We start from the raw sequence: 112569 nt of genomic DNA on the forward strand, positions 1-112569 counted from the left end.
AGGAAACGCACGTGCTGCACATCCCAGTCGATCAGAGGTGACCCCCCGACCGGCCGGCCAGGGGGAAAAGAGCACGTACTTCATTCTCCCATGCCGGGCGTGCGAACGGCCCCCGGCGGATCGTCCAGGCTGGTCAGGGGGCCGTTCGGAGGTTTCTCCAAGCGCGCCTCAGGAGCCCAGGGTCACGAAGAGCCCCGGGCCCCGGTCCGTCGCCTCGGCGAAGATCTCCTCGGCGACCTGCCACTCCTCGGGCCGCGCCGCGGCGTAGGCACGCCAGCCCGTCACGACGACCAGCAGCCCTCGCTCCCCCGCGCCCTCGGGCCACAGGGCGGGGTCGGACAGGCAGTCGGCGAGGGCGTCCCAGTTGCGGCCGAACCACTCGGGCAGGGCCAGGTCACGGGCGCAGCGGTCCATCAGGCCCGCCTTGTCCGTGACCCCGTCGAGGTCGAGGACGAGGACGATCCGGCCGGCCGGGTCGTCCGGTACCCCGTGCGCCTGGCCCGCCACCCGTCAGACCCCGTCCGGGTCGGCGCGGTTGAGCGCGGGCTTGGGCGCCGGGCCCGCCGTCATCAGGTAGTCCGCGGCCGAGGTGTCCGTCACCAGGCTGGTGACGAGCCCGGAGCGCAGCACCGCGTCGATCGCGGGGCCCTTGCGCTGCCCGCCGGCGATCGCCACGACCTCGGGGATCCGGCGCAGCTGGTCGGCCTTGACGGTGATGCACCGCTCGCCCAGGTCCCGGCCGACGCGGCGGCCCTCCGCGTCGAAGAGGTGCGCGGACATCTCGGCGGCGACCCCGAGCGAGGCGTAGTGCGCACGCTCCTCGTCGCTGAGCATGTCGTGCACCGTGGAGATGCCCGGCTCCCAGGAGCCGATGGAGACGCAGGCGACGGTGACCTTGTCGAAGTGCTCGAAGGCCCGGGCGATGCCCGTCTGGTTGCGCAGCGCCGCGGCCGTGGCCGCGTCGGGCAGCAGCATGGGCGCGTAGATGGGGTGGGCGTCCCCGCCGGCCACCTGGGCGGCGCGGCGCACGGCCTCCACCGAGCCGCGCTCGGCGGTCCCGGCGTCGTACACGCCGGTCAGCTGCACCACCGTGCAGGGCGGCAGCCGGTCGAGCGCCGCCGCCATGTGGATGGTGGAGCGGCCCCAGGCCAGGCCCAGCACGTCACCTTCGTCGACCAGCTCGCCGAGCAGGTCGGCGGCCACCTCTCCCAGGTTCTCGGGGTCGGGCGTCTCCTCGGCCTCGGCCGGGGACTCGACCACGACGGCGTGCCTGAGGCCGTAGCGGGCGCGGAGCGCGTCCGAGCGCTCGGCGTCCAGCTCCGCAGGCACACGGATCTCGATACGTACGAGATCCCGTTCGAGGGCGGTCTCCAGGACCCGGGCCACCTTGAAGCGGCTGACGCCGAACTCCTCCGCGATCTGGATCTTGGACTTGCCCTCGAGGTAGAAGCGGCGGGCCATGGCCGCCGCCTGCACCAGCTCAGCGGGTCCCATCCGCATGGCTGACCGGCCCGCCGACATACCCGACACGGCGATCTCCTCACTGCTGTTCACACTCTGGATTCGCCGTTCATCCTTGCAGATCCGGCGCGGATGATCAGCCCTGATGAGAGCCGTTCACTTTGCTGTGGCTCAGTGGTCGCAGGCCCAGGAGGCCTTCGCCGTCGTCGCCTCGGCCTGGGTGCGTAGTGCACGTACCGCCTCGGCCGGGTCGTTCGCCCCGTAGACGGCCGATCCGGCCACGAAGACGTCGGCTCCGGCGTCGGCGCAGCGCTCGATGGTGGACGCGGAGACTCCGCCGTCGACCTGGAGCCAGAGCTCCAGTCCGTGCTTGCTGATCAATTCGCGGGTGCGGCGAATCTTCGGAAGCATGATGTCGAGGAAGGCCTGTCCCCCGAAGCCCGGCTCGACCGTCATGATCAGCAGCATGTCGAGCTCGGGGAGCAGGTCCTCGTACGGCTCGACGGCGGTCGCGGGCTTCAGCGCCATGGAGGCGCGGGCGCCCTTGGCCCGGATCTCCCGGGCGAGCCGGACCGGGGCGGCGGCGGCCTCGACGTGGAAGGTGACGGAACCGGCCCCCGCCTCCACGTACTGGGGCGCCCAGCGATCGGGGGCCTCGATCATCAGATGGCAGTCCAGCGGGGTGTCCGTCGCACGGGCGAGCGACTCTACGACCGGCACGCCGAGCGTGAGGTTCGGGACGAAATGGTTGTCCATGACGTCGACGTGGAGCCAGTCGGCTCCCTCCACGGCCTTCGCCTCGTCCGCGAGGCGGGCGAAGTCGGCGGACAGGATGCTGGGGTTGATCTGCACGGCCATGTCCTAAGACTGCCATGCCCTCCGGGGGTTGTGGGCATCGGTCCCGGGTGGTCTGTTGGGCGCGGGCCCGGCGGGGCCCACCGCACGGTTCCCCGCGCTCCTCGCAGGGCCGTCCCGCGGAGGGGGTTGCCATGAAGCAGGGCGTCGCACATCTCGTCTGCGGCCGGCGGTCCAAGTGGCTGGTGGTGGCGCTGTGGCTGGTGGTCCTGATCGTGGCCGCGCCGCTGGCCATGAAGCTCACGGACGCGCAGGACAACGACGCGGCGTCCTGGCTGCCGGGATCCGCGGAGTCGACGCAGGTGCTGGAGGCGTCGGAGGACTTCCGGCCGGAGCAGATCCCGGCGATCGTGATCTACGCGCGCGACGGCGGGCTCACGGCCCAGGACCGGGCGGAGATCGCCGAGGACGTCCGGCAGCTGAAACAGCTGAGCGACCACGGGATCATGGGCGAGCGGACCCGGGGCCCGGTCTTCGACCGGGAGACCGATCCGCGCGCGGCGCAGGTCTTCGTGCCGATCACGATGGACGAGAAGGGCTGGGAGCGGATCTCCCCGGCCGTCGGCTCCATCCGGGACGACGTCGGTGAGGGCGGCGGCGGGCTGGCCGTGCACATCACGGGCCCGGGCGGCACGTCCGCGGACTTCGCCCAGGCCTTCGAGGGCATCGACTCCACGCTGCTGTTCTCGGCGATGGTGGTCGTGATCGTCATGCTGCTCATCACCTACCGCAGCCTGACGCTGCTGGTGGTGCCCCTGATCGCGGTGGTGTGCGCGCTGTTCGCCTCCCAGGCGCTGATCTATCTGCTGGCCGAGCACGCGGGCCTGACCGTCAACGGCCAGAGCGCCGGCATCCTCACGGTGCTCGTCTTCGGCGCGGGCACGGACTACGCCCTGCTGCTGGTGGCCCGCTACCGGGAGGAGCTGCGCCGGCACGAGGACCGGCACGAGGCGATGGCCCTGGCGCTGCACAGGGCGGGCCCCGCGGTGCTGGCCTCCGGCGCGACGGTCGTGCTGAGCATGCTGGTGCTGCTGGCCGCCGAGATGAACTCGACCCGGGGCCTCGGACCGGTCGCCGCGATCGGCGTCGCCGTGGCCCTGCTGGCGATGATGAGCCTGTTCCCGGCCCTGCTGGTGGTCGTCGGCCGGTGGATCTTCTGGCCGGTGATCCCGCACCACGGCCGGCCCGATCCGGCCGAGCACGGCATCTGGGCGCGCGCCGGCCGCCGGATCGCCCGCCGCCCCCGCCCGATCTGGGCCGCGACGGCCCTGGCTCTGGCGGTGTGCTCGCTGGGCCTGATCCAGCTGCGCGCGGAGGGCATCGGCAACGCCGACGCCTTCACCGGGAGACCGGACTCGATCACCGGCCAGGAGGTCTCGGCACGCTACTTCCCGGCGGGCAGCGGAGATCCACTGGTGATCGTCGGCAACCAGGCCCAGGCCGTGCAGGTGGGCCGCGCGGTCGCCGCGACACCGGGGGTGGTCCCCCAGTCCCTCGGCCTGCCGCCCGGCACGAAACCCGCCTTCGAGGGCCGGGTCCTGTTCGAGGCCACCATGACCGCCCCGGCCGACAGCGAGGCCGCCAAGCAGACGGTGGAGCGGGTCCGGGACGCCGTGCACGCGGTGCCGGACGCCGACGCCCAGGTGGGCGGCGGCACGGCGGCCCTGCTCGACATGGACCGGGCGACCACGCACGACAACGTGCTGATCATCCCGCTGGTGCTGCTCGTCGTGCTGCTGATCCTGTGCGTCCTGCTGCGGGCCCTGATCGCCCCGCTGCTGCTGATCGGGACGGTGGTCCTGTCGTTCGCCGCGGCGCTCGGCATCAGCGCGCTCGCCTTCCGGTACGTCTTCGACTACGCCGGGGAGGCGACCGACTTCCCGCTGTTCGTCTTCGTCTTCCTGGTGGCCCTCGGCATCGACTACAACATCTTCCTGACCACCCGCATCCGGGAGGAGGCGACCCGGCAGGGCACCCGAGCGGGCGTGGTCACCGGCCTGGCCGCCACCGGGGCGGTCATCACCTCGGCCGGGCTGGTCCTGGCCGGCACCTTCGCCGCCCTCGGCACCCTCCCGATGGTCGGCTTCGCGGAGATCGGCTTCGCGGTCGCCCTCGGCGTCCTCATCGACACCTTCGTGGTGCGCTCGGTCCTGGTGACGTCCCTCTTCCTGGACGTGGGCCGTAAGGTGTGGTGGCCGCACCGGCTGGCCCGGGAGGACGGCGGTGCGGCGGTCCGCGAGAGCGTCGGGGCGGGCGTCAGCCGGTCCGGCGAATGAGCGCCAGGTACATCGCGTCGGTCCCGTGCCGATGCGGCCACAGCTGCACGTCCGGCCCGTCGCCCAGGTCGGGCACGCCGGGCAGCAACGGCCGGGCGTCGATCAGATCGGTCTCCGGGTGCTGCTTGAGGACGTCGGCGACGACGGCCCGGGTCTCGGCGAGGTGCGGCGAGCAGGTCGCGTAGCCCACCACGCCGCCGACCCGGACCGACTCCAGGGCGGTGCGCAGCAGACCGCGCTGCAGCGGCGCGAAGCCCTCCAGGTCCTCGGGGCGCCGCCGCCAGCGGGCCTCCGGCCGGCGGCGCAGGGCACCGAGGCCGGTGCACGGCACGTCGACCAGCACCCGGTCGAAGCTGCCGGGCCGCCACGCGGGCCGGGTGCCGTCCGCGGCGATCACCTGGTACGGCCCCGGGTTGCCGTCCAGCGCCCTGGCGACGAGCCCGGCCCGATGGGTCTGCTTCTCGGAGGCGACCAGCAGGGCCCCCCGCTCGGCGGCCAGGGCACCGAGCAGCGCGGCCTTGCCGCCGGGTCCGGCGCACCCGTCCAGCCACCGCCGGTCGGGCCCCTCCACCGGCGCGTTGGCCAGGGCGATCGCCACGAGCTGGCTGCCCTCGTCCTGCACACCCGCGCGCCCGTCCCGCACGGCCGGAACGGCACCGGGCTCACCGCCCTCGCTCAGCCGCACCGCGTACGGCGACCAGCGTCCCGGCACGGCGGCGTCCTCGTCGAGCAGTTCCCCGGCGGTGGCCCGGCCGGGCCGCGCCACCAGGGTCACCTCGGGCCGCTCGTTGTCGGCCCGCAGCAGTTCCTCGATGCCGGTGCGCCCGCCGCCCAGGGAGTCCCACAGCGCGGACACGACCCACCGAGGATGCGAGTGCACGACGGCCAGGTGGTCCTCGGGATCCTCGTCGTAGGGCGGCGCGACCCGCTCCAGCCAGCCGTCCAGGTCCTCCTGCGCGACCTTGCGCAGCACGGCGTTGACGAACTTCGCCCGTCCGTCGCCGAGCACGACCCGGGCGAGCTCGACGGTGGCGGACACGGCCGCGTGCGTCGGGATCCGGGTGCCGAGCAGTTGGTGCGCGCCGAGGCTGAGCACGTCCAGCACCGGCGGGTCGACCTCGCCGAGCGGCCGGTCGGCACAGGTCGCGATGATCGCGTCGTAGGTCCCCTGCCGCCGCAGCGTCCCGTACACCAGCTCGGTGGCGAGTGCCGCGTCCCGGGCGTCGAAGTCGCCCTTGTCCCGCGCCTTGCGCAGCAGCGGCGGGAGGACGAGGTTGGCGTAGGCGTCCCGCTCGTCCACGGCCCTCAGCGCCTCGAAGGCGAGGATGCGGACGGGGTCCTTCTGGGGCCTGCGGTAGGGCTTGCCGGACGGGCGGGGCCGACGGGGCTGGTCGCTCACGAAAAGGTGCTCCGGTGATGAGAGGACGTACGCGCCCAGCCTACGCCGCGGCGCGGTCCGGGAACCGGCCCGGCCCTGACCCGCCCTCAGCTCCCGAGCCGCTCCCCTTCCGCGATCCGCACGCCGCGGGCCCAGTCCGCCGCCCGCATCGGCTTCTTGCCCTGGGCCTGCACCCACAGCAGTTCGACGCCGTAGGACCCGGTGCCGACGAACACGTTGTTCTTCCCGGCGGCGATCTCCCCCGGGGCGAGGTCCGTCCGCCCGGGCACGGGCGCGGCCTGGATCAGCTTGAGGCGCTCGCCGCGGAACGTGGTCCAGGCACCGGGCGCCGGGGTGCAGCCCCGCACCACCCGGTCGACGCGCAGCGCGGGCGCGTTCCAGTCCAGGTGGGCGTCCTCGACGTTGACCTTGGGAGCGAGGCTGACGCCCTCGGCCGGCTGCGGTACGGCCTTCAGCGTGCCGTCCTCGATGCCGTCCATGGTCGCCGCGAGCAGCCCGGCCCCGGCGAAGGCGAGCCGGGTCAGCAGGTCCCCGCTGGTGTCGGTGGCCCGGATCTCCTCGGTCACCGTGCCGTACACCGGCCCCGAGTCGAGGCCCTCCTCGATCAGGAAGGTGGAGGCCCCCGTGATCTCGTCCCCGGCCATGATGGCGTGCTGGACGGGGGCGGCGCCCCGCCAGGCCGGCAGCAGGGAGAAGTGCAGGTTGACCCAGCCGTGCGCGGGGATGTCGAGGGCGACCCGGGGCAGCAGCGCGCCGTAGGCGACGACGGGGCAGCAGTCGGGGCGGATCTCCCGCAGCCGCTCCAGGAACTCGGGGTCCTTCGGCTTCGCCGGCTTCAGCACCTCGATCCCGGCCTCCTCCGCCCGCTCGGCGACGGGCGAGGCGACGAGCCTGCGCCCGCGCCCGGCCGGCGCGTCGGGCCGTGTGACGACGGCGGCCACCTCGTGCCGTCCGGAAGCGAGAAGGGCGTCCAGGGCGGGAACGGCGACCTCGGGGGTACCGGCGAAGACGAGCTTCATGGGGTGGTGGCGGCCTCTCGGTCGGGGGCGATCATCGGCGACACCCAAGTCTATGAGCCGGAAACGGATCGCCGCCGACGGCGGCCCGTCCGCACGGGAGAACCGGGCCCCGGGCCGGACTGCTTCGGGCACTGCGCGAGGGGGAGACGGCAGCCGACGGCCGGAGGCCGAGGCGCACGCCCCGCGCAAACGGGCGCACGCATATGCCCCCGCGCCCCCACACCGTGACCAGCGGAGCGAATCCGCGTTGGTCAAGACAGAGTTGACCACAAGGGCCGCGATCGCGGCCCAATTCCTTTCAACGCCGGTTCGAGAGGCTTGTTCATGGCCGACCACGCAACCCACGACGCCCAGGCTCGGGCCAGCCTGCACTTGCTGGTGCGGGACATCGAGCGGGTCCGCCGGCAGGTGGACGCACTGCGCACCCTCACCGCCCAGTTGGGCAACGTCTACCGCCCGCGCCGCTCCGGCCCGTCCACGGGCTTCGTCGTCTACGGACGCGCCCCCGCCCCGACGGTACGTCTCGCCCAGGAGCTGCGGGACAGTGTCGAGACCCTGGTCACGGCGGCCGTGGACTTCGACCGCTCACTCGGCTTCTCGTGGGACGCCGTGGGCTCCGCACTGGGAGTCACCAAACAGGCGGTGCACCGCCGTTACGGCGCGCGCCGGGCCACGGCCCAGACCGCCACCGCCGAGCCGGAGCGCACACCGGAGCCGTCCGGCAGCCGCACGGTCAACGTGGCCACCGGCCTGCCCGCGGTCCCGACGGTCCCCGCGGCCCGCTCGATGCCCACGCAGCCCACGGCGGGCAGCCCGGCCCTGCGCGACGAGGTGCGGCCGACGGCCTTCCCGGGCCCGCGCAACGGCTGACGGCCCGCCGCCCCGCCCTCCCCGTCCTGCCCTCCCGGACCGCACCCGGGAGGGCAGCCGCGTGTACGGGCGACGCAGCGGGGCTGCCGGACGGGGCGCTCAGCCGATGTCGGCCGGATCGATCCGCACCCAGACCCCGGCTCCCGCGCCGTTCCCGCCGCCGCTCCCCCGGGCCATGCGCGCGGCCTGCGCGGCCTTCAGCGAGGCGGCCAGCGCCGCCCCCCTGCCCGGTGGCACCCGCACCAGCGCCCGCTCCCACTGCTCCCCCGGCGGCGGCGCCCCGGTCCGCCGCGGACGTCCGGCCGCGGTGACGGGCATCGGTACCGGCCCCAGCACCTCGGCCTCCGGCGGCAGCCCGGCCGTACGGAGGAAGTCGGCGACCGCCTCCGCCGGCCCCGACACGGCCGCCATCCGGGACACCGGCGGATATCCCAGCTCGGCCCGCTCGGCCAGTTCCCGCACCGCGTGACCGACGGGGTCCCACCGCACGAGCGCCTGCACCGGCCGCAGCGTCGGCTCGGCCACGACCACCACCGTGCCGCCGGCGGACTGCGGCCGGACGAGCGACGCCGCCGCGATCCACCGCCGCAACGCGTCCTCCGCGGACCGCAGATCGGGCCGCCCGAGCATGGCCCACCCGTCCAGCAGCAGCGCCGCCGCGTAGCCGCCCTCGGCGACGGGCTCGGCACCGGGCGTGCTCACCACCAGTGCGGGCGCCCCGGGCACCGTGTCCAGCACGTGCTCGCGCCCCGAGGTCCGTACCGGCACCGCCGGGAAGGCGCGTCCGAGTTCCTCGGCCGTGCGCCGCGCTCCCACCACCGAGGCGCGCAGCCGGAAGCTCCCGCACTCCGGACAGTGCCAGCCGCTCTCCGCACGGCCGCACCAGCCGCAGTGCAGGGCACCGCCGTCCCGCGCCTCCAGCGGCCCGGAGCAGTGCCGGCAGCGCGCGGGCGCCCGGCAGTCGGCGCACGCCATGCGCGGCACGTAGCCCCGCCGGGGCACCTGCACCAGCACCGGCCCCTGCCGCAGGCCCTCCCGGACGGCCTGCCAGGCGAGGGTGGGCAGCCGGGCGGCCCGGGCGGCCTCGTCCCGCGCGAGATCCCCGTCCCCGACGGTCCGTACCAGCGGGGCGGTGGCGCGCACCTGGTCCCGCCCGGCGACGAGCGGCCGTGCCCAGCCGCTCTCGACGAGTTGCGCCGCCTCCACCGTGCAGGCCCAGCTGCCGAGCAGGAAGGCGCACCTGTCCTGGGCGGCCCGCAGCAGCAGCACCTCCCGGGCGTGCGGCTGCGGGGCGTGCTGCTCGCCGTGGCTGTCGTCGCCGTCGTCCCAGAGGGCGACCAGTCCGAGGTCCTGGACCGGCGCGAACATCGCGGCGCGGGTGCCGATCACGGCCCGCACGGAGCCCCGCCGCACGGCGAGCCACTGCGCGTACCGCTTCTCGGGGCCGGCGTCGGCGGTGAGCACCGAGTGCCGTCCCTCCCCCAGCAGGGCGGTCAGCGCGGCGTCGACGCGGGCGACGGCCCGACCGTCGGGCAGGACCACCAGGGCCCCGCGGCCGGAGGCCAGCGTCGCCGCGACGGCCCGGGCCAGCTCCTCGCTCCACTGCGGACCCGGCAGCGCGTTCCACACGGCCCTGGGCGCACCGCCGGAGGCCAGCGACTCCAGGAAGGCCGCTCCCCGCTCGTAGCGCTGCCAGGACCCCGCCTCGGGCGCCGGGGGCGGCGGCAGCGGCTCGGGGGAGGCGCGCTGCTCGGCCCGTGCGTTGCGCGGCGGCACGGCGAGCTGCAGGACGTCGGCGAGGCTGCCCGCGTACCGGTCGGCGACGGCCCGGGCCAGTCCCAGCAGCTCCTCGCTGAGCACCCGCTCGGGCGAGACGACCTGGGCGAGGGCGGCCAGCGGCCCGGCGTAGTCGGACTCGGGCAGCCGCTCGACGAGGAACCCGTCGATCAGCCCGCCGCCCTCGCGGCGTCCCTCGCGCACCCGGTGCCGCCCGGCCCCGAACCGCACCCGCACCCGCACGCCCGGCTGGGCCTGCTCGTCCAGCTCCTCGGGGACGGCGTAGTCGAAGTACCGGTCGAGGTGGAGCACGCCCTTGTCGACGAGGACCCGCGCGACGGGCAGCTCCTTGGCGAGCGCGGCCCCCCGCCACGTCCGCGGCTTGGCCCGGGGCGTCTGCGCCTTGCGCACGCTCTCCCTGATGAGCGCGAGCTGCTCGGGCGGCGCACCCTCGACGCCGCCGCCCGCCTGTCCGTTCTCGCTGCTCACGCTTGCATTCTTACCAAAGACCACTGACATCCGGCGGCGCCCGGGAGGGACCCCGGGCACGACGCAGGCCCGGCTCCCCTAGGGGAACCGGGCCTTGGCGTCTTCGGGCTGGTTACAGGCCCGCGGCCTTGCGCAGGGCGTCCACGCGGTCCGTGCGCTCCCAGGTGAAGTCGGGCAGCTCACGGCCGAAGTGACCGTAGGCGGCCGTCTGGGAGTAGATCGGGCGCAGCAGGTCGAGGTCGCGGATGATGGCGGCCGGGCGCAGGTCGAAGACCTCGTCGATCGCCTTCTCGATCCGGTCCGTGTCGACCTTGGCGGTGCCGAAGGTCTCGACGAACAGACCGACCGGCTCGGCCTTGCCGATCGCGTACGCGACCTGGACCTCGCAGCGGGTGGCGAGGCCCGCGGCGACCACGTTCTTGGCGACCCAGCGCATCGCGTACGCGGCGGAGCGGTCGACCTTGGACGGGTCCTTGCCGGAGAACGCGCCACCGCCGTGCCGGGCCATGCCGCCGTAGGTGTCGATGATGATCTTGCGGCCGGTCAGGCCCGCGTCACCCATCGGGCCGCCGATCTCGAAGCGGCCGGTGGGGTTGACCAGCAGGCGGTAGTTCTCCGTGTCGAGCTTGATGCCCTCGTCCAGCAGGGCCTTCAGCTCCGGCTCGACGACGAACTCCTTGATGTCCGGAGCCAGCAGCGAGTCGAGGTCGATGTCGGAGGCGTGCTGCGAGGAGACGACGACGGTGTCCAGGCGGACCGCCTTGTCGCCGTCGTACTCGATGGTGACCTGCGTCTTGCCGTCCGGGCGCAGGTAGGGGATGGTGCCGTTCTTGCGCACGTCGGACAGGCGCTTGGACAGGCGGTGGGCCAGGAAGATGGGCAGCGGCATCAGCGTCGGCGTCTCGTCCGTCGCGTAGCCGAACATCAGGCCCTGGTCGCCCGCGCCCTGCTTGTCGAGCTCGTCCTCGTCGCCCTCGACCCGGGACTCGTACGCGGTGTCCACGCCCTGGGCGATGTCGGGCGACTGGGCGCCGATCGACACCGAGACGCCGCAGGAGGCGCCGTCGAAGCCCTTCTTGGAGGAGTCGTAGCCGATCTCCAGGATCTTGCTCCGGACCAGCGTCGCGATGTCCGCGTACGTCTTGGTGGTGACCTCGCCGGCCACGTGCACCAGACCGGTCGTGATCAAGGTCTCGACGGCGACCCGGGAGGTCGGGTCCTCACGCAGGAGCGCGTCGAGAATGGTGTCGCTGATCTGGTCAGCGATCTTGTCGGGGTGACCCTCGGTCACGGACTCCGAGGTGAACAGACGACGGGACACAACGCTCCCTGGGGTTGCAGCGGCTGCTGGCTGATCATTGGCGGACGGCGGGGGCTGCACCCGGCGCCGTCCGTGGACAGTTTATCTGTCACGCTTCGGCCACGGTCCCCCCGTCTCGCCACTCGGGAGTGCTGTGACCTGCGGCACGGGCATTCTGCCCAATGCCGAGCGACGTTGGCCAGAGGCGCCACGCCCCGACTGGCCGGGTTTCACGGGGCGGCACAGCTGCCGCGACGTCAGCGCAGACGCTCGACGACCAGGTCCCACACCGTTTCGGCCAGGGCTTCCTTGGGGCCGTGCGCCACGGGCGTCTCACTGCCGTCGGCGCCGAGCACGACGGCCTCGTTCTCCTCGGAGCCGAACGTCTTGCGCTCCCCCACCTCGTTCACCACCAGCAGATCGCAGCCCTTGCGCTTCAGCTTGGCCCGGCCGTTGGCGAGGACCTCGTCGGTCTCCGCGGCGAACCCGACGACGACCTGTCCGGCGCGGGCCCGGTCGGCGGAGAGCTCCGCGAGGATGTCCGGATTCCTCACCAGGGCGATCGGCTCCGGCTCCCGGTCGTCCTTCTTCTTGATCTTGCCGGTGGCGTACGCGGCCGGGCGGAAGTCCGCGACCGCCGCCGCCATGACCACGGCGTCGGCGTCGGCGGCGGCCTTCAGCACCGCCTCGCGCAGTTGCACGGCCGTGCCGACGGGGACGACGTCCACCCCGGCCGGATCCGGCAGGGCGCTGTTGGCCGCGATCAGCGTGACGCGGGCGCCCCGGGCGGCGGCGGTCCGGGCGAGGGCGTAGCCCTGCTTGCCGGAGGAGCGGTTGCCCAGGAAGCGGACGGGGTCAAGGGGCTCGCGGGTGCCCCCGGCGCTGACCACGACGTGCCGGCCCGTCAGGTCCGGTTCGCGGACCCCCCGGGCCAGGACACGGCGGCACACCTCGAAGATCTCGGCCGGGTCGGGCAGCCGGCCCTTGCCGGTGTCGACGCCGGTGAGGCGGCCGACGGCCGGTTCGATGACGAGGGCGCCGCGGCGGCGCAGGGTCGCCACGTTCTCCCGGGTGGCCGGGTGCTCCCACATCTCCGTGTGCATGGCGGGGGCGAAGACGACCGGGCAGCGGGCGGTGAGCAGGGCGTTGGTGAGGAGGTCGTCGGCGAGGCCGTGGGCCGCCTTGGCGAGCAGGTCGGCGGTGGCCGGGGCGACGACGACCAGGTCGGCGTGCTGCCCGATGCGCACGTGCGGCACCTCGTGCACGTCGTCCCACACCTCGGTGGAGACCGGCTTGCCGGAGAGCGCGGACCAGGTCGCGGCACCGACGAAGTGGAGCGCCGACGCCGTGGGCACGACGCGGACGTCGTGGCCCGACTCCGTCAGCCGCCGCAGCAGCTCACAGGCCTTGTACGCGGCGATGCCACCGCTGACACCCAGAACGACCTTCGGCTTGTCCACGTCTCTCCCCGTCTCTGCCCGGACCTCGGCGACCGGCCCACCGTACGACTCCATGACACACCACAGGCCCGGCAGTCGGGCTGCCGGGCCTGCGGAAAAGTCAGCGTCAGCTGCAACTGCTTACTGCGCCGGGCCTTCGACGGCCTCGGACGTGAGCAGCCCCGCGTTGATCTCGCGAAGGGCGATCGAGAGCGGCTTCTCGTGGACGTGGGTGTCGACGAGAGGACCGACGTACTCGAGGAGACCCTCGCCGAGCTGCGAGTAGTACGCGTTGATCTGGCGGGCTCGCTTGGCCGCGTAGATCACGAGGCTGTACTTCGAGTCGGTGGCCTCGAGGAGCTCGTCGATCGGCGGGTTGATGATGCCCTCGGGCGCGGAGATGGAAGAGGACACGCTCTACCTTCCGATGGATGGGAAAGATTCAGTCGGGGTGATCAGCGAGGACCGGATCGATCTGCGATGGTCACACGACGTTCATCAAGGCTAGCAGCTCGCGCGCCACGTCCTCGACGGAGGTGTTGACCAGCGTCGTGTCGAACTCCGGTTCGGCGGCCAGTTCGATCTTGGCGGCCTCCAGCCTGCGCTCGATCACCTCGGGCGGTTCGGTGCCCCGCCCGGTGAGCCGTCGCACCAGTTCCTCCCAGGAGGGAGGGGCCAGGAACACCAGCTGGGCCTCGGGCATCGACTCCCGGACCAGGCGGGCGCCCTGGAGGTCGATCTCCAGCAGGACGGCCTCGCCCTTCTCCAGGCGCTCCTGCACGGCCGCGCGCGGCGTGCCGTAGCGGTTGCCGGCGAACTCGGCCCACTCCAGCAGCTCGCCGTTGGCGATCAGCTTGTCCATCTCGTCGTCGGTGACGAAGAAGTAGTGGACTCCGTGCTGCTCGCCGGGGCGCGGCTTGCGGGTCGTCGCCGACACCGAGAGCCAGACCTCGGGGTGTTCCTTGCGCATGTGAGCGACGACCGTGCTCTTGCCGACCCCGGAGGGGCCGGAGAGCACGGTCAGCCGCGGACGTACGTCCGGGGGCACGGGGGTCGTCCCCCGGGGTGTTGCAGCCATGCAGCGATTATCCAGCAATCCCGGAGTGCCCGTTACTCGCTTCCCCGGAGTGACCGGTTCAGGAACCGGTGCTGCCGAACTCGCGCTCCAGGGAGGCGATCTGGTTGGACCCGAGACCGCGCACGCGGCGGCTCTCGGAGATGCCCAGTCGCTCCATGATCTGCTTGGCGCGGACCTTGCCCACGCCGGGCAGGGACTCCAGGAGGGCGGAGACCTTCATCTTGCCGATGACGTCGTTCTCCTGGCCCTGCTTGATGACCTCGTGGAGGGAGGCGCCGGAGTGCTTGAGTCGATTCTTGACCTCGGCCCGCTCCCGGCGAGCCGCGGCGGCCTTTTCGAGCGCGGCTGCGCGCTGTTCAGGGGTAAGGGGCGGAAGAGCCACGCCTACGTCACCTCGGATGTCGAACTGTCGGATACGGACCGGTGAGGAACCTAGTCGCCCCACACCTGGGGAGCCACGAGCAACACACGCTTGCCCGTTCTCTCGTCGGAGACTAGCGGGCAAGTCCGCCAGAGTCAGCGAGAACAGCGGAAAAGTCCTGGTCAGCCTTCATCTGAACGGACATTTAGGACATACTGCCCCGGATTTGAGGATGTATTCAGACTCAAGCGGCCCCCCGACCACTCGTCGGAGCTCTCGCGATATGGTCTGGACCGCCTCAGGAGGACGTCACGGCCTGCCGGATCTCCTCCGCGACGCGTTCCGCGGCGTCACGCAGAGCGACCGCGTCGGGACCGTGGCGCAGCACTCCCCGGCTGACGTTCGGCACGACGTTGCGCACGGCGGTCCCGAAGACCCGGGGAAGGTCGGCCGGCGTGGCTCCCTGGGCGCCGATCCCGGGGGCGAGCAGCGGGCCGTGGATGTCGAGGTCGTACGCCGAGAGGTCACCGAGGGTGGCGCCGACGACCGCGCCGAAGGAGCCCAGCGGCCGCTCGCCCGCGTTCTCCGCCGCCAGGTGTGCCAGCATCGTCGCTCCGACGTTCCGGCCGTCGGGACGCACGGCGTGCTGGACCTCGCCGCCCTCCGGGTTGGAGGTCAGGGCCAGCACGAACAGCCCGGCCCCGTTCTCCCGGGCCAGCTCGACCGCGGGGGCGAGCGAGCCGTAGCCGAGGTAGGGCGAGACCGTCAGGGCGTCGGAGAACAGCGGCGCGTCCTTGTGCAGGAACGACTCGGCGTAGGCGGCCATGGTCGAACCGATGTCGCCCCGCTTGGCGTCCATCACGACCAGCGCGCCGGCCGCCCGGGCCTCGGCGACGGACCTCTCCAGCACGGCGACCCCGCGCGAGCCGAAGCGCTCGAAGAACGCGCTCTGCGGCTTGAGCACCGCGACCCGGTCGGCGACCGCCTCGACGACCGTGCGGCTGAACCGCTCCAGGCCCGCCACGTCGTCGTTCAGGCCCCACTCGGCGAGCAGGGAGGCGTGCGGGTCGATGCCGACGCACAGCGGGCCGCGCTCGTCCATGGCCCGGCGCAGACGCGCGCCGAAGGGTTCGAGACCACTCATGCCGTCTTCCTCACGTCGGCGCCCACCGCGTCGGCGAGCGTGCGGTACGGGCTCGTGCGCAGGCGTGCGGCGAGCCCCTTGTGGATGGCGCGGGCGTAGAACGGCCCCTCGTAGACGAAGGCGCTGTAGCCCTGGACGAGGGTGGCGCCGGCCAGGATGCGCTGCCAGGCGTCCTCGGCGTTCTCGATGCCGCCGACGCCCACCAGGGTGATCCGGTCCCCCACGCGCGCGTAGAGGCGGCGCAGGACCTCCAGGGAGCGCTCCTTGAGCGGCGCGCCGGACAGGCCGCCGGTCTCCTTGACCAGGGCCGGGCCGGACCGCAGGCCGAGGCCCTCGCGCGCGATGGTGGTGTTCGTGGCGATGATGCCGTCCAGGCCCAGTTCCACGGCGAGGTCGGCGACGGCGTCGACGTCCTCGTCGGCGAGGTCAGGGGCGATCTTCACCAGCAGCGGGACGCGCCGCGCGGGCACCGTGCGGTCGGCGGCCTCGCGGACGGCGCTCAGCAGGGGGCGCAGGGCCTCGGTGGCCTGGAGGTCGCGCAGCCCGGGCGTGTTCGGGGAGGAGACGTTGACCACCAGGTAGTCGGCGTGGGGCGCGAGCCGCTCGGCGGACTTCACGTAGTCCGCGACGGCCTCCTCCTCGGGTACGGCCTTGGTCTTGCCGATGTTGACGCCCACGACGGTCCGGAAGACGGGCGTCCGGGAGGCCAGGCGGGCGGCGACGCGCAGGGAGCCGTCGTTGTTGAAGCCCATGCGGTTGATCAGCGCCCGGTCCTCGACCAGGCGGAACAGCCGCTTCCCGGGGTTGCCGGGCTGGGGCTCGCCGGTGACCGTGCCGATCTCGACGTGGTCGAAGCCGAGCATGGCCATGCCGTCGATGCCGACGGCGTTCTTGTCGAAGCCGGCCGCGAGCCCGAAGGGGCCGTGCATGCGCAGCCCGAGGGCCTCGGTGCGCAGCTCCTTGTGGCGGGGCGCGAGCGCGGCCGCGAGGAAGGTGCGCAGCACCGGCACCCGGGCGGCCAGGCGGATCCAGCGGAAGGCCAGGTGGTGGGCCTGCTCCGGGTCCAGCCGTTTGAAGACGAGACGGAAGAAGATCTTGTACATGGTGTCCTCACGAGGACGTGGTGTCCTCACGAAGAGGGGGACACCGTTTCCGGTGTCCCCCTCGGGGCTAGTCGCGGGCCGCGGTCAGGTGTTCCGCGTGTTCCTGGAGCGATCGGACGCTCACGTCGCCGCGGTTGAGGGCGTCGATGCCCTGGACCGCCGCCGCGAGCGCCTGGACCGTGGTCAGGCAGGGCACGGAGCGTGCCACGGCCGCTGTGCGGATGTCGTAGCCGTCGAGGCGGCCACCGGTGCCGTACGGGGTGTTGACGATGAGGTCGACCTCGCCGTCGTGGATGAGCTGCACGATGGTCTTCTCGCCGTTCGGGCCCACGCCCTCGGACTGCTTGCGTACGACCGTGGCGTTGATGCCGTTGCGCTTGAGGACCTCGGCCGTGCCGGAGGTGGCGAGCAGCTCGAAGCCGTGCGCGACGAGCTCACGGGCCGGGAAGATCATCGAGCGCTTGTCGCGGTTGGCGACCGAGATGAACGCGCGGCCCTTGGTGGGCAGCGGCCCGTAGGCGCCGGCCTGCGACTTGGCGTACGCCGTGCCGAAGACGGCGTCGATGCCCATGACCTCGCCGGTGGAGCGCATCTCCGGGCCGAGGACCGTGTCGACGCCGCGGCCGTGGACGTCGCGGAAGCGCGACCACGGCATGACCGCCTCCTTGACGGAGATCGGCGCGTCGAGCGGGAGCTCACCGCCGTCGCCCTGCCGGGGCAGCAGGCCCTCCTCGCGCAGCTCGGCGATGGTCGCGCCCAGCGAGATCCGCGCGGCGGCCTTGGCCAGCGGCACCGCCGTCGCCTTCGAGGTGAAGGGGACGGTGCGCGAGGCGCGCGGGTTGGCCTCCAGGACGTAGAGGATGTCGCCCGCGAGCGCGAACTGGATGTTGATCAGGCCGCGCACCCCGACACCCTTGGCGATGCCCTCGGTGGAGGCGCGCAGCCGCTTGATGTCGAACCCGCCGAGCGTGATCGGGGGCAGGGCGCACGCCGAGTCGCCGGAGTGGATGCCGGCCTCCTCGATGTGCTCCATGACGCCGCCGAGGTACAGCTCCTCGCCGTCGTACAGGGCGTCGACGTCGATCTCGATCGCGTCGTCGAGGAAGCGGTCGACCAGGACCGGCCGGGAGGGGCTGATCTCGGTGGACTCGGCGATGTAGGACTCCAGGCGGGTCTCGTCGTAGACGATCTCCATGCCGCGTCCGCCCAGGACGTACGAGGGGCGCACCAGGACCGGGTAGCCGATCTCGTCGGCGATGGCCTTGGCCTCGGCGAAGGTGGTGGCGGTGCCGTGCTTGGGGGCCGGGAGGCCGGCCTCCTTGAGGACCTGGCCGAAGGCGCCGCGGTCCTCGGCGGCGTGGATGGCCTCCGGGGAGGTGCCGACGATCGGCACGCCGTTGTCCTTCAGCGCCTGCGACAGGCCCAGCGGGGTCTGGCCGCCGAGTTGGACGACGACGCCCGCGACGGGTCCGGCCTGCTGCTCGGCGTGGACGATCTCCAGCACGTCTTCCAGCGTCAGCGGCTCGAAGTACAGGCGGTCGGAGGTGTCGTAGTCCGTGGAGACGGTCTCCGGGTTGCAGTTGACCATCACCGTCTCGTAGCCCGCGTCGCTCAGCGCGAAGGAGGCGTGGACGCAGGAGTAGTCGAACTCGATGCCCTGGCCGATGCGGTTCGGGCCGGAGCCCAGGATGATGACGGCCGGCTTCTCGCGCGGCGCGACCTCGGTCTCCTCGTCGTAGGAGGAGTAGAAGTACGGCGTCTTCGCGGCGAACTCGGCGGCGCAGGTGTCGACCGTCTTGTAGACCGGGCGGATGCCGAGCGCGTGCCGGACCTCGCGGACGACGTCCTCGCGCAGGCCGCGGATCTCGCCGATCTGCTGGTCGGAGAAGCCGTGCCGCTTGGCCTCGGCGAGCAGCTCGCGGGTCAGCTCGGGCGCCTCGGCCAGCTCGTCGGCGATCTCCTTGATCAGGAAGAGCTGGTCGACGAACCAGGGGTCGATCTTCGTGTAGTCGAAGACCTCCTCGGGCGTGGCGCCCGCGCGGATGGCCTGCATGACGGTGTTGATCCGGCCGTCGGTGGGGCGGACGGACTCCTCCAGCAGCGCGGACTTGTCGCCGGGGTCGCCCACGAAGGTGAACTGGCTGCCCTTCTTCTCCAGCGAGCGCAGGGCCTTCTGGAACGCCTCGGTGAAGTTGCGGCCGATGGCCATGGCCTCGCCGACCGACTTCATGGTGGTGGTGAGGGTGGAATCGGCGCTCGGGAACTTCTCGAAGGCGAAGCGCGGGGCCTTCACGACCACGTAGTCGAGCGTCGGCTCGAAGGAGGCCGGGGTCTCCTGCGTGATGTCGTTCGGGATCTCGTCCAGCGTGTAACCGACGGCCAGCTTGGCGGCGATCTTGGCGATCGGGAAGCCGGTGGCCTTGGAGGCGAGGGCGCTGGAGCGGGACACGCGCGGGTTCATCTCGATGACGATCACACGACCGTCCTCGGGGTTCACCGCGAACTGGATGTTGCAGCCTCCGGTGTCGACGCCGACCTCGCGGATGATCGCGATGCCGACGTCGCGCAGCACCTGGTACTCGCGGTCGGTCAACGTCATCGCGGGCGCCACGGTGATCGAGTCCCCGGTGTGCACGCCCATGGGGTCGAAGTTCTCGATGGAGCAGACGACCACGACGTTGTCGTTCTTGTCGCGCATCAGCTCCAGCTCGTACTCCTTCCAGCCGAGGATGGACTCCTCCAGGAGCACCTCGGTGGTCGGCGAGAGCGTGAGGCCCTGGCCTGCGATGCGGCGCAGCTCCTCCTCGTCGTGCGCGAAGCCGGAGCCGGCGCCGCCCATGGTGAAGGACGGGCGGACCACGACCGGGTAGCCGCCGAGCTCCTCGACGCCCTTGAGGACGTCGTCCATGGAGTGGCAGATGTACGAGCGGGCCGACTCGCCGTGCCCGATCTTCCTGCGGACCTCCTCGACGACCTCCTTGAACAGGTCGCGGTCCTCGCCCTTGTTGATGGCCTCGACGTTGGCGCCGATCAGCTCGACGCCGTACTTCTCCAGGACGCCGTTGCCGTGCAGCGAGATCGCGGTGTTCAGCGCCGTCTGGCCGCCCAGGGTGGGCAGCAGCGCGTCGGGCCGCTCCTTGGCGATGATCTTCTCGACGAACTCGGGGGTGATCGGCTCGACGTAGGTCGCGTCGGCGATCTCCGGGTCGGTCATGATCGTCGCCGGGTTGGAGTTCACCAGGATCACGCGCAGGCCCTCGGCCTTGAGGACGCGGCACGCCTGGGTACCGGAGTAGTCGAACTCGGCGGCCTGGCCGATGACGATCGGGCCGGAGCCGATGACCAGGACGGACTGGATATCGGTGCGCTTAGGCACGCTGGCCCTCCATGAGCTTCACGAAGCGGTCGAAGAGGTAGGCGGCGTCGTGCGGGCCGGCTGCCGCTTCGGGGTGGTACTGGACGCTGAAGGCGGGGCGGTCGAGCAGCTGCAGCCCCTCCACCACGTTGTCGTTCAGGCAGACGTGCGACACCTCGGCGCGGCCGAACGGGGTCTCGGAGACCTTGTCGAGCGGGGCGTCGACGGCGAAGCCGTGGTTGTGCGCGGTGACCTCGACCTTGCCGGTCGTGCGGTCCTGCACCGGCTGGTTGATGCCGCGGTGGCCGTACTTCAGCTTGTACGTGCCGAAGCCGAGCGCGCGGCCCAGGATCTGGTTGCCGAAGCAGATGCCGAACAGCGGCGTGCCGCGCTCCAGGACGCCCTGCATGACGGAGACGGGGTGGTCGGCGGTGGCCGGGTCGCCCGGGCCGTTGGAGAAGAACACGCCGTCCGGGTTCACCGCGTAGACGTCCTCGACGGTCGCGGTCGCCGGGAGCACGTGCACCTCGATGCCGCGTTCGGCCATGCGGTGCGGGGTCATGCCCTTGATGCCGAGGTCGACGGCGGCGACGGTGAACTTCTTCTCACCGATCGCGGGCACGACGTACGGCTCGGTGGTGGCGACCTCGGCGGAGAGGTCGGCGCCCTTCATCTGCGGGACCTCCTGCACGCGGGCGAGGAGCGCGCCGTCGTCCTGCACGGCGTCGCCGCTGAAGATGCCGACGCGCATGGCGCCGCGCTCGCGCAGGTGGCGGGTGAGGGCGCGGGTGTCGATGCCGGAGATCCCGACGACGCCCTGGGCGGCCAGCTCCTCGTCCAGCGTGCGCCGGGAGCGCCAGCTGGAGGGCACGCGCGCGGGGTCGCGCACGACGTAGCCGGAGACCCAGATGCGCCGGGACTCCATGTCCTCGTCGTTGACGCCGGTGTTGCCGACGTGCGGGGCGGTCATCACCACGACCTGCCGGTGGTACGACGGGTCGGTGAGGGTCTCCTGGTAGCCGGTCATGCCGGTGGAGAACACCGCTTCGCCGAAGGTCTCCCCCACGGCCCCGTAGGCGCGGCCGCGGAAGACCCGGCCGTCCTCCAGGACGAGTACGGCGGGAGTTTTGGCTCCCCTGGTGGAGGTGGTCATCGTTCGGCGCCTTCCCTGGTGTTCGTTTCGATCATGGTGTTGACGGCTTCGACCCACGCGTTGTGCTCGGCCGCGTGGTCGGAGCGGAAGCCGGAGTCGATCAGCCGGTCGCCGTGCGCCCAGGTGACGACCAGCAGGCCGCCCTCGGTGAGCACCTTGCCGGCGATGCCCTTGTCGAGCCGGGCCTCGCGCAGCCGGTCCAGCGGGACGAAGAAGTCGTCGGCCCCGGGGCGTACGACGTCCAGGCCGGCGTCCGTCAGCGTCAGCTCGGCGCGGCTGCGGGTGCCCAGGCCGTGGGCGACGATGCGGTCGAGCCACTGCCCGGCGGTGGTGGAGCCGTGGTACCGGCCGCTCATGGTCAGGCGCGCCGGGCCCGGGTCGTCCGGGGCGACGGGCAGCTCGGGCAGGTCGCCCTGGAGGGTGCCGCGCCACTTCCAGCCCTCGCGCATCAGCCAGTAGACGAGCGCGACGAAGAGGGCGAGGCCGACCACCCAGCCGATGCGGGCGGCCCAGTCGGTCACTTGCGCCGATTCCTTCTCGGCGGCCAGCAGGATTACAGGTGTCACGTGAGCTTCCCGTCGACGAGCGTGGCCTTGCCCCGCAGCCACGTGTGCGTCACACGGCCCGGCAGCTCGCGGCCCTCGTAGGGGGTGTTGCGGCTGCGCGAGGCGAAGCCCGCGGGGTCCACCAGCCCACGGTAAGCCGTGTCGACCAGGGTGAGGTTGGCGGGCTCACCTGCCGAGACGGGACGGCCGTGGCCCGCGGCCTGTCCGATCTGCGCGGGCTTGAAGGACATCCGGTCGGCGACGCCGGCCCAGTCCAGCAGGCCCGTGTCCACCATGGTCTCCTGGACCACCGACAGCGCGGTCTCCAGGCCGACCATGCCCATGGCGGCCGCCGCCCACTCGCAGTCCTTGTCCTCGTGCGGGTGCGGGGCGTGGTCGGTGGCGACGATGTCGATCGTGCCGTCGGCGAGCGCCTCGCGCAGGGCCATCACGTCCCGCTCGGTGCGCAGCGGCGGGTTGACCTTGTAGACGGGGTTGTAGGAGCGGACCAGTTCGTCGGTGAGGAGCAGGTGGTGCGGGGTGACCTCTGCGGTCACGGCGATCCCGCGGGACTTGGCCCACCGGACGATCTCGACGGACCCGGCGGTCGACAGGTGGCAGATGTGGACGCGGGAGCCGACGTGGTCGGCGAGCAGGACGTCCCGGGCGATGATCGACTCCTCGGCCACCGCGGGCCAGCCGCCGAGACCCAGCTCGGCGGAGACGACGCCCTCGTTCATCTCGGCGCCCTCGGTCAGCCGCGGCTCCTGCGCGTGCTGCGCGACGACACCGCCGAAGGCCTTCACGTACTCCAGGGCGCGGCGCATGATCACGGCGTCGTGGACGCACTTGCCGTCGTCGGAGAAGACGGTGACGCCGGCGGCCGACTCGTGCATGGCGCCCAGCTCGGCGAGCTTGCGGCCCTCCAGCCCGACGGTGACGGCGCCGATCGGCTGGACGTCGCAGTAGCCGTGCTCCTTGCCCAGCCGCCACACCTGCTCGACGACGCCGGCGGTGTCGGCGACCGGGAAGGTGTTGGCCATGGCGAAGACGGTGGTGTAGCCGCCGGAGGCCGCGGCCCGGGTGCCGGTGAGGACGGTCTCGGAGTCCTCGCGGCCGGGCTCGCGCAGATGGGTGTGCAGGTCGACCAGGCCCGGCAGCAGCACCTTGCCCTCGGCCTCGACGACCTCCGCGCCCTCCGCGGACAGCCCGCCGCCCACCTCGGCGATGGTCCCGCCGTCGATCAGCACGTCCTGGGGCTCGCCGCCGAGCACCTTCGCACCACGGATCAGGATCTTGCTCATCTGTCTTACTTCTCCTCGGTACGGGGGTGGGTGACGGCGGGCTCGTTGCCACCGAGCAGCAGGTACAGCACGGCCATCCGGATGGACACGCCGTTGGCGACCTGCTCGACGACGGTGCAGCGGTCGGAGTCGGCGACCTCGGCGGTGATCTCCATGCCGCGGACCATCGGCCCGGGGTGCATCACGACGGCGTGCTCGGGCATCCGCGCCATGCGGTCGCCGTCCAGGCCGTAGCGCCGGGAGTACTCGCGCTCGGTGGGGAAGAACGCGGCGTTCATCCGCTCGCGCTGGACGCGCAGCATCATCACCGCGTCCGACTTGGTCAGCGTGCTGTCGAGGTCGTAGGAGACCTCGCAGGGCCAGGTCTCGACGCCGACGGGCAGCAGGGTGGGCGGGGCGACCAGGGTGACCTCGGCGCCGAGGGTGTGCAGCAGGTCGACGTTGGAGCGGGCGACGCGGCTGTGCAGCACGTCGCCGACGATCGTGATGCGCCGCCCGTCGAGGTCCTGGCCGAGTCCGGCGTCCCGGCCGATCAGGCGGCGGCGCATGGTGAAGGCGTCCAGCAGGGCCTGGGTGGGGTGCTGGTGGGTGCCGTCGCCGGCGTTGACCACGACCGCGTCGATCCAGCCGGAGTTCGCCAGCCGGTAGGGTGCTCCGGAGGCGCCGTGCCGGATGACCACGGCGTCGACGCCCATGGCCTCCAGCGTCTGGGCGGTGTCCTTGAGGGACTCGCCCTTGGAGACGCTGGAGCCCTTGGCGGAGAAGTTGATGACGTCCGCGGACAGCCGCTTCTCGGCGGCCTCGAAGGAGATCCGGGTGCGGGTGGAGTCCTCGAAGAAGAGGTTGACGATCGTGCGGCCGCGCAGGGTCGGCAGCTTCTTGATCGGCCGGTCGGCGACCCGGGCCATCTCCTCGGCGGTGTCGAGGATCAGGACGGCGTCGTCGCGGGTGAGGTCGGCGGCCGAGATGAGATGACGCTGCATCTGTCAGGCTCCGTAAGGCAGTTCAAACGGGAGAATCGGGGCAGACGGGCGCGCGTGAGCGCGCACTGAGCCGGCGTACGACAGCGGCGTACGCCTGAAGCGCTACTGGGCGTCCGGCTTGGCACCGAGCAGCACGGTGTCGCGACCGTCCTCCTCGGCGAGCTGGACCTTGACCGTCTCCCGCAACGACGTGGGGAGGTTCTTGCCGACGTAGTCGGCGCGAATGGGCAGTTCGCGGTGGCCGCGGTCGACGAGCACGGCGAGCTGCACCGCGCGCGGGCGCCCGATGTCGTTCAGGGCGTCGAGGGCGGCGCGGATGGTGCGGCCGGAGAAGAGCACGTCGTCGACGAGGACGACCAGCTTGCCGTCGATGCCGTCACCGGGGATCTCGGTGCGGGCCAGCGCACGCGGCGGGTGCATGCGCAGGTCGTCGCGGTACATGGTGATGTCGAGCGAGCCGCAGGGGACCTTGCGCTCGGTGATCTGCTCCAGCTTGTCGGCGATCCGCCGGGCGAGGAAGACGCCCCGGGTCGGAATGCCGAGGAGGACCACGTCGTCGGCGCCCTTGGCGCGTTCGACGATCTCGTGGGCGATGCGGGTCAGTACCCGCGCGATGTCGGGCCCTTCGAGAACGGGCCGGGCATCGGACTGTGCGTCGTGCTTGTCCATATGAAACGGACCTCCTTCTCCGCCTCACGGGACGGACCTTAAAGGACGTCGGGATTGCGCCATCCACGGTAGCAGGCCCTCGCGATCGCCCGGACGGCCCCCTCGGATCACCTATTCGGCCCAACACGGTGCCACTACCACGGAAGAGCCGGTGCGGACCATTCGGCTTGACGCGGCAGAGTAACGCTGCGTAACCTCACAGTGAGTTACCAGCCGCGCGGGCTGGCACCCACGCCAGACGCGTCGACACAGTGCCGGGGAGCTATATGTCCAGCGAATACGCCAAACAGCTCGGGGCCAAGCTCCGGGCGATCCGCACCCAGCAGGGCCTTTCCCTCCACGGTGTCGAGGAGAAGTCCCAGGGACGCTGGAAGGCGGTCGTGGTCGGTTCGTACGAGCGCGGTGACCGAGCCGTGACCGTGCAGCGCCTTGCCGAGCTGGCGGATTTCTACGGCGTTCCGGTGCAGGAGCTGCTTCCGGGCACGACCCCGGGCGGCGCCGCCGAGCCGCCGCCGAAGCTGGTCCTCGACCTGGAGCGGCTGGCCACGGTGCCGGCCGAGAAGGCGGGCCCCCTGCAGCGCTACGCGGCCACGATCCAGTCGCAGCGCGGTGACTACAACGGCAAGGTGCTCTCGATCCGCCAGGACGACCTGCGCACACTCGCCGTCATCTACGACCAGTCGCCCTCGGTGCTCACCGAGCAGCTGATCAGCTGGGGCGTCCTGGACGCGGACGCGCGTCGCGCGGTGGCCAGCCACGAGGAGGGCTGACCGTTCCGCGGGACCGTCCGCGGAGCCAGCAGAAACGTGCCGCCGGGGTGGCTGGAACCAAAGGGTTCCAGCCACCCCGGCGGCGTTACCCGGACCGGACGGTCCTCGGCTGTGCGGGGAGACGCCGGAGGGCCCGCAGCGCTCACGCCGCGGGCCCTCCGGCGTTCTGTCTCTCCGGCGTTCTGTCTCTCCGGCGTTCTGTCTCTCTCAGGCCTCGTCGCGGCGGAGCGAAGGCTTGAGCTCCTTCAGCCGGCCGAGCAGGCCGTTCACGAACGCGGGCGACTCGTCCGTGGAGAACTCCTTGGCGAGCTGCACCATCTCGTCGAGGACGACGGCGTCCGGCGTCCCGTCGACCCAGATCAGCTCGTAGGCACCGAGCCGCAGGATGTTGCGGTCGACCACCGGCATCCGGTCCAGCGTCCAGCCGACCGAGTACTGGGCCAGCAGCTCGTCGATGCGCTTCGCGTGCTTCGCGTAGCCCTCGACCAGCTCCATCGTGTACTCGCTGACCGGCGGCTGCCGGGTGTCCGTGCGGGAGAGCCGGACCCAGTCCGCGAGGACCGTCAGGACCTCGGCGCCGCGCTGGTCCCCCTCGAAGAGGATCTGGAAGGCGCGCTTGCGGGCCGTGTTGCGGGCAGCCACGGTTAGCTGTTCACCCGGCCGAGGTAGTCACTGGTGCGGGTGTCGACCTTGATCTTCTCACCGGTGGTGATGAAGAGCGGGACCTGGATCTGGTGGCCGGTCTCCAGCGTGGCCGGCTTGGTGCCGCCGGTGGAGCGGTCGCCCTGCACGCCCGGCTCGGTCTCCTGGACGGTCAGCTCGACGGCGGCCGGCAGCTCCACGAAGAGCACCTCGCCCTCGTGCTGCGCGACCGTGGCCGTGAAGCCCTCGATGAGGAAGTTGGCGGAGTCGCCGACGGCCTTGCGGTCGACCATCAGCTGGTCGTAGGTCTCCATGTCCATGAAGACGAAGTAGTCGCCGTCCATGTAGGAGAACTGCATGTCGCGCTTGTCGACGGTGGCCGTTTCGACCTTGACGCCGGCGTTGAAGGTCTTGTCGACGACCTTGCCGGAGAGCACGTTCTTGAGCTTGGTGCGCACGAAGGCCGGGCCCTTGCCGGGCTTGACGTGCTGGAACTCGACGACGGACCAGAGCTGGCCGCCTTCGAGCTTGAGCACCATGCCGTTCTTGAGGTCGTTCGTGGAAGCCACGGTTGCGGAATCTCCTGGACTGACGTACGACCCCGGTGCACGCACCTTCCTAGAGGGCGAGCAGCTCCTTGGTCGTGATGGTGAGTAGCTCGGGTCCGCCGTCCGCCTCGGGGCGGACGACGAGCGTGTCATCGATCCGGACACCGCCCCGGCCCGGGAGGTGGACCCCCGGTTCGACGGTGACCGGCACGCAAGCGTCCAGTTTACCCATGGCCGCGGGACTCAATTGAGGGTCCTCGTCGATTTCGAGCCCCACACCGTGTCCGGTCAGGGCCGTGAGGCCCTCGGTGTACCCCGCCGAGTCCAGGACCTGGCGGGCGGCGCGGTCGACGTCCTGGCAGGCGGCGCCGGGTACCAGGCTCTCACGCCCGGCGCGCTGGGCCGCGAAGACCAGGTCGTACAGCTCGATCTGCCAGTCCGCCGGGGCGGTGCCGATGACGAACGTGCGGCCGATCTCGCAGCGGTAGCCGCGGTAGGTCGCGCCGAGGCAGACGGAGAGGAAGTCGCCTTCCTCCACGCGGCGGTCGGTGGGGCGGTGGCCGGGGCGGCCGGCGTGGGGGCCCGTGGCCACGGAGGTGGGGAAGGCCGGGCCGTCCGCCCCGTGGTCCACGAGGCGCCGTTCGAGCTCCAGGGCGAGGTGGCGCTCGGTGCGGCCGACGAGGATGGACTCCAGCAGCTCGCCGAGGGCCTGGTCGGCGATCTCGGCGCCGATGCGCATGCAGGAGATCTCCTCCTCGTCCTTGACGACCCTGAGCTGCTCGACGGCGCCGTTGAGGCCGGCGAGGCGGAGGCGGGGGGCGACGGAGCCGAGGGCTCTGTGGCGGGCCACGGTGAGGTGGTGCTCCTCCACGGCGAGGGAGTCGGCGCCCTGGGTCTGGGCGATGTCGGCCGCCGCGACGGCCGGGTCGCCGCCGGGGGCGCCGGGCGTACCGGCGATGCCGGGCAGCGTCTGGACGCGGAGGGCCTCGTCGGGGCGTTCCTGCGTGGGGCGGTCCGCGGAGGAGCCGGGGCACACCAGGAGGTCCTCGGTCCTGCCGAGCAGCAGAACGGCGCCGGGCGGGGCGGCGCCCGCGAGATAGCGCACGTTGGCGGGGCGGGTGATCAGCGCCGCCGCGCTGCCGCCCGCGTTGCAGTGGTCCCTCAGACGCGTCCGGCGGGCCGCGTACACCTCTGACATGACCCGAGCCTACGAGCGGCGGGGGGATGTCGCCGGTCGGGAGGGCCGAGTGGGGGGCAGGGGCCTTCCGGGGTGGGGTGACAGGGACTTCTGTGGCGGCCTGTGCCAGTGGGGCGCGTCGCGTTTTCGCCTGACGGTGGGGGGTGGGGCGGGGCCGTTCCGGGGGTGTCCGTCCTCGGAACGGCGCGATGGGGTCGCGTAAGGACTCACTGTTCGTTGACGCGCCAACCGCTGCGGGCGGACACCCCCCGGCACGGCCCCTTGCGTACGTCGGCGGGTGCGGGCGCGTCTCGGCTGCGAGGGGCGGCACGAGGGGGCGCAGCCGCGCACCCCCCGGTCTCAGGGACGGTGCGCGGTGTCTACCACTGTGGCGGGCTTGCGATCGATCTGGCCAGGACGTCGTCGAGGATCCTCGCCGTCTCGGGGACGTCCAGCTGGGAGTTGTCGATGATCGGCAGGCCGGAGCCGTACCAGCCGGCCATGCGGCCGTGGATTCGGGCGACCTCCTCGTCCGACAGCCGCCGGTTGCCCGAGCGCTCCGCGTTGCGTTCGAGGACGATGTCCAGCCCGGGCAGGAGGACCACCGGCAGCAGGCCGGGGCCGACATGGCGCTTCCAGCCGCCGAGGCCGACGACCGGGCGGTCGGGGAAGACGGCGTCGTCGAGGATGCACGATATGCCGTTCGCCAGGAAGTTGCGCGCGGCGAAGCCGCACGTGCGGCGGGCCAGGCGGTACTGCGCCTCCGAGTTGTCGTTCCACCCGGACTGCGGGTCGGCGAAGCCGGAGCGGACCCACTCGCGCACGTCGTCGAGGCTGATGTGCGCCGTGGGCATGCGGCGGTGGTCCGCCCAGTACTTGGCGACGCTGGTCTTGCCCGCGCCCGCGGGGCCGATGAGCAGCACGGCGAGCGTCGTGCCGGAGGGGTCCGGAGCGGCCGCGGCGGGAGGCGCGCTCGGCATGGCGACCGGGCCGCCCGGCGGCAGCGGCACATGGCCGGTGGTGTCCGGCGGCGGCGGAGCGGCGGCCTGCGGAGGCGGCGCGGCCGGGCCGGGCGGGGACGCGGGGTACCCCGGGGCCGGGGGCGGCGGGGGCACGGGGGCGGAGCCCTGGTGTGCGCCCGGGTGGTGTGGACCCGGGTGGTGTGCGGCCGGGGACCAGCCGACGGCCGGTCCGTGCCCCGGCTGATGGGGCGGCGGCAGCGGAGAACCCACTGCGTGCTGCATCCGGTGCCACTCCGTCTCGTACAGGCGATGGGCGCTGACAGCGGGGGCGGAACCCGCTGCTACCGAACGGTACCGCCCCCGGTCGTCGATGTGTGAACGGCCGGGGGCGGTCCGAAGTGCCCGGCTCCGTAAGGTGATTTCGGGCGGAAGGAGCGACCGGGGACTTACTGCCCCACTTCGCCGTACGCGGCGAGCAGCACGGCCGGGTCGGGTCCCTCCAGGACGGTGGGCTTGGCCAGACCGTCGAGGACGATGAAGCGCAGCAGGTCGCCGCGGGACTTCTTGTCGACCTTCATGGTCTCCAGCAGCTTCGGCCACTGGTCGTGCCGGTAGTACAGGGGCAGCCCGACCGACTCGAGGACGGTGCGGTGGCGGTCGGCCGTCGCGTCGTCCAGCCGGCCCGCGAGGCGGCCGAGTTCGGCGGCGAAGTGCATGCCGACCGAGACCGCCGCGCCGTGGCGCCACTTGTACCGCTCGTTCTTCTCGATGGCGTGACCGAGCGTGTGGCCGTAGTTGAGGATCTCGCGCAGGCCCGATTCCTTCAGGTCCGAGGAGACGACGTCGGCCTTGACCCGGATGGAGCGCTCGATGAGTTCGGCGGTGTGCGGACCGGCCGGGGTGCGGGCGGCCTCGGGGTCGGACTCGATGAGGTCCAGGATCACCGGGTCGGCGATGAAGCCGGCCTTGATGACCTCGGCGAGCCCGGAGACGTAGTCGTTGACCGGGAGGGAGTCCAGCGCGGCCAGGTCGCACAGGACACCGGCGGGCGGGTGGAAGGCGCCGACGAGGTTCTTGCCCTCGGCGGTGTTGATGCCGGTCTTGCCGCCGACGGCCGCGTCGACCATGGCGAGCACGGTGGTCGGGATGGCGATCCAGCGCACCCCGCGCAGCCAGGTCGCGGCCACGAAACCGGCGAGGTCCGTGGTCGCGCCGCCGCCGACGCCGACGATGACGTCGGTGCGCGTGAAGCCGGACTGGCCGAGCGCCTTCCAGCAGTAGGCGGCGACCTCGGCGGTCTTGGCCTCCTCCGCGTTGGGCACCTGGATGGCGACGGCCTCGTAGCCCTGCTCGGCCAGGTCGGCGCGGAGCGCCTCGCCGGTCTCGGCCAGTGCCTCGGGGTGGACGATCGCGACCCGCTTGGCCTTGTCGCCGACGAGTCCGCCGAGCTCACCCAGGAGCCGGTGGCCCACCAGGACCTCGTAGGGGTCGGTGCCCGCGGTTCCGCCGACCTGGATCCGCGTCACTGCCTCGCTCATGCTTCCTTCAACTCCAGTGCGTCGAGGGCGACTTGGGTTACCTCTTCGGGTGTGCGGCCATCGGTGGCCACGACGACCGTGGCGACCTCCTCGTAGAGGTGCCGACGGGCCTCCATCAGCTCGCGCCACTGCTTGCGCGGATTGACCGCGAGCAGCGGCCGGGCCGCGTTGAGGCCGGTGCGCTTGACGGCCTCGTCGACGTCCATCGAGAGGTACGCCACCCGCTGCCCGGCGAGCCGGGCGCGCGTGCCCGGGTCGAGGATCGCGCCGCCGCCGAGCGCCAGGACGCCGTCGTGCTCGGCGAGCGCCCGGTGCACGGCGGCCTTCTCCACGGCCCGGAAGGCGGACTCGCCCTCGTCGACGAAGATCTCGGCGATGGTCCGGCCCTGTTCGGCGACGATGTCGTCGTCGGTGTCCCGGTAGGCGACCCCGAGCCGCTCGGCCAGCAGCCGCCCGACGGTGGACTTGCCCACCCCCATCGGGCCGACCAGCACGACCAGCGGCCCGCTCATCGGATCGCGAGGTGGTCGAGGTACGAGGTGACGTTGCGGCGCGTCTCGGCCACGCTGTCCCCGCCGAACTTCTCCGCCACCGCGTCCGCCAGCACCAGCGCCACCATCGCCTCCGCCACGATCCCGGCCGCCGGGACCGCGGAGACGTCGGAACGCTGGTGGTGGGCCTGCGCGGCCTCGCCGGTGGTGACGTCCACGGTCCGCAGGGCGCGCGGGACGGTCGCGATCGGCTTCATCGCGGCGCGCACGCGCAGCAGTTCACCGGTGGTGAGTCCGCCCTCGGTGCCGCCCGAGCGGCCTGAGGTGCGCCGGATGCCCTCGTCCGTCTTCACGATCTCGTCGTGCGCCTTGGACCCCGGCACCCGCGCCAGTTCGAAACCGTCGCCGATCTCCACGCCCTTGATGGCCTGGATGCCCATCAGCGCGCCGGCGAGCCGGGCGTCGAGCTTGCGGTCCCAGTGCACGTGCGAACCCAGCCCCACCGGCACACCGTAGGCCAGGATCTCCACCACACCCCCGAGGGTGTCACCGTCCTTGTGCGCCTGGTCGATCTCGGCGACCATCGCCTTCGACGCGTCCGCGTCCAGGCAGCGCACCGGATCCGCGTCCAGCCGCTCCACGTCCGCCGGCGTCGGGTACACGCCCTTCGGCGCCTTCGCCGCCGCCAGCTCCACCACATGGCTGACGATCTCGACGCCGGTGGTCTCCTTCAGGTAGGAGCGGGCCACCGCACCCAGCGCCACCCGGGCCGCCGTCTCCCGCGCGGAAGCCCGCTCCAGGATCGGCCGGGCCTCCTCGAAGCCGTACTTCTGCATGCCCGCCAGGTCCGCGTGACCGGGACGCGGACGGGTCAGCGGCGCGTTACGGGCCAGCCCGGCCAGCACCTCCGGATCGACCGGATCGGCCGCCATCACCTGCTCCCACTTGGGCCACTCGGTGTTGCCCACCATGATCGCGACCGGGGAACCCAGCGTGCGACCGTGCCGCACCCCGCCGAGGAAGGTGACCTCGTCCCGCTCGAACTTCATCCGGGCACCGCGGCCATAGCCCAGCCGACGCCTCGCGAGATGGTCCGCCACCATGTCCGTGGTGATCGGCACGCCGGCGGGAAGACCCTCCAGCGTCGCCACGAGTGCGGGACCGTGGGACTCTCCCGCGGTCAGCCAGCGCAACCTGCTCAACGGTGCTCCTCAGTGCTCGCGCCCCGGTACTGCCCTGCGTACGCACGTCCTCGCGTACGGCGACGGCCCGACCGGGTGCGCGGCCCCGGTCCGCCACTTCCGATCCTCCCATGTCCGGGCGTGGTGTCCGGCCGCCGGTCCATCAGGCGGACGAGCCCCCGGCCGGACCGTTCGCCCGCTGCTGCGGCGCGTACGCGCCGAGGAAGTCGGCCCCGCTCGGCTGCTGCGCGGTCTGCTGTGCCTGCCGGGTCTCCTGCGGTGCGTACTCCCCCAGGTAGTCCGCCCCGCGCCCCTGCCCGTGCCGGGCTGCCGCGTGGACGGGCTGCCCGCTGCGGACGGCACGCCGGTAGGCGATCTTGCGCTTGATCTTCACGGCCCAGGACGCGAGGACGGCGAGCACGATCAGGGCGAGCACCGTGATCTGCACCCAGTCGGGCAGGAAACCCAGCACGGACTCGAATATCTGGGACTTGACGGACGCCTGCGGCAGGCCTGCGGACATGATGCGGTGATCCCTCCCCTGTTCCGCCCCCTGCGGAACCGAGAGCGGATCCTAGCGGTCCGCGAGCGCGCGCTCCCCCGCTTTTCGCATGGCGTCCAGGGGCGCCGGAGCCAGCCCCGTCATCTGCTCGACCTGGAGGACGGCCTGGTGCACCAGCAGGTCGAGGCCGCTCACGACGGCACCGCCGCAGGCCGACCAGCGGGCGGCGAGGACCGTGGGCCAGGGGTCGTAGAGGACGTCGAAGAGGGCCGTCGGCCGCTCCGGCACGGACCGGGCCAGGGCGTCGGTGACGCCGGTCGGCGTGGTGCTGATCACGAGCGGGGCACGCAGCGCCTGCTCGGCGTCCGCCCAGTCGGCGATGCGCACGGTGACGTCCAGCCGCTCGGCCCACCGGCGCATCTCGGCGGCGCGGGCCTCGCTGCGCACGTACACGGCGATCTCGCCCGGGCAGACCCGGGCGAGGGCGGCCAGGGCGGAGGAGGCGGTCGCGCCCGCGCCGAGGATCGCGGCGGCCTCGACCTTGTCGATGCCGTGCTCGCGCAGCGCCGCGACCATGCCGGGGATGTCGGTGTTGTCGCCGGTCCTGCGGCCGTCCTCGGTGAGGACGACGGTGTTGACGGCGTCGACCGAGGCCGCGGTCTCACTGATCCCGTCGAGCAGAGGGATCACGGCCCGTTTCAGCGGCATCGTCAGCGACAGCCCCGCCCACTCGGAGCCGAGCGTGTCGAAGAAGCCGGGCAGTCCGGCCTCGTCGACCTCGAACCTGTCGTACGTCCAGTCCGCCAGGCCCAGTTCGCGGTACGCGGTGCGGTGCAGGACCGGGGAGAGGGAGTGGGCGATCGGCGAGCCGAGTACGGCGGCACGGCGTGGTGTGGCCATCGAGGGTTTCCTCAGTTGTTCCGCGAGGCGTTGAACTGGTCGACCAACTTCTGGTGATCGGCGTTCGTCTTCGTGAACTTGCTGGTCTTGCCGTCGAGCGAGATGAAGTAGTACCAGCCGTCGTCCGTCGGGTTCAGGGCGCCCTTGAGGGCGTCCTCGCCCGGGTTGTCGATCGGACCGGGCGGCAGTCCCTTGTGGAAGTACGTGTTGTACGGGTTGTCGTAGTTCCGCAGTTCGCTCAGGCTCAGGTCGATCTTGCTCTGGTTCTTGATGTAGTTGTACGTGGAGTCGAACTCCAGCATGCCGTTGGTCTGCGGGTTGCCCGGCTTCATACGGTTGTAGACGACCTCGGCCATCTTGCGGAAGTCGTCGTGGCTCGTGCCCTCGGCCTGGACCAGGCTGGCGGCCGTGATCAGCTGCCAGGGGTTCTCCAGTCCGAGGCTCTCGGCCTTCTCCTCCACGCCGAGCTTCTCGTACGTCTGGGAGGCACGCGCGACCATCTGCTTCAGCACGGCCTCGGGCTTCTGGCCCTCGCTCACGCCGTAGCTGGAGGGGTAGAGGAACCCTTCCAGCGGGTCCTTGACGTCCGGGTGGTTCTGCGCCCAGGCGGGCAGGCCGAGCTTCTTGTAGTCCTTCTTGGCGACGGCGGCGGTGGTGCCGTCCTTCACCTTCAGCCGCTTGTCGATGAGCCGGTAGATGTCGGCGTTGCGCTTGCCCTCGGCGATGATCAGGTTGTCGCGGCTCTCGGGGCTGAGCATCATGTCGACGGCGCTGGCTGCCGACATTTGCTTCTGCAGCGTGTACACGCCGGCCTGGATGTTCCGGCCGTCGGGGTTGCCGGCCTGCGCCGAGACGAAGGCGTCGACACTCTTGACGACACCGGCCGCCTTCAGGGCCCGGCCGATGGCGTAGCCGTCCGAGCCCTCGGGGATCTCGACGGACACCTCCTGGCCGCTGCCGTCCCCCGCGAAGTCCGGCGCATCGCCGAAACGATCCTGGAAGAACTGGTAACCGACGTAGCTCACGCCCGCGAGGCCGCCGCCGAGGACCAGGACGACCAGCAGGCAGGCCATGCCGTTGCGGCGCTTCCTGGGCTTGCCGCCGCGTCCCCGCTGGTCGTCGCGTCCGCGGCGGCCCTCCGGCTCGTCGTCATCGTCGTCGCCACCCGCGAAGAACGCGTGTTCGCCCTGGTCGGGGCCGGGGTCCCAGTCGGTCTCCGGCTCCGGCTCGGCCTGCCGGCGGCCGGGCGGCTCGGGGGGCGGATAGGCGTCGGGCGTGCCGTAGTAGTCCTGGTGGTGGCCCCCGCCGTACGCCCCGGCCTGCTGTCCGTAGGGGTCCGAGGGATCGCCGGGGTAGGAGACGGGCTGCTGGTGGGGGTCGTGGGACCAGCCGCCGTTGTCGTACTGCTGCTGGTGGGGGTAGCCCTGGTCCTGCGGGTGGTGGCCGTGGCCGTCCTGCCCGGGGTACTCCTGATGGCCGTGGGGCTGTGCCGCGTACTGCTGCTGGTCGTACGGGTACTGCTGTGGCGCCTGGCCGTATCCGGCCTGCTCACCGGTGCCCCAGTCACCGTACTGCGACTGCTGAGGCTGCTGCGGCTGCTGCGGGTAGTGCTGCGGCTGGCCGCCGTAAGGGGACTGCCGGCCCTGGTGGGCCTGCTGTCCATCCCATCCGCCGTCCCCGTACAACGGGTCCTCGGGATGCCACGGTTCGGAGCCTGGGCCCCGGCCATACTCAGTCATCGATCCCCTAGAGCCGCGAGGCGGCGGTCACGCGGCTTCCGGCTCGGCTCCCGTCCCGCCTCTTGCTGTGCGGCGGCTGTTCGAATGCCGCCGCATCGCGCGGAACGTTACCGTATCGCGATCAGATGACCACTTCGACGTCTTCGCCGGGGGCTTTACCTGACACCCGTTCGGATTCAAGGGCCTGTTGCAGGATGATCACGGCCGCTGCCTGGTCGATGACGGACCGGCCCTTCCTGGACTTCACGCCCGAGGCGCGCAGTCCCTGACTGGCCGTCACCGTCGTCATGCGTTCGTCCACGAGTCTCACCGGAACCGGCGCGATCACGCGTGCCAGTTCCTGGACGAAGCCGCGGACCTTGACCGCCGCCGGGCCCTCGCCGCCCTTGAGGGAGCGCGGCAGACCGGCGACGACCTCGATCGGCTCGTACTCCTCGACGAGTTGCTTCAGCCGCCGGTGGGCTGCGGGGACGTCACGCCCCGGGACCGTCTCGACCGGCGTGGCGAGGATCCCGTCGGGGTCGCACGAGGCGACCCCGATACGGGCGTCCCCGACGTCGATCGCGAGTCGACGTCCTCTGCGCATGTCTGGACCGTCTCCTACTTGGCCGTCTCGGCGACGAGGCGCTCGACGGCGTCCACGGCGTCACCGATCGCGCCCGGGTTCTGGCCGCCGCCCTGGGCGACGTCCGGCTTGCCGCCACCGCCGCCGCCGAGGGTCTTGGCAGCCGTGCGGACCAGGTCGCCGGCCTTCAGGCCGCGCTCGCGGGCGGCCTCGTTGGTGGCGATGACCGTCAGCGGCTTGCCGTTCGCCACCGTGAACAGGGCGACCACGGCCGCCCGGCCGCCCTGGATGCGTCCCCGCACGTCCAGGACGAGCTTGCGCAGGTCGTCGGCGGTCGTGCCGTCCGGGACCTGACCGGTCACGACGGCAACGCCGTGCACGTCCTTGGCGGACTCGGCGAGACCGGCGGCGGCCTGCAAGACCTTCTCGGCGCGGAACTTCTCGATCTCCTTCTCGGCGTCCTTCAGCTTGCCGAGCATGGCGGAGACCTTCTCCGGGAGTTCCTCGGGGCGGCCCTTGATCAGCTCCTGGAGCTGGGCGACGACCGTGTGCTCCCGGGCGAGGAAGTTGTAGGCGTCCACCCCGACCAGGGCCTCGATACGGCGCACGCCGGAGCCGATGGAGGACTCGCCGAGCAGCTTCACCAGGCCCAGCTGGGCGGTGTTGTGCACGTGCGTGCCGCCGCACAGCTCCTTGGAGAAGTCGCCGATGGTGACCACGCGCACGCGCTCGCCGTACTTCTCGCCGAACTCGGCGATGGCACCCTGCTTCTTGGCCTCGTCGATGCCCATGACGTCGGCGCGCACGTCGAGATCGCGGGCGAGCACCTCGTTGATCTTCTGCTCGACGTCGGTCATCACGGCCGTCGGGACGGCCGAGGGGGAGCCGAAGTCGAAGCGGAAGCGGCCGGGCTGGTTCTCGGAACCGGCCTGGGCGGCCGTCGGGCCGAGGGCGTCGCGCAGAGCCTGGTGGGTGAGGTGCGTGGCCGAGTGGGCCCGGGCGATGGCCTTGCGGCGGCGGTCGTCGATGGCGGCGTGGGCCTTGGCGCCCACGGTGACCTCGCCGACCTGGACGACGCCCTTGTGCACGTAGACGCCCGGGACCGGCTTCTGGCAGTCGCGGATCTCGATGACGGCGCCGGAGTCGGCCTTGATCCGGCCGGTGTCGCCGATCTGGCCGCCGCCCTCGGCGTAGAACGGGGTGCGGTCGAGGACGATCTCGACCTCGTCGCCCTCGGTGGCGGCCGGGGAGGAGACGCCGTCGACGAGGATGCCGACGATGGTGGACTCGCCCTCGGTGTCGGTGTAGCCGATGAAGTCGGTGGCACCGGCACGGTCGGCGATCTCGCGGTAGGCGCCCATGTCGGCGTGGCCGGTCTTCTTGGACTGGGCGTCGGCCTTGGCGCGCTCCCGCTGCTCCTTCATCAGGCGCCGGAAGCCGTCCTCGTCCACGGAGAGGCCCTGCTCGGCGGCCATCTCCAGAGTGAGGTCGATCGGGAAGCCCCAGGTGTCGTGGAGCAGGAAGGCCTTGTCGCCGGGCAGCACGGTGGACCCGGCGGCCTTGGTGTCGCTGACGGCCGTGTCCAGGATGTTGGTGCCGGCCTTCAGCGTCTTGAGGAAGGCGTTCTCCTCGGCGAGGGCGACCTTCTCGATGCGCTCGCGGTCGGTGATCAGCTCGGGGTACTGCCGGCCCATCATGCCGATGACGACGTCGATCAGGTCCTTGACGACCGGGCCGGTGGCGCCGAGCAGGCGCATGTTGCGGATGGCGCGGCGCATGATGCGGCGCAGCACGTAGCCGCGGCCCTCGTTGCCCGGGGTGACGCCGTCGCCGATGAGCATGGTGGCGGTGCGCATGTGGTCGGTGACCACGCGCAGGGAGACGTCCGAGGTGTGGGCGTCGCCGTAGCGGACGCCGGTCAGCTCGGTGGCCTTGTCGATGACGGCCATCGAGGTGTCGATCTCGTACATGTTCTGCACGCCCTGCAGGATCATGGCGAGGCGTTCGAGACCGAGGCCGGTGTCGATGTTCTTGCTGGGCAGTTCGCCGAGGATCTCGAAGTTGTCCTTGCCGGTGCCCTCGCCCCGCTCGTACTGCATGAAGACGAGGTTCCAGATCTCCACGTACCGCTCGTCGTTGACGGCGGGGCCGCCCTCGGCGCCGAACTCGGGGCCGCGGTCGTAGTTGATCTCGGAGCAGGGGCCGCAGGGGCCGGGGACGCCCATGGACCAGTAGTTGTCCTTCATGCCGAGGCGCTGGATGCGCTCCTTCGGCACGCCGACGACCTCGTGCCAGATGCGCTCGGCCTCGTCGTCGTCCTTGTAGACCGTGATCCACAGGCGCTCGGGGTCGAGGCCGTAACCGCCCTTGTCCTGGGGGCTGGTGAGCAGCTCCCAGGCGAGCTTGATGGCGCCTTCCTTGAAGTAGTCGCCGAAGGAGAAGTTGCCGCACATCTGGAAGAACGTGCCGTGCCGGGTGGTCTTGCCGACCTCTTCGATGTCCGGCGTGCGCACGCACTTCTGCACGCTGGTGGCGCGGTCGAAGGGCGGCTTGACCTCACCGAGGAAGTACGGCTTGAAGGGCACCATGCCGGCCGGGACGAGGAGCAGAGTCGGGTCGTCCGCGATGAGCGACGCCGAAGGGACGACGGTGTGCCCGCGCTCCTCGAAGAAGCTCAGCCAACGGCGGCGAATCTCGGCCGACTCCATCAGTGGTCCTCATTCCGGTTGTACGTGTGCGTCTCGTACGCCGAACCCTCGACGTACTTCGGGTTGTTGCGGTTCTCGATGGCGGCGTACCGCCGGGGGCCGGGGAGTTCGGGATTCTCGTTGATCCCGAGGGCGTCACCCAGCTCGGCCTCGCGGACGGCCATGTTGTCGCGGACGTCGAGCGCGAAGCCCACGGCCCGGTCCTTGAGGCGGTGACCGGCCTCGATCGCCTTGGTGCCGGCGGTCCTGGCGAGGCTCTCGGGGGTCAGCTGCTTCAGCTTGCGGTTGACCTTGGTGGTGGCCCACACACCGGCGGCGACGCCCGTGGTGAACCAGAAGGTGCGGCGGAACATCGCTGGCTCTCAGTCCCTCTTCCCTCGGGCGCCGCGCCGCGAGACCGTGCGGCCCACGATCACGGTACGTCCGGGCGCCTTGGCGGACGCGTCCTCCTTGCGGCCGCCGAGGGCCCGGCGCACGCCGTAGCCGAAGGCGGCGACCTTGACCAGGGGGCCGCCGAAGGTGGAGGCGACGGTGGTCGACAGCGCGGAGGCGTTCGACGTGACTTCCTGGACGTCGGAGGCGATCGCGTCCACCCGGTCGATCTGGGTCTGCGCGGAGCGCACCGCCGAGGAGGCCTCTGCCAGGAGCGGGACGGCCTGGTCGGTCACCTCCGCGACGAGCTTGGTGGTCGCCTTGAGCGTCTGGGCCAGCCTCGCCAGGGCGACGGCGAGGAAGGAGACCAGGATCGCCCAGAAGACGGCCACCAGGATCCCGGCAACCTCTCCACCGGACACTGTGTGCACCCGCTCCCTGAAAACGTGCCTGAACATCGAAAAAGTCGTGCGACGAGCCTATCGCGCCGGGGGTGGCGCTCCGTACCGGATATCCGCCCGGCGCCGGGCCAATCGCGAAAGCCCGCCGTCCCGCCCGCCCACGAGGGGCGGGGGGACGACGGGCTGAAGTACCGCGTGCCTGCCGGGGATCAGCGGGCGTAGTACTCGACGACGAGCTGCTCGTCGCAGATCACCGGGATCTCCTTGCGGTTCGGCTCACGGTCCAGGCGGAACGCCAGGGCCTTGAGGTTCACCTGGAGGTAGCGCGGGGTCTCACCCTCGGGGGCGAAGCCACCCTCACGGGCGATCGTGAAGAGCGTCTTCTCCTTGGAGCGGTCGCGGACCTGCACGACGTCGTCCGGGCGGACACGGAAGGAGGGCTTGTCGACCTTCTTGCCGTTGACCTGGATGTGGCCGTGGACGACCATCTGGCGGGCCTGGTAGATCGTGCGGGCGATGCCCGAACGCAGGACCAGGGCGTCGAGACGGCGCTCCAGCTCGATGATCAGGGCCTCACCGGTCTTGCCCTGGACCTTGGAGGCACGCTCGTAGGCGCGGACGAGCTGGCGCTCGGACACGTCGTACTGCGCGCGCAGACGCTGCTTCTCCAGCAGACGGACCTTGTAGTCCGAGTTCTGCTTGCGGCCGCGGCCGTGCTCACCCGGCGGGTAGGGACGGGCCTCGAAGTACTTGACGGCCTTCGGGGTCAGCGCGATGCCGAGGGCACGCGACTTCTTGACCTTGGGGCGGGACTGGTTCGCCACTGCTTCTCATTTCCTTGATTCGGCTTGTCAGGGTGGTGGGAGGTCGCATCCGCAGCCGGGGAAACCCGCCTCGGTCCCGAGGGACCTCGGTGGGCAGCCGCTCCCCTGGTCTGGGCACATACGTGCAGCACGCGAGTGGCCCACCGACCGGTCCCGTCCCGCGGGACGAGGGGTGGTGGGCTGCCCGCGACACCGTTCGACGGTGCGCGACGCTCCTGGAGCCGGCCCCGGGGCTGTGCCCCCTGACTGGCTCCGGCCGACTGTCCCGTTCTGACTGCACGGGACGCGGCACTCCGAAGGAGTTTACAGGGTCCTCAGGACCGCTTGCGACCGAGGTTCTTCCTGGTCCACTCGACCGCGTCCGCGTAGCGGGCCTCCGCGCCGTGCCGGGTCGGCTCGTAGTACTCGCGGTCCTTGAGGGCGTCCGGGGCGTACTGCTGGGCGGCGATGCCCTCGGGCAGGTCGTGCGGGTACACGTAGCCCTGGCCGTGGCCGAGCTTGGTCGCGCCCTTGTAGTGGCTGTCGCGCAGGTGCGCGGGCACCGGTCCGGCCAGGCCCTTGCGCACGTCCTCCAGGGCGGCGCCGATCGCGGTGGTCGCGGCGTTGGACTTGGGGGCCAGGGCCAGCGCGATCGTGGCGTGGCTGAGCGTGAGGGCGGCCTCCGGGAAGCCGATCATGGCGACGGCCTGGGCGGCGGCGACGGCCGTCTGCAGGGCGGTCGGGTCGGCCAGGCCGATGTCCTCGCTGGCGGAGATCATCAGGCGCCGGGCGATGAAGCGGGGGTCCTCGCCGGCCTCGATCATCCGGGCCAGGTAGTGCAGGGCGGCGTCGACGTCGGACCCGCGGATGGACTTGATCAGGGCGCTGGCCACGTCGTAGTGCTGGTCGCCGTCGCGGTCGTACTTCACGGCCGCGCGGTCGACCGTCTCCTCCAGGGTGGTCAGGGCGATCTCCTCCTCGCCCTTGTCCAGGGCGGCCCCGGCGGCCGCCTCCAGGGCGGTGAGGGCGCGGCGGGCGTCGCCGCCGGCGATGCGCAGGAGGTGGTTCTCGGTCTCCTCGGGGAGGGCGACGGCGCCCTTGAGGCCGCGCTCGTCGGTGAGGGCGCGGCGGACGAGGTCCCGGATGTCGTCGTCCGTGAGAGGTTCGAGGGTGAGCAGCAGGGAGCGGGAGAGCAGGGGCGAGATGACCGAGAAGTAGGGGTTCTCCGTCGTCGCCGCGATGAGCGTCACCCAGCGGTTCTCGACGGCCGGGAGCAGGGAGTCCTGCTGGGCCTTGCTGAAGCGGTGGATCTCGTCCAGGAAGAGGACGGTCTCCTTGCCGTAGCCGCCGGAGGCGCGGCGGGCGCCGTCGATGACCGCGCGGACCTCCTTGACGCCGGCGGTGATCGCCGACAGCTCCACGAACCGGGCGTCGGTCGCCTTGGAGACGACGTACGCCAGGGTGGTCTTGCCGGTGCCGGGCGGGCCCCAGAGGATGACCGAGGAGGCGCCGGCCGGGCCGGAGGCGGCCTCGCCGACCAGTCTGCGCAGGGGCGAGCCGGGCTTCAGCAGGTGCCGCTGGCCCACCACCTCGTCGAGGGTGCGCGGGCGCATCCGCACGGCGAGGGGGCTGCTGGACGGCTCCTTCTCCTGGCGTTCTTCGGCTGCGGCGGTGAACAGGTCGGGCTCCACGTCAGAAACCCTAAATCACCGCACCGACAATCCGGCCGGGCCCCGGAAGCGCCCGGCTCAGCTGGTCCAGAAGTCCCACCAGCGGGTCAGGATCAGCATGCCGATGATGCCGATGTGCAGCACCGGCATGACCCAGGTGAACTCGCCGAAGAAGCCCTTGAGCCAGCTCGGGGCGGGCAGGAAGCCCTTGCGGACGTTGAACGACGTCACGTACCAGAACATGATGATCGTCGCGACCCAGGCCAGGCAGCACCACAGGCACAGGGCGTTGATCCGGTACAGGGACTGGAACATCAGCCAGGCGCAGAAGGCGACGCCGAACAGGCAGCCGGCGTTGAAGGTGAGCCAGTACCAGCGCGGGTAGCGGGCCCGGGCGAGCAGGCTGATGCCGACGCAGACGACGATGCCGTAGGCGACCAGGCCGAGCATCGGGTTCGGGAAGCCGAAGACGGCGGCCTGCTTGCTCTCCATGACGCTGCCGCAGGAGACGACCGGGTTGAGGCTGCAGCCGGGGGTGAACGTCTTGCCCTCGACCTTGGCCTCGAGGAGCTTGAACTTGTCGATCGTGATGACCCACGCGGCGAGCAGTCCGGCCGCGCCGGTGATCACGAGCAGCAGGGCCAGGGCCCGGCTGCCGCCCTCCGCGCGGGGCGCGGTCTCGGCGCGCTCCGGCTCGGGCTCCGTGGAGACGTCCCTGACTGTCGTCTTGCTCATCACGCCGATTCCGTCACTTGAGACCTGAACCTCTTCGGGCAGGGCCATTGTGCCGCACCGGCCCGGGTGCGCACCGTTCGCTCGGCATAAGCAGGCGCGCCCGATCGCCCCTGGGGGTTGAGTTTCGGCCGACGCGCGTCGCAGGGCCGCACAGGGGTGCGAGGCACCGGGAGACGGCGAAGGCGCCGGGCCCCCGGTGGGGTGTCCGGCGCCTTCGGGCGGGGTGCGCGTCAGCCCAGCCGGGCTTCCAGCTCCGCCACGATCTCGTTCACTCCGATCGCCGTCTGCTCGCCCGACTCCATGTCCTTGAGCTGGACGACGCCCTCGGCGAGGTCGCGCTCGCCGGCGACGACCGTGTAGCGGGCGCCGCTGCGGTTGGCGTTCTTCATCGCGCCCTTGAGGCCCTTGCCGCCGTAGGAGAAGTCGGCCGCGATGCCGTTCTTGCGCAGCTCCATGACCTTGCCGAACAGGATCCGGCGGGCCTCCTCGCCGAGCGGGACGGCGAACACGCTGGTGCTGGCGGGCAGTTCGAGCTCGACGCCCTCCGCCTCCAGCGCCAGGACCGTGCGGTCCACGCCGAGGGCCCAGCCGACGGACGGCAGCGCGGGGCCGCCGATCATCTCGGAGAGGCCGTCGTAGCGGCCACCGCCGCCCACCGCGGACTGCGAGCCGAGGCCGTCGTGGACGAACTCGAAGGTGGTACGGGTGTAGTAGTCCAGGCCGCGCACCAGCTTCGGGTCGTCCTCGAAGGCGACGCCCGCCGCCGTGATCAGCTCGCGGACCTCCTCGTGGTACGCCTTGCAGGCGTCGCACAGGTAGTCGCGCAGCAGCGGCGCGTCGGCCAGCTGCTTCCGGACCTCGGGTCGCTTGTCGTCGAGGACGCGCAGCGGGTTGATGTCCGCCCGGCGCAGGGTGTCCTCGTCGAGGTCGAGGCCGCGCAGGAACTCCTGCAGCGCCGTCCGGTACACCGGGCGGCACTCCTTGTCGCCCAGGCTGTTGAGCAGGATCCGGAAGTCGCTCAGGCCGAGCGAGCGGTAGGCCTGGTCGGCCAGGATGATCAGCTCGGCGTCCAGCGCCGGGTCCTCCGCGCCGATGGCCTCGGCGCCGACCTGCGAGAAGTGGCGGTAGCGGCCCTTCTGGGGGCGCTCGTAGCGGTAGTACGAGCCCGAGTACCAGAGCTTGACCGGGAGGTTGCCCGCCTTGTGCAGGTTGGCCTCCAGCGCGGCGCGCAGCACCGAGGCCGTGCCCTCGGGGCGCAGGGCGAGTTGGTCGCCGCCCTTGGTCTCGAAGGCGTACATCTCCTTGGTGACGATGTCGGTGGACTCACCGACGCCGCGGGCGAAGAGTTCGACGTTCTCGAAGCCGGGGGTCTCGATGTAGCCGTAGCCGGAGTTGCGCAGCGGGGCGGCGATCGCCTCGCGGACCGCCAGGTACTTCGCGGAGTCCGGCGGGATCAGGTCGTACGTGCCCTTGGGGGCCTTGAAGGTGCTCACAGGACGTCTCTCGTCACATTCCTCGTCGGGGAGCGGGCTGGGCTCCCTGGCCGGCGGCCACCTGCCGCAGATACGGGTTGGTGGCACGCTCCTGGCCGATGGTCGTCTGGGGGCCGTGGCCGGACAGCACCACGGTCGAGTCGTCGAGCGGCAGGCACACGCGGGCCAGCGAGTCGAGGATCTCGGCCGGGTCGCCGCCGGGCAGGTCGGTGCGTCCGATGGAGCCGGCGAACAGCAGGTCGCCCGAGAACAGGATCGGCGGGATGTCCGCCGCCTCGGGCAGGCCGAAGGTCACCGACCCCTTGGTATGGCCCGGCGCGTGCGAGACGGTGAGCTCCAGTCCCGCGAGGGCGAGTGCGGCGCCATCGGTCAGCTCCTTGACGTCGTCCGGCTCCCCGATGGTCAGCTCGCCCAGCAGCGGCATGCCGATGGAGCGGCCCAGCGCCTTCTCGGGGTCGCTCATCATGTACCGGTCGTCGGGGTGGATCCAGGCCGGCACGTCGTGCGCGCCGCACACCGGGACGACCGAGGCGACATGGTCGAGGTGACCGTGGGTGAGCACGACGGCGACGGGCTTGAGCCGGTGCTTGGCGATCGCCTCCGCGACGCCGTCGGCGGCCTGATGGCCGGGGTCGATGATCACGCACTCCTCACCGGCGGCGGGGGCGACGAGGTAGCAGTTCGTCCCCCAGGCCCCGGCGGGGAACCCGGCAATGAGCACGATCGTCCTTCGTTGTGTCGATACGGGCGGCTGCGGCTGCCGTCAGAGCCTACCGGCGCTGCCGTTTCCACAGCGAACCCATATACGGTACGGGGCACACGCAGGCGGTCGGCGCGCAGGACCCGTGCGTACCGGTCGACGTATCAGACGCATGAGGAGAGAACCCGGTGGTCAGCCAGGAACAGCGGCGGCGTCAGCTCGCCCGGGAGAAGTACCTGCGGCAGCAGCAGCGGCGCACTGACGCACGGCGCAAGGCCCGTATCCGCAACTCCGTGATCGCCTCGGTTCTCGGCGTGGTCGTGGTGCTCTCCGTGACGGTCTTCCTGACCAAGCCGTTCGAGGACGACGGCACGAAGGAGAACGCGAACGCGGAGGTCAGCCCGAGCGCCTCGGCCAGCAAGGCCCCGGACCCGTGCGAGAAGCCGGCGGCGGGCAAGGTCAAGTCGGAGACCTGGAAGAAGGAACCGGCCATGACCATCGACAAGTCGGCGAAGTACACGATGACGATGGACACGACCTGCGGCGAGATAGACATCGCGCTGAAGGCGTCGGCGGCCCCGCACACCGTCAACTCGTTCAAGTTCCTCGCCGACAAGGGGTACTTCGACCACAGCAAGTGCCACCGCCTCACCGACCAGGGCATCTACGTCCTGCAGTGCGGTGACCCGCAGGGCACCGGCATGGGCGGACCGGGCTACACCATCCCCGACGAGAACCTGAAGGACAAGAGCCTCAAGGGCGGGGTGTACCCGGCGGGGACGGTCGCGATGGCGAACCAGTACAACGCCCAGACGAAGCAGGGCCGCGACAGCGGTGGCAGCCAGTTCTTCCTCGTCTACCAGGACAGCCAGCTGCCGCCCGACTACACACCGTTCGGCACGGTGTCCGAGGCGGGCATGAAGGTGCTGCAGAAGATCGCCAAGGCCGGAGCGCAGGCTCCCGACCCTCAGACGGGCAACACGGCGCCCAACGCGACGGTCGTGATCAACAAGGCTGCGGTCAGCGAATCCTGACCCCCAACTGCGTAATTTCGGTCGCGCGGGATGCGGACAGGCCCCCCGCCGGTCGCCTATGTTGGCCGTGACGAAACTGTGGACGATGCCCGGGGGAGCTTCAGGCCCCTCGCAGGCATCATGTGGAGGAGGCGCTGTGAGCAGCGACCCGTGGGGCCGCGTCGACGAGACGGGGACCGTGTACGTGCGTACGGCCGACGGCGAGCAGGTCGTCGGTTCCTGGCAGGCAGGCTCACCCGATGAGGCGCTGGCCTATTTCGAGCGCAAGTACGAGGGCCTGGTTGTCGAGATCGGCCTCCTCGAGAAGCGAGTGAAGACCACCGACCTGTCGGCGAAGGACGCCCAGGCCGCCATCGACCACATTCGCGAACAGGTCGACGCGCATCACGCGGTGGGCGACCTGGACGCCCTGCGGGTTCGGCTGGACAAGCTCGTGGAGCTGGTGGAGGCGCGCCGCGAGGAGCGCAAGGCGCAGCGCGCCAAGCAGTCCGACGAGGCCCGGCACGCCAAGGAGGCGCTGGTCGCCGAGGCGGAGGAGCTGTCCCAGTCCGACCAGTGGCGGGCGGCGGGCGAGCGGCTGCGGGCCCTGGTGGACACCTGGAAGGGCCTGCCGCGGCTGGACCGCAAGTCCGACGACGAGCTGTGGCACCGGTTCTCGCACGCGCGGTCGGCGTTCTCCAAGCGGCGCAAGCAGCACTTCGCGCAGCTGGACGCGCAGCGCGAGGAGGCCCGCAAGACCAAGGAACGGCTGGTCGCCGAGGCCGAGGCGCTATCGGGCTCGACGGACTGGGGCGTGACGGCGGCCCGTTACCGCGAGCTGATGGCCGAGTGGAAGGCCGCGGGCCGCGCCCAGCGCGAGCACGAGGACGACCTGTGGAACCGCTTCCGCGGTGCCCAGGACGTCTTCTTCGCGGCGCGCAGCTCGGTCTTCGCCGAGCGGGACGCCGAGCAGGCGGAGAACCTCAAGCTCAAGGAGGAGCTGGCCGAGGAGGCCGAGAAGCTCCTGCCGATCACGGACCTGAAGGCGGCCCGGGCCGCGTTCCGGAACGTGAACGAGCGCTGGGAGGCCATCGGCCACGTGCCGCGCGACGCCCGACCGAAGGTCGAGGGCCGTATGCACGCCGTCGAGCGGGCCATCCAGGAGGCCGAGGAGGCCGAGTGGCGCCGGACCAACCCGGAGGCACGCGCCCGTGCCGAGGGGCTGACCGGACAGCTCCAGGCCGCGGTGGACAAGCTGCGGGGCCAGATCGAGCAGGCCCGCGCGCAGGGCAACAACGCCAGGGCCGACAAGCTCCAGCGTGAGCTGGACGGCCGCCAGGCGCTGCTGGACCAGGCGCTGAAGGGCCTGCAGGAGTTCGGGGGCTGACAGCCTGCCGGAAAGGGGCTCCCGTACACGCCGTACGGGAGCCCCTTTCGCATGGCCGCTACGGCCGGTTACGTCCTGTTGCGCGCCGAGGTCACCCGGTAGACGTCGTAGACGCCCTCCACGCCCCGGACGGCCTTCAGGACGTGGCCGAGGTGCTTGGGGTCGCCCATCTCGAAGGTGAAGCGCGAGGTGGCCACGCGGTCCCGGGAGGTCTGGACGGCCGCCGAGAGGATGTTCACGTGCTGGTCGGACAGCACGCGTGTGACGTCCGACAGGAGCCGGGAGCGGTCCAGCGCCTCGACCTGGATGGCGACCAGGAAGACCGAGGACTGCGTGGGCGCCCACTCGACGTCGAGGATGCGCTCGGGCTCCCGGGACAGGGAGTCCACGTTCACGCAGTCGCTGCGGTGCACCGACACGCCGCTGCCGCGGGTGACGAAGCCGATGATGGGGTCGCCGGGCACGGGCGTGCAGCAGCGGGCCAGCTTGACCCACACGTCGTCGACGCCCTTGACCACGACGCCCGGGTCGGCGCTGGAGCGGCGCTTGCGGCTGCGGCCCCGGGCCGGCGGGACCGACTCGTCGATCTCCTCGGTGGCCGCCTCCTCGCCGCCGAGTGCCTGGACCAGCTTCTGCACGATGTTCTGCGCCGAGACGTGGCCCTCGCCGATCGCCGCGTACAGCGCGGAGATGTCGGCGTAGCGCATCTCGTGCGCGAGGGTCACCAGGGAGTCGCCGGTCAGGATGCGCTGGATCGGCAGGTTCTGCTTGCGCATGGCGCGGACGATGGCGTCCTTGCCCTGCTCGATCGCCTCGTCGCGGCGTTCCTTGGAGAACCAGGCGCGGATCTTGTTGCGGGCGCGCGGTGACTTGACGAAGCCGAGCCAGTCGCGGGAGGGCCCGGCGCCGGGCGCCTTGGAGGTGAAGACCTCCACCAGGTCGCCGTTGTCGAGGGTGGACTCCAGCGGCACCAGGCGGCCGTTGACGCGGGCGCCTATGGTGCGGTGGCCGACCTCGGTGTGCACGGCGTAGGCGAAGTCGACCGGGGTGGCACCCGCGGGGAGCGCTATGACGTCGCCCTTGGGGGTGAAGACGAAGACCTCGTTGCGCGAGAGGTCGAAGCGCAGGGACTCCAGGAACTCGCCCGGGTCCTCGGTCTCCTTCTGCCAGTCGAGGAGCTGCCGCAGCCACGCCATGTCGTTGATGGCGTCCTTGTCCTTGCCGGAGGACTTGGGCGCGTCCGTGCGGACCTTGGAGGCGCCGGCGACGGCTTCCTGCTTGTACTTCCAGTGCGCGGCGATGCCGTACTCGGCGCGGCGGTGCATGTCGAACGTGCGGATCTGCAGCTCGACCGGTTTGCCGCCGGGGCCGATGACCGTCGTGTGCAGCGACTGGTACATGTTGAACTTGGGCATCGCGATGTAGTCCTTGAACCGGCCGGGGACCGGGTTCCATCGCGCGTGCACCGTGCCGAGGGCCGCGTAGCAGTCGCGGACGGTGTCCACGAGGACGCGGATGCCCACCAGGTCGTAGATCTCCGCGAAGTCACGGCCGCGGACGATCATCTTCTGGTAGACGCTGTAGTAGTGCTTGGGGCGGCCGGTGACGGTCGCCTTGATGCGGGCCGCCCGCAGGTCCTGCTGGACCTCGTCGGTGACGATGGCCAGGTACTCGTCGCGCTTGGGCGCGCGCTCGGCCACCAGCCGGACGATCTCGTCGTACATCTTGGGGTAGAGGATCGCGAAGGCGAGGTCCTCCAGCTCCCACTTGATGGTGTTCATGCCCAGGCGGTGGGCGAGCGGCGCGTAGATCTCCAGGGTCTCGCGCGCCTTCTTCTCCTGCTTCTCGCGCTTGAGGTAGCGCATGGTGCGCATGTTGTGCAGGCGGTCGGCGAGCTTGATGACCAGGACCCGGGGGTCCTTGGCCATGGCGACGACCATCTTGCGCACGGTCTCGGCCTGGGCGGCCTCGCCGAACTTGACCTTGTCGAGCTTGGTGACACCGTCGACGAGCAGGGTGACGACGTCGCCGAAGTCGCGGCGCAGGTCCTCCAGGCCGTACTCGGTGTCCTCGACCGTGTCGTGCAGCAGGCCCGCCATCAGCGTGGCCGGATCCATGCCCAGCTCGGCGAGGATGGTGGTGACGGCGAGGGGGTGCGTGATGTACGGGTCGCCGCTCTTGCGCTTCTGGCCGCGGTGCCACCGCTCGGCGACCTGGTAGGCGCGCTCGATCTGGCGGAGCGTGGCGGTCTCGATCTTCGGGTCGTTGCTGCGCACTATCCGCAGCAGCGGCTCCAGCACGGGGTTGTACGGGTTCGCGCGCTGTACGCCGAGTCGGGCCAGGCGGGCGCGGACGCGGTTGGAGGAGCCGCTGCGGGCGGGCTGACCGGAGGCCTGCCGCACCGGCGGGGCGGGCTTGGGACGGGCCTGCTCGGCGGGCTTGTCGACGGGCGCCGACTGGGCGTGCTCGACCGGCCCGCGGGTGTCGTTCTTCGCGTGGGGCGCGTTCGGCGCGGGCTTCGCCGCGGCCTCCGAGGCGGACTCGGGCTTGGCGGCGGTCAGGTGCTGGGCCTCGTCTGGCAAGAGGGCTCCTCGTGCGCGATCCGGGTCCCCCGGTCAGGCTCCGGAGACCCCATGGTAGCGATCCTGGGCCACAGGATCGCCTTCAGGCCACTGTGAGGGCCGTCAAAGGCGGGAAACACAAGAGGCGGGCTCCGGATTCCTCCGGGCCCGCCTCCGCGGTGCCGTGCCGGTGTACGCCGCACGGCGGTGGGGTTTCTACACGGTGAGCAGCGCTTCCAGCGGGGCGCCGGCGAGAGCCGGCTCCAGGCGGGTCCGGCCGCCGAGGAAGCCGAGCTCCATCAGCACGGCGAGACCCGCGACCTCGGCGCCGGCCCGGCGGATGAGCTGGACCGAGGCCTCGGCGGTGCCGCCGGTGGCCAGGACGTCGTCGACGATCAGGACGCGGTCGCCGGCGCTGAGGTCCTCGGCGTGCACCTCGATCTCCGCCGAGCCGTACTCCAGGTCGTAGGCCTGGGCGAGGGTGGCTCCGGGGAGCTTGCCCGCCTTGCGCACGGGGATGAAGCCCAGGCCGGCGCGGACGGCGACCGGGGCGCCGAGGATGAAGCCGCGGGCCTCCAGGCCGACGACCTTGGTGGCACCGGTGCGCTCGGCGATCTCGGCGAGGGCGTCGGTGAGGGCCGTGAACGCCGCCGGGTCCGCCAGGAGCGGGGTGATGTCCTTGAACATCACGCCCGGCTCCGGGTAGTCGGCCACGTCCCTGATGCGGCTGAGGAGCAGTTCCCTGATGTCGGTCATCGGCGCTTCCCCGAGGGACGGCCGCGGCCGCGGCCCCGGGACGCCGGCTGGTGGCGCGGGCCGACGACGGCGGGAGCGGCGTCGTCCTCGGGCTCACCGGCGTACGGCTCGTCGTCGTGGACCTCGGTCTCGCCCTTGGCGGCGGACTGGGCCCGCTTGGCCAGGACGCGCTTTCTGAGGGCCTTCATCTGCGGCTCGCGCTCCTTGAGGTCGGCGACGAGCGGCGTGGCGATGAAGATCGAGGAGTACGCGCCGGCGGCGAGACCGACGAACAGGGACAGCGAGATGTCGTTCAGCATGCCGGCGCCGAGCACGCCGCCACCGATGAACAGCAGGCCCGCCACGGGCAGCAGTGCGACCACCGTGGTGTTGATGGAGCGGACCAGGGTGCTGTTGATCGACCGGTTGGCGACGTCGCTGTAGGTCCAGCGGGTCTGCTTGGTGAGGTCCTTGGTCTGTTCCTTGAGGCTGTCGAAGACCACGACCGTGTCGTAGAGCGAGTAGCCGAGGATGGTCAGCAGACCGATCACCGTGCCCGGTGTGACCTCGAAGCCGACCAGGGCGTAGATGCCGACCGTGATCGTGATGTCGTGGATCAGGGCGACGAACGCCGCGACCGCCATTCTCCACTCGAAGGCGATCGCCAGGTAGATCACCACGAGCACCAGGAAGATGCCGAGGCCCTGCCATGCCTTGTTGGCGATCTGCTCGCCCCAGCTGGGGCCGACCAGCTCGGCGTTGATCTGCTCCGGGTCGATCTTGAGGTCGTCGGCGAGGGTGTTCTTGATCTCGTTGGCCGCGCCGGTGTCGATGCCGGCGACCTGGATGCGCAGGCTGCCGTCGCCGAGCTTCTGGACGATCGCGTCGTGGCCGGAGGCCTCTTCCGCGTACTCCTCGGCCTGGGTCACCGAAGCGGCGGTGTTCTTCGGGGTGTTGAAGACGGCGCCGCCCTGGAACTCGATGCCCATGTTCAGGCCGCGGACCGCCAGGCCGACGATGGCCGTGATGGTGATCAGGATGGACAGGCCGTACCAGATCTTGCGGTTCTTGACGAAGTCGTAGCCGACCTCGCCACGGTGCAGTCGGGCGCCGAGGTTGCCGAGTTTCGACATCTCAGGCCTCCTTGGGGTCGACGGGGGCGGCGGGGCGGCGGGTGCGGCGCAGCGGCGGCTGGGCACCCAGGCTCTTCGGGTCGAGGCCGGACCACTTGTGGCCGTTCGCGAAGAACGGGCGGCGGGCCATCAGCGTCAGCAGCGGCTTGGTGAAGAGGAACACCACGACCACGTCGAGCAGGGTGGTCAGGCCGAGCGTGAACGCGAAGCCCTGGACCTTGCCGACCGTGACGATGAAGAGCACCGCGGCGGCGAGGAACGACACGAAGTCGGAGACCAGGATGGTGCGCCGGGCGCGCGGCCAGGCCCGCTCGACGGCGGGGCGCAGCGTGCGGCCCTCGCGGATCTCGTCACGGACGCGTTCGAAGTACACGATGAACGAGTCCGCCGTGATGCCGATGGCGACGATGGCGCCGCAGACGGCCGGCAGGTTCAGCGCGAAGCCGATGGTCGGGCCGAGCAGCGACATGATCGTGTAGGTCAGGGCGGCCGAGACCAGCAGCGAGAGGATCGCGATGAAGGACAGGCCGCGGTAGTACGCCAGCAGGTAGATCACGACCAGGGCGAGACCGATCGCACCGGCGATCAGACCGGCCTGCAGCTGGTCGCCGCCCAGCGCGGCGGTCACGGTGGTCATGCTGTCGACCTTGAAGGTCAGCGGCAGCGCACCGTAGGTCAGCATGTTGGACAGTTCCTGGGCGGACTGCTGGTTGAAGTTGCCGGAGATCTCGGCGTTGCCACCGGTCAGCGCCTGGCGGACGTACGGGTCGGAGACCACGTCGCCGTCGAGGACGATCGCGAACTGGTTCTGCGGCGACTGGTTCTGCGCCAGCTTGCCGGTGATGTCCGCGAACTTCTTGGCGCCGCCGTCCGTGAAGTCCATCGTGACGGTCCAGCCCGCACCGGTCTGGGTGTTCAGGACGGCCTGGGCCTTGTCCACGTCCGTGCCGTCGACCTCGGCCGGGCCGAGGATGTACTTCTGCCACTGGCCCTGCGCGTTCTGGCCGCAGGCCAGCGTCGCGTCGGAGGCCTTGGCGGTGTCGCCGACGGTGGAGCGCGTCTTCTCGTCGGTGCAGTCGAGCTTGGCGTACTGCTCCTGGAGCTTGCCGGCCGCGGCGTCACCGGTGCCGCCGCTGGCGGACGGCGAGGGGCTGGACGTCGCCTTGTCCGAGGCGCTCGCCGAGGGCGTCGCGTCGGCCTTCAGCGCGTCCGTGACCGCACGGCCCTGGGTGGTGGGAGAGGCGGACGGGGATCCGGATCCCTTGTCGGTGGCCTCCGGCTTGTCGCCGGCCTTGCCGGACGGCTGGCCCGAGGGGCTGCCCGAGGGGCTGCCGGTGGGGCTCGGCGACGGGGCGGTGCCGCCGCCGGAGACCTCGGTGGCGAGGACCGGGCGGAAGTAGAGCTTGGCGGTGGTGCCGACCTGCTTGCGGGCCTGCTCCGAGTTGGTGCCCTTGGGAATGTTGACGATGATGTTTTCCCGGCCCTGCGTCTGGACCTCGGACTCGGAGACGCCCAGACCATTGACACGGCGCTCCATGATGGAGACTGCGGTGTCCATGTTGGTCTTGTTGATCGCCGACTCGTTGCCCGCCTCGGGGACCGCGCGGAGCGTGATGCTCGTACCGCCGGCCAGGTCGATGCCGAGGCGCGGGGTCGTGTGCCCCGAGGCGAACATGCCGCCGGTGAGCGCCGCGATGGCGATCAGGATCAGGGCCAGCGAGCGCCCCGGCTTGCTCTGGGCGCTCGCGCTCCGGCCCTTTTTAGGTGTGGCCACCTTCTCGTACTCCCTCTCGGGCCGCCTCGCTCCGGGTCGGCGGACGGGCGGCCATCACATGGTGTCGGGATTCCGTGCGAGCCATGACGTGTCCCGGGGTGCGCGGGACCCGGCCCGCGCACCTCGGGACGCGACTACTTCGCCTCGGAGTCGCCGTCGGTCTTCTTCGGCTCTGCGTCCGTCTTCGCCTCGCCGGCCGGGGCCTCGTCGGCCGGTGCGGCCGTGTCCTTCTTGCCGAGGTCGACGGCCTTGTCGTCAGCGGGGGCGTCGGTGGCGGAGTCGCCGGTCTCGGTGAGGGAGGAGGCGTCGTCCGGGACGATGTCGGCGTCGGACTTCAGGTCGTGCTCGACGCCGTGGACGATGCGGTTGTACTCGTCGTCGGTGAGGACGGCACCGATGGCGTTCTTGGCGAAGAGGAGCTCGACGCCCGGCCCGGCATCGAGGAGGACGGTGTCCTCGTTGACCTCCTTGACCGTGGCGTACATGCCCCCGATGGTGCGGACACCGCTGCCGGGCTGCATTTGGTTCCGCATGTCCACGGCCTGCTGCTGCTTCTTCTTGGCCGATCGGGTCATCAGGAACATGGCCCCGATGAGCACGATGAACGGGAGGAGGGTCAGGAGACTCACGGGTCGGTACTTCCTTCACACGACCGCGCTGTGAGCGGCCAGATGGTTGGGGGTGTGTACGCCGCCGACAAAGGCGGCATCGGCGGAGTCTAAGCGAGTCCGCGCGCATGGAACAACGCTCAGCATGGCACCGGGGTTCCTGCTCCGGCCACTGTCCTCGCCGTCCCGGAGCGGTGACGCGGGCGTCACGCCCCGAACAGGTCCTGTTGTCCGTTTCCGGCGGTCTGGGAGCGGGGCGGGGTGAGGCCGAGGTGCGCCCAGGCGGCGGGGGTGGCGACCCGGCCGCGCGGGGTGCGGGCGAGCAGGCCCTCCCGGACGAGGAAGGGCTCGGCGACCTCCTCCACGGTCTCACGCTCCTCCCCCACCGCGACAGCGAGCGTCGACAGGCCGACGGGACCGCCGCCGAACAGTTTCAGCAGGGCCTGCAGCACGGCCCGGTCGAGGCGGTCGAGACCGCGCGCGTCCACCTCGTAGACGGCGAGGGCGGCCGCCGCGATGTCCCGCGTGATCAGCCCGTCGGCCTTGACCTGCGCGTAGTCGCGGACGCGGCGCAGCAGGCGGTTGGCGATACGGGGGGTGCCGCGGGAGCGGCCGGCGATCTCGGCCGCTCCGGCCGGGTCGATCTCCACTTCCAGGAGGCTCGCCGAGCGGTGGACGACCCGCTCCAGTTCGGCCGGTTCGTAGAACTCCATGTGGGCGGTGAAGCCGAAGCGGTCGCGCAGCGGGGGCGGCAGCAGACCGGCGCGGGTGGTGGCGCCGACCAGGGTGAAGGGGGGCAGCTCCAGCGGGATGGCGGTGGCGCCGGGGCCCTTGCCGACGATGACGTCGACGCGGAAGTCCTCCATCGCCATGTACAGCATCTCCTCGGCGGGCCGGGACATGCGGTGGATCTCGTCGAGGAAGAGGACCTCGCCCTCCTGGAGGGAGGACAGGATCGCGGCGAGGTCGCCGGCGTGCTGGATGGCGGGACCGGACGTGATGCGGATGGGGGCGCCCATCTCCGCCGCGATGATCATCGACAGGGTGGTCTTGCCGAGGCCGGGGGCGCCGGAGAGCAGCACGTGGTCGGCGGTGGCCCCCCGTGCGCGTGCGGCGCGCAGGACGAGGTCGAGCTGTTCGCGGACCTTCTCCTGGCCGATGAACTCGCCCAGGTCCTTGGGGCGCAGGGCGGCTTCGACGGCCTGGTCCTCACTCCCGGCGACGGAGTCCACCAGCCGCTCGGCGGCGTCGGCGTCGGTCGTGTCGTCCCAGTTCATGTGATGTGCCTCGGGGGGTGGGGGTCAGCGGGCGCGGTTCAGGGTCTGGAGGGCCGCCTTCAGCAGCGGGCCGACCTGGGGCGTGCCCCCGGCGGCCTCGGCCTGCGGGGTCACGGCGGCGACGGCCTCGTCGGCCTCGCGGGTCGCGTACCCGAGGCCGATGAGGGCGGCGTGCAGCTGGTCGCGCCAGCCGGTGCTGACCGGCGCGCCGACGGCGGGTGCGCCGACCGGGGCGCCGAGCCGGTCCTTCAGCTCGAGCAGCAGCTTCTGGGCGCCCTTCTTGCCGATGCCGGGGACGGCCGTGAGGGCCTTCTCGTCGCCGGTGGAGACGGCCCGGCGCAGGGCGTCGGGGGTGTGCACGGCGAGCATGGCCTGGGCGAGCCGCGGTCCGACGCCGCTGGCGGTCTGGAGCAGTTCGAAGACCTGCCGCTCGTCGTCGTCGGCGAAGCCGTACAGCGTGAGGGAGTCCTCGCGCACGACCAGGGACGTGTGGAGCTTGGCCGGACGGCCCGTGCGGAGCGTGGAGAGTGTGTTCGGCGTGCACTGGACGGCCATGCCGACACCGCCGACCTCGACGACCGCGGCGTCCGGAGCGAGTGCGGCGACTGTGCCGCTGACGAAGGCGATCATGCCCTACGGCCTTTCGGTGCTGGGGTCGGTGCTGTGGCGGTGTGCAGGGCGACGGCCTGCTGGAGCCGGTTCTGGGCGGGGGCGCGCCAGATGTGGCAGATGGCGAGGGCCAGGGCGTCGGCCGCGTCGGCGGGCTTGGGCGGGGCGGCGAGCCGGAGCAGCCGGGTGACCATCGCCCCGACCTGGGCCTTGTCGGCGCGGCCGCTGCCGGTGACGGCGGCCTTGACCTCGCTGGGCGTGTGCAGCGCGACGGGGATCCCGCGGCGGGCGGCGCAGAGCATGGCGACGGCGCTGGCCTGGGCGGTGCCCATCACCGTACGGACGTTGTGCTGGCTGAAGACGCGCTCCACCGCGACGTACTCGGGGCGGTGCTCGTCCAGCCAGCGCTCGATGCCCTGCTCGACGGCGACGAGGCGGTGGCCGAGGTCCGCGTCGGCGGGGGTCCGGACGACGCCGACGCCGAGCATCGTGAGCGGCCGTCCGGCCACGCCCTCGACGACGCCCACACCGCACCGGGTCAGTCCCGGGTCCACCCCCAGTACGCGCACGCGCCCTCCCTTTCGCTCTCCCCCAGCTACCGCTGGGCGGTGCCCCCAGTTTGTGCAGGCTATCGGGTGCCACCGACAACGCGACGGGCCGACGGGGTGTGTCCCGTCGGCCCGTCGCTCTGGTACGCGGGTCAGGCGTCGACCTTCTCCATGACCTCGTCGCTGACGTCGAAGTTGGCGAAGACGTTCTGCACGTCGTCGCTGTCCTCCAGCGCGTCGATCAGCTTGAAGATCTTCTTGGCGCCCTCCTCGTCCAGCTCGACCTGCATGGTCGGGACGAAGTTGGCGTCGGCGGAGTCGTAGTCGATGCCGGCGTCCTGGAGGGCGGTGCGGACCGCGACCAGGTCGGTGGCCTCGCTGATGACCTCGAAGGTCTCGCCGAGGTCGTTGACCTCCTCGGCACCGGCGTCCAGGACGGCGCCGAGGACGTCGTCCTCGGTCAGCTCGCCCTTGGGGACGATGACGACGCCCTTGCGGTTGAACAGGTACGACACCGAGCCCGGGTCGGCCATGGAGCCGCCGTTGCGGGTCATGGCGACGCGGACCTCGGAGGCGGCGCGGTTGCGGTTGTCGGTGAGGCACTCGATGAGCACCGCGACACCGTTCGGGCCGTAGCCCTCGTACATGATCGTCTCGTAGTCGGCGCCGCCGGCCTCCAGGCCCGCGCCGCGCTTGACCGCGGAGTCGATGTTCTTGTTGGGGACCGACGACTTCTTCGCCTTCTGGATGGCGTCGTAGAGCGTCGGGTTGCCCTCGGGGTCGGCGCCGCCCATCCGGGCCGCCACCTCGATGTTCTTGATCAGCTTCGCGAAGAGCTTGCCGCGCTTGGCATCGATGACGGCCTTCTTGTGCTTCGTCGTGGCCCATTTAGAGTGGCCGGACATCTGCCTGTCTCCTTCGCGTAACCCATCTCAGCAACGAACGCAGGAATCCTACAAGGACTCGGCTGTCCGGTTCGCCCTCACCATGGCGACGAACAGGGCGTGCACCCGGTGGTCACCGGTCAGTTCCGGGTGGAACGACGTGGCCAGCGCGTTGCCCTGGCGCACGGCGACGATGTGGCCGTCGTGCTCGGCGAGCACCTCGGCGGCGGCGCCGACGGACTCCACCCAGGGGGCGCGGATGAAGACGCCCTCCACGGGGTCGCCCTCGACGCCCCGCACGGCGACGGCCGCCTCGAAGGACTCGTTCTGCCGGCCGAAGGCGTTGCGGCGCACGATCATGTCGATGCCGCCGACGGTCTCCTGGCCCGAGCGCGGGTCGAGGATCTTGTCGGCGAGCATGATCATGCCGGCGCAGGTGCCGTAGACGGGCATGCCGTCCCGCACCCGCGCGCGCAGCGGCTCCATCACGCCGAACAGCACGGCCAGCTTCGAGATGGTCGTGGACTCGCCGCCGGGGATGACGAGGCCGTCGACCTCGGCGAGCTCCTCGGCGCGCCGCACCGGCCTGGCCACGGCGTCGGCCGCGGCCAGGGCCACGAGGTGCTCCCGTACGTCGCCCTGGAGGGCCAGGACGCCTATGACAGGTGCTTCGGTCATGAGTGGGTTACCAGCCGCGGTTGGCGTAGCGCTCGGCCTCGGGCAGGGTGTCGCAGTTGATGCCGACCATGGCCTCGCCGAGGTTGCGGGAGGCGTCCGCGATGATCTTCGGGTCGTCGTAGAAGGTGGTGGCCTTCACGATGGCGGCGGCGCGCTTGGCCGGGTCGCCGGACTTGAAGATGCCGGAGCCCACGAAGACGCCCTCGGCGCCGAGCTGGCGCATCAGGGCCGCGTCGGCCGGAGTGGCGACGCCGCCGGCGGAGAACAGCACGACCGGCAGCTTGCCGAGCTCGGCGACCTCCTTGACCAGCTCGTACGGGGCGCGCAGCTCCTTGGCGGCGGCGTACAGCTCGTGGTTGTCGTAGCCGCGCAGGCGAGCGATCTCGTTCTTGATCTGGCGCAGGTGGCGGACGGCCTCGACGACGTTGCCGGTGCCGGCCTCGCCCTTGGAGCGGATCATCGCGGCGCCCTCGGCGATGCGGCGCAGGGCCTCGCCCAGGTTGGTGGCACCGCAGACGAAGGGGGTGGTGAACGCCCACTTGTCGGAGTGGTTGACCTCGTCGGCCGGGGTGAGGACCTCGGACTCGTCGATGTAGTCGACGCCGAGGGACTGCAGCACCTGGGCCTCGACGAAGTGACCGATGCGGGACTTGGCCATGACCGGGATGGAGACGGCCTCGATGATGCCCTCGATCATGTCCGGGTCGGACATGCGGGCCACGCCGCCGTCCTTGCGGATGTCGGCCGGGACCCGCTCCAGGGCCATGACGGCGACGGCGCCCGCGTCCTCGGCGATCTTCGCCTGCTCCGGCGTGACGACGTCCATGATGACGCCGCCCTTGAGCTGCTCGGCCATGCCGCGCTTGACACGGGCGGTGCCGGTCTCGGGAGCCTGGTTTTCGGAGATGGACACGGGTGACCTCGCTGATGGGAAAGAGGGTTTCTGCAGCACCGAGGAAACGTGAGGGGACCAGTCCACATCAAGGGCCAATGGGAACGCCGTGGATCCTTTTCGGGAGGACCGGCGGAAAACGGCCGGTGAACCGGGCGGGCCGGCGGGCACGGTGCGGGCTAGGCGGCCCGGTCCACCAGGGCCGCCGGAGGCTCGTCGTCCATCTCGAAGGCCATGGGGAAGGGCGCGTGACCGGCCAGGCGGAACCAGCGCACCTTGCGGTGCCGGCGCAGGGCCCGGGCCGCGCGCACGGCGTCGTTGTGGAAGCGCCGGGCCATCGGGACCCGGCGGACCGCCTCCGTGAGTTCCCGGGCCGCTTCCTCTCCCCCGGGCGCTCCGCGCACCGCCTCCACCTGGGCCGGCTCCTCGAACACGGCGCGCAGCGCGTGGCTCAGATCGCTCTCGGCGACCTCCCGCTGTTCCTCCTCGGCCTGCCGGGCGGCGTGCGCGGCCTCGTAGAGGACGATCGAGGCGGCCGGGTCGAGCACGCCGGAGGTGGCCAGCTCCTGGGCGACGGAGGCGCGGCGCAGCAGCTGCGCGTCGAGGGCGGCGCGGGCGGCGTCGATCCGTGCGTGCAGCCGGTCCAGCCGCCCGGCCGTCCAGCTCAGGTACAGGCCGATCGCCACGAGGGCGACGAGGATCCAGATGAGGGTTGCGGTCACGGGCCAAGAGGCTACCGGGGCGCTCCACCGGGCCTGCGGGGTGCGGGGTGGGGCGGCCCGGGCCCCTCAAGGGACAGTCGCCCGGTGTCGCCCTGGAGCCCCGGTACCCCGGTACCCCGGTAGCCCGGAATCCGGCTGCCGCCCGGACGGCCTCGTCCTCGGACGCGGCATCGAAGCACCGGCAAGGCCCCTGCCCGTGCCCTGCGAGGGCCCGCGTCAGTCCCCCGCCGGCCGGAGTCCGGCCTCGCCGCGGACCCGCGGGCGCACGCGACGGGACGGCCTCCTCGCGCGGCCCCGCCCGACCCGCGGGCGCACGCGGCCGGACGGCCTCCTCGCGCCGCCGCGCGTCACCGCCGCCTCAGTCCCGCGCCAGCCCCAGCCGCCCCCACAGCCCCGTCGTGCGCTCGTCCGCGGCCACCGCTGCCGCGCCCGCCGTCACCGTCTCGTAGACGGAGAGGATGTCCGCGCCGACGGTCGACCAGTCGAAACGGCGCACGTGCGCGCTGCCCCGGTCGCGCAGTTCCGCGCGGCGTCCGGGGTCGGCCAGGAGGCGCAGGGCCGCGTCGGCCAGGGCGTCGGCGTCCTCGTTGGGGAACAGTTCGCCGGCCGCTCCCCGGTCCAGCACCTGGGCGAAGGCGTCCAGGTCGGAGGCGAGGACGGGGGCCCCGGCGGACATGGCCTCGACCAGGATGATGCCGAAGCTCTCGCCGCCGGTGTTGGGCGCCACGTACAGGTCGACGCTGCGCAGGAAGCGGGCCTTGTCCTCGTCGCTGACCATGCCGAGGAACTCCACGCGGGGGCGCAGCTCGGCGGGCAGGGACTCCACCGCCTCCTTCTCGTCACCGCGCCCGGCGACCAGCAGCCGGGTCTGCGGCCGGGCCGCGAGGATCCTCGGCAGGGCCTTCATGAGCACCGGCAGGCCCTTGCGGGGCTCGTCGATGCGCCCGATGAAGCCGATCGTGTCGCCCTGCCACTCGGCCTTGGGCTCGGCCCCGGCGAAGAAGCCGACGTCGACGCCGTTGGGGATCACCACCGCGTCCCCGCCGAGGTGTTCCACGAGCGTGCGGCGGGCGTACTCGCTCACCGCGATCCGGGCGCTGATCTTCTCCAGGGCGGCCTGGAGGATCGAGTAGGCGGCGATCATCGCGCGGGAGCGCGGATTGGACGTGTGGAAGGTCGCCACGATCGGGCCCTGGGCGGCCCAGCAGGCCAGCAGGCCCAGCGACGGCGAGGTCGGCTCGTGGATGTGGATCACGTCGAACGCGCCGTCGTGCAGCCAGCGCCGGACCCGCGCCGCGCTCAGAAAGCCGAAGTTCAGCCGGGCCACCGAGCCGTTGTACGGCACCGGCACCGCGCGCCCGGCGGAGACGACGTACGGCGGCAGCGGGGTGTCGTCGTCGGCCGGGGCCAGCACGGACACCTCGTGGCCGAGGCGCAGGAAGTACTCGGCGAGGTCGCGGATGTGGAACTGCACCCCGCCCGGCACGTCCCAGGAGTAGGGGCAGACGATGCCGATCCTCACGGGCGTCCCTTCGCGGGGTCGAGATCCGCGAGCCACAGGCGCTGCAGCATGTGCCAGTCCTCCGGATGGTCGGCGATGCCGGTGGCGAAGGCGTCGGCCAGCGCCTGCGTCATGACGGACGTCTTCTCGGCGCGCGTACCCGACTCGGGCACCTCGACCGGTGGATGGACCTGGCCGCGCATCACGGGCGAGTCGTCGTACCAGAGGGTGGCGGGCAGCAGCAGGGCGCCCGTGTGCTGGGCGAGCAGGGCCGGTCCGGCAGGCATCCGGGCCGTGTCGCCGAAGAAGCCGACCTCGACGCCGGAGGCGGACAGGTCGCGGTCGGCGACCAGGCAGACCAGGCCGCCGTCGCGCAGCCGCCGGGCCAGGGTGCCGAAGGCGCTGCCGCCGCTGTGCGGCAGGACCTCCATGCCGAGGCCCTCGCGGTAGGCGACGAACCGGTCGTAGAGCGTCTCGGGCTTCAGGCGCTCGGCGACCGTGGTGAAGGGTATGCCGAGCTCGGTGGTGACCCAGGCGCCGGCCAGGTCCCAGTTGGCCAGGTGCGGCAGGGCGAGGATCACGCCCCTGCCCGCGTCCATGCCCTCGGTCAGGTAGTGCAGGTCCTTGACGTCGACGCCCGCCCGGATGCGTTCCTTGCTCCAGGCGGGGAGGCGGAAGGACTCCATCCAGTAGCGCAGATACGACCGCATGCCCGCGCGGGACAGCTCGGCGAGGCGCTCGGGGCTCGCGCCCGGCACCACGCGCGCGTAGTTGCTCTCCAGGCGCTGCACGCCCTTGCCGCGCTGCTTCCAGGCGGCGTCGGCGATGACACGTCCGAGCCGTACGGCGGCCGGCTCGGGGAGTTTCCTGACGGTGCTCCAGCCGAGGCCGTACAGCGCGTCCGTCAGCCGGTCCTGGGCGCTCACGTGGCCGCCTCGCTCCCGTGTGACGCGTTGTGCTGGTCGCCCTCATTGTCCTGCGCGGCGGCCGCCGCCTGCTCGGCCTCGGCGGACTCCCTGCGGACCGTGACGACCCGCTGGATCAGCGTGACGAGGCTGCCCACGGCGACGATCCACAGGGCGATCGGCAGCAGGTACTGGATGCCCGGGACACCGAACGCGTGCAGGCCGGCGAGGCCGGCCGCGACCAGGGAGATCACCAGCCGCTCGGCGCGCTCGACCAGTCCGTTGACCGCGACCGGCAGGCCGATCGACTCGCCGCGGGCCTTGGTGTACGACACCACCTGGCCGCTGGCCAGGCAGAAGATCGAGACGGCGCACAGCACCAGGTCGTCGCCGCCGCCCGCGTACCAGAGGATGAAGCCGCCGAAGATCGCGCCGTCGGCGACCCGGTCGAGCGTGGAGTCGAGGAAGGCGCCCCAGCGGCTGGTGCGGCCGAGCTGGCGTGCCATGTTGCCGTCGACGAGGTCGGAGAACACGAACAGCGTGATCACGACCGTGCCCCAGAAGAACTCGCCCATGGGGTAGAAGACCAGCGCGCCCGCGACCACGCCGGCGGTGCCGATGAGCGTGACGGTGTCGGGGCTGACGCCCCGGCGGATCAGAAACGCGGCGAACGGTGTGAGGACACGCGTGAAGAATGCACGCGCGTACTTGTTCAGCATGGCCTTCCCGAGGGTCGGTGTCGCCGGGTGGCCCCTGCTGGCCATCGGCTGGCCCATCGTAGCCACGCGCGCGTGCGACCGAGGTGCGGGCACCCGCACCCCGTTCGGGCGAACCGGCGGGACGCCGGTGGGCGGCGTGATGACGTCGCTCGTATGGACGCACCGTGACGACAGTGGGAAGGTCGAATGACCGCGGGCGTCGCCGGAGCCGCCACCGCTGGGGATGCCCCCGGACGGAGTCCGGGGCAGGGCCCCGCGCGTCCGCGCCCACAGTGACCTCACCGTGCACGGGAGGCAGGATCATGGGCGACAAGGCACAGACACACCCCGGAGCCGCCGGCAGGGCGCAGGCGGCCGACCGCCCCCAGTCCGTACGGAATGTGGTGCTGGTCGGCCACTCCGGATCGGGCAAGACGACCTTGGTGGAGGCCCTCGCGCTGACGGCGGGGGCGGTGAACCGGGCGGGCCGCGTGGAGGACGGCGGCACCGTCTCCGACTACGACGAGATCGAGCACCGGCAGCAGCGCTCGGTGCAGCTCTCCCTGGTGCCCGTCGAGTGGGACGGCATCAAGGTCAACCTTCTCGACACCCCCGGATACGCCGACTTCGTCGGTGAGCTCAGGGCCGGTCTGCGGGCTGCGGACGCGGCCCTCTTCGTCGTCTCGGCCTCGGACGGCGTGGACGGCTCGACCCGCATGGTGTGGGAGGAGTGCGCGGCCGTGGGGATGCCCCGGGCCATCGTCGTGACGCACCTGGAGGCGGCGCGCGCCGACTTCGAGGAGATGACGCGGATCTGCGCGGAGGCCTTCGGCGCGGACGACCCGGACGCGGTCCTGCCGCTGTACCTGCCGCTGCACGGCCCGCAGGCGCCCGACGGGCACGCGCCGGTGACGGGTCTGATCGGGCTGCTGTCGCAGAAGCTGTTCGACTACTCGGCCGGCGAGCGCAAGGAGTCGGAGCCGGGCGAGGACCAGCTGCCGCTGATCGAGGAGGCCCGCAACCGGCTGATCGAGGGGATCATCTCGGAGAGCGAGGACGAGACCCTCATGGACCGCTACCTCGGCGGCGAGCCCGTCGAGGTCGAGCCGCTGATCGACGACCTGGAGCGGGCCGTGGCGCGCGGGGTCTTCTTCCCGGTGCTGGCCGCCGCCCCGGCGGGTGAGGGCGCCCGGCAGGGGCTGGGCACGGTGGAGCTGCTGGAGCTGATCACCGGTGGCTTCCCGACCCCGCTGGAGCACGGGACGGTACGGGTCACGACGATCGACGGCGAGCCGCGCGAGCTGAAGCCGTGCGATCCGGACGCGCCGCTGGTCGCGGAGGTCGTGAAGACGTCCTCGGACCCGTATGTGGGCCGGCTGTCGCTGATCCGCGTCTTCTCCGGCACCCTGCGCGCCGACCAGACGGTGCACGTCTCCGGGCACGGGCTGGCCGACCGGGGCCACGAGGACCACGACGTCGACGAGCGGATCGGCGCCCTGTCGACGCCGTTCGGCAAGCAGCAGCGCCCGGTGTCGCACGTCATCGCCGGTGACCTGGCGTGCGTGGCCAAGCTCAGCCGCGCCGAGACCGGCGACACCCTGTCCGCGAAGGACGACCCGCTGCTCATGGAACCGTGGCAGATGCCCGACCCGCTGCTGCCGCTGGCCATCCAGGCGCACAGCAAACCGGACGAGGACAAGCTGTCGCAGGGCCTGGCCCGGCTGGTGGCCGAGGACCCGACGATGCGTCTTGAGCAGAACCAGGACACCCACCAGGTGGTCCTGTGGTGCCTGGGCGAGGCGCACGCGGACGTGGCCCTGGAGCGGCTGCGCAGCCGTTACGGCGTCCAGGTCGACGTCGTGCCGCACCGGGTGTCGCTGCGCGAGACGTTCGCGACCAGGGCGGCCGGGCGCGGCCGGCACGTCAAGCAGTCCGGTGGGCACGGGCAGTTCGCCATCTGCGAGATCGAGGTGGAGCCGCTGCCGGGCGGCTCGGGCATCGAGTTCGTGGACAAGGTCGTCGGCGGCGCGGTGCCCCGGCAGTTCATCCCGTCGGTCGAGAAGGGCGTACGGGCCCAGGCCGCCAAGGGGGTCGCCGCCGGGCATCCGCTGATCGACGTCCGCGTGACCCTGCTGGACGGCAAGGCGCACTCGGTGGACTCCTCCGACGCCGCGTTCCAGACGGCCGGGGCGCTCGCGCTGCGGGAGGCCGCCGCCGACGCCAGGATCCATCTGCTGGAACCGGTGGCCGAGGTGTCGGTGCTGGTCGGCGACGACTTCGTGGGCTCGGTGATGAGCGACCTGTCGAGCCGGCGCGGCCGCGTGCTCGGCACCGAGCAGACACCCGGTGGGCGCACCGTGATCCGGGCCGAGGTGCCCGAGATCGAGATCGGCCGCTACGCGATCGACCTGCGCTCGATGACGCACGGCACGGCCCGCTTCAGCCGCCGCTACGCGCGCCACGAGCCGATGCCGCAGCAGGTGGCGGACCGGGTGCGCGAAGAGGCGCGTGCCGCTTCGTAGTTGGCGCCCCGGCGCCTCCAAGTGCCCCCGTGAGGGCTCCCTTCCGGGTCGGCGGACGGCTTGCGGGCCGTCCGCCGACGGCTGCGGATGTGTGCCGATACGCTGATGACCTGATCAACAGGTGTGCGGAGTGCGGAAGTCGGGAAGGCCGCAGATGCAGATGCGGCAGCGATGGGGGCGGCAGTGACGGACGGATTCGACTTCAGTCCCGGGGCCCAGGTGCCCGTGGCGGGCGCGAGCGGCCAGACGGCGGCGACGTATGCCCTGGCCGCGGCGGCGTACCGGGACGACGAGGTCACGAAGATCCTCAACGCCGACAACGAGTGGCACCAGTCGAAGGTGACCCCACCGCGCCCCTGGGCGAAGATCTTCCGCCCCCGGTTCGGTGAGGCCTTCTCCCGCGCGGTCATCGACCGCATGCTGGGCGCCGGGCGCAAGCCGGTCATCCAGTCCTTCGGCATCGAGCCGCAGGTCGTCGTGGAGCACTGCCTGGCGGCCCACCGCATCCGCCGCGACCGCGACAACATGCTCTCGGCGATCACGGTCATCTGCGGGGTGCTGTTCCTGCCGGGCTTCCTGGTGTGGCTGCTGGTGTTCACGCTGCGCACCACCATGGCCAGGCGGGAGGACAAGCGCGCCGGCGCCCTGGCGACGACGCTGCTGGTCGCGGTGGGCGCGCTGGCCGTGCTGTTCCTGCTGCGGATGCCGTTCACCGGGTTCTGGGGGTGGTACGCGCGCCTGGCGATCGTCATGCCGGTGGTCGGCTGGTTCTGGGCCAAGCACGTCTGCGAGCGCACGGCCCGCGATCTGCGCGAGCGCTGGTCGAGCCTGCTGTCGGGCGGCGGAGTCGGCGCGAAGATCCCCGAGGCCGTGCCGGGCACTCCCGGCGACGCGGCCGAGCAGGTCCGCAAGGAGCTGGCCCGTCTCGCCGCCGAGCAGCGCTCCAACTCGGCCTTCTACGCCGGGCCCAAGGGCATCCTCGGCATGGGCACGCGCTGGGGCAGCTGGCAGCTGGCCGAGGAGCTGGTCTCCGCCGAGCCGGGCAAGGACTTCCACCCCTTCCGCAGCTGGGACGTCATCGTGGCGATCCAGGGCGGTCTGGGCATGCTGGAGCGCACGTCCATCAACACCGGCGGCTTCCCGAAGCCGACCATCACGCACTGGGTCGTCACGCCGATCGGCGAGAAGGCGACGGAGGTGTCCCGCCCCAGCGGCACGGACGTCGAGGCGTACACGGTCCGGAACCACGCCATACAGGAGATCTGCAACAAGCAGCAGTTCGGCAGCGGCGACCGGCACTACCTGGGCGTGCAGTGGACCCTGTGGGACGGCCACCTGGTGATCACGATGCTGATCACGGTGACCGTGCTCCACGACACGCTGCGCATCGAGGTCACCGGTCACGCCCTGGGCCCGGTGAACTCGCTGTTCAACGAGAAGCCCGCGGCCCGGGAGAAGACGGTGCAGAAGTCGCTCCGCTTCTGGGAGACCCGCACCGTGAAGCTCCCGCTGATCGACGCCGACGAGGTGGTACGCCTGGCCGCGCGCGCCCCGCTGACCTGGTACCCGCCGCTGCTGAACTGGCTCGGCGGGCGCCTGACGCTGCCGGAGCCGTTCGGTCTGCGGCACGCCTGGGCGGACCAGCCGTGGCGGCACCGGTTCATGGCGGACGACGCGCTGCGGGCGGCGACGCCGGTGCTGCGGGTGGTGCACGCCGCCGCGCTGAAGGTGCTGCGGGAGAACGGGGTGAGCGTGGAGAAGTTCGGGGCGCGGTCGGCGGCGCTCAGCGGGGCGGTGCAGGATGCTTCGCCGAAGAAGGCGGATGTGTACGACGCCTAGGGGGTGAGGTGCCCTGCGTTGTGGCTGGGGCGAGGGTGGGTGCGCAGCCCGGCGCTGCGGGGTGCCTCCCCCAAGCTCTTCGAGCAGGGGGACCCCCGGCGCCCACCCTCCCCCGAGCTCTCGGCTTCGCTCGAGCAGGGGGCACCCCCATCGCCCCAGCGGTAGGCCTGCCCGCAGGCTGAGCTAGCTGGTCGGCCAGGCGTCCGCCAGCATCTTCCTGGTGTCGGCGAGCAGCTGCGGCAGCACCCGCGTGTGCCCCACCACCGGCATGAAGTTCGTGTCCCCGCCCCACCGCGGCACGATGTGCTGGTGCAGGTGCGCCGCGATGCCGGCGCCGGCGACGGAGCCCTGGTTCATGCCGATGTTGAAGCCGTGCGCCCCGGAGGCGGTGCGCAGGGCCGTCATCGCCTGCTTGGTGAGTTCGCCCAGCTCGGCGGTCTCCGCGGCCGTCAGGTCGGTGTAGTCGGCCACGTGCCGGTAGGGCACGGTCATCAGGTGCCCGCCGTTGTACGGGTAGAGGTTGAGCACCGCGTAGACCTGCTCGCCGCGCCGGACGACGAGCCCGTCCTCGTCGGACTTGGCCGGGATCGAGCAGAAGGGGCAGCCGTCGCCGGCGCCCGGGCCGGTCGGCTTGTTCTCACCCTGGATGTAGGCCATCCGATGGGGCGTCCACAGACGCTGGAACGCGTCCTGCGTCCCCACTCCCAGCTGCTGCTCCGGCTCACTCGTCATGCAGTGCAGCATATGGCGTCGAGCTGGGGGGACGGCAAAGGCCCCCGGGATCCACCCGGGGGCCCGTGCGCCGTGCGATCAGACCTGCGCGCGCTCCTCGACGACCTTGTGGATCTTCGCGAGGGCCTCGTCGAAGGGGATGCCGTTCTCCTGCGAACCGTCGCGGTAGCGGAAGGACACCGAACCCTGCGACATGTCCTCGTCGCCCGCGATGACCATGAAGGGCACCTTCTGCTTCTGGGCGTTGCGGATCTTCTTCTGCATCCGGTCGGAGGAGGAGTCGACCTCGACCCGCAGCCCCTGCTTCCGGGCGGCCGCGGCGAACTTCTCCAGGTACTCGACGTGCGCGTCGCCGATCGGGATGCCGAGCGCCTGGACCGGGGCCAGCCAGGCCGGGAAGGCGCCCGCGTAGTGCTCGAGGAGCACCGCGAAGAAGCGCTCGATCGAACCGAACAGGGCGCGGTGGATCATGACCGGGCGCTGCTTGGAGCCGTCGGCGGAGGTGTACTCCAGGTCGAAGCGCTCCGGCAGGTTGAAGTCGAGCTGGATGGTCGACATCTGCCAGGTGCGGCCGATGGCGTCCTTGGCCTGGACGGAGATCTTCGGGCCGTAGAAGGCGGCGCCGCCCGGGTCCGGGACGAGGGGCAGGCCCTGCTTCTCGGCGACCTGGCGCAGGGTCTCGGTCGCCTCCTCCCAGGCCTCGTCGGAGCCGACGAACTTCTCCGGGTCCTTGGTGGACAGCTCCAGGTAGAAGTCGGTCAGGCCGTAGTCGCGCAGCAGCTCCAGCACGAAGGTGAGCAGCTTGTCGAGCTCCTCGGACATCTGCTCGCGCGTGCAGTAGATGTGCGCGTCGTCCTGGGTGAAGCCGCGGGCGCGGGTCAGGCCGTGCACGACGCCCGACTTCTCGTACCGGTACACGGTCCCGAACTCGAACAGGCGCAGCGGCAGTTCGCGGTAGGAGCGGCCGCGCGCGTCGAAGATCAGGTTGTGCATCGGGCAGTTCATGGGCTTGAGGTAGTAGTCCACGCCCTCGTCGAGCTGCATGGGCGGGTACATGCCGTCGGCGTACCAGTCCAGGTGGCCCGAGGTCTCGAAGAGCTTCCCCTTCGTCGCGTGCGGGGTGTAGACGAACTCGTAGCCCGCCTCCTCGTGCCGCTTGCGCGAGTAGTCCTCCATGACCCGGCGGATGATGCCGCCCTTGGGGTGGAAGACGGCGAGGCCGGAGCCGATCTGCTCCGGGATGGAGAACAGGTCGAGCTCGCTGCCCAGCTTGCGGTGGTCGCGCTTCTCGGCCTCGGCGAGGAACTCCAGGTGCGCCTTCAGCTCGTCCTTGGTCGGCCAGGCGGTGCCGTAGATGCGCTGGAGCATCGGGTTCTTCTCGCTGCCGCGCCAGTAGGCGGCCGCGTTGCGCATCAGCTTGAACGCCGGGATGTTGCGGGTGGTGGGCAGGTGGGGACCGCGGCAGAGGTCCTTCCAGCACAGCTCGCCGGTCTTGGCGTCCAGGTTGTCGTAGATCGTCAGCTCGCCGGCGCCGACCTCGACGTCCGCTCCGTCGTCGGAGGAGGCGGAGCCCTTCAGACCGATCAGCTCCAGCTTGTACGGCTCGCCGGCCAGCTCCTCGCGGGCGGCGTCGTCGGTGACGACGCGGCGGGAGAAGCGCTGCCCGCGCTTCTGGATCTCCTGCATCTTCTTCTCGATGGCCTTGAGATCCTCGGGCGTGAACGGCTTCTCGACGTCGAAGTCGTAGTAGAAGCCGTCCTTGACGGGCGGGCCGATGCCGAGCTTGGCCTCGGGGAAGAGCTCCTGCACGGCCTGCGCCATGACGTGCGCGGTGGAGTGGCGCAGGATGTTGAGACCGTCCTCGGAGGAGATCTCGACGCCCTCGACCTCGTCGCCGTCCGCCAGGGCGTACGACAGGTCCTTGAGCTCGCCCGCCACGCGTGCGGCGATGATCGAGCGCTCGCCGGCGAAGAGCTCGGCGGCCGTAGTGCCCGTCGTCACCACGCGTTCTTCCCGCTCGGAATCGCGTTGGATGATCACACGGACGTCTGACACCGGTCTCTCCTGACTGAAGGGGGCTGCGGCGCCATACCGGAGCGCACGCACGAGTAAGGATCGTACCGACCCGGGACCACCCGGGGCGAAATCAGTCCCCGCAGTCCCCTCCGCAGGCCTCCTCGAAGAAGTCGAGGTTCTCCTGGAGCTCCTTCATCAGCCGGTCCCGCTCGGCGTCGTCGACCTGCACGGGGACGACGCCGTGCGCCCCGGTCAGGCGGCGGAACCCGCCCCGGCTCTCCAGCCTGCCGTGCACCCGCACGGGCAGCCCGACCAGGTGGGCGTGCCCGGCGATGCGGTAGGCCTCCTCGTCGAGGGTGATCCGGACGTGCGGCACGTCGGCCCCGGCCAGGACGCGCAGCCGTACGGTGCCCTCGCCGCGCGGGCCCGACCGGCGCATGCGGGTGACCGCCCCGGTGATCCGCACCGGCACGGCGGGCTCCTCGCGCAGGTAGCGGGTGCCGGCCTCGCGCAGCGCGGGCAGGTCTCCGGGGGAGAACTCGACGGGCTCGGCGGCGGGCGCGCAGCCCTCGGGCACCCCGGCCGCCGGGGCCCAGGCGACGGCGATCCGGGCGCCCTCGGTGCCCCGGACGAGCGCGACGAGGGACTCGGTGAGCTCGTGGCTCACCCCGGCCTCGACCGCCGCGTCGAAGGCGTCCATGCCGCCGGTGGCGCGCTGGTAGTCGATGGCCTCGCGGGCGGCGAAGAGGGCCTGGTGGAGGCGTACGGCGAGGGGGCGGCCGCCGGTGACGGGCACGAAGGCGGTGAGCCGGCCGCCGGTGGCGGAGCCGACGAGGACGTTCTCCAGGGCCGCGGCGGCGGCGCGGCGGTGGCGGGCGCCGTGGTAGCCGGCCCGCGCGCGGGTGGCGAGGGCGGCGGCGAGCAGCGTCCGGCGGGCGGCGGTGCGCAGCCGTTCCTCGGCGGTCCAGGACGCCGCACCGGCCGGCCCGTCGGGGACGTCCTGCCACCAGCGGATCTCGTCGCTGGGCACGGCGAGGGAGACGAGGACCTCGCGGGCGGAGGGCGCGCCGGTGCGGGAGAGGGCCACCAGTGCCTCGGCGAGCAGGTCCTCGCTGTCGGGGAAGGCGCGGCTCTCGGGCACCAGCAGGCTCGTTCCGCCGCCGGGTCCGGGCGGCGTCCAGCGGCCGTAGCGGCCCGGGGCGCCGCCGCGGCGCTGCCAGCCGTGGCGGCGCAGCAGGGCGCCGAGCACGGCCGGGTCGACGGCGCCGGGCTCGGGCGGTGCGCCGCTCCAGGCGCTGTCCACGGGGTGGGGCCGGACGGGCCTCGCCGGTTCCTCGGTCGGGCGGTGCGTCACGGTCTTCCTCCCGTCCCGACCCGCGTCATGATCTCGCACAGCGCCCGGTCGTCGAAGATGCGCGCGGTCGGTACGCGCACGGTGGTGCGGCGGCGGCCGGTGATCGGGTGGCCGGCGAGGTTGGTCCAGTAGCAGCAGTGCCTCAGGTCGAGCCGGTCGTGGCCGGCGCGCAGCCAGTCGTCCTGCGAGCGCGGCACCAGCATCACCACCAGGATCTTGTGCACGGACACGGGGGTGCGGGCGAGCTTCGCCAGGTGGTCGTTGTCGAGCGTGAAGGCGAAGGTGCGGCCCGGGGGGCGGGGCGGCACCTGGTAGGTGGCCTTGAGCTGCACCTTGATGGTGACCTCGTCGTCGACCGTGTGCCCGGGGGCGCTGTGGCTGACGTGCCAGTCGATGCCGTTGTCGGGGAAGGGCTGGGACAGCGAGCAGCCGGCGGCCGCCGCGACGGCGTGCAGATAACCGACCTGCAGTGTCTCCATGCAGGCGGTGGTGGCGAGAGAGCCGCGAGAGGGAGCCGTGCTCTCGGGCAGCAGCCCGCCCCGTTCGGGCTGCGCTATGGCCATGGCCCAACAGCCTTCCAGAACAAGTGATTCCCCGCTGCGGGCCGCTGAACTGCACCGACCCGTACTCCTGTTGTCTCCTTCCGGCGTACGGCGCAAACAGCCCGGGTATCACCGGATCGGGCAGCGGACGGTATGTCAACTGCCGAGGGTGAACGAGGGGTTGTGTGGCTATGACGACGTGCTGGTTCGAAGGGCCGCTGGCCGCCTTCGACACGGAGACGACGGGCGTGGACGTCGAGACCGACCGGATCGTGTCGGCCTCCGTCGTCGTCCAGGACGCCCCGGGCATGCGGCCGCGGGTCAGCCGGTGGCTGGTGAACCCGGGAGTGCCGGTGCCCGCCGAGGCGACGGCGGTGCACGGGCTGACGGAGGAACACCTGCAGCGCAACGGCCGGTGGCCGGCGCCGGTGATGTTCGAGATAGCGGAGGCGCTGGCGGAGCAGGCCCATGTCGGGCGTCCGGTCGTGGTGATGAACGCGCCGTTCGATCTGACCATGCTGGACCGGGAGTTGCGCCGCCACCGGGCGTCGGCGCTCGGCCGCTGGTTCGAGTCGGCGCCGCTGCTGGTGCTCGACCCGAGGGTCCTGGACAAGCACCTGGACCGCTACCGCAAGGGCCGCCGCACCCTGACGGACCTGTGCGCGCACTACGGCGTCGCCCTGGAGGGCGCGCACGACGCGGCGGCGGACGCCGTGGCGGCGCTGGAGGTGACCCGGGCGGTGGGCCGCCGGTTCGCGTCCCGGCTGGAGCGGCTCGCGCCCGGTGAGCTGCACACGCTGCAGGCGGTGTGGCACGCGGCGCAGGCCCGGGGCCTGCAGGCGTGGTTCGCGCGCAGCGGCGTGGACGAGGCGGTCGATCCGGCCTGGCCGCTGCGTCCGGACCTGCCGGCGGCGGCCTGAGCACGCGGCGCGGGGTGTGAGGCTCATGCGGGGCATGAGGGCATGAAAAAACCGGTCCGTCTGCGACGGACCGGCTGTTTCCGGTGGGCGATACTGGGTTCGAACCAGTGACCTCTTCGGTGTGAACGAAGCGCTCTCCCACTGAGCTAATCGCCCGGGAACGCACTGAACCATACAGGTCCCGGCACGCTTCCTTCAAACCGTTCGCAGGTGCCGGAGCAGTCCGCGCCGCCCCGACCGCATCATCAGGGCGTGGTTGGCGCGGAAGAGGGGCCGTCCCGGTACGGCGAACCGCCGCAGCAGCGGCTTGGTGACGCTCACCACCTGGTCGTACCGCGCGAGACTGCCCGTCCCGTGCGGTGTGACCGTCCAGCGCGCCCAGCCCTCGATGTCCCCGGACACGTCGATCTGCAGCACCCCGGCCGCGGGGTCGCTCCGCACCTGGCGTGCCGTGAAGGTCATGTCGTAGGGCAGGACGGAGCGGATCCGGATCGTTCCGGTGGTGTCGTCGAGCCGGGTCACCTCGCGGACCTGGCGCCACCAGCGGGGGTAGTCCTCGGGGCGCCGCAGCACCTCGAACACGGCGGCCGGCGGTGCGGGCAGGGGCCACAGGCTGCGGAAGCGGTAGTGGTTCCAGTCCATGCCCGCAGTCTGCCCACTCAGCGGCCGGTACCGGCTGAGTACGCGCCTGAGTACCGGCACTCATGCCCGGCGCGGTGACCCGGGCCACACTGCGTGCCATGACGCACCTTCCGCCCCCGGCCGAGGAACTGCGGTTCCTCGACGCCGAACTACGGCAACTGGACGCCCGCCGGGCCCACCTGCTGGCCCGTCGCGCCTGGCTGGTCGCGGCCCTGCAGCAGACGGGGCAGCCGTCGCGGCCCTGGGCGCACCCGCGCACGCCGTCCGCCGCGGCGGCGCGCCCGGAGACCGCCGCGCCCAGCGTGCAGAACGTGCTCCTGGTGCTGGGCGGTGTCCTGCTCACGCTCGCGGCGGCGGTCTTCACGCTGGTCAGCTGGGGGCACCTGGGCATCACCGGGCGGGCGCTGGTGCTCGGCGCGGTCACCCTGGCCGCGCTCGCGGTGCCGGCGGTGCTGCTGCGCCGGGGACTGCGGTCGACGGCCGAGGCCGTGGCCGGGCTCGGGCTGGCCCTGACCGTCCTGGACGCGTACGCGCTGCACGAGGCGGCCCTCGCCGGAACGGACGGCACGGGATACGCGGCGGCCGCGACGGCGGTGCTGGCCGGGCTGTGGGCGGCGTACGGTCTGCTGCCGGCCACGGCCGCGCTGCGGCTGCCGCTGCCCGCCGCCCTGGCGGCGGCCCAGTTCCCGCTGCTGCTGACGGCACTGGCCGCCGACGCGGGTCCGTCCGTGATCGCGCTCGCGCTGCTGACGACGGCCGGGGCGGACGCGGTGGTGGCGCTGCGGGTGGCGGCCCCCGCCGTGCGGATCCCGGCGGTCGTCGGCGCGTACGGCTCGGGCGGGTGCGGTGTCCTCGTCGCCGGCTGGCTGTCCCTGACGGCAGGCGGTCCGGGCTCCGCCGCGCGGGCGGGCGCGCTGCTGCTGCTCGCGGCGGCGATCGCCCTGGTCACGGCCTGGCGCGGCGCGGGAGCCGCGCACTGCCTCGGCCTCACGATCGCCTCGGGGCTGCTCGCCGTCGCCGCACTCGGCGGGGTGCCGCGCACGGTGGTGCCGCCGGAGTGGGTCGTCCCGGTTCATCTGGCGCTCGCTGTCGCCCTGTTGGCGGCGCTGGGGGCAGCCCGGCTGCCGGACCCCGTGCGACGCGGTCTGCTGTGGGCCTCCGCCGCCGTCCAGGCCCTGGCCCTGCTGTGGACGCTGCCCGTTCTCGCCCTGGTGGTGCTGGGCCCGGCCGGTCTGCTGGGCCGGGTGTGGAGCGGCGCGCCGTCGGACGCGCGGGCGGCGGTCGCCGTCGAGGCGCCGTGGCCGCCGGACGCGGTGACGGCTCCCCTGGTGCTGACGGCGGTCGCGGCGGTGCTCGCGCTGGTGGTGCGTGAGCAGCGGTGGCGGCCTCGCGCCCGCCTCGGCGCGCTGGGTCTGCTGTGGGCCGCCGCCCTGCTGCTGCCCGCGGTCCTCGCGGTCCCGTACGTCGCCGGGATGTCGGTCCTCGTCGTCCTGACGGCGGCCGCGCTGGCCACGGCCCGGACCACACGATCGCTTGAGGGGCGGATCACCGCCCTCGTCCTGGCGCTGGTGACGGCCGTCGACCTCGCTCTGATCTCGCTCGCCTCGCAGACCGCGACGCTGGTGGTGCTGTCCGTGCTGACGGCCCTGCTCGCCGCGTTCTCCTGGCGGACGGGGCTCACCCCCTTCACCGCCCCGGCCGCCCTGGTGTGCGCCGCCGCGCTGGCCGGGTCCGCGGGCGCCGCCGTGGACTGGCCGCCGGCCCGCACGGCCCTGCTGGTCCTGGCGGTACCCGCGGCCGCCGCCCTGCTCGCGGCGCGCCTGGCCGAGCCCCGGGCGGTGGTGGCGGTGGAGAGCACCGGAGCCGCCACCGGCCTGCTCGCCGTGGGCCTCGCCGTGACGGACCCGCCGCTGCTCGCCCTGGTGCTGGCCCTGTGCGGGGTGATCGCCGCGGGCACCGCGCTGCGTTCCGGCCGGCGTCCGGCCGGCTACGCCGCCACGGCCCTGTTCGTGCTGGCCGCGTGGGTGCGGCTGGCCGCCTGGGACGTCTCCACGCCCGAGGCGTACACGCTCCCGGTGTCCCTGCCGGTCCTGCTCGTCGGGGCCCTGCGCCGGCGCCGCGACCCGCGGTGCTCCTCGTGGACGGCGTACGGTGCGGGGCTGGCCGCGACCGGGCTGCCGAGCCTGGTGGCGGCCTGGGCCGATCCGCACTGGACGCGCCCGCTGCTGCTGGGCACGGCCGCGCTGCTGGTCACCCTGCTGGGTGCCCGGCACCACCTCCAGGCGCCGCTGGTGCTCGGCGGCTCGGTACTGGCCCTGGTCACGCTGCACGAACTCGCCCCGTACGTCGTGCAGGTGACCGGAGCGCTCCCCCGCTGGGCGCCGCCCGCCCTCGCGGGACTCCTGCTGCTCGCTCTCGGCGCGACGTACGAGCAGCGGATCCGGGACGTCCGCCGGGTGCGGGACGTGCTGGGGAGGATGAGCTAGGGCGCCCGCGCGGGCCCGTGCGCGGCCTCCGGGCGCCCGGGGGCCTCTCGACCGCGGCCGGGGACCGTGATGTCATGCAGGTTTCCGGGCGGCCGCCGGGCAGCGGCAGGGCCGGGCAGGGACCCAGGGGGGAGACGCCATGACGGACTCGAAGGTGGCCCCGGAACCGGGCACGAGCTCCACGGGGACGCTGGAGCGCCTGCTTTCGGTGGTGGGCGCGGGAGCGGTGGAGTTGTACTCGGCCCCGGCGGGGTTACGGACGGAGATCACCGGTGTCCAGGTGCTCGACGCCCTGGAACCCCTGATCAGGGCGCGGGAGTTGGTGCTCGCGGTCGGCGTCGACCCGCGCTCGGCCCATGCGGTCGACGTGGTGCGCCGGGCCGGTGAGGCCGGTGCGGCGGGGGTGGTGTTCGGTCCGGGCCGGCCGGACTTCGCCGCCCGGGCGTTACAGACGGCGGCCCAGGAGAGCGGCACGGCCCTCCTCTTCCGGACCGCCTGGTGCTCGTGGGCGCAGTTGGTGGGGGTGCTGAGGGCGGGACTGGCCGCGGCCGGCGCTCCCCCGGTGCCCGCCGCCGGGGGCCTGCGCCTGGGCGATCTGGACTCGCTGGCCGATGCGGTGGCCGCCCTGGTGGGGGGCTCGGTGACGATCGAGGACACGGAGTCGCGGGTGCTGGCGTACTCCTCCACGGAGGAGAACGTGGACGAGATGCGCCGGCTGACCATCCTCGGCCGCCGCGTGCCGCCCTGGCGGGTGGCGGCCATGCGGGAGGCGGGTTTCTTCCAGGCGCTGTGGGGTGCGGACGACGTCCTGCACCGGCCGGCCCACGGCGGTGATCCGGAGCGTCTGGTCGGCGCCGTCCGGGCGGGCGGCGAGGTGCTCGGCTCCCTCTGGGTGGCGGCGGTGGGCGGCCGCCCGCTGGCCCCGAACGCCGCGGAGACGTTGCGCGCGGCGGTCCGGGCCGCGGCCGCTCACCTGCTGCACCACCGCACCCACAGCTCGGACGGCCGGCTGGTGGAGGACGCGGCCCGGGCACTGCTGGAGGACCGTGGTTCCGTCGAAGTGCTCGTGGAGCGGGCCGGGTTGCCGCCCCGTGAGCCCTGCGCGGTCCTGGCCGTGGGAACGGGGGCCGACCGCCCGGCGGACGACGACCCGTCCGGGCTGCACAGCCTGCTGAGCCTGCACTGCGCGGCCCTCGGCCATCGGGTCGTGGTGATCCCGGCCGGGGGCAGGACCCTGGTGCTGCTGAGCGGGCTGGAGCGCGAGCCGGGGCGGGCCGACGCCCAGGTGCGGCGGCTCGGGACCGCACTGGCCGGTCAGTTGTCGGCGACGATCGGCCCGGCGGTGAAGGTGGGGCTCGGCGACGTGGTCCCCGGCCTGGCCCGGGCGGCCGCATCGCGCAGGTCGGCCGAGCGGACGCTGCAGGCGCTCACGGCGGGCGCCGGGCCGCTCGCCGTCGCGCGGAGCGAGGACGTCGCGGACACCGTGGGCGTCCTGCAGATCGTGGAGGCCCTGCGCGAGGTGGCGCTGCCGCCGCGGACCTCGGTGGCCCGGTTGCGGGAGTTCGACGCCGATCACGGCGGCAGCTGCCTGGTGGAGACCCTGCGCGCCTACCTCGACCACTTCGGTGACGTGTCGGCCGCTTCCCGCACGCTGGGCGTGCATCCCAACAGCCTGCGCTACCGGTTGCGCCGCATCGCCCAGGTCTCGGGCCTCGACCTGGGCGACCCCGACGCCCGGCTGCTCGCCCAGGTCCAGTTGCGTCTGGGCGAGGCCGCCGACCGCGCACGCCCCTGAACGGCCGGCCGCCGGGACGCCGCCGCGCGGTTCGCCGTTCGGCCGGAGCCACCATGTGAAGGGCGTCCGTTTGTCGCATCCGACAACGGCCGCGCCGACCGGGGTGGTCGACGGGCCGGGCGGCCAGGGAGGGGACCCGGGACCTTGACGATGCGACGAAGACGCCTGCCCGGTGCGGACAGCAGCCTGGTGTTCCACCCCGGAGCGGTCCGGGGCACCGACACCGGAAGGGCTCATCATGACCGGACTGACTCCCGCCGCCGCGCGGCGCGAACGGATCCTCCAGGAAGCCGTGCGGCAGGGACTGCTGGACCCCGAGCGGTCCCAGCTGGCGGGCTTCGTCGACCTCGACGGCGTCGCAGCGACCGTCGCGTCCCTGCACCGTGCCTTCCCCTCGTCACCGCCGGTGCTGCACGCGTTCGCCGCCAAGGCGAACTCCCTGGTGCCGGTACTGGCGGAGCTGCGCAGGCTCGGGATGGGCTGCGAGGTGGCCACGGCGGGCGAGCTGGCCCGTGCCCTGGCCGCCGGGTTCGCACCGGACCGCATCGTCTTCGACTCGCCGGCCAAGACGGAGGCGGAACTGCGGTACGCCCTCGACCTGGGTGTGACCGTCAACGTGGACAACTACCAGGAACTGGCGAGGATCGACCGGGCGCTGGCCGGCCGCGTCCCGGCCTCCAGGATCGGGGTGCGGGTCAACTCCCAGCTCGGCGGCGGAAGCATCGCCGCGATGAGCACGGCGACGACGACGTCGAAGTTCGGCGTCCCGCTGGCGGACCCGGGCAGCCGGCAGCGGTTGCTGCGCGCCTACCACGACCACCCGTGGCTCACCTGGGTGCACACCCACGCCGGTTCCCAGGGCTGCCCGCTCGACCTCATGGCCGGCGGGATCGCCCAGGCCGTGGCGTTCGCGGAGGAGGTCAACGCCTCGCTCGGGCGGCGCCAGGTCGTCGGCATCGACATCGGCGGCGGACTGCCCGTCAACTTCGCCGACGACGAGACCACGCCGACCTTCGACACCTACGTCCGCCAGTTGCGCGCCCAGGCTCCCGCGCTGTTCTCCGGACGGTACGAGATCGTCACGGAGTTCGGGCGGTCCGTCCTCGCCAAGAACGGGTTCACCGCGGCGTACGTCGAGTACACCAAGAGCATGGGCGGCCGGCGGATCGCGGTCACCCACGCCGGTGTGCAGGTGGCGACCCGGACGGTGTTCAACCCCGACGCCTGGCCCCTGCGCATCGAGGCGCACGACGGGAGCGGCAGGGCCAAGCGGGGCGGGCCGCTCCGCCAGGACGTCGCGGGGCCCGCCTGCTTCGCCGGGGACCTGCTGGCGCGTGACCGGCCGCTGCCGCTGCTGGAACCGGGCGACCTCGTCAGCGTCCCGGACACCGGCGCCTACTACTTCTCGACGCCGTTCCACTACAACAGCCTGCCCGAACCCGCCGTGCACGGGTTCCGGACGAGCGGTGACGGCGGTGACGTCCACTTCGAACTGCTGCGTCCCGCGCAGGACCCGTGGGACGTGCCGGACCCGGCTGCCGGCGGCGTGCCGCCGCGGCGGCCGCACGAGACCGTTCCCGTCGTCGGGTAGGGGGGCACCGAGGTGGCACAGGCCGGTCGTCGCGGGCCCGGCCGTGACGGGCCGCTCCTCAGTCAGCGCGCCGCGATCGTCTTTCTGCTGGCTGCCCTGGTCGGCGTCGGTGCCACCGTCCTGGCGGTGCTGGCCGGCAACGTGTGGCCGGTCGCGGTGAGCGTCGGAGGCGGGGTGGTCGCCCCCGCCGTGCTGTTCTTCAACCAGATCATCGACTAGGACGAGCGGTTCCCGCCGCGCCGGCACGGAGGGAACCGCTCGTCCGGCCGTCCGTCACGGCATCCTGTCCCCCAGCAGGGCCAGGTTCTCGATCGCGGCGAGGCCGTACAGCGAGGTGTCGTTGGTGGAGACCCACGGCGCCTCGCTGCCCGGCACCAGCGTGAGCGGGCCGCTCAGCTTCTCGGTCTTCCAGGGCGCGGACTCCTTGTAGCCGTCGGAGTTGTAGAACTTGTCCCACGCCCGCCGGGCGAGCTGGTCGTCGCCGGTGCGGACGGCGGCGTAGGCGTCGAGGCGCGAGTGGCCCTGGAAGAGGATCAGGGAGCCGAAGTTGCTGCCGTAGCGGGCCGCCTGCTCGGCCTTGGTGGCGTTGAAGTAGCGGCAGTAGTCCAGGTAGGCCTCCTGGAACTTCGGCATGTCGACGAGGTCGATGAGCTCGGCACACAGTTCGTTCAGGCCGAAGACGGCCGACAGGTGCGAGACCTCCACCTTGGGCTGGGCGGCGACGGCGAACCGGCCGGTGTCCAGGTCGTACAGGCCGCTGCCCTGCACGAAACCGTTGGGCTGGGCGGCGATGGTCTCCATCGTGGACAGCACGCGTGCCCTGGCCTTCTCCCACTTGGGGCCCTTGCGCTCCCACTCGGTCAGCCACGCCGAGACCAGGCCGGACCAGTCGGTGCCGAAACCGATCGACAGGGCGTGCCGGTCGGGGGTGTAGGGCTCGGTGCGGATCTTGCGGATCGGGTCGAGGACGAGGAACGTCTCGTCGCTGTCGACGTTGGCGTGCATGAGGTCGCCGACGCGTTCGTCCGCCGTGAGGAAGTAGTAGTAGCGCCGGTAGGTGGTGTTGGCGATGCGCTGCTGCTTGGCGCTGTCGGCCCAGTGCTGCACGCCGTGCCGGGTGCCGAGGCCGGCCCACTTGCCGAGGTGGTAGACGTCGACCTCGCCGGTGTGCCGGGTCATGGCCTCGGCGAAGCGGAAGATGTCGGCGCGGCCGCTCCTGAGGTAGGCGTACCAGAGCCACAGGTCCGGGGACAGCTCGGAGTTGTCCCAGGCGTAGCCGCCGACGTCGTAGCGCCACTGGTGCCGGACGGTGTCGTAGGTGTGCATGATGTCGCCGTAGTCCCAGAAGCCGTACCACCGGCGCATCTCCACCTGGTCCCTGTAGTAGGTGAAGAGGAAGTCGAGGTGGTCCTCGATCTTCGCCTTGGCCGGGGTGGACCGGTCGGGCTCGGCGAACAGGCCCTTGCCGAAGACGCCCGCCTTGACGAGCTGCGCGGGCGGGGCGGCCAGTTGCGGCAGCACCCGGACCGCCTCGACCTGCTCGGCGAGCGTCTCGGCGCTCGGGGTGGAGGCGTTGGCCCAGAACAGCAGCTCGGAGGTGCGGGCGATGCCGTAGGGGGTGCCGAACTCCGGCTCGTAGTCCTCGTAGGTGATGTTGAGGCCTTCGAGCTGCTCGGGGAAGGTGTCCTGGCCCATGCCGTCGTGGTAGAAGCGCATGTCCATGGGCTGCGCCTCGGGCGACCAGAGCCAGAGGGTGACCTCGGCCGCATCGGTGTGCGCGTCGCGGATGTCGAGCTGGGCGGGGTACTTCTCCCAGAAGTCCCGCAGCCCGAAGGAGAGTCCGCCGCTCACCCCGCCGACGTAGCCGAAGCCGGAGGCGCGCCGGCCGCCGCCCGCGCCGATCCAGCCGTAGCCCTTCTTCGTGCGCTTGCGCAGGGTGAAGCCGTCGGCGGAGAGCTGCGAGAGGGTGTAGTCGCCCCATTCGGGGATGTACTGCAGGCGGGTGGTGACGCGCTGGTCCCAGGTGGCCGGGTCGGGCAGCTTCCTGCCCTCGTACTGGGCCGCCTGCACGGCCGCGCCCGGGTCGCGGCGCAGTCCGGTGATGCCCTTGACGGCCTCGCGGAGCAGGCCGGTGCCGTCGCCGCCGATGCGGATGTGGCGGTCGTAGGACTCGTCCCGCATCGGCACGGTGAAGCGGACGCCGAGGCCGCGCACGAAGTCGCCGGAGGACTTGCCCGGCTGCTGGGTGCCGTCGTAGGTGATGGTGTGCACCATGCGGAAGGAGTCGGCGCCCGCGTAGAAGTAGAGCCGGACGGAGAACGGCAGCCAGCTGCGGTCGCCCCTGCGGTGCTTGCCGTCGATGCGGACGACGGCCCGTACCGGGCCGTCCTGTTCGACCTCGACCTTCGACAGGGCGCCGTCGAAGCGCTCGGTCCTGACCGTCCCCTGGTCCTCGTCCTCGAACTCCGGCTGGCGGATCAGCACCAGGCGGCCGTCGCGGGCGATCTCCGTGGAGCCGCGCGTCACCGACTTGACGAGGGTGGAGCCGGACGTGCCGATCCTCGCGGTGATGACGCCGGTCGAGACGTCGACGGTGCCGCCGCGCCGCACGACGGTGACCTTCTTCTCGGGCACGGCGGGCGTACCGGCCCGCAGGGTGAGCTTCCCGTCGCCCGAGCCGACGGCGTGCGCGGTCCACTTGAGGGACCCGTCGGGCCAGTAGGCGATCGGCCACGACTGCACGGGCACGGCGGTGCCGTCGGCGTCCGTGAGCGCGAAGGTCTGGTCCTCCCGGTACGCGCCCTTGGGCCAGGGGACGCCGACGGTGGAGCCGGGGGCGGCGCCGAGACCGCCGTCCTCCAGCCAGTCGAGGACCACCGGGTCGGCGTCGGCGGGCGCGGCCGCGGGCGCGGCCTGGGCGTCCTGCGTCCCCAGCGCCCAGCTGAACTGGGCGGCGGCTCCGGCGACGGCGGCCGCCTTCAGGAGGGATCTGCGGGGAATGGGAGACATAGGGGTTGCTGCCTTTCCTCGTCCGTGCGGGATGCGCGTCCATAGCTGGTCAGGTGCATGACAGATGGGGGCGCGGCGCCCGGGGGCGCCGGCCCGGGAAGGGGAGGCACCGCCGTCAGCGGTGCCGGTACCGCTCCTCCACGGCGACGGCCGCCGCCGCGACGGCGCCCAGGACGGGGACCGCCAGCGGCGTCGCGAACCAGGCGGACAGCGCCACCACGGCCAGTCCGGCGACGATCAGGAAGGAGCCGGCCGGGTCCAGCACGGTCCGCCGCCCGGCCCGCGCGAGCAGCGCCCGCCAGCGGGCGCCCGGCTCCCAGAGCGCCGCCGCGCGCAGCCCGGCCACGACGAGCCCGATCAGCGCGACGACTCCGACGGCCCCGGCGAGCGGCCCGCCGGGGATGCCCGCGCGGGCCGCCTGGACGTCGACCCAGACCGCGACCGCAGCCGCCCACCCGGCGAGCCCGACGAGCCAGCCGCGGCGCAGCGCCGCGCCGAAGTCGGCGACGAACTCGCGCAGGCCGCCGCCCTCGTGGGCGGTACGGCGTCTGAGGTGCCGCGCCCCGGCGGCGAAGGCCGCCGGATACGTCACGACACCCAGCGAGGCCACCGCGTTCCACACACCGGTCAGCAGGCACTCGGCGAAGACCGCGAACCCGGCCCAGCCCTTCGACTCGCTCCGTGCCTTCACCCGTGTTCCGGCCATGCCCGCCTCAGCCCTTCAGACCCGAGGTGGCCATGCCGTCGATCAGATAGCGCTGGAAGGCGAGGAAGAAGGCGAGGACCGGCAGCAGCGCGACCAGCGACATGGCGATCATGCCGCCGTAGTTGGCCACGGCGTCCTGGTCCACGAACATCTTCAGCCCCAGCGAGACCGTGTACTTGTCGGGCTCGTTCAGGTAGATCAGCGGGCCCATGAAGTCGTTCCAGGAGTTGATGAAGGTGAAGATGGCGCTGGTGATCAGGGCCGGGCGGCACAGCGGCAGCACGATCGACCAGTAGATGCGCAGGTGCCCGCAGCCGTCGAGCCGGGCGGCCTCGTCCAGTTCCTTGGGCAGGTTGCGCATGAACTGCACCATCAGGAAGACGAAGAACGCCTCCGTGGCCAGGTACTTTCCCAGCAGCAGCGGGGTGTAGGTGTTGATCATCTCCATGTTGCGGAACAGCACGTACTGCGGGATCAGCAGCACGTGGTACGGCAGCAGGAGCGTGCCGATCATCAGCGTGAACAGCAGGTTCCGGCCCGCGAACCTGATCTTCGCGAAGGCGTACGCGGTCAGCGAGCAGGACACCAGGATCCCGACCACGGAACCCACGGCGAGGAGCAGCGAGTTGGCGAAGAAGGTGGAGATGGCGATGTCCGCGATGCCCTCGCTGAGCCGCGTGTAGTTCGTGGTGACGGGGTCGCCCGGGAACAGGTCCAGGCTGCCGACGATGTCCTCGCTCTTCTTGAACGAGGCACCGACGACCCAGACCACCGGGTACAGGATCACCCCGAGGATCAGCAGGGAACCGACGTGCCAGGCGACGGACCCGGGCAGCCTGCGGCGCAGCGCCCCGGTGGCGGACTCGACCTCGGTGGCTCGTGGGGGTGCCCCCTGATCGAGCGGAGCCGAAAGATCGGGGGAGCTCATCAGGCGCCCTCCTCGTAGTGCACCCAGCGCTTCTGGGACCAGAACAGCACCGCCGTCACCAGCGCGACCGCGATCAGCAGCAGCCAGGCCATCGCGGAGGCCAGCCCCATCCGGCTGTTCTCGAAGCCCTGGACGTACAGATAGCAGGTGTAGACCATCGAACCGTCCGCCGGACCGCAGGCGTTGCCCCCGGCGCCGCCGCCGACGATGTACGCCGAGCTGAAGATCTGGAAGGAATGGATCGTCTCCAGCAGGACGTTGAAGAACAGGACCGGCGAGATCATCGGCAGCGTGATGTTCCAGAACCGCCGTAGCGTGCCGGCCCCGTCGACCTCGGCCGCCTCGTACAGCTCCCGTGGGACCTGCTTGAGACCGGCGAGGAAGATGACCATGGGGGCGCCGAACTGCCAGACGGTCAGCGCCACCAGCGCGTAGATGATCATGTCGGGGTCGCCGGTCCAGCCGCCGACGTCGATCCCGAACAGTTTCTGCGTACGGTCGACGACCGCGTCGTCCGAGAAGATCGCCTTCCACACGATCGCGACGGACACGCTCGCGCCGATCAGCGACGGCGCGTAGAACGCGGCCCGGTAGAAGGCCTGCCCACGCCGCTTCTGGGCGAGGAGCAGCGCCACCGCGAGTGCCGCGATCAGCTTGAGGGGCGTGCCCACGACGACGTACCACAGCGTGACCTGCACCGAGTGGCGCCAGCGGGGGTCCGCGAACATCTCGGAGAAGTTGTCGAGGCCGATCCACTTCGGCGGGTCGAACAAGTTGTAGTCGGTGAACGCGAAGTAGAGGGAGGCGACCATCGGGCCCGCCGTCAGCAGCAGGAACCCGGCGATCCACGGGGACATGAAGAGGTAGCCGGCCAGGTTCTCCCGGCGGCGCCGCCGCTTGAGGGCGGCGGGGCGCGCGGGCTTCACCGGACCGTGCCGCGGCTCGGAGTCCCGGGACAGGCCCTCCATCGCAGGGGCGTGTGTCACGGTGGTTCCCATCAGGTGCCGAGAGCCGTCTTCGACTCGGTGAAGAACTGCTGGACGGCCTCGTCCACCGACCGCTTGCCGAGGCCCAGTTCCTCGGCGATGCGCAGGAACGCGGACTCGCAGATGTCCGCGCCGTTCGGGTGCGGCGTGATGGGCTCCAAGGCACCCGCCTCGACGAGGGACTCCTCGTAGGCGGCGATCGCCTTGTTGACCTCGTCGGTGGGCCGGTAGGCGTCGAACTGCGCCTGTGTCGCGGGCACGCCGCGGTCGTAGCCCATGATCTTGGCGACCTCGGGGTCGTGCACCATGAAGTCGATGAACCGGGCGACCTGCTCGGGGTGCTGGGTGCGCTTGGAGGCGCTCAGCATGAGGGAGCCGAGGTACTGCCCCGTCTTCTTGCCGTCCGTGGTGGGGATCGGGGCCAGGGCGTACTCGCTCTTGCCCTCGGCGCTGTAGCGGACGGTGAAGTTGTCCCAGGTGAACTCGCTGCCGCAGAGCTCGGCGGCGAGCGCCGACTTGGGCTTGATCTGGGCGACCTTCTTGGGGTCGGCGTAGAGCCCTTCCTCGACGCCCTGCTCGGCCTTCGTCCACCAGTCCGTCAGGTCCGCCTCGGTGAAGCCGAGTCCGTCCTCGGTGAAGAACGCCTTGCCGTGCTGGCGCAGGTAGAGGTCGTAGAGGTACATGACGCCGTACATGCCGCTGTCGCCGGCGCGGCCCGTCCTGTCGCGGATCTTCTTCATGCCCGCTTCGAACTCGTCCCAGGTCCAGCCCTGCTCGGGCTTGACGCCGGCCCTGGTGTAGACGGGCTTGTCGATGACGAGGGCCATGGAGTTGGAACCGACGGGAACTCCGAGGAGCTTGCCGTCGATCTCGCCGAACTTCTCGAGACCCGCCCGGAATCCCTCCATCCGGAGGTTGCCGGCCTCGACCTGTGCGCTGAGATCGAGCAGGACGTTCTTCGCGTCGTATTTACGGAGGAAGCCGACGGCATTCTGGAAGACGTCCGGCGGATTTCCCCCGGAGGCCTGTGTGTTGAACTTCTTCCAGAAGTCGAGATAAGGCTGGAAGTCCGTTTTCACCTTGATCTTCGGGTACTTCTTCTCGAACAGCGCGATCGTCTTCTTGATGCGCTCGGCGCGGTCCTCCGCACCCCACCACGCATAACGGATCGTCACCGTCCCGTCCGCGGACGCCCCTCCGTCACCACCGCAGCCGGTGGTCGCGGCCAGCCCCAGCGTCGCCGCCGTGGCTCCGGCCGCTTTCAGAACCGTACGCCTGTCAACATTCCTGCCGTTCACCACGGTTGGACCTCCCCGCACGTTGCCCCGCTCGCATGAATCGTTTCAAGTAAGCGCTTGCTGGCACAAGTTACGGAGGGGCCGAAGGTGCGTCAATGATTCGGACAAGAATTTCTTCGGGAAGGGACGGGACACCGGGCCGGGTGGGGCGAGAGGGACGGACGCGGGGTGTGGGGACACCGCTGGTGGGACGCGTGCGGCCGACGGGCCGGACGCGGCGGGACCGGCCGGACGGGCCCCGGGGGCGACCGAAACACGACGGTGGGGTCGAGGGGGACGAGAGACGCAGGATGCCTGTTTCCGGCCAGCCGGGGGATGACGCCCGACCCGGAACGGAGCGTGACGGATACGGGCGGACCTGCGGATCTTGCACGGGGTGTCTGCGACGCGGGGAGACGCGGAGCGGCGCGGGATGGCCGGTGCGGCGCGGCTCGGACAGGCGTGGCCGCCTGCGGACTGCCCCGGAGGGCCGGTCTTGGGAGCAGCCCTGGCGATGCCGCCCAGCGCCCCCGGGGGCGGGGAGCGGGGTGCTGCGCGCGGCGGGACGGGGCGGGGTGCGGCGCGAGGTGGGGCGGGGTTGGTGGTGGGCCTGAAGGGTGGGTCGCGGGGGCACCTCCGGCGGTGCCCCAAGGCAAGGTGCAGGTTGTTACCGCGGGGCGGGGCGGGCCTGGAGGGCGGGTGTGGTGGGCGGGTGCGGATGGCGGCCCCGAGGGGGCCGACGGCGATGGTGACGGCCAGGAGGCCGGTGTCGACGACGGCCCCGAGAGGGCCGATGACGATGGGTGGAGCCGGGGGGCCTACGGCGATGGCGGGCCGATGGGTCGATGGGTCGAGGGCGATGACGGCGAAGCCGAGCAGGCCGGAGACGATGACGGTCGCGAGGAGGCCGACGGCGACGCGGCGGAGCCGAGGAGCCCGAAGACGAGGACGACCCCGAGAAGGCCGAAGGCGATGACGGCGACCCGAGCGCCCGGAGACGACGATGGCCCCGAGCAGGCCGGAGACGATGACGGCGAAGCCGAGCAGGCCGGAGACGACCGCGGCGGAGCCGAGCAGGCCGGAGACGACGGCAGCGGAGCCGAGCAGGCCGGAGACGACGACAGCCCCGAGCAAGCCGAAGGCGATGGCGGCGAAGTCGGGGAGGTCGCCAGAGACGGCGGAGCCGGGAGGGGCGGCGGTGGCCCCGACGAAACCGGTGGCGACGACGGGCGCCCGGCCCTCGGGGGGCCGATGTCGGACCGGCAGCGGCGGGGCACCGACGGCACTGACGGCCACTCCCGCGGCCCCGGCACGCACCGGCCACTCCCCCGCCCCGTCTCGCTCCGCCCCGCCACGCCGCCGACACAACGACGGCGGCCCACCCGCTTCATCGCAGGTGGGCCGCCGGTCCGGGTGGGCGATACTGGGTTCGAACCAGTGACCTCTTCGGTGTGAACGAAGCGCTCTCCCACTGAGCTAATCGCCCGGACGCAGGAAGAACATTACCGCATGTCAGGGGGTGCCTGTGACCATCGATCGGCGCCGGCACCCCCGACGCGGGTCACTGGTTCTCGATCTTCCACGGCATGACGATGCCGAACTTCCACACGTAGACACCGACCAGTACGGCCACGATGACCAGCCCGAGGCTCGTCAGGATGATGTTGCGGCGCCGCACCTTGGGGTCGAGGGCACGCTGGGCCGCCTCGGTGACCTTCCGCTTGGTCCAGCGGAGCACCAGCTGCGCCCACACGAACTCGGTCGCCCAGATCGCCATCCCGCCGAAGATCACGACCCAGCCCGGCCCGGGCAGGGGCAGCATGATGATGCCCGCCACGACGACCGCGAGCCCGATGATGAAGACCCCGACCTGCCAGCTCACATGCAGCAGCCGGCGCGCTTTGATGAACTCCGGCGCGCGCGAGCCGAGCCCTCGGTCGGGCTCGCCCGGCACCTCGTTCGTCCCCGTCTCGTTCGACGCCACGGCCACCTCGCCCGGCTCGTCACTCCCCGTATTCATACGGCCAAACACTACCCGAGCGAAACCAGTCACCGGAATGGACGCACGGCGCGAACGATCTCTCGGCCGGAAGAGTTACGTAAAGGCACGCAAAACACTCAGAGGGGTTTACAACGGCACCGTAGGTGGCATGTCGATTTCGCCGACGTGCGAATCCCCGAGCGCACACTGAGCGAAAGGCCCTGGCGCTTATGAACACCACGGTCAGCTGCGAGCTGCACCTGCGCCTCGTTGTGTCGAGCGAGTCCTCCCTGCCTGTCCCCGCAGGCCTGCGGTACGACACGGCCGACCCCTACGCCGTGCACGCCACCTTCCACACCGGAGCCGAGGAAACCGTCGAGTGGGTGTTCGCCCGCGACCTCCTCGCCGAAGGGCTTCACCGCCCCACGGGCACCGGCGACGTCCGCGTCTGGCCGTCGCGCAGTCACGGTCAGGGCGTCGTGTGCATCGCCCTGAGCTCGCCGGAGGGCGAGGCCCTGCTGGAGGCCCCGGCGCGGGCCCTGGAGTCCTTCCTGAAGCGCACCGACGCCGCTGTGCCTCCCGGCACGGAACACCGGCACTTCGATCTCGATCAGGAGCTCTCGCACATCCTGGCGGAAAGCTAGGCCGAGGCCCTCACAAGCCGCCCGGCGCCGTCGACTCGGGGAGACGGCTCGGGCCCGGACAACCGCATACGGGATACACCGGCGCCTGCACCGCGGAGCACGCGGGCCGGCGCCGGTCCGCGTCGCGCCGCCGCTCGTGCCGGGGCCGCCTGGGGAACCACGGCGGCCCCGGCTGCGTTGTATTCGAAGCCATGTGCGGGCGTGAGGGCGGTCCGGCGGATGCGGAGCCGTTACCATCGGCCCCCACCGACGGGCGCCCGCCCGACCCCCAGGCCAGGGAGCGAATCGTGCTGATCACCCATGACACCCGGTGCGCCCTCGACACCGTGGTCGATCTGGTGAACACCGCGCCGGAGGACGACACGGCCGACGGGCTGCCCGACGTGGCCACTCTCGCGGACTTCGTACGGAACCACGAGATCAGCGACGTCGGCGTGCTCTCGGAGTTCGACCTGTCCGCGGTGCGGAAGATCCGTGGCCGGTTCGCCTCCGTCTTCGCCGCCCCGGACCCGCGCGCCGCGGCCGGCCTGATCAACGAGCTGATCGCCGCCGCCGGCACCACCCCCCGACTCACCGACCACGACGGCTACGACTGGCACATTCATTACTTCGCGCCCGGCGCGTCCGTCGCCGACCACCTCGCCGCCGACTGCGGGATGGCGCTGGCGTTCTTCGTGGTCGCAGGGGAGCAGGAGCGGCTGCGGCGGTGCGAGGCGCCGGACTGCCGGCGGGCCTTCGTCGATCTGTCCCGCAATCGCTCCCGGCGCTACTGCGACAGCCGCACCTGCGGAAACCGGCTGCACGTGGCCGCGTACCGGGCCCGCCGCAAGGAAGCGGCCGGCTGAGAGCCCGGGCCTTCGCCCGACCATCGGGGTGGGGGATGCCGACGCGGTCCCGGCGGGTGGCGCCGGGTACCGCGGGTACGGCTCACAGCAACAGCAGATCGTGCAACGAGGCCATGAGCAGCAGACACCCGATCACCGCAAGGAAGATCATCAGCGGTGGCTGGGAAAGGGCGAAGAGGCAACCACGCGGTTCGTCCCGAGGGGAACGGGACTCGTCCTGCGGCGGGGCGGGGTCGCTCTGTTTCGTCGTGTCCAGCATCTCGCGGCGATGATGACGCAGTCGCCGGGCCGGGCGCGATCGGCGGCCTCGTTCGGTGCGGGTGTGCCCCGATTCCGCGAGGTCCGGTACGGATTGTGATCATTTTCGCGCGCCCGGAGACCCACTGTGACGGTTCGGCCGGCGCGCGGGCGTCAGATGCCGTGCTTCTTGAGGATCGCCTCGATGTCGCTGAAGTCGTCGTCCCCCCGGGACGCCGCCGCGGGCCGGGCCGCGGGGCGCGTGCCCTGGCCCAGGGAGGGCGCCGAGGCCGCCGGAGCCACCGCGTCGGAGCGGCCCGCCGCGCGGGCCGCGGCCCTGCGCTCCTTGCGGGTGCCGCCGCCGCGGCGGCGCTCCACCACGCGTGTGGTCGCGAACAGCACCCAGGCGAGGCCCAGCACACCGAAGCCGGCCCAGGCGGTCGGGCTGAAGGCCGTGTCGGCCAGCCATTCGACGACGCCCGTCATCACCAGCCCGATCGGCACGAGCGAGTAGGCCGCGATGCGGACCGCCGCGAGGAAGCGCTTGCGGTACGCGGTGACGGCCGCGATGCCCAGGCCGGCCGCGGCCACGGCGGAGCAGACGGTCTCGGCAATCATCCGGTCCTCCAGGCGTGGCGGGGTCGGGCGGGGCACTTCGTCCTTTCCATCCTGCACCCGCGATACCCCCGCGGGCCATGCCGCCGCCGGACATCAGGGACATCTCCGGGTCCCCTCCTCCCCAGGTGCCGGTGCGGGCTGCGCCACCGGCCGCGACTCCTGGAAGACTGTCGGCATGAACGACTCCTCCCCCGCCCCCGTGCTCGAGATCTGGTGCGAACTGCAGTGTCCGGACTGCCGCACCGCGCTGGACGACCTGCGTGCCCTGCGTGAGCGCTACGGCGACCGTCTCGAGCTGCGGCTGCGGCACTTCCCGCTGGAGAAGCACAAGCACGCCTTCGCCGCCGCCCAGGCCGCGGAGGAGGCGTGGGAGCAGGGCTCGGGATGGGCGTACGTGGAGGCCGTGCTGGGCCGGGTCGAGGAGCTGGGCCGCCGGGGCGAGCCCTTCCTGGTCGAGGTGGCCCGCGAACTGGGCCTGGACGCCGAGGAGTTCGACACCGCGCTGGTCGACGGCCGGCACATCCTGATCGTGGACGCCGACCAGGCCGAGGGCAAGGCCATCGGCGTGACCGGCACCCCGACCTACGTCATCGGCGGTGAGCGGCTCGACGGGGGCAAGAGCCAGGAGGGCCTGCGCGAGCGGATCGAGGAGATCGCGGACCGGCTACTGGCCGGACAGCAGCACTGATCACCCTCCCCGGCCCCGCGGCCGCTACAACAGCGGCTTGTACAGGGCGTACTGCGTCGTCCTGTAGCCCAGGGACGCGTAGAGCCGTTCCGCCGGGGTGTTGCCGGCGAAGACGTTGAGGCCGAGGGTGCGCCGGCCCTCGGCGATCGTCTGGGCCTCGGCCAGCAGCAACAGGGTGCGGCCGTGCCCCTGACCGCGGTGGACGGCGTCGACCTCGACGTCGTAGACGAAGCCGCTGCTCTCGCGCACCGCCAGCCACAGCGTGCCCACGGGTGTGCCCAGGTGCTCGACGACGCTGATCAGCATGCCGGGGGTGGCGAGGCCCTCGGGCAGCAGCGTGGCGTGGTCCCGCTCGGACTTGGCCCGGGCCTCGGCCTCCGGGACGCCCCGCTCGACCCAGCTGCGCGCGTAGTCGGCCTTCCCCTTCTCCAGCCAGGGGCCGAACTCCGCCTCGGTCATGGGCCGGGCCCGGCTGCCGGAGGGCAGGTCGGGCGGGGTGTCGCCGAGCTCCTTCTCCATGCCGCGGTTGCGCACGACGTAGCCGAGCGCCGTGGCGAACCGCAGCGCGCGCTCGGACCCCCCGGGGGCCGTGCCCTCGATCCGGTGGCATCCCCAGCCGCGCGCCACCTCCTCGGCGGCGAGCGCGGCCACCGTGCCCCGGCCGCGTCCGCGGTCCGGCTCGTCGATGCGGAGCTTCATGATCCGGGCCACCCCGTCGCCGAACACGGGATGCGTGCCGAGGTGTATCGCCCCTACCGGACGGCCGTTCACGCACACCTGGTAGCGGCGCGAGCGCGTCCCGTCGGCGTTCTGCTGAAGCGGCTCGGTCGGCCGCAGGGTCGTGGTCATCAGGGGTGTTCTACCCGTAACCGCGGACCTGTTCAGCTCAATAAAGGCGGGCGGTCAGGGATCGAGGTCGTTCCCGGACCGCTCCTCGAAGACCTGCATGGCCTTGGCGGTCACCGGCCCCGGTGCTCCGGGCAGCTCACGGCCGTCCACCCGGTGCACGGCCTGCACGTCCCGCAGCGTGGACGTCAGGAAGATCTCGTCGGCCCGCTCCAGGACGTCCAGCGGCAGGTCGGTCTCCTGCGCCCCGGTCCACTCGATCGTGAGGGCGCGCGTGATGCCGGCGAGGCAGCCCGAGGCGAGCGGCGGGGTGTGGATCGCGCCGTCGAGGACGACGAAGACGTTCGACCCGGTGCCCTCGCAGAGCTGCCCCACGGTGTTGGCGAACAGGGCCTCGGAGGCGCCGTGTTCGCGGGCGCGGGCGAGGGCGACGACGTTCTCGGCGTACGAGGTGGTCTTCAGGCCGGCCAGCGCGCCGCGCTCGTTGCGGGTCCAGGGGACCGTGATCACGGCGGTGGAGTCGGGGCGGCGGGTCGTCCCGCCCAGGGCGACGACGAGGGTCGGCCCGTGGTCGCCGCGGTCGGAGCCGAGCGGGCCGTGGCCGCCGGTGTAGGTGATGCGGAGGCGGCCGAGCGGGACGGGGTTTTCCCTCAGGACTGCGGCGCAGGCGCGGCGCACCTCGTCGTGGTCCGGGTCGGGCAGGCCGAGGCCGCGCGCGGAGCGGGTGAGCCGGTCGAGGTGCCGGGTGAGCGCGAACGCCCGGCCGTCCACGGCCTTCACCGTCTCGAAGACGCCGTCGCCCACGGTCAGCCCGTGGTCGAAGACGGAGACGCGGGCGGACTCGATGTCCTGCAGTCCGCCGTCGAGCCAGATCTTCACGTCAGGTCCTCTCCACTCACCTCGTTCGTGCCCGACGCTATCGCGAGCAGCCGGGCCGCCTTCAGCTCGGTCTCCCGCCACTCCCCCTCGGGGTCGGACCCCCAGGTGATGCCGGCGCCGGTGCCGAAGCGCAGCAGGCCCTCGGCGCGGTCGATCCAGAACGTCCGGATGCCGACGGCCAGCTCACCGGCCTCGCGGTCGGCGTCGACCCAGCCGATCCCCCCGCAGTACGGCCCGCGGGGCGCCGTCTCCAGCGCGTCGATGATCCGCAGGGCGCTGGACTTGGGCGCGCCGGTGACCGAGCCGGGCGGGAAGGCGGCGCCGAGCAGCTCGGCCCAGCCGGCTCCGTCCGCCAGCTCGCCGCGGACCGTCGACACGAGGTGGACCAGGCCCGGGTGCTTCTCCACGGCGCACAGGTCGGGCACGGTGACGCTGCCCGTGGCGCAGACCCGTCCGATGTCGTTGCGCACCAGGTCCACGATCATCACGTTCTCGGCGTAGTCCTTCTCCAGCAGGTCGGCCTCGGTGCGGCCGGTGCCCTTGATCGGCCCGGACTCGACGACCCGTCCGTCGCGGCGCAGGAACAGCTCGGGGGACGCCGTGGCGATCTCCACGCCGTGCCCGGGCAGGCGGATCGTTCCTGCGTAGGGGGCGGGGTTGCCGCGGGCGAGCAGCGCGGTGAGGGCGTCGACGTCGGCGGCGGGTGCCACGGGCGCGGACAGCACCCGGCACAGGTTCGCCTGGTAGACCTCGCCGGCCGCGATGTGGTCGCGGATCCGCCGCACCGCCGCCGTGTACCCGGCGCGGTCGAGCGAGGACGCCCAGTCACCCGCCGCCGGGCCGCGCCACGCGCCCGGTACGGGCGGGGGCACCTCCGCCGTGCGCACCTGGGCGAAGCGGGCGCAGGTCAGACGGCCCTCGAAGTCGGCGCAGACGGCCCAGAAACCGCTGGACTCCAGGGCTTCGGGATCGTCGGTGACATCGAGGAGCCCGGTGGCGACACGGTCGCCGAAGCGGGCGAGGGGAGGGAGGTCGAGCACGTTGTCGAGTCTATGGCGGGTGTCCGGCGGGTGACCGGGGGATGTCCCTTCGAGGGCACCGCCGGCGCCCCTGAGCAGGGCAGGCGCAGCACGCTGCGCAAACGCGTTTTTGTACTGGCACGGGAATCCGCTAGAGTTCAACACGTCGCCGGGCCGCGAGAGCGGACCGAAACGACAAGCGGACGTAGCTCAGTTGGTAGAGCGCAACCTTGCCAAGGTTGAGGTCGCGAGTTCGAGCCTCGTCGTCCGCTCGAAGGAAGAGGGGGCTCCCGGCCCCCTGCACTCCTGGTGGAGTGGCCGAGAGGCGAGGCAACGGCCTGCAAAGCCGTCTACACGGGTTCAAATCCCGTCTCCACCTCCAAGGACGATTAGCTCAGCGGGAGAGCGCTTCCCTGACACGGAAGAGGTCACTGGTTCAATCCCAGTATCGTCCACTGGATCTTCCCGGAGATCCACCCGCGCGATTAGCTCAGCGGGAGAGCGCTTCCCTGACACGGAAGAGGTCACTGGTTCAATCCCAGTATCGCGCACGCAGTGCCCATGATCCGCTGCATTCGGTGGTCATGGTCCCGAGGACGATTAGCTCAGCGGGAGAGCGCTTCCCTGACACGGAAGAGGTCACTGGTTCAATCCCAGTATCGTCCACATCACACCGGAGCCCCTGGCCGTTCGACGGCCGGGGGCTTCGTCGTGCGTGGGCGTCTCAGGACGAGAACAGCATGTGCCCGAAGCCCTTGTTGCGGTGGTGACCGTGGTGGCCGTGGTGCCCGTGCGGGGCGCCCCAGGCGGGGGCCGGCGGGGCGGGGTAGGCCTGCGGGGCGGGCGGGGGCGGTGGGCCCGGCTGGGACCACTGGGCCTCCAGACGGGTCAGCGACTCCAGCTCGCCGTAGTCGAGGAAGATCCCTCGGCAGCCGCTGCACTGCTCTATCTGGACACCGTTGCGGTTGTACGTGTGCATCGGCGCATGGCACTTCGGACACTGCATGGTCGTTCAACTCCTCGCCCGTCGGTGCTGCTTCGCGTCTCGCCAGGACAGACTCCGTCCCGCCCTGGTCGGTTGCACCCTACTTCGCGCGGTCCTGCGCCAAGTGCGGCGGGATGGCGGACATGCGCCCGCAGGCGTCCAGGACCGCCTGCTCCACCTCGTCCAGGGGCCGTCCGGCCGCGACCGCCTTGGTCACGGACCGGGCCGCGGTCTGCACGGTGAGGGCGCGGGCCGGGACGTCCAGGGCGGGCCAGGGGTCGCCGTCGGCGGGTACGGCCGGGCCGCCGGCCGCGCGATAGGCGGCGAGGAACCGGGTCCAGGCGTCGGGCGGGAGCAGGCCGCAGGCGTACCAGGCGGCGGGGCGGGCGAGGTCCCAGGCCGGGACGCCGACGCCGAGGTCGTCCACGTCGATCAGCAGCCAGGGACCGTCGGGGACGGGGTGGCGCAGGAGCTGGCCGAGGTGGAGGTCGCCGTGGCAGAGGGTGGTGGTGTCGGGCATGGGGGCCTCGGCGCGGGCCCAGGCGGGGAGGGTGTCCCAGGCGCGCAGCACGGCGGCGATGGCGGAAGGCGCTCCGGCGGTTTGGCGGAGCCGGGCGACGGCGCGGGCCGCCTTGACCGGACCGCGCATGGGCGGCAGACCCGCGGGGGCGGGGACGCGGTGGAGGCGGGCGAGGAGCGTCGCGGCGGCTTCCCAGGGGGCGGCGTCCGGGTCGTCCGGGTCGACGGGGGTGCCGTAGGGCCAGAGTGTGACCAGGCGGCCGTGCAGGTCGAGCGGGGCCGGGGCGAGCGGGGGCAGCAGGATGCCGGGGTGACTCGCGGCGACGGCGAGCCGGCCGGTCAGCTCGGCGGGGACGGTGCCCGGGGGGTGGGCCTTGGCGACGGTGTCGCCGTGGCGTACGACGGTGCCGTCGGGGCGGTCCGCGAGGGTGGCCGCGCCGCAGGGGCAACGCGCGGGGCCGGCATGCGCGCGCTCCCGGGCCGTGGCGGTGAGGGCGGGTATGAGCCGGTGGTCCGGGGCGAGCGTCACGGGGTGAGGGTACGCCGGGGCGCAGGGGCGGGTTCCCGAGTGCCCGGAGTCGGTGTCAGGCCCGGGAGGAGGCAAGGTCGGGAACGCCGGGGTGGCTTCGCCCGCTCCCGGCGTCAGCGGCGGGCCGGGGGGATGCACCGTCCGGAGCGGCGGAGTGGGTGCACGGTCCGGAGCGCGGGGTGGCCCCGCACGCCATCGGCGTCGGGCGCCGGGCCGGATGAATGCACCTTCCGGAGCGGCTTCGCACGCTCCCGGAGTCCGCACCAGGCCGGTCGGATGCACGGTCCGGACCGGCGGAGTGGATGCACGGTTCCGGCGCGGCGGCCTGGGCCTCGCACACTCCCGACGTGCGCACCGGGCCAGGTGGACACACGGTCCGGACCCCGCGGAGTGAATGGGCGGTCAGGGCGCGGCGGCCCGGGCCTCGCACACTCCCGACGTCCGCACCGGACCGGGTGATTGCACCGTCCGCAGCGGCGGGCTGACCCCGCAGGCTCTCGGCATGCGCACCGGACACGGTGAATACACCGTCCGGAACGGCGGAGTGGCCTCGTATGCTCTCGCCTTCGATCCGCCAGGGGGTTCCCCTGCCCCCCCCCCCCCCCGCGCGGTAGGCCGTCGTCGGGGAAAAGCAATGCCGGCGCAGCTCCCCAGCTGCGCCGGCATTTGTGCCGTCCGCCGCACCCCCGTCCCCACGGGGTTTCATGGGTGGATGTCCCCGCCCGGACCGCTCTTCCGGGCCTGGGGTCGCCGCTCAGCGCCCCAGCATCTCTCCCACGGACGACGCCTGTGTGGCCACTGTCTCCCACCCGTCGAAGACGAGGAGGAGCAGGGCCGCCAGGGGAAGGGCCATCAGCGTCGCCACCACGGGGTGGCGACGGCCCTGGCGGCGCGGGCGGAACGCGGCGGCGTACACCTTGCGTCCCTCCTCGCGGATCAGCGTCCGCGGTGCCGTGTGGGCCATGGTCCCTCTCCTGACCTGCTTTGTTGTCGTTGACAGCGGCGGGTGTCTGACCTCGGGGGACGAGTGCTGCACCCGCCGCTTGACCTCAAATCTAGGCGCGCGGCCCCTCCCGGGCGTCATGCCCTCGTACCGATTGCCGGGCCTCCCGGAGGATGAGCCGTCCCACGCGATGTACTCCCCTGGGTGGAGACACCGGCCGGTGTCTCAGGGTCTTCCCCGACGGGACGACCGGATCATCCCGCTTTCTCCGAGCTCTCCTCCCGCGGAACCGGCTGTTCCACGAGCGCCAGCACCCGGTTCGCCATGAACCGCGCCGTACGTACGACTGCCCCGGTTCGCGTGACTTCGCTCACTTCCACGACACCCCGGCGCACCGCCGTCTCCACCCTGCGGCCGGCCCGGCTCGCCACCACCTCGTACGTACGCGTCGTGTCCCCGGCATCCACGACTATCTCCACGCGATCACCCTTCACAGGACCAATCCCCCTTCTGCGACGGGTGGTTGGGATCACGCACGGCGCGAAGTCCGCCTCCCCGCGCCCTCCCTGACCACCTTTCAATTCTCCCACCGACCACTGACAATCCATCACTCCGAGAGGGCGCGGCCTCTGCGCGCGGGCGGCCGTGGAAACGTAAGCTGTGGCTCGTCACAGGACCGGGCAGCGGGGATGAACATGGCGATGATGCGCCTGAGGCGCGAGGACCCGCGCGTCGTCGGCTCGTTCAAGCTTCACAGACGGCTGGGCGCGGGCGGGATGGGCGTGGTCTACCTGGGCTCCGACAAGAAGGGGCAGCGGGTCGCGCTCAAGGTCATCCGGCCCGATCTCGCGGAGGACCAGGAGTTCCGCTCGCGGTTCGCCCGTGAGGTCTCGGCGGCCAGACGGATCCGCGGCGGCTGCACGGCCCGGCTCGTGGCCGCCGACCTCGACGCGGACCGCCCCTGGTTCGCCACCCAGTACGTGCCCGGCCCGTCCCTGCACGACAAGGTCGCCGCCGAGGGGCCGCTCGGTGCGGCGGACGTCGCCGCCGTCGGTGCCGCCCTGTCGGAGGGCCTGGTCGCGGTGCACGAGGCCGGGGTCGTGCACCGGGATCTGAAGCCGTCCAACATCCTGCTGTCCCCGAAGGGGCCGCGGATCATCGACTTCGGCATCGCCTGGGCGACCGGTGCCTCGACGCTGACCCACGTGGGCACGGCCGTCGGCTCGCCGGGCTTCCTCGCGCCGGAGCAGGTGCGCGGGGCGGCCGTCACCCCGGCCACGGACGTGTTCTCGCTGGGCGCCACCCTCGCCTACTGCTCGATGGGCGACTCGCCCTTCGGGCACGGCAGTTCCGAGGTGATGCTGTACCGGGTGGTGCACGAGGAACCGCAGTTGCAGGGCGTACCCGACGCACTGGCCCCGCTGGTGCGGGCGTGCCTGGCGAAGGACCCCGAGGAACGGCCCAGCACGCTCCAACTGTCGCTGCGGCTCAAGGAGATCGCGGCCCGCGAGTCCCAGGACCTGACCGGCGTCCGGCCACCCGCGCCACGCGGGGGCGACGCCGAACGGCCCGCCGACACCTACCCCGACCGCGGCCGGGGCCGGCAGGCCCCGGGGACGTCCGGTGGCCAGCGGGGCCGGGGCACTCCCCCGCCCCGAGGTGGCGCTCCGGCGCGGGACGGCGTCACGCCGGCCGACGGCGGCCCGGCGTCCCAGGGCGGAACCGGTCCGCGGGGCGCGTCCCGGGCGTCCGGCACCGGCAACCGGCCGTCGGGCGGCGGTCAGCGCGGCCGGACCCCGGTGCGCGGTGGCGCCGCACGCGGCGGCACCCCGTCGCGGTCGGGTGCGCGGCCGACGCCCACCGGGCGCAACGGGACGCGGCCGGGCAGCGGCAGCCGGTCCGGCCCGCACAGCGGCACCGGGCGCCCGGCGCCCCGGAACACCGGGACCGGGCTGCGGCCCGCCAATCCGCGGCTGCTGCGCCAGCGCCTCTTCGTGTTCGTCGTGGTCACCCTGCTGGTGGCGGTGGGCATCGCCCTGGTGCAGGGCTGCCAGGGCCCGGCGCGTGGGCTCGGCGGCGACGGGGCGGGCGTACGGCAGGAGCACGTCCAGCCGGACCCCGGGCCGCGCGGGTACCGGCCGTAGCGCGCGGGCCGCGGGCCGTCACAGACGCGGCATGATCCGCTCGAAGAACGCGCGGTCGCCGTCGAAGACCGGGTCCAGGGCCAGGAACTCCTCCGGGGTGACCCAGCGGGTGTCGGCGACCTCGACCGGGTCGGGCACGACCTCTCCCGTGTCCGCCCGGGCGGTCCACCAGTGGAGGCGGAAGCGGAGGTCGTCGGTCTCCGACTCCCAGACCTTCCGCAGGGGTACGACGGTGAGGCCGACCTCCTCGCGGACCTCCCGGACGACCGCCTGCTCCTGGGTCTCGCCCGGTTCGACCTTGCCGCTGAGCGGCTGCCAGTAGCCGGGGCGGGCGACGCCCGGGCCGCGCCGGATCGCGAGCAGGCGCCCACCGCGCAGGAGTACGGCGACGACGGCCTCGCGCTGCTCCATGGGCGGGCTCTACACCCGGGGGCGGCCGGTGGCCACCGCGTAGAAGGCGACGGCGGCCGCCGCACCCACGTTGAGGGAGTCCACCCCGTGGGACATGGGGATGCGGACCCATTCGTCGGCGGCGACCAGGGCCTGTGTGGACAGGCCGTCGCCCTCGGCGCCGAGCATGAGGGCCACCCGGTCCATGGTGTGCGGGGCGGCCTCGTCGAGGGACCGGGCCTTCTCGTCGGGGGTGAGGGCGAGGAGCGTGAACCCCGCCTCGCGGACCGACTCCAGGCCCTTGGGCCAGGTGTCGAGGCGGGCGTACGGCACGGAGAACACCGCGCCCATGGAGACCTTCACGCTGCGGCGGTACAGGGGGTCGGCGCAGTCCGGGGAGAGCAGGACCGCGTCCATGCCGAGGGCGGCGGCGGAGCGGAAGATCGCACCGATGTTGGTGTGGTCGTTGACCGACTCCATGACGACGACGCGGCGGGTGGTCCCCAGCAGGTCGGCCGCCGTGGGCAGGGGCTTGCGCTGCATGGAGGCGAGGGCGCCGCGGTGCACGTGGTATCCGGTGACCCGCTCGGCCAGTTCCGGGCTGACGGCGTAGACGGGGGCGGGGAGTTCGTCGATGACGTCGCGCATGACGTCGACCCACTTCGCCGAGAGCAGCATGGACCGCATTTCGTAGCCCGCCTCCCTTGCCCGGCGGATGACCTTCTCGCCCTCGGCGATGAACAGGCCCTCGGCGGGTTCGCGCTTGCGGCGCAACTCCACGTCGGTCAGGCCGGTGTAGTCGCGCAGGCGAGGGTCGTCGGGGTCCTCGACGGTGATGAGATCGGCCACAGGGTGATACTGCCTTGTCCTGGGTGCGGTGCCAACGGCTGGGTACGGGTTGTGTTACCCGGGGTTACTTCCGGGGTGCGCCGGGTGCCGGGCCGACCTTGACGACATCGCCGATGACGATGACCGCCGGGGGCTTCACGTCCTCGGTCCGCACCGTCTCCCCGACGGTCGCCAGGGTGGCGTCGACACGGCGCTGGCCGGCCGTGGTGCCCTCCTGGATCAGGGCGACGGGCGCGTCCGGGGACTTGCCGTGGGCGATGAGCGTCTCGGCGACCTTCCCGATCGTGCCGACGCCCATGAGGATCACCAGGGTGCCCGTCAGCTTGGCCAGGGACGGCCAGTCGACCAGGGAGCGCTCGTCGTCGGGGGCGATGTGGCCGCTGACGACGGTGAACTCGTGGGCGACGCCCCGGTGGGTGACCGGGATGCCGGCGGCGCCGGGCACCGAGATGGAGCTGGAGATGCCGGGCACGACCGTGCACGGGATGCCGGCCTCGGCCAGCGCCTGCACCTCCTCCATGCCGCGCCCGTAGACGAAGGGGTCCCCGCCCTTCAGCCGTACGACGGACTTGCCCTGCTTGGCGTACTCGATCAGGGCCTCGTTGATGGCCTCCTGGGCCATGAACCTGCCGTAGGGGAGCTTGGCCGCGTCGATGACCTCGACGTTCGGGGAGAGCTCGGCGAGCAGGTCGCGCGGGCCGAGGTGGTCGGTGATGACCACGTCGGCCTCGCCGAGCAGGCGGCGGCCGCGCACGGTGATCAGGTCCGGGTCGCCGGGGCCGCCGCCGACCAGGGCGACTCCGGGCGTGCGGGTGCGGTGGTGCGGGGCGACCAGCGTGCCGTCGCGCAGGCCCTCGACGACGGCGTCGCGGATGGCGGCGGTGTGGCGGGGGTCGCGGCCGCGGGCGTCGGTGGTGAGGACGGCGACCGTGACGCCCTCGCTGTGGCCGGTCGCCGGGGTCCAGGCGGTGGCCTGGTCGGCGTCGTCGGAACGGACGCACCACACGCGGTGGCGTTCCGCTTCCGCCGAGGCCCGGGTGTTGGCCTCCGCGTCACTGGTGGCGATCAGGGCGTACCAGGCGTCCGCGAGGTCCCCCTCCTCGTACCGGCGCCGCTGCCAGGTGATCTCGCCGGCGTCCGCCATCGCCTCGACCGAGGGGGTGGCCTCCGGGGACACCAGGAGGACGTCCGCGCCGGCGGCGACGAGCGCCGGGAGGCGGCGCTGGGCGACCTGGCCGCCGCCGAGGACGACCACGCGGCGGCCGGTGAGGCGGAGGCCTACGGGGTAGGCGGGGTGTTCGGCCATGAGGGTGCGGCTCCTGTTGACGGCGGTGCGGTAGCCCTGACGTGCGGATTTTAATGGGCAGGCGGAAGGGCGGCTCGGGTGGTCCAGTGGCTGGGCACGACGGCCGGGTGCCGGACACGGTCCGTGCCCACCCGCTCCGCCGCGCGGAACGGATGGGCACGGATCAGCGGGGGCTCCGGGAGCCCTACTTCTCGGTCACGCCCGCCGAGTCGAACGTCGCCACCTCGTGCATGGCCCGGGCCGTGCTCTGCACCAGGGGCAGCGCCAGCAGGGCACCAGTGCCCTCGCCGAGGCGCAGGTCGAGGTCGACCAGGGGACGCAGGCCCAGCTTGTTCAGGGCCGCCACATGGCCCGGCTCGGCGCTGCGGTGACCCGCGATGCACGCGGCCAGGACCTCCGGGGCGATGGCGCGGGCGACCAGGGCGGCGGCGCCGGCGCTGACGCCGTCGAGGATCACCGGGGTGCGCAGGGACGCCCCGCCGAGGAGCAGGCCGACGATGGCGGCGTGCTCGAAGCCGCCGATCGCCGCGAGCACGCCGACCGGGTCGGCCGGGTCCGGCTGGTGCAGTTCGAGGGCGCGGCGGACGACCTCGGTCTTGCGGGCGAGGGTCTCGTCGTTGATGCCGGTGCCCCGGCCCGTGACCTCGGCCGGGTCCGCGCCCGTGAAGACGGAGATCAGGGCGGCGGAGGCGGTGGTGTTCCCGATGCCCATCTCGCCCGTGAGCAGGGCCTTGTTGCCGGCCGCGACCAGGTCGCGGGCCGTCTCGATGCCCACCTCGATGGCCTGCTTGGCCTCCTCGCGGGTCATCGCCGGGCCGGTCGTCATGTCGGACGTGCCACCCCGGATCTTGCGGGGCAGCAGGCCCGGCGTGGCCGGCAGGTCGGCGGCGACACCGACGTCGACGATGCACACCTCGGCGCCCACCTGGGTGGCGAAGGCGTTGCAGACGGCGCCGCCGCCGAGGAAGTTGGCCACCATCTGGGCCGTGACCTCCTGCGGCCAGGGGGTCACCCCCTGGGCGTGGACGCCGTGGTCGCCGGCGAAGATCGCGACGGCCGCGGGCTCCGGGATGGGCGGCGGGCACTGGCGGGACAGGCCGGACAGCTGGGCGGAGATGATCTCCAGCATGCCCAGGGCACCGGCCGGCTTGGTCATGCGCTTCTGGCGCTCCCACGCCTCGCCGAGCGCCTTGGCGTCCAGCGGGCGGATCTGCGCCACGGTCTCGGCGAGCAGGTCGTGCGGTTCCTCTCCGGGCAGTGCGCGTCGGCCGTACGTCTCCTCGTGCACGACCCACGACAGCGGGCGGCGCTTGGACCAGCCCGCCTGCAGCAGCTCGGGCTCGTCCGGGAACTCGTCGACGTAACCGACGCACAGATAGGCGATGACCTCGAGGTGCTCGGGCAGCCCGAGCGCGCGCACCATCTCGCGCTCGTCGAAGAAGCTGACCCAGCCGACGCCGAGGCCTTCGGCGCGGGCGGCGAGCCAGAGGTTCTCCACGGCCAGGGCGGCCGAGTACGGGGCCATCTGGGGTTGGGTGTGGCGGCCGAGGGTGTGGCGGCCGCCGCGGGTCGGGTCGGCGGTGACGACGATGTTCACCGGCGTGTCGAGGATGGCCTCGATCTTCAGTTCCTTGAACTGCTTGGCCCGGCCCTTGGGGAGGGACTTCGCGTACGCGTCGCGCTGGCGCATGGCCAGTTCGTGCATCGCGCGCCGCGTGTCGGCGGAGCGGATGACGACGAAGTCCCAGGGCTGCGAGTGGCCGACGGAGGGCGCGTGGTGGGCGGCCTCCAGGACCCGGAGCAGCACCTCGTGCGGGATGGGGTCGCTGCGGAAGCCGTTGCGGATGTCGCGGCGTTCGCGCATGACCTTCAGGACGGCCTCGCGCTCGGCGGGGTCGTAGGGCGGTGCGGCCGGGCCGGTGGACTCGGGTGCCTCTGTCACTGCGGGCGCGCCCTCTCCCTCTAGACGTTCCTGGTCCGCCAGGTCTTCCTGTTCGGCGGCCCGGGTGTCCAGGTCGTCGGCGTTCTGCGCGAGTTCGGCGTCGCCGTCACGGGGGGCGGGGACCAGGGCGACGGGTTCCGCCGCGCCGGGCTGCGCGGGCTGGGACTGCTGCGGGCCCTGGACCGGCTGACCGCCCTGCTCGTCCGCGGGGGCGGCGGGCAGGACGACGGTGACGTCCTCGCCCGGGCCGCCCGGGGTTCCGGCGGTGGGGGCCGGGGACTCGGCGGCGGCGGCCGCGGCCTCCGCGGTGGGAGCCGGGGAGGCCGGCTCGGGGGCCTGCGGGGGTGCGGTCGCCGGCTCGGCCGGGGCCGGGGGCGTCGTCTCGGGGGCGGCCTCCGGCGTGGCGGCCTGCGGGGCGGGTGCGGCGGGGGCCGGGGCGGCGAGGGCCTCGGCGGGGGCCGGGGTGCCGGTGGCTTCGACCGTTTCGGCCGGGGCCGGAGCCGGGGTGCCGACGGGCGGTGCGGCTTCCGTGGGGGCCGGGGCGGCGGGGGCCTCGGCAGCGGGAGCCGCCGGGGCCGTTGCCGGGTCGCCGGGGGCCTCGGGGGTGAGGGTCTGAGGAGCTGTCATCTCGGGCTGGGGTGCTGATGCCTCGGGGTCGGCCGGCGGGGTGGGCTGCGCCGGGAGTTGTGCGCCGGGGTCGCCGACGGTGGCGATCGCTTCCTGTGCGACGGCTTCGGCGGCAGGGGCGGCCGGGGTGGGGGCGGGGGCCTCGGGAGCGTCCGGTACTGCCGGTGCTGTCGGGGCTGCGGCTGCGGTCTCGGTGACGTCCGGGGCCGCGGAGGGTGCTGCGGCGTGAGCAGGGGTGTCGGGGCCGACCGGTGCCTGCGCGGCGAGGTCGGCGCCCGGCTGCTGCGCGGCGGCTTCCGGGCTGACGGCGTCCGGTGCGGACGGTGCGGCGTCCGGTGCGTGCGGTGCTGCGTCAGGTGCGTGCGGGGCGGCATCCGGTGCCGGCGTGGCGGCATCCGGCGTCTGTGCTGCGGCGTCCGGTGCGGGCGCCGCAGGTACGGGACCGTCGGCCGGCGCCTCGGACACGGCCTCCGGCGATGTCACGGCGGTCTGCTCGGGCCCGGTGGCGGCCTCCGGGAACGGAACCGCCTCGGGGGCCGCTCCGGCTTCCGGAGCGGGGGCGGTCGCCGGGCCCTGTTCGGCACCGGCGGCCACGCCCTGGACGGGGGCCTCGGGGAGACCGGTCACCGGTTCCGCCGCCTCCACGGCCCCGGCCGATCCGTCGACGACCGCGCCGGTGGCCTCATCCGGCAGCTGACCGGCAGCGGGCGCGGCGGCGGCCTCGGCGGGGACCGGCTGGGCCGCGTCCGGACCGACGGGGGCGGGCTCGCCCGCCCCGGGCAGGTCCTGCGCCGGCACGTCCTGCGCGGGCACGTCCTGCGCCGGCATGTCCTGCGCGGTCTCGGCATCGATGGCCTGGGGCGCGACCTGAGCCGCGGCGGCGGATTCGGTGGTGAGTCCCGGGTCCTGCACCGGCTCGGCCTCGGCAGCGGCCGGCCCGCCCGCCTCGGGGACGACCGACGCGAGGGCGCCCACGGCCGGATCCTGCACGGGGGCGGCGGCCCCGGCATCGGCGACCTGGACCGCTTCCGGAGCGGCGGCAGCGGGGTCGCCCCCGACCGCCATGCCCGGTACGGCCTCGGGGCCGGCGGCCTGCTCCGCCTCCTGGCCCGCCGGCTCCGGAGCGCCCGGGACCGTCGCGGTCTGCCCGGCCTCGGCGGCGGCCGCCTGGTCGGCCCCCGGGCCGACGGGCCCGGCGGGGTCGCCGGGAACCGCGGCGCCACCGTGCCCGGGCACCGCCTGCCCGGCCTCGGCGGCCTGCGCGGCGACCGGGGGCCACGCCTCGGCCACCTCTCCCGTCACCGCCTGCTGGGCCTCGGCCACCTGCGCGGAAGCGGCGAGCGCGGCCTCGGCCGCCTGCCCCGCGACCGCGTGCTGAACGTCGGGCCCTGCCTCGGCCACCGATCCGGCGGCCACCGGCCCGGCCCCGGCGACCGGCGCGGACGCCGCTGCACCGGGCTCCGTCGCCTGCGCCGGAACCCGCTGACCCGCCTCGGCCGCCACCCGCGTCACCACGGCCTGGGCCGCTCCCACGGGCCCCGCGGCCGGAACAACCGTTTCGGCAGGTGTCGCCCCTGCGCTCGGCTGGGGCTGTGCCATGGGCTGTGCGGCCCAGGGCGCCGCCGGGGCCGACGGCGCCTCGGCGGTGCGCGGGGCGTCGAGGTACTCGGGGCCGGGCGCCGGCACGGGCTGGCGTACCGGCGCGCCCGCGGGGCCCCGGTCGGCCAGGGAGCGGACCGGGCTGGCGGAGCTGTCGGGCAGCGGCGGCCCGAGGTGCAGCGGACGGCGCGGCGTGATGGGCGGGATCGGCGGCGGGTCCGGCAGGCGGACGCCGCTGAGGTCGACCGAGCCGCTGTCGCGGCCGGAGAGCTCGTGCGGGCCCGGCTCGTGCGCGGTCTCGGGGACCGGCTCCGGCGCGGGCGGGGCGACCTCGTGGCCCCAGGCGCCCTGGGCGCCCGGCAGCAGGAGGTCTTCGTCCTCGGCGGGGGGCTCGGAGAGGTAGGTGTACGAACCGTGCGCGGCGCCCGGCTGTTCCACCATGCCTGCGTTCTCCGGCAGTCCCTCGCCCGGGACCTGGCCGGTGTCGGTCATGCGTACCCCTCGCCCATCGGTTAGTGCTCCTACGACCAGCTCACCCGGAACGGCGCACCGACCGCCCCACAGTGAAGAACGAGCGTGCGTCCCCAGCGGCACGAACGCCCGCCCGGAAAAGGCGACAAAGCCATTCACTGGCATTGTTGCGGCCGTGGCACCCTCACGGCAGCTTGATCCGCGACGGTTCCGCTGTGGACTGCGCCACGTTGCGCGTCCTTCGGTTCTGCCGTACCACACCCACCCCAAACCGGGCGGGTTTTCCGGACATTGACCGACGAACTGCCGGATGTCCGCGTGCGGTGCAGCGATCGGCCAGCCTACCGCGCGCAGTACGACAAACCGATCACGGGGACGGTCGCGGGGTCAGGCGCCGCGCTTCGGCAGAACGCCGCTGAGCAGGAACGCGACGCTCCGTTCCTTCTCCGTCCAGGCCCGGGTGTCGAGTTCGACGGACTGCAGCAGGGCGCACTCGACGCCGTAGCCGTGCTCCGTCAGGTCGCGGCCGATGAGTTCGGCGGCGTCGCGGGTGGCGGCGTGCGTGACGATGCGCTGCGGGCGCCGGTCGGCGACGGCCGAGACGACGGCCGCTCCCCCGCCGCCGACGCGGACGACGTCCGGTTCGGGGAGGTTCTCCAGGACGTGCGGGGCGGTGCCGTGCACGATCTGGAGCTGGACGCCGAGGCGCCGGGCGGTCGCGTCGGTGCGGGCGCAGGCGGCGCGGTCGCTGTCGACGGCGAGGACGGCGGCGCCGGCGCGGGCGGCCTCGACGGCGAAGGCGCCGCTGCCGCAGCCGATGTCCCACACGAGGTCGCCGACGCGGGGTCCGAGACGGGCGAGTTGGGAGGCGCGCAGCAGCTGGGTCTCGCCCTCACCGAGGTCGCCGCCGTAGGCCTCGGCGGGCAGGGACCAGCCGCGCGGCCCGGCGGACGGGTCGCGCCCGGCGAGCCAGCCGCCGGCCTCCCCCGCCGTGTCGGGCCGGGTGGGGCCGCCGAGGACGATGACGACGTTGGGGTCGCGCCAGGTGTGGTCGGCGGCCTTGTCGGAGGTGACGATGGTGACGCGCTCGTGGCCGGTGCCCAGTTCCTCGCAGATGACGAAGGAGCGGTGGACTCCTTCGAGGAGCAGGCCGAGTTCGGCGGGACCGGCGCCCGGTGAGGTGAGTACGGCCACCTTGGGGTGGGCGCGGCACACGTTCACGGCGCGTCGCAGCGTACGGGGGTGTGCGACGACCACTTGGGCGTCGTCCCAGGGCATGCCGGCGCGGGCGAAGGCGGTGGCGACGGAGGAGACGCCGGGGACGACCTCCACCTCCAGGCCGAACTCGGGGGCGCGCAGGGTGCGTACGACACCGAAGAAGCCGGGGTCGCCGTCGGCGAGCACGACGGCCGTGCCGCGGTGGGCGGCGATGCGGCGGGCGGCGAGGGCGACGCTGCCGAGGCGGATGCGCTCGGCGCCCGCGGGTACCTCGGGGAGTGCCAGGTGGTGGGCGGCGCCCGCCACGAGGGTCGCGGCGCCCAGTGCGCCGCGTGCCGCTTCGGTCAGCGGCGAACCGTCCCAGCCGATCACCGTGACCCGGTCGGCCATCGTCGTCAGTCTCCCAGGGTTTTCGCAGGTCGTCCGTGCGTCGTTTCGGTGTGCAGCCCGCGGGCGGGCTCCGTGAGGGTACCCGGTGGAGGTTGCGGGGGAAGCGGCGGTGCCGTCGTCGCCGTCGTCCGCCGGGTGGTTCCGGTCAGTTCCAGTCGCCGAAGGACGTGAATCCGCCGGGCAGCTGGTCGCCGACGCCTTCCAGGTCCTCGGGGAGCAGGCTCCAGACGATGAGGTCGGTGCGCACCTCGGTCCACTCGCCGCTGTCGGTGCGGGTCCGTGCTATCCAGGCGCCGCGCAGGACGCCCTCGCTGATGCAGCCGATCTTCTGGGCCACCTGCTGGGAGGCGGTGTTGTCGGCGGCGGTGCGCAGTTCCAGGCGCTCGAACTTCTGGTCGTCGAAGAGCCAGCGGGCGGTGACGAGCGCGGCCTCGGAGGCGTAGCCCTCGCCCCGGGCCCAGGGGGCGATGACGTAGGACATCTCGCTGGAGCGGATGCGCCAGTCGGTGTTCTTGAGGTGGATGATGCCGACCAGGCGCTGGGTGAGGAACTCGGTGACGGCGAAGACGATGCCGCGGCCCCCGGTCCGTTCGGCGGGGGCCTGTTCGGTGATCCAGGAGCGGGCGTGGGCCTCGGTGTAGGGCTGCGGGACGGAGGTCCAGGCGGTGACGAGCTCGTCGTTCATCATGTCGGCGAAGGCCTGGACGTCCGGCTCCTCGAAGGGGCGCAGGACCAACCGCTCCGTGCTGATGGAGACGTTGGGGAAGGTGCTCGTCATGCGCCGCTCCGTAACCTTCGGGAACCTTCGGAACCTGCTGAACTGCCCAGCATGCAGCATGAAAGCACTGATCCGCACCACGGGGCCCGCCCCCACCGGATGAGGGCGGACCCCGTGCCGTGCGGCTGCCGGGAGGGGCTCAGAAGGAGGCGAGCACCGAGCCGGCGTACTTGTCCTGGATGAACTTCTTCACCTCGGGGGAGGTGAGGAGCTTCGCGAGCTTCTTCACGCGCGGGTCGTCCTCGTTGCCCTTCTTCACGGCGAGGAAGTTGCCGTAGGGGTTGTTCTTCGGCGACTCCAGGACGAGGGCGTCCTGCGCGGGCTTGAGGTCGGACTCGATGGCGTAGTTGCCGTTGACGACGGCGGCGTCCACGTCGTCGAGGGAGCGCGGGGTCTGCGCCGCCTCCAGCTCCTTGAACTTGAGGTTCTTGGGGTTCTTGGTGATGTCGGAGGGGGTCGCCTCGTTGCCGACGCCCGCCTTGAGGGTGATGAGCCCGTTGGCCGCGAGGAGCTTGAGGGCACGGGCCTCGTTGACGGTGTCGTTGGGGATGGCGACGGTCGCACCGCTCTTCAGGTCGTCGGCCTTCTTCACCGTGCGGGAGTAGAGGCCGAGCGGCTCCAGGTGAACCGTGACGACGGGCACGATGTCGGTGCCGTTCTTCTTGTTGAAGTCGTCGAGGTACGGCTTGTTCTGGAAGTAGTTGGCGCCGACGGAGCCGTCCTGGGTCGCCGTGTTCGGCGTGACGTAGTCGGTGAACTCCTTGACCTCGAGGTCCAGCCCTTCCTTCTTCGCCAGGTTGTCCTTCACGTAGGTGAGGATCTCGGCGTGCGGGACGGGGCTGGCGGCGACGATCAGGGGTCCGTCGGTGGAGGAGGACGAGCTGTCGCCGCCGCAGGCGCTGAGCCCGAGGGTGAGGGCTCCGGCGGCGAGGACGGCGGTGGTGATCTTGGCGGTGTTACGCACGAAAAGTGCCTTTCCTTATGGCCTTGCGAGGGTGCGACCCCGTCATGGGTGGGACGGGGGGATCAGGAGGCGGCTTTGAGCAGCCGCAGTTTCGGGGCGGACCCGGAGTGGGCGCCGCGGCGGTGCAGGGAGCGGGCCGCGTAGTCGCCGGCGAACTGGATGAGGGAGATGACGACGGCGAGGATCGCGACCGTGATCCACATCAGCCCGGTCTCGAAGCGCTGGTAGCCGTAGCGGATGGCGATGTCCCCGAGGCCGCCGGCGCCGACCGTGCCCGCCATGGCCGAGTAGCCGATGAGGGCGACGACCGTGGTGGTGGTGCTGGAGATCAGCGACGGCAGGGACTCGGGGACGAGGACCTTGCGGACGATGGTCCAGGTGTTGCCGCCCATCGCCTGCACGGCCTCGACGAGCCCGTGGTCCACCTCGCGCACGGCCGTCTCGACCAGCCGCGCGAAGAACGGGATGGCGCCGACGGCGAGCGGCACGATGGCGGCCTCGCGGCCGATGGTCGTGCCGGTGATCCAGCGGGTGAAGGACATCAGCGCGACCATCAGGATGATGAACGGCAGCGAGCGCGCGATGTTCACGACCTGCCCGATGACCTTGTTGGCGGCGAGGTTCTGCAGCAGGCCGCCGCGGTCGGTCAGGACCAGCAGGATGCCGAGCGGGAGTCCGCCGACGACGGCGATCAGCGTGGACCAGCCGACCATGTAGAGCGTGTCCCAACACGCCTGTTCCAGCAGCGGCTGCATCTCGGACCAGGTCACTTGGCACCTTCCTTCACCAGCGGGGTCTCGTGGCCCGGGACGTCGATCTGCAGGCCCTGTTCGCGCAGGAAGCCGATCGGTACGACGTTGTCCTCGTAGCGGCCGGGCAGTTCGATGCGCATCCGGCCGACCTGGAGGCCGCCCACGGTGTCGATGGCGGCACCGAGGATCGATATGTCGATGTTGTAGGTACGGGCGAGCTGCGAGATGACGGGCTGGGTGGCGCTCTCGCCCTGGAAGGTGACGTCGACGACGGTGCGGTCGGCCCCGGAGGCCTCGCCGTCGAGGGGGAACAGCGCGGCGGCCAGTTCCGAGCCGGGGGTCGCCAGCAGTTCGCTGACCGTGCCCGACTCGACGATGCGGCCGTTCTCCATGAGCGCCGCCGAGTCGCAGACCGACTTCACGACGTCCATCTCGTGCGTGATGAGCAGCACGGTCAGGCCGAGCTGCCGGTTCAGGTCGCGCAGCAGCGCCAGGATCGACCGGGTGGTCTCCGGGTCCAGGGCGCTGGTCGCCTCGTCGGAGAGCAGCACCTTGGGGTCGCCGGCCAGGGCGCGGGCGATGCCGACGCGCTGCTTCTGGCCGCCGGAGAGCTGGGCCGGGTAGGCCCCCGCCTTGTCGGCGAGGCCGACCAGGTCGAGCAGTTCCAGGGCCTTGCGGGAGCGCTCCCTGCCGGACTTGCCCAGGATCTCCAGGGGCAGTTCGACGTTGTCCTGGACGGTCCGGGAGGACAGCAGGTTGAAGTGCTGGAAGACCATGCCGATGCGGCTGCGCGCCCGGCGCAGTTCCTTCCCGGCGCGCGGGCCGCGGCCGGCCAGGGCGGTGAGGTCCTGGCCGTCGACGCTCACGGTGCCGGAGGTGGGGCGTTCCAGCAGGTTGACGCAGCGGATGAGCGAGGACTTGCCGGCGCCGGACTGGCCGATGACGCCGTACACCTCGCCTTCGCGGACGTGCAGGTCGACGCCGTCCAGGGCGGTGACCTCGCGGCCGCGTGCACGGTAGACCTTGGTGAGGTCCGTGGTGGTGATCACGTGGGTTTCCGTCACAGTCGAGTGCGCGGGCGTGGGTGGTCCCGGGCACGGGTGCGTTCGTTCGGGGACGCGGCACGGTTCTCGCGGGGGCGTGGAACCGGAGAGAACATGTGCGCGGGCGGCTCGGGTCACGCGGCGCTCAGGGCGCGCGGACGGGCCGCGGTCTCGCTTCGGGGCGCGAGCTCAGGGGTGGTGCAGGGGCCCTCTAGCAGGCGCACATTCGACACATACAACGAGCACCGGGCGTCATGGTCGCCTCGGTCGCCAGGATGCGGTCGCTCGTCGTGGTCATGCGGTCAGTAAAACACGCGTACGGTCCTGACCGGCCGCCGGTGTCCGGATGCTGGACAGCGGCGGACAGGCGGTGTGCTCCTCAGGCGCGCGGGAAGATCTCCACGCCCTCCTCCGTGACCAGTGCGGACAGGGCCGACAGGTCCTCCACGACCAGGTCGGCCCGGAGTTCGTGGGCCCGGTGGGTTGTGGTCAACGCCACGGTGGTCATCCCGGCGGCACGGCCTGCGGCGAGACCGGCGGGGGCGTCCTCGAAGACGACGCAGTCGGCGGGGTCGACGCCGAGGGTGCGGGCGGCGAGCAGATAGGGCTCGGGATCGGGCTTGCCGCGCATGATGTCGTCGGCGGCGACGAGCGTCTTGGGCAGGATGCCGACGGCGCCGAGCCGGGCCTCGGCGAGCCGCCGGGTGGCGGAGGTGACGACGGCCCAGCGCTCGGCGGGCAGGGAGTCGAGGAAGGCCCGGGTGCCGGGCAGCAGGTGCACCCCGCCGTTCGGGACGTCGTCGACCTCCAGGTCCTCGATCCGGGCGACGGCCTCCGGCACGATCCCGGCGGGCAGCAGGTCGGCGGCTATCTCGGCGGCCGGCCGTGCAGCTCGACGCGCGCGAACTCCTCGGGGGTGATGCCGTACTCCGCGGCCCACCGGGCCCAGCAGCGGTCCACCGAGGCGAGGGAGGAGACCAGGGTTCCGTCGTTGTCGAACAGCAGGGCGTGCGCGCGGATCTTCATGTGCTCGACCCTACGGTGCGGGCCGGGGCCGGAGGCATCGGGCCTTTTCGGCCGTAATAAGGTCGCTGCATGCTCACTGTCCTGACGCTGGTGACCGGCGTCGCCGCGCTGCTGCTCGCCGCCTGGTGCGGCTGGGCGGCCTACCGTGACCAGCCGACGAAGGACTGGCACTTCATCGGGATGGCCGTGGTCACGCTGCTGTCGCTGGTCCAGCTGGTGGTCGGGATCGTGCTGCTGGCGCAGGGCGAGAAGCCGGAACAGGGCACGACGATCTTCGTGGCGTATCTGCTGGGGGCGTTCGCGTGCGTGCCCGCGGCGGGGTTCATGTCGCTGGCCGAGCGGACCCGGTGGGGCTCGGTGACGGTCGCCGCGGGTGGCGTGGTGCTGGCGGTGCTGGAGGTGCGGCTCCATGACATCTGGGGAGGCTGAGGTGAGCCGGCGGCGGCTGGCCTCCGGACCGGGCACGCTGCTGGTGTGGCTGTACGGCGTGATGGTCGTGGGGGCGGTGTCGCGCTCGGCGTATCAGATCGCGACGGAGTTCGACCGGGCGCCGCTGGCGTACTCGCTGTCGGCCGTGGCCGGTGTCGTCTA

The 112569-nt window shown here is 72.3% G+C and carries 101 protein-coding genes, 7 tRNA genes and 1 pseudogene (2 of these 109 running past the window's edge); 23 read left to right on the top strand and 86 right to left on the bottom strand.

Annotation, left to right across the window (positions count from 1 at the left end; all coding sequences use genetic code 11):
• From ACPXCS_RS14840 to rpe, 4 genes are all read right to left on the bottom strand, one after another.
• Nucleotides 1–11 carry the 5' end (the start) of a GuaB1 family IMP dehydrogenase-related protein gene (locus tag ACPXCS_RS14840; RefSeq protein WP_425951752.1) on the bottom strand. 1432 nt of this gene lie to the left of the window's left edge, so only the first 11 of its 1443 coding nucleotides appear in the window; the start codon lies at nt 9–11; the stop codon falls past the left edge of the window.
• Nucleotides 12–168: 157 nt separating this feature from the next.
• On the bottom strand, nt 169–507 hold the full coding sequence (locus tag ACPXCS_RS14845; protein ID WP_425951753.1) for a barstar family protein: 339 nt from the start codon (nt 505–507) through the stop codon (nt 169–171).
• 3 nt (nt 508–510) lie between these two features.
• Nucleotides 511–1554 carry a sugar-binding transcriptional regulator gene (locus tag ACPXCS_RS14850; protein WP_311687798.1) on the bottom strand — a complete coding sequence of 348 codons (1044 nt, stop codon included), beginning with the start codon at nt 1552–1554 and terminating at the stop codon, nt 511–513.
• Nucleotides 1555–1632: 78 nt separating this feature from the next.
• Entirely contained in the window at nt 1633–2319 is a 687-nt protein-coding gene (gene rpe, locus ACPXCS_RS14855; RefSeq protein ID WP_425951754.1) for a ribulose-phosphate 3-epimerase, read from the bottom strand.
• 131 nt (nt 2320–2450) lie between these two features.
• Between rpe and ACPXCS_RS14860 the strand changes: the two genes are divergently transcribed.
• Nucleotides 2451–4592 (top strand): MMPL family transporter, encoded by a 2142-nt coding sequence (locus ACPXCS_RS14860; RefSeq protein ID WP_425951755.1) that lies wholly within the window; start codon nt 2451–2453, stop codon nt 4590–4592.
• On the opposite strand, the gene ACPXCS_RS14865 is transcribed toward ACPXCS_RS14860, so the two are convergent.
• Nucleotides 4573–5991 (bottom strand): RsmB/NOP family class I SAM-dependent RNA methyltransferase, encoded by a 1419-nt coding sequence (locus tag ACPXCS_RS14865; protein WP_425951756.1) that lies wholly within the window; start codon nt 5989–5991, stop codon nt 4573–4575. The genes ACPXCS_RS14860 and ACPXCS_RS14865 overlap by 20 nt on opposite strands.
• 86 nt (nt 5992–6077) lie before the next feature.
• Nucleotides 6078–7010, bottom strand: a complete 933-nt coding sequence (fmt, locus tag ACPXCS_RS14870) for a methionyl-tRNA formyltransferase (protein ID WP_425951757.1) — start codon at nt 7008–7010, stop codon at nt 6078–6080.
• 324 nt (nt 7011–7334) lie between these two features.
• On the opposite strand from fmt, the gene ACPXCS_RS14875 reads away from it, so the two are divergent.
• Nucleotides 7335–7880, top strand: a complete 546-nt coding sequence (locus tag ACPXCS_RS14875) for a hypothetical protein (protein ID WP_425951758.1) — start codon at nt 7335–7337, stop codon at nt 7878–7880.
• 99 nt (nt 7881–7979) lie between these two features.
• Here the strand turns inward: ACPXCS_RS14875 and ACPXCS_RS14880 are convergent, their stop codons facing one another.
• The 14 genes from ACPXCS_RS14880 to pyrR all read right to left on the bottom strand — a co-directional run bounded on the left by ACPXCS_RS14880 (nt 7980) and on the right by pyrR (nt 24579).
• A complete protein-coding gene (locus ACPXCS_RS14880; RefSeq protein ID WP_425951759.1) occupies nt 7980–10145 on the bottom strand; it encodes a primosomal protein N' in 2166 nt (721 codons plus the stop codon).
• Between the two features lie 112 nt (nt 10146–10257).
• Nucleotides 10258–11466, bottom strand: a complete 1209-nt coding sequence (gene metK / locus ACPXCS_RS14885; protein WP_094056334.1) for a methionine adenosyltransferase — start codon at nt 11464–11466, stop codon at nt 10258–10260.
• 236 nt (nt 11467–11702) lie between these two features.
• Nucleotides 11703–12905, bottom strand: a complete 1203-nt coding sequence (gene coaBC / locus ACPXCS_RS14890) for a bifunctional phosphopantothenoylcysteine decarboxylase/phosphopantothenate--cysteine ligase CoaBC (RefSeq protein ID WP_425951760.1) — start codon at nt 12903–12905, stop codon at nt 11703–11705.
• A gap of 120 nt (nt 12906–13025) precedes the next feature.
• Nucleotides 13026–13298 (bottom strand): DNA-directed RNA polymerase subunit omega, encoded by a 273-nt coding sequence (gene rpoZ, locus ACPXCS_RS14895; protein ID WP_003988945.1) that lies wholly within the window; start codon nt 13296–13298, stop codon nt 13026–13028.
• A 70-nt stretch (nt 13299–13368) separates the two neighbouring features.
• Nucleotides 13369–13962 (bottom strand): guanylate kinase, encoded by a 594-nt coding sequence (gene gmk, locus ACPXCS_RS14900; protein WP_425951761.1) that lies wholly within the window; start codon nt 13960–13962, stop codon nt 13369–13371.
• Between the two features lie 58 nt (nt 13963–14020).
• Entirely contained in the window at nt 14021–14344 is a 324-nt protein-coding gene (locus ACPXCS_RS14905; protein WP_003977346.1) for an integration host factor, read from the bottom strand.
• Nucleotides 14345–14621: 277 nt separating this feature from the next.
• Nucleotides 14622–15467: an orotidine-5'-phosphate decarboxylase gene (gene pyrF, locus ACPXCS_RS14910; RefSeq protein WP_425951762.1), complete on the bottom strand. Its 846-nt coding sequence runs from the start codon at nt 15465–15467 to the stop codon at nt 14622–14624.
• Nucleotides 15464–16570 carry a quinone-dependent dihydroorotate dehydrogenase gene (locus ACPXCS_RS14915; RefSeq protein ID WP_425951763.1) on the bottom strand — a complete coding sequence of 369 codons (1107 nt, stop codon included), beginning with the start codon at nt 16568–16570 and terminating at the stop codon, nt 15464–15466. The genes pyrF and ACPXCS_RS14915 overlap by 4 nt, the downstream gene beginning before the upstream one ends.
• A 67-nt stretch (nt 16571–16637) precedes the next feature.
• Entirely contained in the window at nt 16638–19946 is a 3309-nt protein-coding gene (gene carB / locus ACPXCS_RS14920; RefSeq protein WP_425951764.1) for a carbamoyl-phosphate synthase large subunit, read from the bottom strand.
• The gene (carA, locus tag ACPXCS_RS14925; RefSeq protein ID WP_425951765.1) at nt 19939–21078 is read right to left on the bottom strand and encodes a glutamine-hydrolyzing carbamoyl-phosphate synthase small subunit; all 1140 of its coding nucleotides are present in this window, start codon (nt 21076–21078) and stop codon (nt 19939–19941) included. The genes carB and carA overlap by 8 nt, the downstream gene beginning before the upstream one ends.
• Complete coding sequence (locus ACPXCS_RS14930; RefSeq protein ID WP_425951766.1) at nt 21075–21644, bottom strand: hypothetical protein; 570 nt, start codon at nt 21642–21644, stop codon at nt 21075–21077. Before ACPXCS_RS14930 ends, carA begins: the two co-directional genes overlap by 4 nt.
• On the bottom strand, nt 21641–22927 hold the full coding sequence (locus ACPXCS_RS14935) for a dihydroorotase (protein WP_425951767.1): 1287 nt from the start codon (nt 22925–22927) through the stop codon (nt 21641–21643). Before ACPXCS_RS14935 ends, ACPXCS_RS14930 begins: the two co-directional genes overlap by 4 nt.
• A 5-nt stretch (nt 22928–22932) precedes the next feature.
• Nucleotides 22933–23910 carry an aspartate carbamoyltransferase catalytic subunit gene (locus tag ACPXCS_RS14940; protein ID WP_425951768.1) on the bottom strand — a complete coding sequence of 326 codons (978 nt, stop codon included), beginning with the start codon at nt 23908–23910 and terminating at the stop codon, nt 22933–22935.
• A gap of 102 nt (nt 23911–24012) precedes the next feature.
• A complete protein-coding gene (gene pyrR, locus ACPXCS_RS14945; RefSeq protein WP_031116623.1) occupies nt 24013–24579 on the bottom strand; it encodes a bifunctional pyr operon transcriptional regulator/uracil phosphoribosyltransferase PyrR in 567 nt (188 codons plus the stop codon).
• Between the two features lie 266 nt (nt 24580–24845).
• Between pyrR and bldD the strand changes: the two genes are divergently transcribed.
• A complete protein-coding gene (bldD, locus tag ACPXCS_RS14950; protein WP_030166512.1) occupies nt 24846–25349 on the top strand; it encodes a transcriptional regulator BldD in 504 nt (167 codons plus the stop codon).
• A 207-nt stretch (nt 25350–25556) separates the two neighbouring features.
• Here bldD and nusB read toward each other — a convergent pair whose 3' ends face one another.
• From nusB to ACPXCS_RS15045, 19 genes are all read right to left on the bottom strand, one after another.
• Nucleotides 25557–25991, bottom strand: a complete 435-nt coding sequence (gene nusB, locus ACPXCS_RS14955; RefSeq protein WP_425951769.1) for a transcription antitermination factor NusB — start codon at nt 25989–25991, stop codon at nt 25557–25559.
• A 2-nt stretch (nt 25992–25993) separates the two neighbouring features.
• Nucleotides 25994–26560, bottom strand: a complete 567-nt coding sequence (gene efp / locus ACPXCS_RS14960) for an elongation factor P (protein WP_425951770.1) — start codon at nt 26558–26560, stop codon at nt 25994–25996.
• 49 nt (nt 26561–26609) lie between these two features.
• Complete coding sequence (locus ACPXCS_RS14965) at nt 26610–27737, bottom strand: aminopeptidase P family protein (protein WP_425951771.1); 1128 nt, start codon at nt 27735–27737, stop codon at nt 26610–26612.
• Nucleotides 27738–28096: 359 nt separating this feature from the next.
• Entirely contained in the window at nt 28097–28960 is an 864-nt protein-coding gene (locus tag ACPXCS_RS14970) for a Pro-rich N-terminal domain-containing protein (RefSeq protein WP_425951772.1), read from the bottom strand.
• A gap of 164 nt (nt 28961–29124) precedes the next feature.
• Complete coding sequence (gene aroB / locus ACPXCS_RS14975; protein ID WP_425951773.1) at nt 29125–30216, bottom strand: 3-dehydroquinate synthase; 1092 nt, start codon at nt 30214–30216, stop codon at nt 29125–29127.
• Nucleotides 30213–30728, bottom strand: coding sequence for a shikimate kinase (locus ACPXCS_RS14980; RefSeq protein WP_425970969.1), 516 nt, complete (start codon nt 30726–30728; stop codon nt 30213–30215). Before ACPXCS_RS14980 ends, aroB begins: the two co-directional genes overlap by 4 nt.
• Nucleotides 30725–31909, bottom strand: coding sequence for a chorismate synthase (gene aroC / locus ACPXCS_RS14985; RefSeq protein WP_425970971.1), 1185 nt, complete (start codon nt 31907–31909; stop codon nt 30725–30727). The genes ACPXCS_RS14980 and aroC overlap by 4 nt, the downstream gene beginning before the upstream one ends.
• A gap of 142 nt (nt 31910–32051) precedes the next feature.
• Nucleotides 32052–32411 carry a hypothetical protein gene (locus ACPXCS_RS14990; protein ID WP_425949640.1) on the bottom strand — a complete coding sequence of 120 codons (360 nt, stop codon included), beginning with the start codon at nt 32409–32411 and terminating at the stop codon, nt 32052–32054.
• Between the two features lie 51 nt (nt 32412–32462).
• Nucleotides 32463–33290 carry a shikimate dehydrogenase gene (locus ACPXCS_RS14995; protein WP_425949642.1) on the bottom strand — a complete coding sequence of 276 codons (828 nt, stop codon included), beginning with the start codon at nt 33288–33290 and terminating at the stop codon, nt 32463–32465.
• A gap of 11 nt (nt 33291–33301) precedes the next feature.
• Complete coding sequence (mltG, locus tag ACPXCS_RS15000) at nt 33302–35029, bottom strand: endolytic transglycosylase MltG (RefSeq protein ID WP_425949643.1); 1728 nt, start codon at nt 35027–35029, stop codon at nt 33302–33304.
• Nucleotides 35030–35150: 121 nt separating this feature from the next.
• Nucleotides 35151–35615: a Holliday junction resolvase RuvX gene (gene ruvX / locus ACPXCS_RS15005; protein WP_425949645.1), complete on the bottom strand. Its 465-nt coding sequence runs from the start codon at nt 35613–35615 to the stop codon at nt 35151–35153.
• 14 nt (nt 35616–35629) lie between these two features.
• The gene (gene alaS / locus ACPXCS_RS15010) at nt 35630–38302 is read right to left on the bottom strand and encodes an alanine--tRNA ligase (RefSeq protein ID WP_425949647.1); all 2673 of its coding nucleotides are present in this window, start codon (nt 38300–38302) and stop codon (nt 35630–35632) included.
• On the bottom strand, nt 38302–38655 hold the full coding sequence (locus ACPXCS_RS15015) for a hypothetical protein (protein ID WP_425949648.1): 354 nt from the start codon (nt 38653–38655) through the stop codon (nt 38302–38304). Before ACPXCS_RS15015 ends, alaS begins: the two co-directional genes overlap by 1 nt.
• 9 nt (nt 38656–38664) lie before the next feature.
• Complete coding sequence (locus ACPXCS_RS15020) at nt 38665–39105, bottom strand: DUF948 domain-containing protein (protein WP_425949650.1); 441 nt, start codon at nt 39103–39105, stop codon at nt 38665–38667.
• Nucleotides 39106–39284: 179 nt separating this feature from the next.
• Complete coding sequence (gene rpsD, locus ACPXCS_RS15025) at nt 39285–39899, bottom strand: 30S ribosomal protein S4 (protein WP_309096595.1); 615 nt, start codon at nt 39897–39899, stop codon at nt 39285–39287.
• A 314-nt stretch (nt 39900–40213) separates the two neighbouring features.
• Nucleotides 40214–41569 carry a replication-associated recombination protein A gene (locus tag ACPXCS_RS15030; RefSeq protein ID WP_425949652.1) on the bottom strand — a complete coding sequence of 452 codons (1356 nt, stop codon included), beginning with the start codon at nt 41567–41569 and terminating at the stop codon, nt 40214–40216.
• Nucleotides 41570–41626: 57 nt separating this feature from the next.
• Entirely contained in the window at nt 41627–42283 is a 657-nt protein-coding gene (locus ACPXCS_RS15035) for a vitamin K epoxide reductase family protein (protein WP_425949654.1), read from the bottom strand.
• A 230-nt stretch (nt 42284–42513) separates the two neighbouring features.
• Nucleotides 42514–43776 carry a histidine--tRNA ligase gene (gene hisS, locus ACPXCS_RS15040; protein ID WP_425949655.1) on the bottom strand — a complete coding sequence of 421 codons (1263 nt, stop codon included), beginning with the start codon at nt 43774–43776 and terminating at the stop codon, nt 42514–42516.
• A gap of 13 nt (nt 43777–43789) precedes the next feature.
• Nucleotides 43790–44497 carry an MBL fold metallo-hydrolase gene (locus tag ACPXCS_RS15045; protein ID WP_425949657.1) on the bottom strand — a complete coding sequence of 236 codons (708 nt, stop codon included), beginning with the start codon at nt 44495–44497 and terminating at the stop codon, nt 43790–43792.
• 167 nt (nt 44498–44664) lie between these two features.
• Here ACPXCS_RS15045 and ACPXCS_RS15050 point away from each other — a divergent pair, with 167 nt between their 5' ends.
• Both ACPXCS_RS15050 and ACPXCS_RS15055 read left to right on the top strand, forming a co-directional pair.
• Nucleotides 44665–45510 carry a peptidylprolyl isomerase gene (locus tag ACPXCS_RS15050; protein WP_425949658.1) on the top strand — a complete coding sequence of 282 codons (846 nt, stop codon included), beginning with the start codon at nt 44665–44667 and terminating at the stop codon, nt 45508–45510.
• A 136-nt stretch (nt 45511–45646) separates the two neighbouring features.
• Nucleotides 45647–46876: a DUF349 domain-containing protein gene (locus ACPXCS_RS15055; protein WP_425949660.1), complete on the top strand. Its 1230-nt coding sequence runs from the start codon at nt 45647–45649 to the stop codon at nt 46874–46876.
• A 68-nt stretch (nt 46877–46944) separates the two neighbouring features.
• Here the strand turns inward: ACPXCS_RS15055 and relA are convergent, their stop codons facing one another.
• From relA to pgsA, 15 genes are all read right to left on the bottom strand, one after another.
• On the bottom strand, nt 46945–49458 hold the full coding sequence (gene relA, locus ACPXCS_RS15060; protein ID WP_383333891.1) for a GTP pyrophosphokinase: 2514 nt from the start codon (nt 49456–49458) through the stop codon (nt 46945–46947).
• 195 nt (nt 49459–49653) lie between these two features.
• A complete protein-coding gene (locus ACPXCS_RS15065) occupies nt 49654–50193 on the bottom strand; it encodes an adenine phosphoribosyltransferase (RefSeq protein ID WP_425949661.1) in 540 nt (179 codons plus the stop codon).
• Entirely contained in the window at nt 50190–51305 is a 1116-nt protein-coding gene (gene secF / locus ACPXCS_RS15070; RefSeq protein ID WP_425949662.1) for a protein translocase subunit SecF, read from the bottom strand. The genes ACPXCS_RS15065 and secF overlap by 4 nt, the downstream gene beginning before the upstream one ends.
• A gap of 1 nt (nt 51306) precedes the next feature.
• On the bottom strand, nt 51307–53079 hold the full coding sequence (gene secD / locus ACPXCS_RS15075; RefSeq protein ID WP_425949663.1) for a protein translocase subunit SecD: 1773 nt from the start codon (nt 53077–53079) through the stop codon (nt 51307–51309).
• Nucleotides 53080–53213: 134 nt separating this feature from the next.
• A complete protein-coding gene (yajC, locus tag ACPXCS_RS15080; RefSeq protein ID WP_425949665.1) occupies nt 53214–53708 on the bottom strand; it encodes a preprotein translocase subunit YajC in 495 nt (164 codons plus the stop codon).
• Nucleotides 53709–53893: 185 nt separating this feature from the next.
• Nucleotides 53894–54964: a Holliday junction branch migration DNA helicase RuvB gene (gene ruvB, locus ACPXCS_RS15085; protein WP_425949666.1), complete on the bottom strand. Its 1071-nt coding sequence runs from the start codon at nt 54962–54964 to the stop codon at nt 53894–53896.
• Between the two features lie 24 nt (nt 54965–54988).
• On the bottom strand, nt 54989–55594 hold the full coding sequence (gene ruvA, locus ACPXCS_RS15090; protein WP_425949667.1) for a Holliday junction branch migration protein RuvA: 606 nt from the start codon (nt 55592–55594) through the stop codon (nt 54989–54991).
• Nucleotides 55591–56142, bottom strand: a complete 552-nt coding sequence (gene ruvC / locus ACPXCS_RS15095; RefSeq protein WP_425949669.1) for a crossover junction endodeoxyribonuclease RuvC — start codon at nt 56140–56142, stop codon at nt 55591–55593. The genes ruvA and ruvC overlap by 4 nt, the downstream gene beginning before the upstream one ends.
• 131 nt (nt 56143–56273) lie before the next feature.
• Nucleotides 56274–57026 (bottom strand): YebC/PmpR family DNA-binding transcriptional regulator, encoded by a 753-nt coding sequence (locus ACPXCS_RS15100; RefSeq protein ID WP_031116589.1) that lies wholly within the window; start codon nt 57024–57026, stop codon nt 56274–56276.
• Nucleotides 57027–57074: 48 nt separating this feature from the next.
• Complete coding sequence (gene pdxT / locus ACPXCS_RS15105; protein ID WP_425949670.1) at nt 57075–57683, bottom strand: pyridoxal 5'-phosphate synthase glutaminase subunit PdxT; 609 nt, start codon at nt 57681–57683, stop codon at nt 57075–57077.
• Nucleotides 57684–57690: 7 nt separating this feature from the next.
• On the bottom strand, nt 57691–58596 hold the full coding sequence (pdxS, locus tag ACPXCS_RS15110; protein ID WP_365097096.1) for a pyridoxal 5'-phosphate synthase lyase subunit PdxS: 906 nt from the start codon (nt 58594–58596) through the stop codon (nt 57691–57693).
• A gap of 158 nt (nt 58597–58754) precedes the next feature.
• Nucleotides 58755–59297 (bottom strand): hypothetical protein, encoded by a 543-nt coding sequence (locus ACPXCS_RS15115; RefSeq protein ID WP_425949672.1) that lies wholly within the window; start codon nt 59295–59297, stop codon nt 58755–58757.
• 358 nt (nt 59298–59655) lie between these two features.
• Nucleotides 59656–60819: a glycosyltransferase family 4 protein gene (locus tag ACPXCS_RS15120; protein ID WP_425949674.1), complete on the bottom strand. Its 1164-nt coding sequence runs from the start codon at nt 60817–60819 to the stop codon at nt 59656–59658.
• Nucleotides 60816–61724: a phosphatidylinositol mannoside acyltransferase gene (locus tag ACPXCS_RS15125; protein ID WP_425949675.1), complete on the bottom strand. Its 909-nt coding sequence runs from the start codon at nt 61722–61724 to the stop codon at nt 60816–60818. Before ACPXCS_RS15125 ends, ACPXCS_RS15120 begins: the two co-directional genes overlap by 4 nt.
• Nucleotides 61721–62479: a phosphatidylinositol phosphate synthase gene (gene pgsA / locus ACPXCS_RS15130; protein ID WP_425949937.1), complete on the bottom strand. Its 759-nt coding sequence runs from the start codon at nt 62477–62479 to the stop codon at nt 61721–61723. Before pgsA ends, ACPXCS_RS15125 begins: the two co-directional genes overlap by 4 nt.
• A gap of 245 nt (nt 62480–62724) precedes the next feature.
• Between pgsA and ACPXCS_RS15135 the strand changes: the two genes are divergently transcribed.
• Together ACPXCS_RS15135 and ACPXCS_RS15140 are read left to right on the top strand one after the other, a co-directional pair.
• Nucleotides 62725–64923, top strand: coding sequence for an elongation factor G-like protein EF-G2 (locus ACPXCS_RS15135; RefSeq protein ID WP_425949677.1), 2199 nt, complete (start codon nt 62725–62727; stop codon nt 64921–64923).
• A gap of 171 nt (nt 64924–65094) precedes the next feature.
• Nucleotides 65095–66762 (top strand): hypothetical protein, encoded by a 1668-nt coding sequence (locus ACPXCS_RS15140; RefSeq protein ID WP_425949679.1) that lies wholly within the window; start codon nt 65095–65097, stop codon nt 66760–66762.
• 183 nt (nt 66763–66945) lie between these two features.
• On the opposite strand, the gene ACPXCS_RS15145 is transcribed toward ACPXCS_RS15140, so the two are convergent.
• From ACPXCS_RS15145 to ACPXCS_RS15160, 4 genes are all read right to left on the bottom strand, one after another.
• On the bottom strand, nt 66946–67506 hold the full coding sequence (locus ACPXCS_RS15145; RefSeq protein WP_425949681.1) for an HIT family protein: 561 nt from the start codon (nt 67504–67506) through the stop codon (nt 66946–66948).
• Nucleotides 67507–67572: 66 nt separating this feature from the next.
• Nucleotides 67573–69549 carry a threonine--tRNA ligase gene (gene thrS / locus ACPXCS_RS15150; RefSeq protein ID WP_425949683.1) on the bottom strand — a complete coding sequence of 659 codons (1977 nt, stop codon included), beginning with the start codon at nt 69547–69549 and terminating at the stop codon, nt 67573–67575.
• A gap of 91 nt (nt 69550–69640) precedes the next feature.
• Nucleotides 69641–70864: a hypothetical protein gene (locus ACPXCS_RS15155; protein WP_425949684.1), complete on the bottom strand. Its 1224-nt coding sequence runs from the start codon at nt 70862–70864 to the stop codon at nt 69641–69643.
• A complete protein-coding gene (locus tag ACPXCS_RS15160) occupies nt 70861–71427 on the bottom strand; it encodes a DUF4365 domain-containing protein (RefSeq protein ID WP_425949685.1) in 567 nt (188 codons plus the stop codon). Before ACPXCS_RS15160 ends, ACPXCS_RS15155 begins: the two co-directional genes overlap by 4 nt.
• 170 nt (nt 71428–71597) lie before the next feature.
• Between ACPXCS_RS15160 and ACPXCS_RS15165 the strand changes: the two genes are divergently transcribed.
• Nucleotides 71598–72326: a 3'-5' exonuclease gene (locus ACPXCS_RS15165; protein ID WP_425949687.1), complete on the top strand. Its 729-nt coding sequence runs from the start codon at nt 71598–71600 to the stop codon at nt 72324–72326.
• A gap of 84 nt (nt 72327–72410) precedes the next feature.
• On the opposite strand, the gene ACPXCS_RS15170 is transcribed toward ACPXCS_RS15165, so the two are convergent.
• A tRNA-Val gene (locus tag ACPXCS_RS15170) sits at nt 72411–72482 on the bottom strand.
• 39 nt (nt 72483–72521) lie between these two features.
• Nucleotides 72522–72968: an SRPBCC family protein gene (locus ACPXCS_RS15175; RefSeq protein ID WP_425949688.1), complete on the bottom strand. Its 447-nt coding sequence runs from the start codon at nt 72966–72968 to the stop codon at nt 72522–72524.
• Nucleotides 72969–73030: 62 nt separating this feature from the next.
• On the opposite strand from ACPXCS_RS15175, the gene ACPXCS_RS15180 reads away from it, so the two are divergent.
• From ACPXCS_RS15180 to ACPXCS_RS15195, 4 genes are all read left to right on the top strand, one after another.
• Complete coding sequence (locus tag ACPXCS_RS15180; RefSeq protein ID WP_425949689.1) at nt 73031–75454, top strand: SCO7613 C-terminal domain-containing membrane protein; 2424 nt, start codon at nt 73031–73033, stop codon at nt 75452–75454.
• 139 nt (nt 75455–75593) lie between these two features.
• A complete protein-coding gene (locus ACPXCS_RS15185) occupies nt 75594–77249 on the top strand; it encodes a helix-turn-helix domain-containing protein (protein WP_425949690.1) in 1656 nt (551 codons plus the stop codon).
• Nucleotides 77250–77487: 238 nt separating this feature from the next.
• Nucleotides 77488–78840 carry a diaminopimelate decarboxylase gene (locus ACPXCS_RS15190; RefSeq protein ID WP_425949692.1) on the top strand — a complete coding sequence of 451 codons (1353 nt, stop codon included), beginning with the start codon at nt 77488–77490 and terminating at the stop codon, nt 78838–78840.
• 12 nt (nt 78841–78852) lie between these two features.
• Nucleotides 78853–79059: a hypothetical protein gene (locus ACPXCS_RS15195; protein ID WP_425949694.1), complete on the top strand. Its 207-nt coding sequence runs from the start codon at nt 78853–78855 to the stop codon at nt 79057–79059.
• A 54-nt stretch (nt 79060–79113) separates the two neighbouring features.
• Here ACPXCS_RS15195 and ACPXCS_RS15200 read toward each other — a convergent pair whose 3' ends face one another.
• The 7 genes from ACPXCS_RS15200 to ACPXCS_RS15230 form a co-directional block, all read right to left on the bottom strand.
• On the bottom strand, nt 79114–81849 hold the full coding sequence (locus tag ACPXCS_RS15200) for a Tat pathway signal sequence domain protein (protein ID WP_425949696.1): 2736 nt from the start codon (nt 81847–81849) through the stop codon (nt 79114–79116).
• A 115-nt stretch (nt 81850–81964) separates the two neighbouring features.
• Entirely contained in the window at nt 81965–82555 is a 591-nt protein-coding gene (locus tag ACPXCS_RS15205) for a hypothetical protein (protein ID WP_425949698.1), read from the bottom strand.
• 7 nt (nt 82556–82562) lie between these two features.
• Nucleotides 82563–83483, bottom strand: a complete 921-nt coding sequence (locus ACPXCS_RS15210) for a carbohydrate ABC transporter permease (RefSeq protein ID WP_425949700.1) — start codon at nt 83481–83483, stop codon at nt 82563–82565.
• On the bottom strand, nt 83483–84481 hold the full coding sequence (locus ACPXCS_RS15215) for a carbohydrate ABC transporter permease (RefSeq protein ID WP_425949702.1): 999 nt from the start codon (nt 84479–84481) through the stop codon (nt 83483–83485). Before ACPXCS_RS15215 ends, ACPXCS_RS15210 begins: the two co-directional genes overlap by 1 nt.
• Nucleotides 84481–85770, bottom strand: coding sequence for an ABC transporter substrate-binding protein (locus tag ACPXCS_RS15220; protein ID WP_425949704.1), 1290 nt, complete (start codon nt 85768–85770; stop codon nt 84481–84483). Before ACPXCS_RS15220 ends, ACPXCS_RS15215 begins: the two co-directional genes overlap by 1 nt.
• A 1390-nt stretch (nt 85771–87160) precedes the next feature.
• Nucleotides 87161–87232, bottom strand: a tRNA-Val gene (locus ACPXCS_RS15225).
• Nucleotides 87233–87307: 75 nt separating this feature from the next.
• On the bottom strand, nt 87308–87766 hold the full coding sequence (locus ACPXCS_RS15230; protein ID WP_425949705.1) for a TIGR02611 family protein: 459 nt from the start codon (nt 87764–87766) through the stop codon (nt 87308–87310).
• 191 nt (nt 87767–87957) lie between these two features.
• Between ACPXCS_RS15230 and ACPXCS_RS15235 the strand changes: the two genes are divergently transcribed.
• Together ACPXCS_RS15235 and ACPXCS_RS15240 are read left to right on the top strand one after the other, a co-directional pair.
• Entirely contained in the window at nt 87958–88371 is a 414-nt protein-coding gene (locus ACPXCS_RS15235) for an SsgA family sporulation/cell division regulator (RefSeq protein WP_004002642.1), read from the top strand.
• A 287-nt stretch (nt 88372–88658) separates the two neighbouring features.
• Nucleotides 88659–89216: a CGNR zinc finger domain-containing protein gene (locus ACPXCS_RS15240; protein WP_425949707.1), complete on the top strand. Its 558-nt coding sequence runs from the start codon at nt 88659–88661 to the stop codon at nt 89214–89216.
• Nucleotides 89217–89298: 82 nt separating this feature from the next.
• Here ACPXCS_RS15240 and ACPXCS_RS15245 read toward each other — a convergent pair whose 3' ends face one another.
• Nucleotides 89299–89475 carry a hypothetical protein gene (locus ACPXCS_RS15245; RefSeq protein WP_425949709.1) on the bottom strand — a complete coding sequence of 59 codons (177 nt, stop codon included), beginning with the start codon at nt 89473–89475 and terminating at the stop codon, nt 89299–89301.
• 152 nt (nt 89476–89627) lie between these two features.
• The gene (locus ACPXCS_RS15250) at nt 89628–90071 is read right to left on the bottom strand and encodes a hypothetical protein (RefSeq protein ID WP_425949711.1); all 444 of its coding nucleotides are present in this window, start codon (nt 90069–90071) and stop codon (nt 89628–89630) included.
• 175 nt (nt 90072–90246) lie between these two features.
• Here ACPXCS_RS15250 and ACPXCS_RS15255 point away from each other — a divergent pair, with 175 nt between their 5' ends.
• Nucleotides 90247–90759, top strand: a complete 513-nt coding sequence (locus ACPXCS_RS15255) for a DsbA family protein (protein WP_425949713.1) — start codon at nt 90247–90249, stop codon at nt 90757–90759.
• 24 nt (nt 90760–90783) lie between these two features.
• Here the strand turns inward: ACPXCS_RS15255 and ACPXCS_RS15260 are convergent, their stop codons facing one another.
• Genes ACPXCS_RS15260 through ACPXCS_RS15270 form a run of 3 tightly spaced genes read right to left on the bottom strand, consistent with a single transcriptional unit; the run spans nt 90784 to nt 93524 of the window.
• A complete protein-coding gene (locus ACPXCS_RS15260) occupies nt 90784–91608 on the bottom strand; it encodes a GNAT family N-acetyltransferase (RefSeq protein WP_425949714.1) in 825 nt (274 codons plus the stop codon).
• Between the two features lie 54 nt (nt 91609–91662).
• Nucleotides 91663–92484 (bottom strand): aminotransferase class IV, encoded by an 822-nt coding sequence (locus ACPXCS_RS15265; protein ID WP_425949716.1) that lies wholly within the window; start codon nt 92482–92484, stop codon nt 91663–91665.
• Complete coding sequence (locus tag ACPXCS_RS15270) at nt 92481–93524, bottom strand: chorismate-binding protein (protein WP_425949718.1); 1044 nt, start codon at nt 93522–93524, stop codon at nt 92481–92483. Before ACPXCS_RS15270 ends, ACPXCS_RS15265 begins: the two co-directional genes overlap by 4 nt.
• Before the next feature lie 178 nt (nt 93525–93702).
• Between ACPXCS_RS15270 and ACPXCS_RS15275 the strand changes: the two genes are divergently transcribed.
• The 5 genes from ACPXCS_RS15275 to ACPXCS_RS15295 all read left to right on the top strand — a co-directional run bounded on the left by ACPXCS_RS15275 (nt 93703) and on the right by ACPXCS_RS15295 (nt 94169).
• Nucleotides 93703–93775, top strand: a tRNA-Gly gene (locus ACPXCS_RS15275).
• Nucleotides 93776–93811: 36 nt separating this feature from the next.
• A tRNA-Cys gene (locus ACPXCS_RS15280) sits at nt 93812–93885 on the top strand.
• Nucleotide 93886: 1 nt separating this feature from the next.
• Nucleotides 93887–93958, top strand: a tRNA-Val gene (locus ACPXCS_RS15285).
• A gap of 24 nt (nt 93959–93982) precedes the next feature.
• A tRNA-Val gene (locus ACPXCS_RS15290) sits at nt 93983–94054 on the top strand.
• Between the two features lie 43 nt (nt 94055–94097).
• Nucleotides 94098–94169: transfer RNA gene (locus ACPXCS_RS15295), tRNA-Val, on the top strand.
• Nucleotides 94170–94227: 58 nt separating this feature from the next.
• On the opposite strand, the gene ACPXCS_RS15300 is transcribed toward ACPXCS_RS15295, so the two are convergent.
• The 4 genes from ACPXCS_RS15300 to ACPXCS_RS15315 form a co-directional block, all read right to left on the bottom strand.
• Nucleotides 94228–94509, bottom strand: coding sequence for a zf-TFIIB domain-containing protein (locus ACPXCS_RS15300; RefSeq protein ID WP_425949720.1), 282 nt, complete (start codon nt 94507–94509; stop codon nt 94228–94230).
• A 79-nt stretch (nt 94510–94588) separates the two neighbouring features.
• A complete protein-coding gene (locus ACPXCS_RS15305; RefSeq protein ID WP_425949722.1) occupies nt 94589–95536 on the bottom strand; it encodes a phosphotransferase family protein in 948 nt (315 codons plus the stop codon).
• 754 nt (nt 95537–96290) lie between these two features.
• Nucleotides 96291–96500 carry a hypothetical protein gene (locus tag ACPXCS_RS15310; protein WP_425949723.1) on the bottom strand — a complete coding sequence of 70 codons (210 nt, stop codon included), beginning with the start codon at nt 96498–96500 and terminating at the stop codon, nt 96291–96293.
• 233 nt (nt 96501–96733) lie between these two features.
• Nucleotides 96734–96973: a hypothetical protein gene (locus ACPXCS_RS15315; protein WP_425949725.1), complete on the bottom strand. Its 240-nt coding sequence runs from the start codon at nt 96971–96973 to the stop codon at nt 96734–96736.
• Nucleotides 96974–97168: 195 nt separating this feature from the next.
• On the opposite strand from ACPXCS_RS15315, the gene ACPXCS_RS15320 reads away from it, so the two are divergent.
• Nucleotides 97169–98623 (top strand): protein kinase domain-containing protein, encoded by a 1455-nt coding sequence (locus ACPXCS_RS15320; protein WP_425949727.1) that lies wholly within the window; start codon nt 97169–97171, stop codon nt 98621–98623.
• Between the two features lie 18 nt (nt 98624–98641).
• Here ACPXCS_RS15320 and ACPXCS_RS15325 read toward each other — a convergent pair whose 3' ends face one another.
• The 10 genes and pseudogenes from ACPXCS_RS15325 to ACPXCS_RS15370 all read right to left on the bottom strand — a co-directional run bounded on the left by ACPXCS_RS15325 (nt 98642) and on the right by ACPXCS_RS15370 (nt 111978).
• Nucleotides 98642–99034, bottom strand: coding sequence for an NUDIX domain-containing protein (locus ACPXCS_RS15325; protein WP_425949729.1), 393 nt, complete (start codon nt 99032–99034; stop codon nt 98642–98644).
• 9 nt (nt 99035–99043) lie between these two features.
• Entirely contained in the window at nt 99044–99862 is an 819-nt protein-coding gene (locus tag ACPXCS_RS15330) for a TrmH family RNA methyltransferase (protein ID WP_425970974.1), read from the bottom strand.
• A 64-nt stretch (nt 99863–99926) separates the two neighbouring features.
• Nucleotides 99927–101168, bottom strand: a complete 1242-nt coding sequence (gene cobA, locus ACPXCS_RS15335; protein ID WP_425949731.1) for a uroporphyrinogen-III C-methyltransferase — start codon at nt 101166–101168, stop codon at nt 99927–99929.
• A gap of 184 nt (nt 101169–101352) precedes the next feature.
• Nucleotides 101353–105828: a nicotinate-nucleotide--dimethylbenzimidazole phosphoribosyltransferase gene (gene cobT, locus ACPXCS_RS15340; protein WP_425949733.1), complete on the bottom strand. Its 4476-nt coding sequence runs from the start codon at nt 105826–105828 to the stop codon at nt 101353–101355.
• Between the two features lie 366 nt (nt 105829–106194).
• Nucleotides 106195–107415 carry a precorrin-6y C5,15-methyltransferase (decarboxylating) subunit CbiE gene (cbiE, locus tag ACPXCS_RS15345; RefSeq protein WP_425949734.1) on the bottom strand — a complete coding sequence of 407 codons (1221 nt, stop codon included), beginning with the start codon at nt 107413–107415 and terminating at the stop codon, nt 106195–106197.
• 145 nt (nt 107416–107560) lie between these two features.
• A complete protein-coding gene (locus tag ACPXCS_RS15350; RefSeq protein WP_425949736.1) occupies nt 107561–108193 on the bottom strand; it encodes a GNAT family N-acetyltransferase in 633 nt (210 codons plus the stop codon).
• A gap of 139 nt (nt 108194–108332) precedes the next feature.
• Nucleotides 108333–109157 (bottom strand): MetQ/NlpA family ABC transporter substrate-binding protein, encoded by an 825-nt coding sequence (locus ACPXCS_RS15355; protein ID WP_425949738.1) that lies wholly within the window; start codon nt 109155–109157, stop codon nt 108333–108335.
• Between the two features lie 62 nt (nt 109158–109219).
• The gene (locus tag ACPXCS_RS15360) at nt 109220–109927 is read right to left on the bottom strand and encodes a methionine ABC transporter permease (RefSeq protein WP_425949739.1); all 708 of its coding nucleotides are present in this window, start codon (nt 109925–109927) and stop codon (nt 109220–109222) included.
• The gene (locus tag ACPXCS_RS15365; protein WP_425949740.1) at nt 109924–110958 is read right to left on the bottom strand and encodes a methionine ABC transporter ATP-binding protein; all 1035 of its coding nucleotides are present in this window, start codon (nt 110956–110958) and stop codon (nt 109924–109926) included. The genes ACPXCS_RS15360 and ACPXCS_RS15365 overlap by 4 nt, the downstream gene beginning before the upstream one ends.
• A 373-nt stretch (nt 110959–111331) precedes the next feature.
• Nucleotides 111332–111978, bottom strand: a pseudogene (locus tag ACPXCS_RS15370) (HAD-IA family hydrolase).
• A 69-nt stretch (nt 111979–112047) separates the two neighbouring features.
• Here ACPXCS_RS15370 and ACPXCS_RS15375 point away from each other — a divergent pair.
• Entirely contained in the window at nt 112048–112407 is a 360-nt protein-coding gene (locus ACPXCS_RS15375) for a hypothetical protein (protein WP_425949741.1), read from the top strand.
• Nucleotides 112388–112569: the start of a hypothetical protein gene (locus ACPXCS_RS15380; protein WP_425949743.1), read on the top strand. It continues 250 nt past the right edge of the window; 182 of the gene's 432 nt are visible here — the first part of the coding sequence; its start codon is at nt 112388–112390; the stop codon falls past the right edge of the window. Before ACPXCS_RS15375 ends, ACPXCS_RS15380 begins: the two co-directional genes overlap by 20 nt.

The organism is Streptomyces sp. DT190 (assembly GCF_049846985.1).
Taxonomy (GTDB): Bacteria; Actinomycetota; Actinomycetes; order Streptomycetales; family Streptomycetaceae; genus Streptomyces.

What these genes read in the sequence shown, in the direction of transcription:
- rpe (WP_425951754.1), bottom strand. Translation starts at nt 2,319, where the DNA reads ATGGCCGTGCAGATCAACCCCAGCATCCTGTCCGCCGACTTCGCCCGC.
- ACPXCS_RS14860 (WP_425951755.1), top strand. Translation starts at nt 2,451, where the DNA reads ATGAAGCAGGGCGTCGCACATCTCGTCTGCGGCCGGCGGTCCAAGTGG.
- fmt (WP_425951757.1), bottom strand. Translation starts at nt 7,010, where the DNA reads ATGAAGCTCGTCTTCGCCGGTACCCCCGAGGTCGCCGTTCCCGCCCTG.
- ACPXCS_RS14875 (WP_425951758.1), top strand. Translation starts at nt 7,335, where the DNA reads ATGGCCGACCACGCAACCCACGACGCCCAGGCTCGGGCCAGCCTGCAC.
- gmk (WP_425951761.1), bottom strand. Translation starts at nt 13,962, where the DNA reads ATGGCTGCAACACCCCGGGGGACGACCCCCGTGCCCCCGGACGTACGT.
- pyrF (WP_425951762.1), bottom strand. Translation starts at nt 15,467, where the DNA reads ATGAGTGGTCTCGAACCCTTCGGCGCGCGTCTGCGCCGGGCCATGGAC.
- ACPXCS_RS14915 (WP_425951763.1), bottom strand. Translation starts at nt 16,570, where the DNA reads ATGTACAAGATCTTCTTCCGTCTCGTCTTCAAACGGCTGGACCCGGAG.
- carA (WP_425951765.1), bottom strand. Translation starts at nt 21,078, where the DNA reads ATGACCACCTCCACCAGGGGAGCCAAAACTCCCGCCGTACTCGTCCTG.
- ACPXCS_RS14935 (WP_425951767.1), bottom strand. Translation starts at nt 22,927, where the DNA reads ATGAGCAAGATCCTGATCCGTGGTGCGAAGGTGCTCGGCGGCGAGCCC.
- ACPXCS_RS14940 (WP_425951768.1), bottom strand. Translation starts at nt 23,910, where the DNA reads ATGCAGCGTCATCTCATCTCGGCCGCCGACCTCACCCGCGACGACGCC.
- pyrR (WP_031116623.1), bottom strand. Translation starts at nt 24,579, where the DNA reads ATGGACAAGCACGACGCACAGTCCGATGCCCGGCCCGTTCTCGAAGGG.
- bldD (WP_030166512.1), top strand. Translation starts at nt 24,846, where the DNA reads ATGTCCAGCGAATACGCCAAACAGCTCGGGGCCAAGCTCCGGGCGATC.
- ACPXCS_RS14965 (WP_425951771.1), bottom strand. Translation starts at nt 27,737, where the DNA reads ATGTCAGAGGTGTACGCGGCCCGCCGGACGCGTCTGAGGGACCACTGC.
- ACPXCS_RS14970 (WP_425951772.1), bottom strand. Translation starts at nt 28,960, where the DNA reads ATGCAGCACGCAGTGGGTTCTCCGCTGCCGCCGCCCCATCAGCCGGGG.
- aroB (WP_425951773.1), bottom strand. Translation starts at nt 30,216, where the DNA reads ATGAGCGAGGCAGTGACGCGGATCCAGGTCGGCGGAACCGCGGGCACC.
- ACPXCS_RS14980 (WP_425970969.1), bottom strand. Translation starts at nt 30,728, where the DNA reads ATGAGCGGGCCGCTGGTCGTGCTGGTCGGCCCGATGGGGGTGGGCAAG.
- ACPXCS_RS14990 (WP_425949640.1), bottom strand. Translation starts at nt 32,411, where the DNA reads ATGTCCGCAGGCCTGCCGCAGGCGTCCGTCAAGTCCCAGATATTCGAG.
- ACPXCS_RS14995 (WP_425949642.1), bottom strand. Translation starts at nt 33,290, where the DNA reads ATGGCCACACCACGCCGTGCCGCCGTACTCGGCTCGCCGATCGCCCAC.
- mltG (WP_425949643.1), bottom strand. Translation starts at nt 35,029, where the DNA reads ATGACTGAGTATGGCCGGGGCCCAGGCTCCGAACCGTGGCATCCCGAG.
- ruvX (WP_425949645.1), bottom strand. Translation starts at nt 35,615, where the DNA reads ATGCGCAGAGGACGTCGACTCGCGATCGACGTCGGGGACGCCCGTATC.
- alaS (WP_425949647.1), bottom strand. Translation starts at nt 38,302, where the DNA reads ATGGAGTCGGCCGAGATTCGCCGCCGTTGGCTGAGCTTCTTCGAGGAG.
- ACPXCS_RS15015 (WP_425949648.1), bottom strand. Translation starts at nt 38,655, where the DNA reads ATGTTCCGCCGCACCTTCTGGTTCACCACGGGCGTCGCCGCCGGTGTG.
- ACPXCS_RS15035 (WP_425949654.1), bottom strand. Translation starts at nt 42,283, where the DNA reads ATGAGCAAGACGACAGTCAGGGACGTCTCCACGGAGCCCGAGCCGGAG.
- ACPXCS_RS15065 (WP_425949661.1), bottom strand. Translation starts at nt 50,193, where the DNA reads ATGACCGACATCAGGGAACTGCTCCTCAGCCGCATCAGGGACGTGGCC.
- secF (WP_425949662.1), bottom strand. Translation starts at nt 51,305, where the DNA reads ATGTCGAAACTCGGCAACCTCGGCGCCCGACTGCACCGTGGCGAGGTC.
- ruvB (WP_425949666.1), bottom strand. Translation starts at nt 54,964, where the DNA reads ATGAACTGGGACGACACGACCGACGCCGACGCCGCCGAGCGGCTGGTG.
- ruvA (WP_425949667.1), bottom strand. Translation starts at nt 55,594, where the DNA reads ATGATCGCCTTCGTCAGCGGCACAGTCGCCGCACTCGCTCCGGACGCC.
- ACPXCS_RS15100 (WP_031116589.1), bottom strand. Translation starts at nt 57,026, where the DNA reads ATGTCCGGCCACTCTAAATGGGCCACGACGAAGCACAAGAAGGCCGTC.
- pdxT (WP_425949670.1), bottom strand. Translation starts at nt 57,683, where the DNA reads ATGACCGAAGCACCTGTCATAGGCGTCCTGGCCCTCCAGGGCGACGTA.
- pgsA (WP_425949937.1), bottom strand. Translation starts at nt 62,479, where the DNA reads ATGGGCCAGCCGATGGCCAGCAGGGGCCACCCGGCGACACCGACCCTC.
- ACPXCS_RS15135 (WP_425949677.1), top strand. Translation starts at nt 62,725, where the DNA reads ATGGGCGACAAGGCACAGACACACCCCGGAGCCGCCGGCAGGGCGCAG.
- ACPXCS_RS15140 (WP_425949679.1), top strand. Translation starts at nt 65,095, where the DNA reads ATGGGGGCGGCAGTGACGGACGGATTCGACTTCAGTCCCGGGGCCCAG.
- ACPXCS_RS15145 (WP_425949681.1), bottom strand. Translation starts at nt 67,506, where the DNA reads ATGCTGCACTGCATGACGAGTGAGCCGGAGCAGCAGCTGGGAGTGGGG.
- ACPXCS_RS15160 (WP_425949685.1), bottom strand. Translation starts at nt 71,427, where the DNA reads ATGGCCATAGCGCAGCCCGAACGGGGCGGGCTGCTGCCCGAGAGCACG.
- ACPXCS_RS15165 (WP_425949687.1), top strand. Translation starts at nt 71,598, where the DNA reads ATGACGACGTGCTGGTTCGAAGGGCCGCTGGCCGCCTTCGACACGGAG.
- ACPXCS_RS15175 (WP_425949688.1), bottom strand. Translation starts at nt 72,968, where the DNA reads ATGGACTGGAACCACTACCGCTTCCGCAGCCTGTGGCCCCTGCCCGCA.
- ACPXCS_RS15180 (WP_425949689.1), top strand. Translation starts at nt 73,031, where the DNA reads ATGCCCGGCGCGGTGACCCGGGCCACACTGCGTGCCATGACGCACCTT.
- ACPXCS_RS15185 (WP_425949690.1), top strand. Translation starts at nt 75,594, where the DNA reads ATGACGGACTCGAAGGTGGCCCCGGAACCGGGCACGAGCTCCACGGGG.
- ACPXCS_RS15190 (WP_425949692.1), top strand. Translation starts at nt 77,488, where the DNA reads ATGACCGGACTGACTCCCGCCGCCGCGCGGCGCGAACGGATCCTCCAG.
- ACPXCS_RS15200 (WP_425949696.1), bottom strand. Translation starts at nt 81,849, where the DNA reads ATGTCTCCCATTCCCCGCAGATCCCTCCTGAAGGCGGCCGCCGTCGCC.
- ACPXCS_RS15205 (WP_425949698.1), bottom strand. Translation starts at nt 82,555, where the DNA reads ATGGCCGGAACACGGGTGAAGGCACGGAGCGAGTCGAAGGGCTGGGCC.
- ACPXCS_RS15210 (WP_425949700.1), bottom strand. Translation starts at nt 83,483, where the DNA reads ATGAGCTCCCCCGATCTTTCGGCTCCGCTCGATCAGGGGGCACCCCCA.
- ACPXCS_RS15215 (WP_425949702.1), bottom strand. Translation starts at nt 84,481, where the DNA reads ATGGGAACCACCGTGACACACGCCCCTGCGATGGAGGGCCTGTCCCGG.
- ACPXCS_RS15230 (WP_425949705.1), bottom strand. Translation starts at nt 87,766, where the DNA reads ATGAATACGGGGAGTGACGAGCCGGGCGAGGTGGCCGTGGCGTCGAAC.
- ACPXCS_RS15235 (WP_004002642.1), top strand. Translation starts at nt 87,958, where the DNA reads ATGAACACCACGGTCAGCTGCGAGCTGCACCTGCGCCTCGTTGTGTCG.
- ACPXCS_RS15245 (WP_425949709.1), bottom strand. Translation starts at nt 89,475, where the DNA reads ATGCTGGACACGACGAAACAGAGCGACCCCGCCCCGCCGCAGGACGAG.
- ACPXCS_RS15250 (WP_425949711.1), bottom strand. Translation starts at nt 90,071, where the DNA reads ATGATTGCCGAGACCGTCTGCTCCGCCGTGGCCGCGGCCGGCCTGGGC.
- ACPXCS_RS15255 (WP_425949713.1), top strand. Translation starts at nt 90,247, where the DNA reads ATGAACGACTCCTCCCCCGCCCCCGTGCTCGAGATCTGGTGCGAACTG.
- ACPXCS_RS15260 (WP_425949714.1), bottom strand. Translation starts at nt 91,608, where the DNA reads ATGACCACGACCCTGCGGCCGACCGAGCCGCTTCAGCAGAACGCCGAC.
- ACPXCS_RS15300 (WP_425949720.1), bottom strand. Translation starts at nt 94,509, where the DNA reads ATGCAGTGTCCGAAGTGCCATGCGCCGATGCACACGTACAACCGCAAC.
- ACPXCS_RS15310 (WP_425949723.1), bottom strand. Translation starts at nt 96,500, where the DNA reads ATGGCCCACACGGCACCGCGGACGCTGATCCGCGAGGAGGGACGCAAG.
- ACPXCS_RS15320 (WP_425949727.1), top strand. Translation starts at nt 97,169, where the DNA reads ATGAACATGGCGATGATGCGCCTGAGGCGCGAGGACCCGCGCGTCGTC.
- ACPXCS_RS15325 (WP_425949729.1), bottom strand. Translation starts at nt 99,034, where the DNA reads ATGGAGCAGCGCGAGGCCGTCGTCGCCGTACTCCTGCGCGGTGGGCGC.
- cobA (WP_425949731.1), bottom strand. Translation starts at nt 101,168, where the DNA reads ATGGCCGAACACCCCGCCTACCCCGTAGGCCTCCGCCTCACCGGCCGC.
- cobT (WP_425949733.1), bottom strand. Translation starts at nt 105,828, where the DNA reads ATGACCGACACCGGCCAGGTCCCGGGCGAGGGACTGCCGGAGAACGCA.
- cbiE (WP_425949734.1), bottom strand. Translation starts at nt 107,415, where the DNA reads ATGGCCGACCGGGTCACGGTGATCGGCTGGGACGGTTCGCCGCTGACC.
- ACPXCS_RS15350 (WP_425949736.1), bottom strand. Translation starts at nt 108,193, where the DNA reads ATGACGAGCACCTTCCCCAACGTCTCCATCAGCACGGAGCGGTTGGTC.
- ACPXCS_RS15375 (WP_425949741.1), top strand. Translation starts at nt 112,048, where the DNA reads ATGCTCACTGTCCTGACGCTGGTGACCGGCGTCGCCGCGCTGCTGCTC.